This is a genomic window from Thiothrix lacustris DSM 21227, assembly GCF_000621325.1.
Lineage (GTDB): Bacteria > Pseudomonadota > Gammaproteobacteria > Thiotrichales > Thiotrichaceae > Thiothrix > Thiothrix lacustris.
On record NZ_JHYQ01000006.1, the window covers coordinates 1 to 115,343 of the forward strand.

Annotated in this window: 106 protein-coding genes, 3 tRNA genes and 1 pseudogene (1 of these 110 running past the window's edge); 82 read left to right on the top strand and 28 right to left on the bottom strand. The window is 51.7% G+C overall.

Going from position 1 to position 115,343, the window contains the following annotated elements; translation table 11 throughout:
• Positions 1–107: 107 nt before the first annotated feature.
• The 4 genes from Q394_RS0103700 (at position 108) to Q394_RS22685 (ending at position 3,063) form a co-directional block, all read left to right on the top strand.
• Positions 108–1,082, top strand: coding sequence for an IS481 family transposase (locus Q394_RS0103700; protein WP_038140441.1), 975 nt, complete (start codon positions 108–110; stop codon positions 1,080–1,082).
• A gap of 82 nt (positions 1,083–1,164) precedes the next feature.
• The gene (locus Q394_RS22680) at positions 1,165–1,914 is read left to right on the top strand and encodes a YhfG family protein (RefSeq protein WP_084260339.1); all 750 of its coding nucleotides are present in this window, start codon (positions 1,165–1,167) and stop codon (positions 1,912–1,914) included.
• Positions 1,898–2,488 (top strand): putative adenosine monophosphate-protein transferase Fic, encoded by a 591-nt coding sequence (locus Q394_RS0103710; RefSeq protein WP_028488092.1) that lies wholly within the window; start codon positions 1,898–1,900, stop codon positions 2,486–2,488. Before Q394_RS22680 ends, Q394_RS0103710 begins: the two co-directional genes overlap by 17 nt.
• Positions 2,489–2,526: 38 nt before the next feature.
• Entirely contained in the window at positions 2,527–3,063 is a 537-nt protein-coding gene (locus Q394_RS22685; RefSeq protein WP_211248780.1) for a hypothetical protein, read from the top strand.
• A gap of 157 nt (positions 3,064–3,220) precedes the next feature.
• Here Q394_RS22685 and Q394_RS0103730 read toward each other — a convergent pair whose 3' ends face one another.
• Positions 3,221–3,844, bottom strand: coding sequence for a hypothetical protein (locus Q394_RS0103730; protein ID WP_028488093.1), 624 nt, complete (start codon positions 3,842–3,844; stop codon positions 3,221–3,223).
• A gap of 167 nt (positions 3,845–4,011) precedes the next feature.
• Between Q394_RS0103730 and Q394_RS19025 the strand changes: the two genes are divergently transcribed.
• Positions 4,012–4,617, top strand: coding sequence for a PIN domain-containing protein (locus Q394_RS19025; protein WP_051542737.1), 606 nt, complete (start codon positions 4,012–4,014; stop codon positions 4,615–4,617).
• A gap of 33 nt (positions 4,618–4,650) precedes the next feature.
• Here Q394_RS19025 and Q394_RS0103740 read toward each other — a convergent pair whose 3' ends face one another.
• Together Q394_RS0103740 and Q394_RS0103745 are read right to left on the bottom strand one after the other, a co-directional pair.
• Positions 4,651–6,447 carry an AAA family ATPase gene (locus tag Q394_RS0103740; protein WP_038140443.1) on the bottom strand — a complete coding sequence of 599 codons (1,797 nt, stop codon included), beginning with the start codon at positions 6,445–6,447 and terminating at the stop codon, positions 4,651–4,653.
• Positions 6,448–6,496: 49 nt separating this feature from the next.
• Positions 6,497–7,162, bottom strand: a complete 666-nt coding sequence (locus tag Q394_RS0103745; protein ID WP_028488095.1) for an alpha/beta hydrolase — start codon at positions 7,160–7,162, stop codon at positions 6,497–6,499.
• Between the two features lie 107 nt (positions 7,163–7,269).
• Between Q394_RS0103745 and Q394_RS0103750 the strand changes: the two genes are divergently transcribed.
• From Q394_RS0103750 to murB, 8 genes and pseudogenes are all read left to right on the top strand, one after another.
• Positions 7,270–8,169, top strand: coding sequence for a DMT family transporter (locus Q394_RS0103750; RefSeq protein ID WP_028488096.1), 900 nt, complete (start codon positions 7,270–7,272; stop codon positions 8,167–8,169).
• Positions 8,170–8,854: 685 nt separating this feature from the next.
• A pseudogene (locus Q394_RS23050) lies at positions 8,855–8,977 on the top strand (SEC-C metal-binding domain-containing protein); the annotation flags it as partial.
• A 19-nt stretch (positions 8,978–8,996) separates the two neighbouring features.
• Entirely contained in the window at positions 8,997–9,356 is a 360-nt protein-coding gene (locus tag Q394_RS0103760) for a diacylglycerol kinase (protein WP_028488098.1), read from the top strand.
• 156 nt (positions 9,357–9,512) lie between these two features.
• Positions 9,513–10,958: a cytochrome-c oxidase, cbb3-type subunit I gene (ccoN, locus tag Q394_RS0103765; protein WP_028488099.1), complete on the top strand. Its 1,446-nt coding sequence runs from the start codon at positions 9,513–9,515 to the stop codon at positions 10,956–10,958.
• Between the two features lie 17 nt (positions 10,959–10,975).
• Entirely contained in the window at positions 10,976–11,734 is a 759-nt protein-coding gene (gene ccoO, locus Q394_RS0103770) for a cytochrome-c oxidase, cbb3-type subunit II (protein WP_028488100.1), read from the top strand.
• A gap of 48 nt (positions 11,735–11,782) precedes the next feature.
• The gene (locus tag Q394_RS0103775; protein WP_211248781.1) at positions 11,783–12,007 is read left to right on the top strand and encodes a cbb3-type cytochrome oxidase subunit 3; all 225 of its coding nucleotides are present in this window, start codon (positions 11,783–11,785) and stop codon (positions 12,005–12,007) included.
• Positions 12,008–12,009: 2 nt separating this feature from the next.
• Positions 12,010–12,960, top strand: a complete 951-nt coding sequence (gene ccoP, locus Q394_RS0103780) for a cytochrome-c oxidase, cbb3-type subunit III (RefSeq protein ID WP_038140445.1) — start codon at positions 12,010–12,012, stop codon at positions 12,958–12,960.
• An 83-nt stretch (positions 12,961–13,043) separates the two neighbouring features.
• Complete coding sequence (gene murB / locus Q394_RS0103785) at positions 13,044–14,051, top strand: UDP-N-acetylmuramate dehydrogenase (protein ID WP_028488103.1); 1,008 nt, start codon at positions 13,044–13,046, stop codon at positions 14,049–14,051.
• On the opposite strand, the gene Q394_RS0103790 is transcribed toward murB, so the two are convergent.
• Both Q394_RS0103790 and Q394_RS0103795 read right to left on the bottom strand, forming a co-directional pair.
• Positions 14,020–15,858: a response regulator gene (locus tag Q394_RS0103790; protein ID WP_028488104.1), complete on the bottom strand. Its 1,839-nt coding sequence runs from the start codon at positions 15,856–15,858 to the stop codon at positions 14,020–14,022. The genes murB and Q394_RS0103790 overlap by 32 nt on opposite strands.
• Entirely contained in the window at positions 15,845–16,987 is a 1,143-nt protein-coding gene (locus tag Q394_RS0103795) for an FIST signal transduction protein (RefSeq protein WP_028488105.1), read from the bottom strand. The genes Q394_RS0103790 and Q394_RS0103795 overlap by 14 nt, the downstream gene beginning before the upstream one ends.
• A gap of 260 nt (positions 16,988–17,247) precedes the next feature.
• On the opposite strand from Q394_RS0103795, the gene Q394_RS0103800 reads away from it, so the two are divergent.
• The 8 genes from Q394_RS0103800 to Q394_RS0103835 all read left to right on the top strand — a co-directional run bounded on the left by Q394_RS0103800 (position 17,248) and on the right by Q394_RS0103835 (position 24,915).
• Positions 17,248–18,156: a PhoH family protein gene (locus Q394_RS0103800; protein ID WP_051542775.1), complete on the top strand. Its 909-nt coding sequence runs from the start codon at positions 17,248–17,250 to the stop codon at positions 18,154–18,156.
• Complete coding sequence (gene ybeY / locus Q394_RS0103805) at positions 18,153–18,632, top strand: rRNA maturation RNase YbeY (RefSeq protein ID WP_028488107.1); 480 nt, start codon at positions 18,153–18,155, stop codon at positions 18,630–18,632. The genes Q394_RS0103800 and ybeY overlap by 4 nt, the downstream gene beginning before the upstream one ends.
• A gap of 104 nt (positions 18,633–18,736) precedes the next feature.
• A complete protein-coding gene (locus Q394_RS0103810; protein ID WP_245606728.1) occupies positions 18,737–19,513 on the top strand; it encodes a transporter associated domain-containing protein in 777 nt (258 codons plus the stop codon).
• Between the two features lie 36 nt (positions 19,514–19,549).
• Positions 19,550–21,106 (top strand): apolipoprotein N-acyltransferase, encoded by a 1,557-nt coding sequence (lnt, locus tag Q394_RS0103815; RefSeq protein WP_028488109.1) that lies wholly within the window; start codon positions 19,550–19,552, stop codon positions 21,104–21,106.
• A 15-nt stretch (positions 21,107–21,121) separates the two neighbouring features.
• Positions 21,122–22,153, top strand: a complete 1,032-nt coding sequence (locus Q394_RS0103820; protein ID WP_028488110.1) for an amino acid ABC transporter substrate-binding protein — start codon at positions 21,122–21,124, stop codon at positions 22,151–22,153.
• Positions 22,154–22,161: 8 nt separating this feature from the next.
• On the top strand, positions 22,162–23,115 hold the full coding sequence (locus Q394_RS0103825; protein ID WP_038140451.1) for an amino acid ABC transporter permease: 954 nt from the start codon (positions 22,162–22,164) through the stop codon (positions 23,113–23,115).
• Between the two features lies 1 nt (position 23,116).
• Positions 23,117–24,163, top strand: a complete 1,047-nt coding sequence (locus Q394_RS19035) for an amino acid ABC transporter permease (protein ID WP_038140452.1) — start codon at positions 23,117–23,119, stop codon at positions 24,161–24,163.
• Positions 24,163–24,915 (top strand): amino acid ABC transporter ATP-binding protein, encoded by a 753-nt coding sequence (locus tag Q394_RS0103835; protein WP_028488112.1) that lies wholly within the window; start codon positions 24,163–24,165, stop codon positions 24,913–24,915. The genes Q394_RS19035 and Q394_RS0103835 overlap by 1 nt, the downstream gene beginning before the upstream one ends.
• A 15-nt stretch (positions 24,916–24,930) precedes the next feature.
• Here the strand turns inward: Q394_RS0103835 and Q394_RS0103840 are convergent, their stop codons facing one another.
• From Q394_RS0103840 to Q394_RS0103850, 3 genes are all read right to left on the bottom strand, one after another.
• Entirely contained in the window at positions 24,931–26,805 is a 1,875-nt protein-coding gene (locus tag Q394_RS0103840; protein ID WP_028488113.1) for a potassium transporter Kup, read from the bottom strand.
• A gap of 111 nt (positions 26,806–26,916) precedes the next feature.
• The gene (locus Q394_RS0103845; protein WP_211248782.1) at positions 26,917–28,263 is read right to left on the bottom strand and encodes a TrkH family potassium uptake protein; all 1,347 of its coding nucleotides are present in this window, start codon (positions 28,261–28,263) and stop codon (positions 26,917–26,919) included.
• A 16-nt stretch (positions 28,264–28,279) separates the two neighbouring features.
• Positions 28,280–28,942 carry a potassium channel family protein gene (locus Q394_RS0103850; protein WP_028488115.1) on the bottom strand — a complete coding sequence of 221 codons (663 nt, stop codon included), beginning with the start codon at positions 28,940–28,942 and terminating at the stop codon, positions 28,280–28,282.
• A gap of 137 nt (positions 28,943–29,079) precedes the next feature.
• On the opposite strand from Q394_RS0103850, the gene Q394_RS0103855 reads away from it, so the two are divergent.
• The 3 genes from Q394_RS0103855 (at position 29,080) to Q394_RS19040 (ending at position 31,771) form a co-directional block, all read left to right on the top strand.
• Entirely contained in the window at positions 29,080–29,463 is a 384-nt protein-coding gene (locus tag Q394_RS0103855; RefSeq protein ID WP_028488116.1) for a DUF6394 family protein, read from the top strand.
• Positions 29,464–29,478: 15 nt separating this feature from the next.
• Positions 29,479–31,167, top strand: a complete 1,689-nt coding sequence (locus tag Q394_RS0103860) for a potassium channel family protein (RefSeq protein WP_028488117.1) — start codon at positions 29,479–29,481, stop codon at positions 31,165–31,167.
• Between the two features lie 109 nt (positions 31,168–31,276).
• Entirely contained in the window at positions 31,277–31,771 is a 495-nt protein-coding gene (locus Q394_RS19040) for a helix-hairpin-helix domain-containing protein (RefSeq protein WP_038140454.1), read from the top strand.
• Positions 31,772–31,830: 59 nt separating this feature from the next.
• Here the strand turns inward: Q394_RS19040 and Q394_RS21285 are convergent, their stop codons facing one another.
• From Q394_RS21285 to map, 4 genes are all read right to left on the bottom strand, one after another.
• Positions 31,831–32,514: a cell division protein ZipA C-terminal FtsZ-binding domain-containing protein gene (locus Q394_RS21285; RefSeq protein WP_028488118.1), complete on the bottom strand. Its 684-nt coding sequence runs from the start codon at positions 32,512–32,514 to the stop codon at positions 31,831–31,833.
• 33 nt (positions 32,515–32,547) lie between these two features.
• On the bottom strand, positions 32,548–36,036 hold the full coding sequence (gene smc / locus Q394_RS0103875) for a chromosome segregation protein SMC (RefSeq protein ID WP_028488119.1): 3,489 nt from the start codon (positions 36,034–36,036) through the stop codon (positions 32,548–32,550).
• A gap of 73 nt (positions 36,037–36,109) precedes the next feature.
• Positions 36,110–38,755, bottom strand: coding sequence for a [protein-PII] uridylyltransferase (glnD, locus tag Q394_RS0103880; RefSeq protein WP_038140457.1), 2,646 nt, complete (start codon positions 38,753–38,755; stop codon positions 36,110–36,112).
• The gene (gene map / locus Q394_RS0103885) at positions 38,752–39,564 is read right to left on the bottom strand and encodes a type I methionyl aminopeptidase (RefSeq protein WP_028488121.1); all 813 of its coding nucleotides are present in this window, start codon (positions 39,562–39,564) and stop codon (positions 38,752–38,754) included. Before map ends, glnD begins: the two co-directional genes overlap by 4 nt.
• Positions 39,565–39,759: 195 nt before the next feature.
• Here map and rpsB point away from each other — a divergent pair, with 195 nt between their 5' ends.
• Both rpsB and tsf read left to right on the top strand, forming a co-directional pair.
• The gene (gene rpsB / locus Q394_RS0103890; RefSeq protein WP_028488122.1) at positions 39,760–40,533 is read left to right on the top strand and encodes a 30S ribosomal protein S2; all 774 of its coding nucleotides are present in this window, start codon (positions 39,760–39,762) and stop codon (positions 40,531–40,533) included.
• 30 nt (positions 40,534–40,563) lie between these two features.
• Positions 40,564–41,436: a translation elongation factor Ts gene (gene tsf, locus Q394_RS0103895; protein ID WP_028488123.1), complete on the top strand. Its 873-nt coding sequence runs from the start codon at positions 40,564–40,566 to the stop codon at positions 41,434–41,436.
• A 60-nt stretch (positions 41,437–41,496) separates the two neighbouring features.
• Here tsf and Q394_RS0103900 read toward each other — a convergent pair whose 3' ends face one another.
• Entirely contained in the window at positions 41,497–42,066 is a 570-nt protein-coding gene (locus tag Q394_RS0103900) for a Uma2 family endonuclease (protein WP_028488124.1), read from the bottom strand.
• Between the two features lie 194 nt (positions 42,067–42,260).
• Here Q394_RS0103900 and pyrH point away from each other — a divergent pair, with 194 nt between their 5' ends.
• Genes pyrH through Q394_RS0103975 form a run of 15 tightly spaced genes read left to right on the top strand, consistent with a single transcriptional unit; the run spans position 42,261 to position 57,501 of the window.
• Positions 42,261–42,995: a UMP kinase gene (gene pyrH, locus Q394_RS0103905; protein WP_028488125.1), complete on the top strand. Its 735-nt coding sequence runs from the start codon at positions 42,261–42,263 to the stop codon at positions 42,993–42,995.
• Between the two features lie 5 nt (positions 42,996–43,000).
• Positions 43,001–43,558, top strand: a complete 558-nt coding sequence (gene frr / locus Q394_RS0103910) for a ribosome recycling factor (protein ID WP_028488126.1) — start codon at positions 43,001–43,003, stop codon at positions 43,556–43,558.
• Positions 43,559–43,610: 52 nt separating this feature from the next.
• The gene (gene uppS / locus Q394_RS0103915) at positions 43,611–44,360 is read left to right on the top strand and encodes a polyprenyl diphosphate synthase (protein WP_028488127.1); all 750 of its coding nucleotides are present in this window, start codon (positions 43,611–43,613) and stop codon (positions 44,358–44,360) included.
• Complete coding sequence (locus tag Q394_RS0103920; RefSeq protein ID WP_028488128.1) at positions 44,353–45,174, top strand: phosphatidate cytidylyltransferase; 822 nt, start codon at positions 44,353–44,355, stop codon at positions 45,172–45,174. The genes uppS and Q394_RS0103920 overlap by 8 nt, the downstream gene beginning before the upstream one ends.
• Positions 45,164–46,339, top strand: a complete 1,176-nt coding sequence (gene ispC / locus Q394_RS19050) for a 1-deoxy-D-xylulose-5-phosphate reductoisomerase (protein WP_038140460.1) — start codon at positions 45,164–45,166, stop codon at positions 46,337–46,339. Before Q394_RS0103920 ends, ispC begins: the two co-directional genes overlap by 11 nt.
• Before the next feature lie 3 nt (positions 46,340–46,342).
• Positions 46,343–47,719, top strand: coding sequence for an RIP metalloprotease RseP (rseP, locus tag Q394_RS0103930; RefSeq protein WP_028488129.1), 1,377 nt, complete (start codon positions 46,343–46,345; stop codon positions 47,717–47,719).
• 2 nt (positions 47,720–47,721) lie between these two features.
• Positions 47,722–50,013 (top strand): outer membrane protein assembly factor BamA, encoded by a 2,292-nt coding sequence (gene bamA, locus Q394_RS0103935; RefSeq protein ID WP_028488130.1) that lies wholly within the window; start codon positions 47,722–47,724, stop codon positions 50,011–50,013.
• Between the two features lie 3 nt (positions 50,014–50,016).
• Positions 50,017–50,607 (top strand): OmpH/Skp family outer membrane protein, encoded by a 591-nt coding sequence (locus tag Q394_RS0103940; RefSeq protein ID WP_038140462.1) that lies wholly within the window; start codon positions 50,017–50,019, stop codon positions 50,605–50,607.
• Between the two features lie 9 nt (positions 50,608–50,616).
• Positions 50,617–51,606 carry a UDP-3-O-(3-hydroxymyristoyl)glucosamine N-acyltransferase gene (lpxD, locus tag Q394_RS0103945; protein WP_028488132.1) on the top strand — a complete coding sequence of 330 codons (990 nt, stop codon included), beginning with the start codon at positions 50,617–50,619 and terminating at the stop codon, positions 51,604–51,606.
• Positions 51,607–51,612: 6 nt separating this feature from the next.
• A complete protein-coding gene (gene fabZ / locus Q394_RS0103950; RefSeq protein ID WP_028488133.1) occupies positions 51,613–52,065 on the top strand; it encodes a 3-hydroxyacyl-ACP dehydratase FabZ in 453 nt (150 codons plus the stop codon).
• A gap of 5 nt (positions 52,066–52,070) precedes the next feature.
• The gene (lpxA, locus tag Q394_RS0103955) at positions 52,071–52,841 is read left to right on the top strand and encodes an acyl-ACP--UDP-N-acetylglucosamine O-acyltransferase (RefSeq protein ID WP_028488134.1); all 771 of its coding nucleotides are present in this window, start codon (positions 52,071–52,073) and stop codon (positions 52,839–52,841) included.
• A 3-nt stretch (positions 52,842–52,844) separates the two neighbouring features.
• Positions 52,845–53,999 carry a lipid-A-disaccharide synthase gene (lpxB, locus tag Q394_RS0103960; protein ID WP_028488135.1) on the top strand — a complete coding sequence of 385 codons (1,155 nt, stop codon included), beginning with the start codon at positions 52,845–52,847 and terminating at the stop codon, positions 53,997–53,999.
• Between the two features lie 12 nt (positions 54,000–54,011).
• Positions 54,012–54,551 (top strand): hypothetical protein, encoded by a 540-nt coding sequence (locus Q394_RS0103965; protein WP_028488136.1) that lies wholly within the window; start codon positions 54,012–54,014, stop codon positions 54,549–54,551.
• Entirely contained in the window at positions 54,551–55,123 is a 573-nt protein-coding gene (rnhB, locus tag Q394_RS0103970) for a ribonuclease HII (RefSeq protein ID WP_028488137.1), read from the top strand. Before Q394_RS0103965 ends, rnhB begins: the two co-directional genes overlap by 1 nt.
• Before the next feature lie 14 nt (positions 55,124–55,137).
• A complete protein-coding gene (locus Q394_RS0103975; protein ID WP_028488138.1) occupies positions 55,138–57,501 on the top strand; it encodes a sugar-binding protein in 2,364 nt (787 codons plus the stop codon).
• Here Q394_RS0103975 and Q394_RS0103980 read toward each other — a convergent pair.
• Positions 57,484–58,020, bottom strand: a complete 537-nt coding sequence (locus Q394_RS0103980; protein ID WP_028488139.1) for a hypothetical protein — start codon at positions 58,018–58,020, stop codon at positions 57,484–57,486. The genes Q394_RS0103975 and Q394_RS0103980 overlap by 18 nt on opposite strands.
• Before the next feature lie 76 nt (positions 58,021–58,096).
• Here Q394_RS0103980 and Q394_RS0103985 point away from each other — a divergent pair, with 76 nt between their 5' ends.
• The 11 genes from Q394_RS0103985 to Q394_RS0104040 all read left to right on the top strand — a co-directional run bounded on the left by Q394_RS0103985 (position 58,097) and on the right by Q394_RS0104040 (position 76,136).
• Positions 58,097–58,435, top strand: a complete 339-nt coding sequence (locus Q394_RS0103985) for a nucleotide pyrophosphohydrolase (protein WP_028488140.1) — start codon at positions 58,097–58,099, stop codon at positions 58,433–58,435.
• 271 nt (positions 58,436–58,706) lie between these two features.
• Positions 58,707–67,265, top strand: a complete 8,559-nt coding sequence (locus Q394_RS0103990; RefSeq protein ID WP_028488141.1) for a glycoside hydrolase family 94 protein — start codon at positions 58,707–58,709, stop codon at positions 67,263–67,265.
• A gap of 5 nt (positions 67,266–67,270) precedes the next feature.
• Positions 67,271–68,119: a transglutaminase family protein gene (locus Q394_RS0103995; RefSeq protein WP_028488142.1), complete on the top strand. Its 849-nt coding sequence runs from the start codon at positions 67,271–67,273 to the stop codon at positions 68,117–68,119.
• A gap of 252 nt (positions 68,120–68,371) precedes the next feature.
• Positions 68,372–68,662 (top strand): sll1863 family stress response protein, encoded by a 291-nt coding sequence (locus Q394_RS0104005; protein WP_028488143.1) that lies wholly within the window; start codon positions 68,372–68,374, stop codon positions 68,660–68,662.
• A gap of 147 nt (positions 68,663–68,809) precedes the next feature.
• Complete coding sequence (locus Q394_RS19055) at positions 68,810–69,034, top strand: CsbD family protein (protein WP_038140465.1); 225 nt, start codon at positions 68,810–68,812, stop codon at positions 69,032–69,034.
• A gap of 10 nt (positions 69,035–69,044) precedes the next feature.
• Positions 69,045–69,365, top strand: coding sequence for a hypothetical protein (locus Q394_RS19060; RefSeq protein ID WP_038140467.1), 321 nt, complete (start codon positions 69,045–69,047; stop codon positions 69,363–69,365).
• A gap of 294 nt (positions 69,366–69,659) precedes the next feature.
• Complete coding sequence (locus Q394_RS0104020; RefSeq protein ID WP_028488144.1) at positions 69,660–70,451, top strand: transglutaminase-like domain-containing protein; 792 nt, start codon at positions 69,660–69,662, stop codon at positions 70,449–70,451.
• A 43-nt stretch (positions 70,452–70,494) separates the two neighbouring features.
• A complete protein-coding gene (locus Q394_RS0104025) occupies positions 70,495–71,667 on the top strand; it encodes an efflux RND transporter periplasmic adaptor subunit (RefSeq protein ID WP_169735873.1) in 1,173 nt (390 codons plus the stop codon).
• Positions 71,664–72,890: an ABC transporter permease gene (locus Q394_RS0104030; protein WP_028488146.1), complete on the top strand. Its 1,227-nt coding sequence runs from the start codon at positions 71,664–71,666 to the stop codon at positions 72,888–72,890. Before Q394_RS0104025 ends, Q394_RS0104030 begins: the two co-directional genes overlap by 4 nt.
• Positions 72,883–73,602, top strand: a complete 720-nt coding sequence (locus Q394_RS0104035; RefSeq protein WP_028488147.1) for an ABC transporter ATP-binding protein — start codon at positions 72,883–72,885, stop codon at positions 73,600–73,602. Before Q394_RS0104030 ends, Q394_RS0104035 begins: the two co-directional genes overlap by 8 nt.
• A complete protein-coding gene (locus Q394_RS0104040; RefSeq protein WP_038140469.1) occupies positions 73,599–76,136 on the top strand; it encodes a cation-translocating P-type ATPase in 2,538 nt (845 codons plus the stop codon). Before Q394_RS0104035 ends, Q394_RS0104040 begins: the two co-directional genes overlap by 4 nt.
• An 11-nt stretch (positions 76,137–76,147) precedes the next feature.
• On the opposite strand, the gene Q394_RS0104045 is transcribed toward Q394_RS0104040, so the two are convergent.
• Genes Q394_RS0104045 through Q394_RS0104055 form a run of 3 tightly spaced genes read right to left on the bottom strand, consistent with a single transcriptional unit; the run spans position 76,148 to position 77,692 of the window.
• On the bottom strand, positions 76,148–76,435 hold the full coding sequence (locus Q394_RS0104045) for an encapsulin-associated ferritin-like protein (protein WP_028488149.1): 288 nt from the start codon (positions 76,433–76,435) through the stop codon (positions 76,148–76,150).
• 27 nt (positions 76,436–76,462) lie between these two features.
• Positions 76,463–76,780, bottom strand: coding sequence for a chaperone modulator CbpM (locus Q394_RS0104050; RefSeq protein WP_028488150.1), 318 nt, complete (start codon positions 76,778–76,780; stop codon positions 76,463–76,465).
• A 3-nt stretch (positions 76,781–76,783) separates the two neighbouring features.
• Positions 76,784–77,692 carry a DnaJ C-terminal domain-containing protein gene (locus tag Q394_RS0104055; RefSeq protein ID WP_028488151.1) on the bottom strand — a complete coding sequence of 303 codons (909 nt, stop codon included), beginning with the start codon at positions 77,690–77,692 and terminating at the stop codon, positions 76,784–76,786.
• Positions 77,693–77,821: 129 nt separating this feature from the next.
• Here Q394_RS0104055 and dnaE point away from each other — a divergent pair, with 129 nt between their 5' ends.
• Positions 77,822–81,352 carry a DNA polymerase III subunit alpha gene (gene dnaE / locus Q394_RS0104060; RefSeq protein ID WP_028488152.1) on the top strand — a complete coding sequence of 1,177 codons (3,531 nt, stop codon included), beginning with the start codon at positions 77,822–77,824 and terminating at the stop codon, positions 81,350–81,352.
• 3 nt (positions 81,353–81,355) lie between these two features.
• On the opposite strand, the gene Q394_RS0104065 is transcribed toward dnaE, so the two are convergent.
• Positions 81,356–82,372 (bottom strand): polysaccharide biosynthesis tyrosine autokinase, encoded by a 1,017-nt coding sequence (locus Q394_RS0104065; RefSeq protein ID WP_028488153.1) that lies wholly within the window; start codon positions 82,370–82,372, stop codon positions 81,356–81,358.
• A gap of 250 nt (positions 82,373–82,622) precedes the next feature.
• On the opposite strand from Q394_RS0104065, the gene carA reads away from it, so the two are divergent.
• The 10 genes from carA to Q394_RS19070 all read left to right on the top strand — a co-directional run bounded on the left by carA (position 82,623) and on the right by Q394_RS19070 (position 91,903).
• Positions 82,623–83,762 (top strand): glutamine-hydrolyzing carbamoyl-phosphate synthase small subunit, encoded by a 1,140-nt coding sequence (gene carA, locus Q394_RS0104070; protein ID WP_028488154.1) that lies wholly within the window; start codon positions 82,623–82,625, stop codon positions 83,760–83,762.
• Positions 83,763–83,775: 13 nt separating this feature from the next.
• Complete coding sequence (gene carB / locus Q394_RS0104075) at positions 83,776–87,006, top strand: carbamoyl-phosphate synthase large subunit (protein WP_028488155.1); 3,231 nt, start codon at positions 83,776–83,778, stop codon at positions 87,004–87,006.
• Between the two features lie 4 nt (positions 87,007–87,010).
• Positions 87,011–87,493, top strand: a complete 483-nt coding sequence (gene greA, locus Q394_RS0104080) for a transcription elongation factor GreA (RefSeq protein ID WP_028488156.1) — start codon at positions 87,011–87,013, stop codon at positions 87,491–87,493.
• On the top strand, positions 87,493–88,098 hold the full coding sequence (cobC, locus tag Q394_RS0104085) for an alpha-ribazole phosphatase family protein (protein WP_028488157.1): 606 nt from the start codon (positions 87,493–87,495) through the stop codon (positions 88,096–88,098). The genes greA and cobC overlap by 1 nt, the downstream gene beginning before the upstream one ends.
• Positions 88,068–88,808, top strand: coding sequence for an adenosylcobinamide-GDP ribazoletransferase (locus tag Q394_RS0104090; RefSeq protein ID WP_028488158.1), 741 nt, complete (start codon positions 88,068–88,070; stop codon positions 88,806–88,808). Before cobC ends, Q394_RS0104090 begins: the two co-directional genes overlap by 31 nt.
• 99 nt (positions 88,809–88,907) lie before the next feature.
• Positions 88,908–89,186 (top strand): hypothetical protein, encoded by a 279-nt coding sequence (locus Q394_RS0104095; protein ID WP_028488159.1) that lies wholly within the window; start codon positions 88,908–88,910, stop codon positions 89,184–89,186.
• A gap of 2 nt (positions 89,187–89,188) precedes the next feature.
• Positions 89,189–89,629, top strand: coding sequence for a hypothetical protein (locus Q394_RS0104100; RefSeq protein WP_028488160.1), 441 nt, complete (start codon positions 89,189–89,191; stop codon positions 89,627–89,629).
• A 101-nt stretch (positions 89,630–89,730) separates the two neighbouring features.
• Positions 89,731–90,948 carry a tyrosine-type recombinase/integrase gene (locus Q394_RS0104105; protein WP_028488161.1) on the top strand — a complete coding sequence of 406 codons (1,218 nt, stop codon included), beginning with the start codon at positions 89,731–89,733 and terminating at the stop codon, positions 90,946–90,948.
• Positions 90,949–91,295: 347 nt separating this feature from the next.
• The gene (locus Q394_RS19065; RefSeq protein WP_051542740.1) at positions 91,296–91,613 is read left to right on the top strand and encodes a hypothetical protein; all 318 of its coding nucleotides are present in this window, start codon (positions 91,296–91,298) and stop codon (positions 91,611–91,613) included.
• Positions 91,613–91,903 (top strand): hypothetical protein, encoded by a 291-nt coding sequence (locus tag Q394_RS19070; RefSeq protein ID WP_051542743.1) that lies wholly within the window; start codon positions 91,613–91,615, stop codon positions 91,901–91,903. The genes Q394_RS19065 and Q394_RS19070 overlap by 1 nt, the downstream gene beginning before the upstream one ends.
• Before the next feature lie 216 nt (positions 91,904–92,119).
• On the opposite strand, the gene Q394_RS22270 is transcribed toward Q394_RS19070, so the two are convergent.
• Positions 92,120–92,338 carry a hypothetical protein gene (locus Q394_RS22270; RefSeq protein WP_156946733.1) on the bottom strand — a complete coding sequence of 73 codons (219 nt, stop codon included), beginning with the start codon at positions 92,336–92,338 and terminating at the stop codon, positions 92,120–92,122.
• 117 nt (positions 92,339–92,455) lie between these two features.
• On the opposite strand from Q394_RS22270, the gene Q394_RS21855 reads away from it, so the two are divergent.
• From Q394_RS21855 to Q394_RS0104175, 11 genes are all read left to right on the top strand, one after another.
• The gene (locus tag Q394_RS21855) at positions 92,456–92,620 is read left to right on the top strand and encodes a FitA-like ribbon-helix-helix domain-containing protein (protein WP_084260343.1); all 165 of its coding nucleotides are present in this window, start codon (positions 92,456–92,458) and stop codon (positions 92,618–92,620) included.
• Between the two features lie 100 nt (positions 92,621–92,720).
• Entirely contained in the window at positions 92,721–92,981 is a 261-nt protein-coding gene (locus Q394_RS0104130; protein ID WP_028488162.1) for a hypothetical protein, read from the top strand.
• A complete protein-coding gene (locus Q394_RS0104135) occupies positions 92,978–93,361 on the top strand; it encodes a hypothetical protein (protein WP_028488163.1) in 384 nt (127 codons plus the stop codon). Before Q394_RS0104130 ends, Q394_RS0104135 begins: the two co-directional genes overlap by 4 nt.
• Positions 93,362–93,373: 12 nt before the next feature.
• Entirely contained in the window at positions 93,374–94,960 is a 1,587-nt protein-coding gene (locus tag Q394_RS0104140) for a hypothetical protein (RefSeq protein ID WP_028488164.1), read from the top strand.
• A gap of 47 nt (positions 94,961–95,007) precedes the next feature.
• Positions 95,008–95,193 (top strand): hypothetical protein, encoded by a 186-nt coding sequence (locus Q394_RS0104145; protein ID WP_028488165.1) that lies wholly within the window; start codon positions 95,008–95,010, stop codon positions 95,191–95,193.
• A gap of 65 nt (positions 95,194–95,258) precedes the next feature.
• Entirely contained in the window at positions 95,259–95,813 is a 555-nt protein-coding gene (locus tag Q394_RS0104150; RefSeq protein ID WP_028488166.1) for a hypothetical protein, read from the top strand.
• 79 nt (positions 95,814–95,892) lie between these two features.
• Positions 95,893–96,072 (top strand): helix-turn-helix transcriptional regulator, encoded by a 180-nt coding sequence (locus tag Q394_RS0104155; RefSeq protein ID WP_028488167.1) that lies wholly within the window; start codon positions 95,893–95,895, stop codon positions 96,070–96,072.
• Between the two features lie 102 nt (positions 96,073–96,174).
• A complete protein-coding gene (locus Q394_RS22275; RefSeq protein ID WP_028488168.1) occupies positions 96,175–96,438 on the top strand; it encodes a hypothetical protein in 264 nt (87 codons plus the stop codon).
• Complete coding sequence (locus Q394_RS21290) at positions 96,435–97,049, top strand: primase-helicase zinc-binding domain-containing protein (RefSeq protein WP_028488169.1); 615 nt, start codon at positions 96,435–96,437, stop codon at positions 97,047–97,049. The genes Q394_RS22275 and Q394_RS21290 overlap by 4 nt, the downstream gene beginning before the upstream one ends.
• Complete coding sequence (locus Q394_RS19080) at positions 97,046–98,542, top strand: YfjI family protein (protein ID WP_051542747.1); 1,497 nt, start codon at positions 97,046–97,048, stop codon at positions 98,540–98,542. The genes Q394_RS21290 and Q394_RS19080 overlap by 4 nt, the downstream gene beginning before the upstream one ends.
• Positions 98,543–98,545: 3 nt before the next feature.
• Complete coding sequence (locus tag Q394_RS0104175; protein WP_028488170.1) at positions 98,546–99,016, top strand: hypothetical protein; 471 nt, start codon at positions 98,546–98,548, stop codon at positions 99,014–99,016.
• A gap of 382 nt (positions 99,017–99,398) precedes the next feature.
• Here Q394_RS0104175 and grxD read toward each other — a convergent pair whose 3' ends face one another.
• From grxD to Q394_RS19085, 3 genes are all read right to left on the bottom strand, one after another.
• Positions 99,399–99,746: a Grx4 family monothiol glutaredoxin gene (gene grxD / locus Q394_RS0104180; protein ID WP_028488171.1), complete on the bottom strand. Its 348-nt coding sequence runs from the start codon at positions 99,744–99,746 to the stop codon at positions 99,399–99,401.
• 181 nt (positions 99,747–99,927) lie between these two features.
• Positions 99,928–100,494 (bottom strand): RICIN domain-containing protein, encoded by a 567-nt coding sequence (locus tag Q394_RS0104185; protein WP_211248784.1) that lies wholly within the window; start codon positions 100,492–100,494, stop codon positions 99,928–99,930.
• A 79-nt stretch (positions 100,495–100,573) separates the two neighbouring features.
• Complete coding sequence (locus Q394_RS19085) at positions 100,574–101,806, bottom strand: Lcl C-terminal domain-containing protein (protein ID WP_084260345.1); 1,233 nt, start codon at positions 101,804–101,806, stop codon at positions 100,574–100,576.
• A 138-nt stretch (positions 101,807–101,944) separates the two neighbouring features.
• On the opposite strand from Q394_RS19085, the gene Q394_RS0104195 reads away from it, so the two are divergent.
• On the top strand, positions 101,945–103,132 hold the full coding sequence (locus tag Q394_RS0104195; RefSeq protein WP_028488173.1) for a helix-turn-helix domain-containing protein: 1,188 nt from the start codon (positions 101,945–101,947) through the stop codon (positions 103,130–103,132).
• 181 nt (positions 103,133–103,313) lie between these two features.
• On the opposite strand, the gene Q394_RS0104200 is transcribed toward Q394_RS0104195, so the two are convergent.
• The 6 genes from Q394_RS0104200 to Q394_RS0104230 form a co-directional block, all read right to left on the bottom strand.
• Positions 103,314–104,546, bottom strand: a complete 1,233-nt coding sequence (locus tag Q394_RS0104200; RefSeq protein ID WP_028488174.1) for an ABC transporter permease — start codon at positions 104,544–104,546, stop codon at positions 103,314–103,316.
• Complete coding sequence (locus Q394_RS19090) at positions 104,533–105,231, bottom strand: ABC transporter ATP-binding protein (RefSeq protein WP_038140475.1); 699 nt, start codon at positions 105,229–105,231, stop codon at positions 104,533–104,535. The genes Q394_RS0104200 and Q394_RS19090 overlap by 14 nt, the downstream gene beginning before the upstream one ends.
• Positions 105,228–106,751, bottom strand: coding sequence for an efflux RND transporter periplasmic adaptor subunit (locus Q394_RS0104215; RefSeq protein WP_028488176.1), 1,524 nt, complete (start codon positions 106,749–106,751; stop codon positions 105,228–105,230). The genes Q394_RS19090 and Q394_RS0104215 overlap by 4 nt, the downstream gene beginning before the upstream one ends.
• A gap of 110 nt (positions 106,752–106,861) precedes the next feature.
• Entirely contained in the window at positions 106,862–108,253 is a 1,392-nt protein-coding gene (locus Q394_RS19095) for an ATP-binding protein (RefSeq protein ID WP_051542752.1), read from the bottom strand.
• Entirely contained in the window at positions 108,246–109,367 is a 1,122-nt protein-coding gene (locus Q394_RS0104225) for an FIST signal transduction protein (protein WP_028488177.1), read from the bottom strand. Before Q394_RS0104225 ends, Q394_RS19095 begins: the two co-directional genes overlap by 8 nt.
• Before the next feature lie 84 nt (positions 109,368–109,451).
• On the bottom strand, positions 109,452–109,832 hold the full coding sequence (locus tag Q394_RS0104230) for a thioredoxin family protein (protein ID WP_028488178.1): 381 nt from the start codon (positions 109,830–109,832) through the stop codon (positions 109,452–109,454).
• A gap of 91 nt (positions 109,833–109,923) precedes the next feature.
• Between Q394_RS0104230 and Q394_RS0104235 the strand changes: the two genes are divergently transcribed.
• The 7 genes from Q394_RS0104235 to Q394_RS0104270 all read left to right on the top strand — a co-directional run.
• Positions 109,924–110,406 carry a phosphatidylglycerophosphatase A family protein gene (locus tag Q394_RS0104235; RefSeq protein ID WP_028488179.1) on the top strand — a complete coding sequence of 161 codons (483 nt, stop codon included), beginning with the start codon at positions 109,924–109,926 and terminating at the stop codon, positions 110,404–110,406.
• Positions 110,407–110,646: 240 nt separating this feature from the next.
• Positions 110,647–112,059, top strand: coding sequence for a glutamate--tRNA ligase (gene gltX / locus Q394_RS0104240; RefSeq protein WP_028488180.1), 1,413 nt, complete (start codon positions 110,647–110,649; stop codon positions 112,057–112,059).
• A 135-nt stretch (positions 112,060–112,194) separates the two neighbouring features.
• Positions 112,195–112,644: a CBS domain-containing protein gene (locus Q394_RS0104245; protein WP_028488181.1), complete on the top strand. Its 450-nt coding sequence runs from the start codon at positions 112,195–112,197 to the stop codon at positions 112,642–112,644.
• Between the two features lie 43 nt (positions 112,645–112,687).
• A tRNA-Ala gene (locus Q394_RS0104250) sits at positions 112,688–112,763 on the top strand.
• Positions 112,764–113,008: 245 nt separating this feature from the next.
• Positions 113,009–113,084: transfer RNA gene (locus Q394_RS0104260), tRNA-Glu, on the top strand.
• 49 nt (positions 113,085–113,133) lie between these two features.
• Positions 113,134–113,209, top strand: a tRNA-Glu gene (locus Q394_RS0104265).
• A 130-nt stretch (positions 113,210–113,339) separates the two neighbouring features.
• Positions 113,340–115,343, top strand: partial view of an alpha-2-macroglobulin family protein gene (locus Q394_RS0104270; RefSeq protein WP_028488183.1) — the 5' end (the start) only. 2,874 nt of this gene lie beyond the right edge of the window; 2,004 of the gene's 4,878 nt are visible here — the first part of the coding sequence; its start codon is at positions 113,340–113,342; its stop codon lies off the right edge, out of view.

The following is a 115,343-nucleotide window of genomic DNA, read 5'->3' on the forward strand; positions in this document are numbered from 1 at the left end:
TGTCATGTCCCATGGGATCATATTCCCTCAAGGAGCTACCCATTATTCAAAGCACGGGCTATCCTTGAAGGCATCTTATCCACCCATGGCTACAAGGCAAAGCGTACATGAAACTGCATCCCGAAGCACGGACAACCCCGAAATTACGCAGTGAAATCAAGGCATCGCCGCTCACGCAAGCAGAACTGGCGAAACAATACAATGTCAGCCGCCTGACGATCCGCAAATGGCAGAACCGTGAGGAGATGACGGACAAATCGCACCGTCCCGATACGCTGCACACCACGCTGACTGAGGTACAGGAATGGTTGGTGGTGGAGCTACGCAAGACCCTGCTGCTGTCGCTGGATGACCTGACCCACATCACCAAAGAATATATCAATGCCGCCGCCAGCCGTTCGGGTATAGACCGCTGCCTGCGTCGCCATGGGATCGCCAACCTGGCGGTAATGAAGCGGGAACTGTATGGCGAGGAGCCGCCACCGAAAAAGGTGTTCAAGGACTACGAACCCGGCTATATCCATATTGACATCAAATACTTGCCGAAGATGCCCGACGAAAAGGAACACCAATACCTGTATGTCGCCATCGACCGTGCCAGTCGTATGGTGTGCCTTGCCATTTACCCCGACAAAGCGGCTGCCAGTACAGCGGATTTTTTGGGTAAAGTAGAGCAGCGCTTCCCCATCAAGGTGCAATACGTGCTGACCGACAATGGGAAGGAATTCACCGACCGCTTTACCCGTAAAGGGGAACGTGACCCCACAGGCAAGCATAAATTCGACAAAGCCTGTGAGCGCATCAAGGCTGAACACCACCTCACCAAGCCACGCCACCCCCAAACCAACGGCATGGTAGAACGCTTCAACGGACGTATCAGCGACTGGTTGCAAACCACCCGTTTCGCCTCATCCAATGAACTGGCTGACGCGATCAAACATTATGAACGGCTCTACAACCACTGCATTCCCCAGAAAGCACTGGGATACAAAACCCCTATTCAAGCACTCAAGGAATGGCAGAAAAAGAAGCCAGATTTATTCAAAAAGAAAGCATATGATCTATCGGGACTTGACACCTAACTGTTGCCACCGATATTCTGTATCAACAAGCCAAGGTGAAAAATGTTTTTGTGCTGGTAATGACCAAAACCCGGAGTAAACGATGACCACGGTATTCCTGTCAGGCTCAATCACCATTACCCGTTTGAACAACGTCATACTGGCACGCTTGCAAAACATCATTGATAAACAGTTTGCCATTGTGGTGGGTGATGCCAACGGTGCAGACAAGGCATTGCAAAAACACCTGACGACCTTGCAATACCCGCACGTCACGGTATTTTGTGCCGGAAATGTTTGCCGCAATAATCTGGGTAACTGGCCTGTCAAACACATCAGTGTGGATGCCAATATAACCGGACGCGCCTTTTACACCCAAAAAGATAAAGCAATGGCGCAGCTTGCCGATTATGGTTTTGTGCTGTGGGATGGTAAAAGCCCCGGTTCATTCAATAATGTGCTGGAATTTCTGAAACAGCGCAAAAAAGCCTTGGTCTATTTCGCTCCCGATAGCGCGTTTTATCCCGTTTCCAGCGTAGACGATGCCCGCACCTTATTGGACAAATGCGAGCCGACAGCCGTAGCGGAAATAGACAAAAAGATCAAACTGACCGCCACCTTGAAAACATTGGATGGCATGGCACAAAACACCCTCAGCTTTGCCGCACCATCGTCGGATGAGCGCAAACAGCGTTATTATCAGGCAACCCGCAACTATAATTACCGCGCCAGTTTGCGGCTGGAAGGGCTATCCTTACCGGATGACATTGCCGCTTTGCCCTTGCCAGCAACGGCGCAAGGCATGGCAATCCTGATCCAGCAAACCAAAGACCGCTATGCACAGCAAGCATGAGATAGCCGAAGACCCCGCCTGTTACAGCGGCACAAGCACACTGGTCAACAAGTTGGGCTTGCAGGACAGCCGCACCTTGGCAGAGGCAGAAGCGGTGTTGAGCTACCTACGTGCTGAATCCTTCGATACGCGCTTGCAGGTATTTGATTTGCCAGCCTTGCAAGCCATTCACCAGCACCTGTTTCAAGACCTGTACCTGTGGGCAGGCGAGTTGCGTTCCACCGACCTCAGCAAGGGCAATACCCACTTTTGTGCCGCCGCTTACATTACAACCGAAGCCAACAAGCTGCTGGGCAAACTGGCACAGGAAAACTGGCTGGTCGGTTTGCCACTACCCGCCTTTGTGGAACGGCTAGCGTACTACTACTGCGAACTGAACGTGATTCACCCCTTCCGCGAAGGTAACGGACGGGCGCAACGCCTGTTCTTCGATTTGCTGGCAATCAACGCCGGATTCGGGCTGGATTGGGCAAAGGTGGAGCGTAGCGAGTGGGTGGAAGCGAATATCGCGGGGTATGCGGGTGACTTGCAGCCGTTACAAGCCTTGTTTAAACGGATTGCCTTGTCGGTGTAAATTTTTCACGAGGAATGGGGTTTTTTGAGGACACACTCATGCAACTACAACTGAAGCCGGAATTTGAGGAAATACTTGAACCGCTAGGCGAGAATGCAGCCGTTTTTTTCCTCGCTGCTGGTTTGTACTTTGCGCACAAAGTCAGCTTTGCCGCTGCTGCCGCGCTTGCCGATTTGAGTTTCAATGAATTCTTGTGCCGCCTACGAGAGCATTTCGGCGTAGGTTTTCAGGTGTTGGATGACTCGGTGCTTGAAGATTTGCAAACTGTAGCCGGACAACGTGTCGCGGATGATTTGGGAAAAACGCTACACGACAGAGCCACACGCGGTTTGCCGCTATCAGACGAAGAACGAGCGCAATTGCAACGCTGGTACGACGAACAAGATGCCGAAGAAGCCGCCATGTTGGGGCAGAGAGTCGGCGACTTAATCCAAAAGCTCAAAAACACGAGCCTTTCGTCCGAAGAACAAATGGAACTGGATTACTGCATGAAATTGGAACACCAGATGCGCTTGTTTAAAGCTCACGCGCAACAACTCAAGTCGATATTCGATGATTGCCCTATAAAGGGTTAAGTACTTGTCCTGAAAGAATGTCCTAAAGAGGGCGTATGCAATACGCCCCTACGAAAACCCCCCTCCGTAGGGGCGTATTGCATACGCCCTCTTCAATGACGACAAGAATAGTGGGAAATTATTCCAGGACAATTCCTAAGCCACTATATAATAAAAATTATAACCGATAATCCTCCAACGCATCCCGCTCCTGCTGCGAACACCACCAAAACCTACTTGCTTCAGGTTTTTTCAGCACCGATTCCAGCACATCCAACACCTCTTCCCCAGCATCTAACCGCTTGTCTTCCTCACTCTTGAAGAGTGCCGAAAATTTGCCGGACATATCCTCACCCGCCTGCAACCGGCGTGCATGGTCAATAACCGACAAGCTGCGGTTGATGCAGCCGTGCAAGCGGGCTTTTTCATCCTGAGCGTTACGCAAAAATTCAATCCAGCGCAGCGTGACGCGGGCAGTATCGCCCCACAAGTCTTTCAACTCACAGACGCGGCGTTCGATGGCTTCACGTTCCCATGCGCCATCCATGACCTCGTATTCGGTGAAAATGCCATGCACCAGCACGACAAATACCGTGTGGCGGGCAGTAATCTTGTCATCCTGATAGGCATGTTTGCCGTCGGCATCGAGTTCTACCGTGTCGAAATAGATACCAATGCCGCCCGGCGCACCGCAAACAGCATCACCGGGGTGATAACGCCCCAGTATGTTTTCAAAGCGTTTGGTTTGTATCTCAATCTCGCGGTCGTTGATTTTGACCATCAGTGAGTCAAACGTGCCCATGCGTCAATCCTTCTGGCAATGTTGATACCGCAAGCATAGGGCATCTACGCGGACGTTGAATGGGATAATTTTCGTCAGGTGTAGGTGTTGATCATTTATCGGAAATAATTGACCCGTGTGCTTCCCTCCGCAACCATACTCGTAAGTTGCAAGGAATAAGCAAAACAATGGAAAACCCCAAACGTATCCACTACATCTTCGTCGACTTTGAAAACACCCAAGTGATGGATGTAAGGTTGCTTAGCGGCAAACCTGTCATCCTGCTAGTAGTGACCGGCGATAAGCAAAAACACTTACCCATTCCCTTAATCAAGCAGCTATTGGCTCATGCCGATCAAGTGGGTTTGATTGAAGCAAATTGTTCGGGGAAGAATGCGTTGGATCTTGTCCTCGCTTATCACATGGGGCAATGGGCGAAACAAGACCCAACAGGCTATTTTCATATCGTGTCCAAAGACAAAGGCTTCGACCCGCTGATTACGCACTTGAAGCAACTGAAAGTGTCAGCGGCACGGCATGATGAGTTTACCCAGATTCCGCTGTTTGTTGATCATCAGAAGACACCTGTCACAGATAAAATTGCCTTGCTGACGGAGCGGTTTACCAAACATGCCTCTAATCGCCCAACGAAACGCGATAGCCTGATGACTTATATCCACTCCATCTTTGCCAAAAAGTTGCCGGACAGCGAAGTGCAGAAACTGGTGCGTGATATGGAGCAACGCAAGCTGATTGTTATTGGTGCTGACAATAAGGTTGCGTACCACGTGTAAAACGCAGGCGAGAGATCACTAAGGTACTTCCCTCTACGAATCGAAAACTCTAACCTCTTCCCACACCAGCCGTTCAAACCCCAAAGCCACCACCGCGATACAGCGCAATCGCTGCGGCTCTTGGTACTTGTTCACTAAAATGGTACGGTATTCCTGCAACTGTTGCGTGGCGTTCGCTAATGCTGCCTGCACCGCCGGTAATTGTTGCGTCACTTCCCGGCTGTGTGTACGGACTTGTTCAGCAGTGAGCTGTAATTCCTTAAGCGTTAGGTATTTGAATTCCAGAATGAAATCCAGCAGAGCGTATTGGCGCATATTCGGGCGCACAATCATCACGAGGTCGCAATAACGCCGTTTGAGGGCGCTTTCCGAATCCATGATGTAGTAGGTGTCATTGAATAGCAGCGTCAGAAATGCCGTTTTGACGGTGAGTTCATTGCTCCAGCGGTAGTCACGGTTATCCAGTGCGGCGAAATAGCGGGTTTCGATGAATTCCACCAAGGGCTGCAAGTCAGCATATTGGTAAAAAGCTTTGGCAGCGGCTTGCATGGTGTCGCTGTCTTGCGTATTGGGCAATAACTTGCGTTTCAGTTCTTCCAGATATAAGCCTCGAATCACCAAATTGGGGGCATTCAATTCCAGTTCCCCAATCGCGCTGCGCCCGGTGATGGTCAGTACCCCGAAATAGTAGAGCAATGACCCCATAAAGCGTTGGTCACGCGGTATATCCCGTAAAGATTCCACGCCGAAACGGTCTTCCAGCGAGGTGACGCCCAAGGCTTGCTGTTCATCCAGGATGTGGGCAATCAAGGACTGACCACCGGGCAAGTCGGCAATGTAACGGATTTTGTTGGTATCCATCGACAGGTTGCTGTCTAGCAATTGTTCCGGGGCGCTACAAAACTCCTGATAGTGTTGCAGGAAATAGAAAACCAAAGTGGGGTTGTAAACGCAGGGCTGCTTAATGTCGGTGCAAAAACGGTAGCCGTTGTAAAACAGTCGCAGGGTTTCCAAAATAGTCGCATAGCCCTCTGTCTGCTGGCAGTCTTCCAACACTTGGGTAACGCTACTTTCCAGCTCTGCTTGAGTCAGCCCACACAAGGCATTGAAGCGCGGGTTCAGGTAAATGTTTTTCGCCACATTGTAACCGCTGGTCATGTCGCTCATGACCACGGGCGACACCCCGGTGATGAATACCCGTGTCAGTTTGCCTTCAGAGGCACTGGCCTTGATGATCTTGAACAGTGATTTGAGGATACCTTCACCCTCTAATAACGCCTGATAGCGGCGGCTATTGTGTGGGTCACTTACCAGTACTTCGTTGGCAAAGTTGTCGTATTCGTCGATCAAGAGGTAAAGCTGCTGCCCGCTCCCCTGTATGGCGTTGGTGAGAGATTGGAAAGAAGCCAAGGCATCCTCATCCCGAATGTGTACCGGAAAGCGCAATAACTCCTGATACTTTTGGATAAAGCCTTCCACATGGGCATTGAGGTGATTGAACAGGCTGCTTTTGATGTCCTCAAGACTACCTTGTGCCGATACCTTTGAGAAATCCCAACGCAAGATCAGGTATTGGTTGCGTTCCTCGGTGGGGTTTTTGCCAATCGCCAAATCACCAAACAGGCTATCAAATTCCTCTGCTAGCTTGATGTCGTAATAATTTACCAAGGTAGAGAGCAATAAGGATTTGCCAAAACGGCGTGGGCGCAGGAACAGGAGTTGTTGCCCAGCCTGTTCCAAGGCGGGGATCAGGTGGGTACGATCCAGATACAGCATGTTTTTGGTACGGATACTGTGAAAATCGCTATTGCCGTAGGGGAAGCGGATCATGGTGCTGTGCCTAACGCTGGAAATCATGAGGAGAGTTTAGCATAGCTAATCAATCAGGTTTCAGCCACGCCCGCAAACACTGCCCAATTACCACGAGTTCTTCCGCACACACATTATGCTCCATCGCGTATTCCGAATACGCAGGCGCATAGCCATGTTCCTCCAGCCAGCGCTGTGCCTTGTGTGCCAGCACCACCTGCACCACCCCATCCTGCTTGCCGTGGAAAATATGGATCGGCAGTGTTGCATTCACCGTATTCAAGGCAATCGTCTCCGCCGTGGCAAAATACGTCGACAGCGCGAGCAAGCCCGCCAGCGGTTTGGGGTAGCTCAGTGCAGTTTGGTACGCCACCGCGCCGCCTTGCGAAAAGCCCGCGAGCACGATGCGTTCGCTGGGAATGCCGCGTGCGATTTCGCGCTCAATCAGTTTGCCCACTTCCTGTGCCGAGGCTTGCAGTTGTGCCACATCCACCTTGCGGTCGAGGGACATTTCCAGAATGTCATACCACGCGGGCATCACATAACCGCCGTTGATAGTCACGGGCAGCGCAGGCGCATGTGGAAAAATAAAACGGATACCGTGGTCGCGTGGCAAACCCAGTTCCGGGATAATCGGCACAAAGTCGTGCCCATCCGCACCTAAGCCGTGCAACCAGATGACAGCAGCGCTGGCGGGGTGAGTGGGTTCAACGTCGACAGTCGGCAAATAGCCCATGGGTGTATTCCTTGATGGTTTGTGATAGCGCTAACCATAGCATTTATTCTGTATTATCGATAAAGGTGTGTCTGCTGATTAAGCATGTGCAGTGATATACTGCGGCGATGCAAAATTCAGTTCTTGACCGCTTTTCCCCTTACCTGTTGTTGGTGTTGACCGTCTTGTTCTGGGCGGGCAATTTCAATCTGGCGCGTGCTATTCATGTTGAGGTGCCGCCGTTGGGGTTGTCGTTTTGGCGTTGGGCAGTGGCGGCGCTGATTTTGTTGCCGTTTGCGTGGGCTTCGATGCGGGTGGCGTTGCCGTTGGCGCGTGTCCATTGGCGTCTAGTGCTGGCTTTGTCGGTGCTGGGGGTCGCAGGTTTCAATAGCTTGGTGTATCTGGGCTTGCAAACGACGACGGCCACTAATGGGGTATTACTGCAATCGGTGACGCCGATCACGATGATTTTGCTGGCCGGGTTGGTGTTGCATGAGAAAAGCACGGTGATGCAATGGGTAGGCATTGTGGTGTCATTGCTTGGGGTCGTGGTGATCATTACGCGAGCGGATGTAAGAGTATTGCAGCATTTGGCGTTTAACCGAGGGGATGTGTGGATTCTGGCAGCAACACTGGATTGGTCTTTATACACCGTGTTATTACGCAAGTTGCCAGAGGGTTTGAAGGGCTTGCCGATCCTTGGATTTACCGTGGGATTGGGAGCGCTGGTTATCTTGCCGTTTTACCTGCATGAAAGTTTGACGTTTCAGACCATGCCGGTCACGGCGGTGAGTGTGGCGAGTATTGCGTATGTGGCGGTGTTTCCGTCGCTGTTGTCGTATATGTTCTGGAATCATGCCACGCAACGGTTGGGAGTGAACCGTACTGGGCAGTTCAGCCATTTGATGCCGGTGTTCGGGATTTTGCTGGCAACGTTGTTGTTGGGGGAGCGCTTGCAGTTTTATCACGCGATAGGGATGATGTTGGTCGCTGCCGGGTTGGTGTTGACGAATTTGAAAAGGATTTGATGTGGAAAAGCAGAATATTATCAAGGTATTAGCGCCGCTGGGCGAGCCGAAAGACAATAAGCCGTGGCGTGATTATTCCAGCTACGGTTTAACAGCGGCGGATGCTTCTACCTTGGTGGCATTGGTGGCGGATAGCCGTTTTTTGGAAAGCGAGGGGGCGGATTATTGGGTTCCTTTGCATTCATGGCGAGCCTTGCAGCATTTGATGCCCGCAGGGTTGCATGAGCTGATCGGTATTTTCGATGTGCTGGCGGAAGATGATTGGGCGCACGATGAGATTCCGTTTGTGGTGGCAGCCGCTAAAGAGGCGGCGCTCGATCCATTGTTGGATTATGTGCTAGATGAGCGCAATGATGAGTTTGCCGTGCCGATGGCTTTGCAGTCATTGGTGGAAATTGGTAAACGGTACAGCAAATTGCGTAAGCCTGTGATTGAGCGTCTGCTCTATTGTTTGAAGCATACTTCGGCGGCTGATCAGGGGTTGAAAGGGCTGATCGTGGCAGAATTGGTGTCCTTGCGTGCAGTGGAGGCGATGCCTAGCATCCGTGCTGCGTTTGCTGAAGATGTGCTGGATTGGTCGGTGTGTGGTGATCTGGAGGATGTGGAACTGGGCATGGGTTTGCGCACCACTCGGGACACGCCGCGCCCGAATTACCAGCAGCCTGAGGATGGTGATGCTGAATTTGAGGATGAAGAGGATGACGAGCCACTGGTACCACAAGTGATTCGTACCGAGCCTAAAATCGGGCGCAACGAACCGTGCCCTTGCGGTAGCGGTAAGAAGTACAAAAAATGCTGTATGCAGTAAGGGAAGAAGGAAAATAGCGATGGCAGATAGTGGCAATACCGGCCTGACCCGGATCATGAAAGCAGGGCAATATTCATGGCAAGGTTTCCAAGCGGCCTACCAACATGAGGAGGCATTCCGGCAGGAAGTCTGGCTGTTATGGGTCGCCGTGCCGTTGGCTTTGTGGTTTGGCGATAATGGTATCGACAGAGCGCTGATGATTGGTAGTCTTCTGCTCTTGCTGATTGTAGAATTGCTTAACTCGGCGATAGAGGCGGTGGTAGATCGCACTGGGATGGAGAAACATAAACTCGCGGGAAGAGCGAAGGATATGGGGTCAGCTGCCGTAACAGTTGCAATCTTAAACGTTATTCTCATTTGGCTCTTTATACTTTGTTGATTTAAGTCAAAACCAGTGAGTTTATGGGGTGATTACCCACCTTGGGTGTGTGTTTTCACACAGTATTAACGTTTTCTTATCTGGTTTTTTACTGTATCCTTAGGCCGTTTTACAGCTTCTTTAATCTTTTCCATTTTGTTAACCAGAGGGCAAACGATGGCTCACAGTGCTGCACTCTCCTCGGAGCAATACAACTACGATATCGTGAAGAAATTCGCGATAGCCTCGATTATCTGGGGTATTCTCGGCATGACTGCCGGTGTGTATATCGCCTCAGAACTGGCTTGGCCATTTCTGAACTTTGATATTGCCCAGATCACTTTCGGACGTTTGCGTCCGCTACACACCAGTGGTGTTATCTTCGGTTTCGGTGGTAATGCACTGTTTGCGACTTCTTACTATGTTGTTCAGCGTACTTGTCAAACCCGTTTGGCAGGTGGCACTTTCTGGCCTAACTTTACCTTCTGGGGTTGGAATGCTTCTATTCTGATTGCGGGTTTGCTGTATTTGCAAGGCTTCACTCAAGCGCGTGAATATGCTGAGCCAGTTTGGTTCATCGACCTCGCTATTGCGGTAGTTTGGGTTGTGTATTTCTTGATCTTCACCGTCACGTTAGTGAAGCGTAACCAGCCGCATATTTATGTTGCTAACTGGTTTTATATGTCGTTCATTTTGGCAACGGCGTTACTGCATATCTTCAATAACTTGGCAGTGCCCATCAGCCTGACTTCACCTGTTTCTTACAGCCTGTTCTCAGGTGCACAAGATGCGATGACGCAGTGGTGGTATGGTCATAATGCGGTAGGTTTCTTCCTGACAGCAGCGTTCTTGGGGATGATGTACTACTTCGTGCCTAAGCAGGCAGGTCGTCCCGTTTATTCTTATCGCTTGTCTATTATCCACTTCTGGGCACTGAGCTTCATGTACATGTGGGTTGGTACTCACCATTTGCATTGGACAGCGATTCCTGACTGGACTTCCACACTGGCAGCGGCTTTCTCTATCATGCTGTTGATGCCATCTTGGGGTGGTATGATCAACGGGATCATGACGCTTTCCGGTGCATGGGACAAACTGCGTACTGACCCGATCATGATGTTCATGATTACAGCACTGTCTTTCTACGGTATGTCTACTTTTGAAGGCCCGATGATGTCCTTGAAAAGTGTTAATGCGCTGTCTCACTACACTGACTGGACGGTTGGTCACGTTCACTCCGGCGCATTGGGCTGGGTTGCCATGATCACCTTCGCTTCTTTCTACCATATGATCCCACGTCTGTGGAATACTACGTTGTACAGTATGCAACTGGTTTACACGCACTTCTTCTTGGCGACTATTGGTACAATCCTGTATATCACTGCTTTGTGGGTATCGGGTATCGGTCAAGGTTTGATGCTGCGTGCATTTGATGAGTACGGCAATCTGGCGTACACCTTCGTTGAAACCGTTGCTTTCATGCATGGTCCGTTGGTTGCTCGTGCTGTTGGTGGTTTGTTCTTCCTGTCCGGCATGTTACTCATGGCATTCAATATTTACATGACCATCGCGCGTGCAAAGCAGGAATCTACTGTTCCAGCGACTGCGGCGGCTAAGGCATAATCAGGGAGAGTTGAGATATGTTTAAACACGAAAGTATCGAAACCAACTCCGGGATGTTGATTGTCCTGACGTTGGTAGCGATTAGTATCGGTGGCTTGGTAGAAATTGTTCCGTTGCATTACATCAACGAAACGGTGGAAGATGTCAAAGATCCGGTAACGGGTTTGGATGCTGTGCGTCCTTACACGCCATTGGAGCAACGTGGTCGCGATATTTATACCCGTGAAGGTTGCTACCTGTGCCATTCACAGATGATTCGTCCGTTCCGTGATGAAGATCTGCGTTATGGTCACTATTCATTGGCGGCTGAATCCAAATACGATCACCCATTCCAATGGGGTTCCAAGCGTACTGGTCCAGATCTGGCGCGTGTAGGTGGTAAGTATTCGAATGAATGGCAAGTCCAGCATTTGACTGCGCCGCGTTCAGTTGTGCCCGAATCTATCATGCCCAACTATCCGTGGTTGCAAACAACGAATCTGGACATGTCTGATCTACGCGATCGTATGGTTGCCTTGAAGCGGGTAGGTGTACCTTACTCACTGACAACGGTTGAATACGAAGCCAATGTGAAGAAGTTTGGTGAATCAGTCGCTAAAACGCTCGACATTAATCGTGCTGAAGACAACTTGATGGCTCAAGCACGAGCAGGTAACTATGATGGCAATCCAGCCAACGTAAGTGAAATGGATGCTTTGGTTGCCTACCTGCAAGTGTTGGGTACGATGGTTGACTTCAAAAAGTTCGATGAAGATTACTTCATCCAATTCCGTTAATTTTCTGTGCCACTGGATAGTGGCTTTTGCTGACAAGGGGAAGATCGAATGCTGACAGACTTCTGGACATGGATCCTAGATCTAGGTAACAGCAAGACGGTGGCTTTACTCATCTTCTTTACAACCTTTGTAGGGATTGTCATCTACGTTTATTCCAGTCGCAAACGTAGCGAGAGGCTTGAGTCCTATCGCTACATGCCACTGATGGACGAGGACGAGGCCGACAAGCGTGTCAAAGCAGCAGAAGCTTCTCAAGCTAAAGGTGAAAAATAGTTATGGCTAATCCTGTAAAAGACCCACTGACCGGCGCAGAAACTACCGGTCACGTTTGGGATGAAACGCTGCAAGAGTTCAACAACCCGCTACCGCGTTGGTGGTTGTGGACATTTTACGGCACGATCTTGTTTACCATTACCTACTGGACGATGTATCCATCATGGCCTATTGGTAAGACTTATTTGAAAGGGATGTTCAACGACATCACGTACAAAACCGATGCGGGTGAAGAGAAAACAACCCATTGGAATATGCGTGCGTTGTTGGCACATGATATGCAAAATGGTACAGAAGCACTCAAGCAGCAGGAATACCTCGCCAAGGTTGGCGCAGCTTCCTACGATCAGATTGCCCAAGATCCTGATATGTCTTCGTTTGTACGTTCTTACGGCGTGGGCATGTTTGGTGACAACTGTGCCGCTTGCCACCAATCTGGTGGTCAAGGTGTTGTTGGTCAATTCCCTAATCTGGTTGATGACGATTGGTTGTGGGGTGGTGATACGGCAGCAATGGAAACCACTATCCGTGGTGGCCGTTTAGGCTTCATGCCTGCTTATAGTAAAACCTTCGATGATTCCCAGTTGAATCAGGTCGCAAACTACGTGCTTACCTTGTCTGGTGAAACACCTGTTGATGCGGCAGCAGCAGTGGAAGGCCAGAAGATATTCCAAGGTGAGACAGGTGGTTGCTACATGTGTCACACCAAGGAAGGTAAAGGGATGCACGCACAAGGTTCAGCTAACCTGACCGATAAGGTTTGGACAATTGCTAACCTGCCCGCAGCAGAAACCCCAGAAGCCAAGCTGGATGCAGTGAAAGCTGTGATCCACAATGGTGTAAAGCGTCAAATGCCTGTGTTCGGTAAAGAGGGTCGTAACCTGTCTGATACTGAGATCAAGGTATTGGTTGCTTACCTGCAACAGATGTCTGGCGGTGCTACTGCACAGTAAGACAGCCTGTTTTCAGGTATGATGGAGGCCGGACTTGTTCCGGCCTTTTTGCGTCAAGAATTACCCATAAAGATCCTGCTTACATGAAAATCCGCGAAAATTATTCCCTTAAAGCCCTGAATACGTTTGGGCTGGATGCCAAAGCCCGTTATTTTTGCACCTTACATAAACTCAGTGGTATTCGAACGCTGACTGCTTGGCAACAAGAGCATCCCGATTTGCCTCTGCTTTTTTTGGGTGGCGGCAGTAACATGCTGTTTGTGAATGATTATCCGGGTCTCGTGGTGCATATGCGTCTGGAAACTTTGGAGGTGCTAGGGCAGGATGCTGATTACCATTATGTACGTGCCGGGGCAGGCAATAACTGGCATGAATTTGTTCGTTGGACTATCGACCAGGGTTTTGCAGGTCTGGAAAATCTGTCGTTGATTCCCGGAACTGTCGGCGCAGCCCCCATGCAGAATATTGGTGCCTACGGTGTGGAGTTGAAGGATCACGTGTATGAAGTGCAGGCGCTGGATTGGCGCACGGCGGAACTTCGTGATTTCAGCGTGGATGAGTGTTGCTTTGCTTACCGGGATAGTTATTTTAAATCGGTAGAGCCGGATCGTTGGCTAATTATTGCGGTGGTATTGCGTTTGCCACGTCATCCACAATGGAAAACGGATTACGCGGGTGTGCAGGAGCAATTGCAAGATAAAGTGTTAGATGCACGGATGATTAGCGACGCTATTATTAATATTCGCCAAACTAAGTTACCTGACCCGGCTCAAATCGGTAATGCGGGTAGCTTTTTTAAAAATCCGATGATTCCCGTTGTACAGTGGGAAAACCTTAAAGTGCAGTTTCCCACGATGCCCGGTTGGCCTCAACAACACGAGGTTAAGCTCTCGGCTGGTTGGTTAATTGATCAATGCGGGTGGAAAGGCAAACGGGAAGGGGATGCAGGCACTTATGCCAAACATGCCTTGGTCTTGGTAAACCATGGCAATGCGACTGGGGCAGAAGTATGGAACTTTGCCCAAGGCGTGATTGCGTCGGTACAAGATAAGTTCGGGATCACACTGGAGCCTGAGCCACGGGTGCTTTAAGCCATTGCCCGACAATTTTCAGCAATTCATCTTGTTTGACAGGTTTGGCGAGGTAGTCGTCCATGCCCATTTTTAGGCAACGTTCTCTGTCGCCTTTGAGGGCATTGGCCGTCATAGCAATCACTGGGGTGTGGTTTTTGAGGATACCCTCTTTTTCCCACTTACGGATGTAACGGGTGGCGGTGTAGCCATCCATTTCTGGCATATTGATATCCATCAGTACGAGCTTATAAGACTTAGTGCGCATGGCTTTGAGTGCGAGTTTACCGGTGGTGACATGATCAACTTGCATGTCGAGTTTTTCCAGCATGGTGACGGCAATCAGTGCATTAACGGGGTTGTCTTCTGCCAATAGGATAGCCGGTGGTAACGTGGCTATGATGGGCTTTATTTCTAGTTGAGGAAAAGGAATTTGGGGGGCGCTGACGGGGGGGCTTTGAGTATTATGGCGTCTTAATGTATCGGTAAGGACATCTCGTAAGGTGATGGATCTTACAGGTTTAGTAACAGCGGCTTGTACGCCTGCTTGTTGTTGTTTTTCCTGAGAGATGCCATAAGAGGTCAGCATAACGATGGGCGTTCTATCGTGGCGGGAGTCGCTACGAATGGCCTTAGCTAAAGCAATGCCGTCCATGTGTGGCATGAACCAGTCAAGCAACAATAAGTCGATCGGGCGTGCCTTAGTGATGGACTCTTCTAGTTTGATTAATGCATCGTGTCCATTGCTGACAATAACGGCTTCTGCTTTCCAAGCTTGCAGGTAGTTTTCTAAAATGCGCCGGTTGGTTTCGTTATCGTCTACGACCATCACCCGACGGCCTTCTATTTGGTGTTTTGGGCAGGGTGAGGTGGTATCGGTGGAGATGGGAACCCGTATTTCAAACCAGAAAGTACTACCTTGGTTTGGAGCACTGTCTAATCCAATGTTGCCACCCATCATTTCGGCGAATTCTCGCACGATAGTTAGGCCTAGCCCTGTACCTCCGTAGCGTCGGTTTATGGATGCATCGACCTGAACAAAGGATTCAAAAATACTTTTTTGCATGGACGGTGGGATACCAATCCCCGTATCACGCACTTCAAATCGCAAGAGTGCTGTATCTTTACGAACTTCTCTTAGTTCAATACCGGTATACACTTCGCCGTGTTCGGTGAATTTGATGGCATTGCCAATCAGATTCATCAGCATTTGCCGTAGGCGAGCAGGGTCACCTTTGACTCTTTCGGGAATATTCTCAGGGATGTAACTTTGAACTTCGAGATGCTTGTCTTGCGCCATGGTCGCCATGATGCCACTGACATTTTCGACTAATTCACGAGGCGAAAATTCGATGATTTCTAGTTCAATGCCGCCAGCCTTGAGTTTGGAGAAGTCGAGGATATTGTTAATGACATCCAGCATGACTTCACAGGAGGCGTAAGCAGTATCGACGAACAGTTTTTGTCTGGAATCTAGTTCAGTATCTTTGACGATTTCAAGGGAGCCGAGAATGCCATGGATAGGTGTACGTAGCTCATGACTCATATTGGCCATGAAGCGGGTTTTCTGCTCAGACTTGTGCAGCGCATCAATGCGCTGTTCCGTTTCTGTTTTTAAGTCCTCATACAGTTTGCGCAACTCATGTGAGGAAACTTCTAGCGAGCGCTCCAGTAAATATTGGGCGTCACTGGTTCCAGAGTAAGACAGATCAATCAGATGGAGGAAATCTTGCCATTTACTTTGATCATCTGGAAGACTACTTTGCAGTAGACCGCTACGCTTTAGCTGTTTTTGTAAACGGCGATGGAGTGGTTTAACTTCCTTCATACAGTACCGTTAATGTCATGGTTTCGTTGTGTAAGCCGCATTTACCGCCTTCCTTAATGGGCGCTAGTTCGCCGAAAGAGTAAAAGCCCAGTTGCTGGCTATCCTTTGGGAGGTATTCCAAGATGGCATCAAGCTCTTGGTCGGTATCATGCGCCATGACCAGCTTGCGCCCTGAGCAACTGATGGTGAGTGCTAGAACGGGTTGATTGGGCGGGAGCTTTTTGGATATATTCCGGGCGGCGAGTTCTGCACCATCGAGAAGGTTGTCAAAACTACCGTACATGAGCTGTGTATGGTAGCCAACGGGGATGTCGGCAATGAATTTTAGGCTGTTTTCAGTTTCATCTATGCCTATGATGGTACGTACCACGTAATGGTCTTTGGATTCATTCCAAATGGCTAATGGGAAGTGCAGAGCCGTGGCAGGCAGATTGTTGGCATGTTCACCAAGGTATTGCTTGTAGAGTTGGAGGGCAGGCTGGCCGTCAATTTCATACAGAACGTTGTTACTTGACCGGGTGATAAGGCGTTCTGGACCAAAGGGTTTGAAGCCATCTTGGGCATGACTGGCAAATACTAATTTTTCACCGTAAAAGCCAATCCCAATGGCTCGATGCGTGTTGGCTTGTCCGTTAAATAAAACCCATGTGTGTTCAAAATGCATTTTATCGCTGGCTAGCCCGCCGACCAATGTGACTTTTTGTTGGTCGATGGCGGATGCGATGCCGTTGATCAGATCATTGCCTTGGGTATGGAGGCCATCGCTAAAAATCATGATGCCTTTCAAATCAGGAGCATTCAGGTCGTTAGCGATAGCTTTTCCTGCAAAAAAGGAGTCTTCTAGGCGTGGTATTGTAGCGGTCGCCAAAGCTAAATGACTGTTGTGAAAGTGGATGATGCCAACTACTAGGCCGCTTTCAAGCAAATGTTCATTAAAGATGCCTGCAACAGTGGAGCAGCCTGCAATGATGGAATTGGCATATTTTTTATGTAAAGTATCCAATGCTTGTTGGTATTGCTGGCTATCCGGTTCGCTGAATACTAGTACTAGGGTTTGCGGTGAGTCGATATCCGGCAAAGGTTTGTGCCAACCTGTTGCGTGCGTGAAAAAAGTTAAGATGACTTGCATTGTTCTTGTCTCCCGCTGCATGGTTGGCAACGTAATATTATTTTCATTATGATAAATTGCCTAAAATAATATCATAAGTCAGGTTGATATGACCTACCATTTGTCGGAACGGTTGAACCTGACTGATGCTGTAGCTATACTTTTACTATTACTCATTCATGGAATTGCACACTTTCTTGACTACCACATCCACTGCTGTAACGGAAAGTGACAGGCACACCGTCCAGTTTGAACTCGAACCTGCGGATACCGAGCGTCTAATGAATCTCTGCGGTCAATTTGACCAGCATTTGCGCCAAATCGAACATCGGCTCGGCATTGAGCTTAGCAATCGCGGTAACCTGTTCCAGATTACTGGAACGGCGCTGACTGTGCCGTTAACGATCAACCTCTTAAAGGATCTCTACCGCGAGGCTGCCGATACGGTGCTTAGCCCGGAAAGCATCCATTTATTTCTTCAAGAAGCCAATCTCGACAAGGTACAAGCCAATACCAGCGACGATGTGCGCATCCGTACCAAACGCGGTTACATCAAGCCCAAGGGTTTGGTGCAAAGCCAATATATCCAGAATATCCGCACCCACGACATTACCTTCGGTATTGGCCCAGCCGGTACAGGCAAAACCTGGCTGGCGGTTGCGTGTGCGGTGGAGGCTTTGGAGCGTGACGAAGTACGTCGCCTGGTGCTGGTACGGCCTGCGGTAGAAGCGGGGGAGCGCCTCGGCTTCTTGCCCGGCGATCTGTCGCAGAAAATCGACCCGTATTTACGCCCGATGTACGACGCCCTGTATGAAATGATTGGTATCGAAAAGGTCAATAAGTTGATTGAACGCAACGTCATCGAAGTTGCCCCGTTAGCGTATATGCGCGGGCGTACCCTGAATGACGCTTTCATCCTGCTGGACGAAGCCCAAAATACCACCACTGAACAAATGAAAATGTTCCTGACTCGCTTGGGGTTTGGTTCTTCGGCGGTGATCACGGGAGATATTACCCAGATCGACTTGCCGCGCCATCAGACGTCCGGCCTGCGTCAGGCGGCGGATATTCTGGAAGGTGTTAAAGGCATTAGCTTCAACTGGTTCAGTGGGCGTGATGTGGTACGCCACAAACTGGTGCAAAAAATCGTGGAAGCTTACGAAGGGCATGACCGGGAGCACTTGAGATGAGTTTGCAACTGGATATTCAGAACCCGGAAGATTACCCGAACATTCCCGCCGAAGCTGATTTGCTACGCTGGGCGCAAGCCGCATGGCCGGGCGGTGCGGATGCCGAAGCCGGTGTGGTGGTGCGCATTGTCAACGCAGCGGAAAGTCAGGAACTGAACCGCGCTTATCGGGACAAAGATTACCCGACGAATGTGTTGTCCTTCCCCTACGATGAGCCATCTATCCCGGATGAGGAAGATGACGCTGACGATATAGAGTATCTAGGCGATCTCGTCATCTGCTTGCCAGTGATAGAGCGCGAAGCGGCGGAACAAGGCAAAACGCCTACCCAACATTGGGCGCATTTGTTGATACATGGTTTGTTGCATTTACAAGGTTATGACCATATAACGGATGCCGAAGCCGAAGAGATGGAAGGTTTGGAAACCGACATCCTCGGCAAACTTGGCTTTCCTGACCCTTATCACTCACCCTAAGAGGAAAAATGAAAACTGACATAGGTGACTCGCGACCTCGACCGCGATGGAAACAATGGTTAATAAAACAACTCGACCTTACGTCCCAATGCACGGAAGATGTGATGGACGATTTACAACGGGCTAACGAAAAAAATCTGCTACCGGGTGAAATGGTAGGAATGTTGCAAGGGGTGCTGGAGTTTGGTGCGCTGCAAGTACGCGACATCATGGTTCCCCGTTCCCAAATCAACTTCATTTACCATGAAGACAATTTTACCCAAATTCTTGCCCGCATTGCACAAACTGAGCATTCACGTTATCCGGTGGTGGATGAAGACCGTGATGATTTGGTCGGCGTGCTGTTGGCGAAGGATTTGCTCAAATACAGTGGGCGTGAAAGCGAATTCCAGATTGACGACATTATCCGCCCTGCGCTGATTGTGCCCGAAAGCCAACGCCTAAACCGCTTGCTGACCGAATTCCGCAGAACTCGCAACCATATGGCAGTCGTCATCGATGAATACTCCGGTATTTCTGGGTTGGTGACATTCGAGGATGTACTGGAACAAATTGTCGGTGAGATCGACGATGAGCATGATGACGAGGAAGACGTTTCCAGCAATGTCGTGCCACAAGGTGACGGGCGTTTTATCGTCGAGGCGATGACGCCGATTGATGAGTTTAATGCCGTTGTGGGCACTACTTTCGACACCGATGAGTTCGATACCATCGCGGGGATTGTTATCCATGAGTTTGGTAAAATTCCGCGTCAGGGGGAAGAATTGGTTCTGGATGGCTGGCTGTTCCGGGTATTGAGCAGTGACTCCCGCCGTATTTTGTTGCTGGAAGTATTGCCCCATACTGAAAATTCCTATCCAGTGGAGATGCCTGCGTTATAATCCCGACAGTTTTTTGCTGGTTGGAATATTAACAATATGCTGTCTTTCCGCGATTTTAGTCAATCCCTCTCAAAAGTAGATTACCTGCTAGCCTTGCTAGCGGGTGCTTCTATGGTTCTGGCGTTTGCGCCACTCGAATGGCTGCCGTTTGCTTGGCTTGCACCTGCCGTATTCTTTTGGCTGAACTTAAAGCCTATGCCGTTGAAACAGCGTTTGCGTCTAGCATGGGTCTTTGGCGTCGGGTTATTTGCCGGGGGGGCGCACTGGATTTATGTCAGTATCCACTTTTTCGGCGGGGCGAATACCGCGATTGCAGTGGCAATGGTGGCGATCTTCGTCACGGTGTTAGCAGTGTTCTTGATGGTTTTTGGATGGCTCGCCTCATATGCTGCCCCTTTACCGCTGGCGATGCGTTTGCTCGCCGCTTATCCGGCGATTTGGGTATTGACCGAATGGTTTCGTGGCTGGTTTTTGACAGGGTTTCCGTGGCTACAACTGGGAACTACCCAGATTGATACGTGGTTGGCACATTACGCCCCCGTAACAGGCGTGCTGGGGGTTAGCTGGCTGGTGGCTTTGGGGGCTGGTGCGTTAGTCTTGTTGGTGGTGGGCACATCCCGCGACCGAATAATCGCGCTGTCTCTGACTGTTGTCACGGTTGCAGGTGGTGTCGGATTAGGGCAAATCCGTTGGACACAACCCGCCGGAGAGCCGCTGTATGTCAGCATGTTGCAGGGGAATGTCGATCAGCTCACCAAGTGGTCGCCCGAATTCCGCAATGACAATATTCAGGCGTATCTGGATTTGATGGATGGGGATAAATATCCCAATGTGGAATCCTCACACTTGGTGATTTGGCCGGAAACGGCGTTGTCAGACTTTTTCCCGCAATCGCTGGATGTCATGTTACCGTTGCAGCAGTGGGCGCGGGATGCGAAAGCGGATTTGTTGGTAGGGGGCTTCCATGTCAATCGTGATACCGAGGAGGTTTACAATGCTGTCATGGCGGTAGGCGGTGATCGTGACGTAGAAAAGTCCATCGATACCGGCGAAAACGTGTATGCCAAACAACATCTGGTGCCGTTCAGTGAATACATACCATTTTTGAAATACCTGCGTTTTCTGGACAGTATTATCAAGCTGCCGTATGACAATGTGACGCCGTGGCATGGTATCAATACCCTGACCGTTGCAGGCCAGCCGATGCGTATGTCAGTTTGCTACGAAGATGCGTATGCGGAAGAAATGATTGCCGGATTGCCTGCCGCGACCATGCTGGTGAATGTCAGCAATGACGGCTGGTTCACCGGGTCTATCGAGCCTGCCCAACACGCCGAAATTGCGCGGATGCGGGCGCTGGAAACCGGGCGTTACCTGCTGCGTGCCACCAATAACGGGGTAAGCGCGATTATTGATGAAAAAGGCAAAGTGACGGCTACCGCCGAGCCACAGGTTGCCACGGTCATCAGTGGTTATGCTACCCCCATGCAGGGCGCAACGCCGTATGTACGTGTGGGTAACTGGCTGATTATTCCATTAATGTTTATACTGTTGGGGCTTCCAGTGCTGCTGAGACGCGGCCAGTTCAATTAACAAAAAGGAATACCTATGTTAAAAAATACCCTTTCCCGCACCATTGCAAGCGTTGCCCTGTGCGCCACCGCTGTCGTTAGCCTGCCTGCCCATGCGGGTAAAACGCTCGATACCATTAAATCACGCGATCAATTGGTGTGTGGTGTCAATGTCGCGCTGGCAGGTTTTTCCTCCACCGATAGTGAGGGCAAGTGGAGCGGTATGGATGTGGACTATTGCAAAGCCCTTGCCGCTTCCATCCTCGGCGATGCCAATAAAGTGAAATACGTGCCGCTGAATGCGCAACAACGTTTCACCGCACTGCAATCTGGCGAAATCGACATCCTTTCCCGCAATACCACCTGGACACTGACCCGTGATGCTTCGCTGGGTGCAAACTTTGTCGGTGTGATGTATTACGACGGTCAAGGTTTCATGGTGAAAAAAGAACTGAAAATCGCCAGTGCCAAAGAACTCAATGGTGCGACCGTGTGTACCCAGTCCGGCACGACGACCGAAAAGAACCTGAGCGATTTCGCCCGCGCCAACAAGCTGGACATCAAGCCACTGGTGTTTGAAAAGAATGAAGCAGCCACGGGTGCTTACCAAAGTGGGCGTTGCCAAGCCTACACCACCGACGCTTCCGGTCTGGCCGCAGAACGTTCTATCTCTAAGACCCCCGATGAGCACATGATCCTGCCAGAAATTATTTCCAAGGAACCGCTAGGGCCGTTGGTACGCCGTGGCGATGACGAGTTTTTTGCCATTTCCAAATGGGTGTTGAATGCACTGCTGGAGGGCGAAGAATATGGCTTGACCCAAGCGAATCTGGATGAGAAGAAATCCAGTGATGACCCGAATATCCAGCGCATCCTCGGTACGAGTGAAAATATGGGTACATTGCTCGGGCTGGATAAGGAATGGGCTTACCGCGCACTGAAGGCGACTGGCAACTATGGCGAAATTTTCGAGCGCAACGTCGGTAAGGACTCCCCATTGAAGCTGGAGCGGGGTTTGAACCAGCCGTGGAATAAGGGTGGGATTATGTACGCACCACCGATCCGTTAAGGGTGATTATGGCATTCTGGCGTAACCAAAAAACACGCGGCTGGCTGTATCAGCTTGCCGCCTTGCTGCTGGTGGCTGCCTGTATTGTCTGGCTGGCGGATAACACGCTGGAAAACATGCGTAATCGCGGCATCCAGAGCGGTTTCGACTTCCTGTCACAGCCTGCCGGGTTTGCCATTAGCGAAAGCCTGTTTGGCTACGAATCCACCGACACTTATTGGCGAGCTTTCCTGGCGGGCTTGGGTAATACCCTGAAAGTTGCCGTCGTTGGCATTATCCTCACCACCATTCTTGGCGTATTACTGGGGGTAGGGCGGTTTTCCCATAATATCCTGATCCGTGGCTTATGCCTGACGTATGTGGAAGTGTTCCGCAATGTTCCGCTGCTGCTGCAATTGTTGATGTGGTATCTGGTGTGCGTGGAATGGTTGCCCAATGTGCGCGAAGCGGAGCCGTTTCTGGGGATTTATCTGACCAAGGCGGGGCTGGCGTTGCCGTGGTTTGGCGATATGCCAGTTAAGGCAGGTTTCGGGATCAAGGGCGGGGTGAATCTGTCACCGGAGTTTTTCGCCTTATTGCTGGGGCTGACGATTTACACCGCGTCGTATATTGCGGAAATCGTGCGTAGCGGCATTGCCTCTGTGCCGCGTGGGCAGCGTGAGGCGGCGCTGGCGCTGGGTTTGAGCCGTGGGCAAACCATGCGTCTAATCCAGTTGCCGCAAGCCTTGCGGGTGATTATTCCGCCGTTGACCAATCAGTATTTAAATCTGACCAAGAACTCGTCGCTAGCAGTGGCGGTGGGCTACCCTGAATTGGTGTCGATTGCGAATACCTCGCTCAACCAGACCGGGCGGGCGGTGGAGTGCATTGCGGTAATCATGGCGGTTTATTTAACGCTTTCCTTGCTGACATCGGCCTTCATGGGCTGGTACAACCGCCGTTCGGCCATCAAGGAGCGTTGAGATGGTCACTTGGTTACGTGCCAATCTGTTCAATAACGTTTTCAACAGTGCCATCACCGTATTGCTGGGGACGTTGTTACTCTATGTGTTGTCGCAGGTATGGGGTTGGGGAATCAGCCATGCGGTGTGGGTGGCGGATGCCGAGCAATGCAACACGGCGCGTGGCGCTGGTGCTTGCTGGGGCGTGGTGGCGGAAAAATACCGCATCATTATTTTCGGGCGTTACCCGTTTGAAGCGCAGTGGCGTCCGCTGCTAGCAACCCTGTTGTTGATGGCTTTGTTGCTGGCAAGCTGTGTGCGGTTGTTTTGGAAACCGTGGTTAGCGGCGTTGTGGGTTGGCGTACTGGTTGTGTTTTTCATCCTGATGCACGGTGGTGTGTTGGGGTTGGCAACGGTGACAACCGACCAGTGGGGCGGTTTGCCCTTGACCATTTTGTTGGCATCCTTGTCGGTAGTGGGCGCGTTTCCGCTGGCGGTGTTACTGGCGTTGGGGCGTATGTCTGACCTACCGGTGATCCGTTCACTGTGTACGGTTTACGTGGAACTGATCCGGGGTGTACCGCTGATTTCGGTGCTGTTCATGGCCTCGTTCCTGTTCCCGCTGTTCATGCCTGTGGGTACGTCGATTGATGTGTTGCTGCGGGTATTGGTGGCGATGATTCTGTTTGCGGGGGCGTATCTGGCGGAAGTGATCCGGGGTGGTTTGCAGGCGATTCCGCGTGGGCAATACGAGGCGGCGGCATCTTTGGGGCTGACGTATTGGCAGATGCAGGGCAAGATTATCCTGCCGCAAGCCTTGGCAACCGTGGTGCCGGGGATCATGAATAACTTCATTTCCACCTTCAAGGATACCTCGTTGGTGACGATCGTGAGCTTGTATGAACTCACCGGCTCGCTGGATCTGGCGGTTAACAGCGATCCCGACTGGTTGCCGTACAAGCTGGAAGGCTATCTGTTTATCGCCGCCATTTATTTCGTATTCTGTTTCAGCTTGTCGCGCTACAGCCAGTGGGTGGAGCGGCAGGTGAGCCGGGGGAAAGTGCATTAATGTCTAACAATCAAGCTGACTACATGATCGAATTCGCCAAGGTCAACAAATGGTACGGTCACTTCCACGTGCTGCGTGACATCGACTTGCAGGTACGCAGGGGGGAACGGATTGTCATTTGTGGCCCTTCCGGTTCGGGCAAATCGACCCTGATTCGCTGCATTAACCGCCTTGAAAGTCACCAAAAAGGCAAGTTAACGGTAGATAATCTGGAACTCAGCGATGACGTGAAAGTACTACACGAAGTCCGCCGCAAGGTGGGCATGGTGTTCCAACAATTCAACCTGTTCCCGCATTTGACTGTGCTGGAAAATCTCACCCTCGCGCCGATTCAGGTCAATAAACTGTCCAAAGTCGAGGCGGAAGAACGTGCGATGGAACAATTGCAGCGGGTACAAATTGCCGAACAGGCGTACAAATACCCCTTGCAACTCTCCGGTGGGCAGCAACAGCGCGTTGCCATTGCGCGTACCTTGTGCCTGACCCCGCAAGTGCTGCTGTTCGACGAACCGACTTCCGCGCTCGACCCGGAAATGATCAAGGAAGTGCTGGATGTCATGACCGAACTGGCGGAGCAGGGCATTACCATGCTGTGTGTGACCCACGAAATGGGTTTCGCTAAATCGGTGGCTGATCGGGTGATCTTCATGGATCAGGGGCAGATTGTGGAAGAAAACAACCCGCACGATTTCTTCAATCGCCCGCGCAATGAGCGCACGCAGGCATTTTTGGCGAAAATATTGACGCACTGAAGGTATGTTCAGACCCTACAACGACACCTGTGTGCCGATTTCCACTACCTGTTCCGGCGGCAAATTGAAGTAGCTAGCAGCACTTTCTGACTGGCGCATCATCCAGCCAAACAGTGCGCAACGCCAATAAGGCAACACACCCTCACAGCCCACTAGGGCAGTGCGTGCTACAAAAAAGGTGGTGCTATCAGTGGGCAATTCCAATTGGTAGTCGACAGTGCCGCGTAATGCTTTGGTTAAATCTGGGTCTTCGCGGAACCCAAAGCGCACCCCTACACTGTAGATACCCGGTGCAAGTCCCGTTACCCTCAGGCGATCTTCTTCCTCAACATAGGGTACTTCCTCATTGTCTACATGCAGGAATACGATTTGTTGGTGCATTACGCCGTAATGCTTGATGTTATAAAACAAGCGGCTAGGCACGAGGTTGGGGTTAGAGGCTAGATATACGGCAGTACCCGGTACACGGGGAATATCGCTATGCTGGTCAGTGATAAACTTGCGCATGGTGATATTGAGCTTGCGGCGGTGGTCTGCTACCAGTTGGCTTCCTTTTTTCCATGTCATTAGCAAGGTGAAAATGACAATGCCCATGGTAATCGGTAGCCAGCCACCGTGCTCAATCTTGCTCAGGTTGGAAGCGAAGAACATGATTTCAAACAGGCTGCATACCAATACTGTGCCGACAATCATGTGGCGAATGCGTTGATTGGGGCGGGCAAGTGCGACCAATATCACCATCAGGCTATTAATAACCATTGCTCCAGAAACCGCAACCCCATAAGCCGCAGCTAACGCGCTGGATGAACCAAAACTTAGTACCAGTAACAATACGCCCAACAACATCAGCCAGTTGACGCTGGCAATATAGATTTGCCCACTTTCCGAGTCAGAGGTGTGCTCTACCCGGATACGCGGTAGATAGCCCAGCCGGGTTGCCTGCCTAGTCAGGGAATACGCCCCGGAAATGGTGGCCTGGGACGCAATCACCGTTGCCATCGTGGCCAATATCACTAAGGGGATTAGCAGGCCTTCCGGGGCGAGGAAATAGAATGGATTTTCGGTGGCTTCAGGGTGACGTATCACCAAGGCACCTTGCCCGAAATAATTCAGCATCAAGGAAGGCCACACCAAGCCGTACCACGCCAAGCGGATCGGTCTTGCGCCAAAATGCCCCATATCGGTATACATCGCTTCCCCACCGGTCAACGCGAGAAAGACGGCGGACAATAAAACGAACGCTGCTGCAGGGTGTTGCAGGGTAAAGGATAGCGCGAGCAACGGATTCAACGCTTGCAGTACTTGTGGGGTTTTTATAATGCTGATCAGTCCCAGTATCGCCAGCGAGGCAAACCAGACAAGAGTGATTGGTCCGAACAGGCTGCCTACTTTTGCTGTCCCAAACCGCTGAATCATGAACAGGCTAATCAAAATACCTAAAGTAATGGGAATGATCAAATGTTCAAATTGTGGTGTTGCCACGCTGATGCCTTCCACGGCTGACAGCACTGAAATGGCTGGAGTAATGACTGCATCACCGTAGAACAATGCGGCGGCAAATACGCCTAGTATTGCGCCGATCTTCGACCACCTCGGCAGAGTGCGGCGTGTATGGCGGCGTGCTAGCGCAAGCAAGGCAAGCTCCCCGCCTTCGCCTTTGTTGTCAAAACGCAGCACCAGCCACACGTATTTAACGGAAATGACCATTGTCACTGACCAAAAGATGGCAGATAGGATTGCTAATACATTTTCATGGGTTGGTGTAAGACCGTGAAGAAAGGCTTCCTTGAATGCATATAAGGGGCTAGTACCAATGTCGCCAAAGACAACACCTAACGCAGCAATCATTAATACGCCCAGCTTCTGCTTAGGGGCGTGTATTGTGCTCATATCAAAACTCCTTCCTTGAAGCTTTAGCAAGCGATGCCATCTGATATAGCAACCGATGCAGGGGGTATGGTTGCGGATTCTGGCACGTCAGAGATAAATATGATGTAGAAATTAACCTAGATACACTTGGCTAGCTGGATAACGCACGCGTGGCGGCACTTGCATCGCGAGAAAAAATCCCAAGGTTAAGGGGCCGACTCGTCCTATAAACATCAGTAACATGATGATCGTGCGCCCCAGTTGATCGAGTTCCCCGGTAATGCCGCGTGATACGCCAACGGTTGCGAGTGCAGAGACTGCCTCAAACAGTAAATTTAGAAACTCGCCATCGTGTGTCAACGTCAACAGGAATACGCCGAACATCACGGACAGCAGGGTGGTGACGACCAATGCCTGTACTTTTAGCACTTGTTCTAGACCGACGCTGCGTCCGAAAGCATGAATACGTTGCTGCCGCCGGAAAAACGCCAACGTTGCTAATAGTAGGATAATAAATGTCGTCACTTTGATTCCGCCTGCCGTAGAGGTGCTGCCTCCGCCAATTAGCATCAAAGAAATAAACATCAGTGTGGTATTGTCATGCATTTCTGCTAAATTAATACTGTTAAATCCCGCAGTACGGCTGATCACCGCTTGAAACCAGCTTGCCTGCCATTTGTCGAAAGCACTTGCCATTGACCCCAACGTCTTGGCGTTATCCCATTCCAGCACGGCAAACAGCACGGTTGACCCCACCAACAATACTGCTGTTCCCACCAGCATCAGCTTGGTATGCAAGGAAAACCGCCGCCATTGGCGTAACTGGAAAATATCCGCAATCACGCTATAACCCAGCCCGCCAATAATCACCAGCATAGGGATAGTGAAATTCACCAAGGGATTATTCGCCCAACGCACCATGCTGTCCGGGAATAATGCAAACCCGGCGTTATTGAAAGCTGAAATACTGTGAAACAAGGCTTGCCATAAACCCGTTTGCCACCCGAACTCGGGAACGGTCACGCAAGCCAGCAAGGCCGTACCACCCAGTTCGCACACTAACACCACCCACAAGATCACTTTCAGCAAACGTACCAGTTCCCTGACTGAAGTCTGGTTCAAATCTTCACGCAGGAACACATGGTGCGACATGCCAATCGGTAAACCCATGGCGGATAGTATCAATACCGCAAACACCATGATTCCTAACCCGCCCAACTGGATCAGGAGCAGGATGAAAGCCTGTCCGGTGGTGGTAAAAGCACTACCCGTATCCACGACGCCCAAGCCAGTTACCGTGACAGCGGACACGGCAGTAAACAGCGCATCCCCCCAGGCAATTCCGTGATGGGTTGAAACAGGCAATTCCAATGCCAACATCCCGATGACAATGAGTATGGCATAGGACAAGGCCAGCAGAGCAGGAGGGGGCAAGTTGATAGTACGCCGAAAGGCAAGCGAACGGAGCCAGATAAACATGGGTTACTCCGCAGTATTAAATACTGTCGCTGAATTTGCGTAAGGATGCACGGCGTCCCAGTAACAATAGCTTGTCATCTGGGTGTAACGAGGCATGGTCATTAGTGCAGTTTAGGAACTCACTGCCGCGCATGACGCCTAGACAACGTAATTCAAATTTCTCTTCCAATTTGAGGGAGTCAACTGTTTTTCCATCCAACCGCTCTGGTACGATCATATTCACTACATGGAAGCCATTACCCAGACTGACATAATCGCGTACCAATGGGTTGTGTAGTACCTGTGCAATGTGTTGTCCCATTTCTTCTTCGGGGTGAACAATACGGTCAGCGCCTAATTTGCTGAGGATTCGGTGATGGGTACGACTACTGGCTTTTACCCAGATGGTTTTTGCGCCCAGCAGCCGTGCGTTCATGGTGCAAAGGATACTAGCCTCAAGATCTTCACCCATAGCAATCAGCACGACATCATAGTGCCCGACACCCGCTTCACGCAGTGCCAATTCATCTCGCCCATCAATAATCATGGCTTCCGATAGAGTATCCGCCATCCGGCTGACTCGTTTTTCATCCATATCGATGCCAATAACGTGGTTGCCGAAACGTACCAATTCTGCCGCGACCGTGCTGCCGAAGGTACCAAGGCCGATAACGACAAAACTTTTGTGCGGCTGAGCCATCATTTTCTCCGAAATGTTGCTGGAATAGTGTGTGGGTTCTTGATGACCGCTACTGTATGTCAATTCCTGCCAAACAAGAAGTGGCAAGCTGTGTTATGTTTGCCGAAACAGGTTTGCAACTATTATCTGGAGTTTGCATGAATTCAGAGAAGGTCATTTTTGGTTTTTTTATTGTCTTGGCGTTAACCCTCAATTTTGGGTTTTTCATCGGTGACATTGACAGCATGGCGCACCACAATGTTTACGAACTGTTTGCTGCTATCGTGGTCAGCCTGATTGCAACAGTGTTGAAATTCGGTGATCGAACCCACCTCGGTGCTATCTTTCTGGCGACCAGCTTGGTGGCTGATTTGCAGTTGATCGTTGCGGCCTTTATCTGGGGTTATGCGGCGCATGTGAGTGCGGCGGGGGTTGATGAGGAAGCCGCAGTTGCCATCGTGTCGTTTTCCGGCGGTGCGTTGCTGGCGAACATCATCTCGGTGGTATTGCTGGTGGCAGAAACCATGACGGTACGCCGCTAACCGAAGGGGTGGCCTGTGCCTGATATTTTCTATGTGCTGTTGCGGCGAATGCGCACCCCGTTGGTGGTGCTGATCCTGATGTATGCGGTGTCGGTGTTGGGGTTTACCCTGATTCCGGGGATGGATGCAGAGGGTAAGCCGTGGCACATGTCGTTTTTTCACGCGTTGTATCTGGTGAGTTATACCGCCACGACCATCGGTTTTGGGGAAATCCCTTACGCCTTCACTGACGGCCAGCGCCTATGGATGATGTTCGTAGTGCATCTCACCGTGATTGGCTGGCTGTACAGCATTGGCTCGCTGCTGACCGTGTTGCAAGACCCTGCCTTCCGCAAATTGCGTGTTGAATATGTGTTCCAGCGCAGTGTGAAACATTTGCGTACCCCGTTTTATCTGGTATGCGGTTACGGCGATACGGGCGGCATCCTGATCAAAGCATTGGCTGATGAGGGTATCAAGGCGGTGGTGGTTGATAAGGATGAAAACCGTATCAATGAGCTGGAACTCAGCGATTACATCCGCCGCCCGCTGGGTCTGTTGGGGGATGCTGCCAAGCCTGCGGTGCTGGAAATGGCGGGCATCACCAACAGCTATTGCATTGGCGTAATAGCCCTGACCGATTCCGACCAGACCAATCTGATGGTGGCATTGACGGCGCACTTGCTTAACCCTGATTTGCGGGTGTTGGCGCGGGTGGAGTCGCCCGAGCTTGAGGCGAATATCCGTTCCTTTGGCACAAACGAAGTTATTAATCCGTTTGAAACGTTTGCCGGGCGTTTGGCAATGGCCATCCATTCACCCGGCATGTATACGTTGTTTACCTGGATGACGGGTGTCCCGCATGAGCCCTTGCGTGAACCGCTGTTTCCGGGAAAAGGCTTGTGGATCGTTGCGGGTTACGGGCGTTTTGGCAAGGCATTGCACAGCAGGCTGCAAGGTGCTGGCATTCCTGTGCAAGTGATCGAGCCTGACCCACAACGTGCCCAAGCACCGCAGGGAACGCTGACCGGTTTGGGCACGGAAGCACCCACCTTGCTGCAAGCGGGCTTGCGTAAAGCGGTAGGTATCGTGGCAGGCACCAGTAACGATGCCGATAACCTTTCCATTCTGATGACGGCTAAGGAACTGAGGCCGGATATTTTCAGGGTAGCCCGCCAAAACCAGCGCGATAACGGCATTATTTTCGATAAGGCCGATTTCAACCTGATCATGAAGCGCGGTGATGTGATTGCCCATAAGATTTTTGCCCTGCTGCGTACCCCGCTGATCAGCGACTTTCTGGATGCTATCCGGGGGAATGATGATGACTGGGCAAACCTGCTGGTCAGCCGGATTCTGGGTGTTACCACTGATGAAGTACCGTACTTGTGGGAAATCAAGATCAATAAAGCCCGCACACCTGCTTTGTACAAAAGTTGTTTGATGCAAACCGTCACTTTGCACCATATCTTGTGTGATCCGCGCGAACGTGAACACTTGTTACCGGCCATTCCCTTGTTGCTCAAACGCAAGGGCAAGGTGACTGTGTTGCCAGAAACGGATACGCATCTGGAAGTCAGTGACCGCGTATTGATGTGTGCTTCTTACCCCACCAGCCACGACATGCAATGGGCTACCCAAAATGAAAATGTCCTGCACTATTTATTGACCGGGCAGGAAACGTCCGGTGGGGATCTTTGGCGGCGAATATTACAAAACCGTTAAAATGAGCAAAATACAATCAATTTTGTCATCATGTTTGGGAACGGCTAATGTTAAGATTTTGTGACAGAAAAAATCATCCAATGTAACAAGATTATAAGGAAAACCAACAATGGAACTAGAAGTCGTTAACGTTAAGTATGTAGGCCCTGCCACCGTCAAACGTTTAGCAGAGCACGGTATTACTAGTGTGCAACAATTAGCAGACATGTCAGTGGAAGCGCTCATTGCTTTGCCTGGTATTGGCGAAAATACAGCTCCGCTCATTATTGCTAGCGCTCAAGCAATGCTGGCTCAATCCCCACAAGACGATGCGATTGCCAACATTGTGTTAGAGGATGAAGTGATCACGCCGAATACCTTGTCTATGGATGGGGCGGCAATTGACGTGGAATTGGTGGCTGCCTTTGAGCGGAGTCTTTCAACGAGCATCTTAAAAAAGCAAGCCAGGCAGGAGAAAAAAGCTAAGAAGGCTGCGAAGCAAGCTCAAAAGGATTTAAAGAAAGCAACCAAGAAAGCAGCGAAAAAAGCCGAAAAAGTGGCTAAGAAAGATGAAAAAGCCGTGCGTAAGGCTAAAAAGCATGAGAAGAAAGCCAAGAAGAAATAATTGAAGGTTTCCCTCTTCCTTCCTCCCCTGTCAGTGGGGAGGTTTAGGAGGGAGGCCGCCTATGCCGCTATTGCTAGCATATTTGCCCATGCGTCTGGGGTAATGGGTTGTTGATTATGGTCTTTCAGCGTGCCGTGAAGATCATCTGTCAGTCTTTCGGCTGTCAACAGGAAGTCGTTAATCGCTTCAGCATCATTAATCAAACTGGGCAAATTGAGGATCATTGATAAGCCGGGTGTGGTTTGATCGACGAGTTCATCAGGTACTAATGTCCACGGTTTTACACCATTGGCCACACTGAATAAGCTGGTTTCGCCTTGCTCACTGAGCACGAATCGATGAAAAATATCCATTTCACCAAAGCTCAATCCTGCATTGTCGAGTGCTCGTAAGACTTCAGTGCCAGCAAAGCCAGCATCAATATCGGCTGCAATAAATAAAACTAACTGCGGCGGAAGGGTGACAGCCTTTGTTCCTGAAGGGGAAGCAGCGGTTGATCTACCTGCAACATTAGACATCATCACATCGGACATATCACGGGCATTTGCGGATGGACGTTTGCCGTCGCGTGCGGGTACGTCATCGCATACGCTAGAGAGTTCATTGCCATCGGCATCACGTAATATGGGAACGTTTTCGTCACGTTTTTGAGGAGATTGGCGGCGTGAGATGCGACTGATGACGTAAATACCCACCAGAGCCGCTAGCCCTAACACCATGATAATCAGGCTTACCAGTTCCATTTAAGATCCTTTAATCCTTGTTTGTTGTCGTCTTCAGCCATTTGCTAGTTTGACCGCTTCGGCCATATCAACTGCTACCAAGCGCGAGACACCCGCTTCACGCATGGTAACACCGATAAGGTTTTCGGCAAGTTCCATGGTGGTTTTATTGTGGGTGATGAAAATAAATTGTACCTGTTCTGACATATGCCGCACCAGTTCACAGAATCGCCCGACGTTAGCTTCATCGAGTGGCGCATCCACTTCGTCCAGCATACAAAAGGGTGCGGGGTTCAACTCGAAAATAGCGAACACCAAGGCTACTGCTGTTAAGGCTTTTTCGCCACCCGACATTAGGTAAATGGTCGAAAGTCGCTTACCGGGCGGACGCGCCATGATGGCAACACCCGTGGTCAGCAGATCATCGCCGGTCATTTCCAGATAGCATTCGCCGCCACCAAACAGGCGTGGGAACATCTCTTGCAGGCAGCTATTTACCTTGTCGAAGGTTTCCTTGAAGCGGGCGCGGGTTTCGCGGTCAATCTTGCGGATGGCATTATCCAGCGTTTCCAGCGCGGCGACCAGATCGTCGTTTTGCTGATCCAGATATTGCTTGCGTTCGCTTTGTTCGCGGAATTCGTCGATGGCGGCAAGGTTGATCGCGCCTAAACGCTGGATGCTGCGTTGTATGCTGTCCAGTTGTTGCAGGAAATGTTCCGGGCGGGCATCCGCTGGCAGGTTGGCTTGCAGGCTGGCGGCGTCGAATTCGGTTTTGGCAAATTGTTCAGCGATGGTTTGTTCGCGTACTTGCACGGCTTGCCATTCGAGTTTGCGGTTTTCCTGCTCAGTGCGGGTTTGTTCGACAATGCGTTCGGCTTGCACCCGTGCGGTATCTTGCTGGCGGATGTCGGCTTCTAGCGCTTGCAAGGTTTGCCGGGCTTGAGTCAGACGCTGTTCAACTTCGGCGCGTTGCGTCAGCGCGGTATCGCGTTCAGCTTGCAGGTCGGCGGCAGGGTCGTCGTGTAAGTGCATTTGTTCCAGCAGGGTGTCGCGTTGCTGTTCCAGCAATTCGAGGCGGCTGGTGAAGCGTTCAAGCTGGCGTTGGCTGTTGTCGCGTTGAGTGCGGTTGGTTTCCAGATGCAGGCGGATGTCTTGGGCTTCGTCTTGTAGCTCGCGCAAGGTGCGCCGCGCATCATTGACGGCGTGTTGCAAGTGTTCGCGGCTGGCGGCGAGTCGATCACGTTCGGTTTGCACGGTTTCCAGCAAGGCTAGTGCGGCATTGCGTTGTTCGGTGGCTAGCAGGTGATCTTCTTCTTGCTGCATCCGTTGCGCGTCGAGTTCGGCGCAGTCGGCGTCGATTTGCTGGCGGCGGCTGTGGAGCTGTTCGATGCGCTGTTGCAAGGCCAGCAAGCGGCTGCGCTGTTCGGATTCGGTGCGGTGCAGGCGGTTGGTGTCGGCTTGTGCCTGATCACGTTGCTGTTCGTGGCTGCGGATGCTGTCGCGCAAGCTGTCAGCGCGTTGTTGCCAGTCGGCAAGGCTGGTTTCTAGCGTTGCCAGTTGTTCGCGTAAGGATTCGATTTCTTGCTGGCGTTGCAGGATGCCGCTGTGTGCATCGGATTGGCGTGGGCTGCGTAACCAGTTGATGCCGAGCCACAGGCCGTCACGGGTGATGATGGATTCGTTGGGGGCTAGGCTGTGGCGTTGCGATAGGGCTTCTGGCAGGGTTTCGGCACAGCGGATACCCGCAAATAAGGTGCTGGCATGTGTGGGGTGTTGGATTTTGCTGGCCAGCATTGTCGGACTGGTGTCCGGCCTACTGGCGTGGTTTTCTAGCAAACTGATGCCAGAGGCTGGAAAGTCGTTAATAATTGGTAGGGAATCCAGGCAAATAGTATCTAAACCTTCGCCCAATACGGTTTCAACTGCTGTTTCCCAACCACTCGCGACGCGTAATTGTTCGGCGATGCGCGGGGCTTTGTCCAAGCCTTTGGCGGTGAGCCATTGCTGGCGGGCTTTGTCGGTTTTGTCCAGCCCGGCTTGCTGCAAGGTTTCCAGCGAGGCCAGCCGCCCTTGTAGGGCTTGGCGTTGTGAGCGTGCTTGATCCAGTTGCGCTTGCACGTCGCGGTGGGCTTGCTGTTGTTCGTTGAGGGTGGCGCTGAGGTCGGCAAGCTGTTCGGTGGCGAGCAGGTGGGCTTCGGCGGCTTCTTGCTGTTGTGCTTCGAGCAGTTGCAGGTCGTCAAGGAAGCGGGTGGTGGACAGGCTGCCGGTTTCTTGTTGCAGGCGCTCAAAACGCTGGTTGGTTTGGCTCAGTTGGCGTTCGAGCTGTTCCATGCGGGCTTTTTCGACTTGCGCGTGCCGGGTGGGTTCGGCAATGCGTTGCTGGATGCTGTGCCAGTGTTCTTGCCAGTCGTTGAGCTGGTCTTCGGCATCTTGTTGGTGGGCTTCTGCCATTTCAAGCTGTTCGCCGAGGGCTTCTTCGCGGGGTTCGAGGTCGGCAAGGGCTTGTTCGCACGCGCTGAGTTTGTCGCGGTCTTCGCTGGCGTGGCGCTGGGTTTCTTCGATGCTTTGTTCGGCACTGCGCAAGGCATCTTGCTGGCGGCGTTGGATGTCGCGCTGGTGCTGGATGCTTTGTTCGATGCGGGCAATGTCTGCCCCGGCTTGGTAATACTCGCCTTGTACCGTGTTGAGGGTTTCGTTGGCATCGCTGTGCTGGTTGCGAAGTGCTTCGATGCTGGCTTCGAGGTGGCGGACTTGGGCTATCTGTTCCTGATAATCGGTGGAACGTTGGCTAAGGTCGCGCAGGCGCTGTTCGCCGTCGGCTTTGAGTGCCGCCCATTGCAGCACGAGTACGCTGGCTTCGAGGTGGCGTTCTTCTTCGCGTAATTCGCGGAAACGTTGCGCGGCTTTGGCTTGTTTGTCGAGGCGTTCGAGTTGCTTTTCGAGTTCGTCGCGCAAGTCCGTGAGGCGTTCGAGGTTTTCGCGGGTATGCGCCATGCGGGTTTCGGTTTCGCGGCGGCGTTCTTTGTAGCGGGAAATCCCGGCGGCTTCTTCGAGGGTATTGCGCAATTCTTCGGGTTTGGCTTCGATCAGGCGCGAGATCATGCCTTGTTCGATAATGGCGTAGCTGCGGGGGCCTAAGCCTGTGCCGAGGAAGATGTCGGTAATGTCGCGGCGACGGCATTTCGAGCCGTTGAGGAAATAGCGGGAATCGCCGTCGCGGCTGACTTGGCGTTTGACGGAGATTTCGGCGTAGTTGGCGTATTCGCCGCCGAGTGTGCCGTCGCTGTTGTCGAATACCAGTTCGACGGAGGCTAGGCCAACCGGCTTGCGTGAGGAGGAGCCATTGAAAATGACATCCTCCATCGACGCGCCGCGCAAGTGTTTTGCAGAGGATTCGCCCATGACCCAGCGCACGGCATCAATGGTGTTGGACTTGCCACACCCATTGGGGCCGAGAATGCCGGTGAGGTTGCTGCGTAAATCCAGCGTCACGGGGTCGACGAAACTTTTGAATCCGGCAATGCGGATTTTACTTAGACGCACGGGGTGGGGGCTTACCTGTTACTTGGGGCGCTGATTTTACGGGAGCACAGGGTAAAAAGGCTAGTGATGTTGTTCACTCGGCCTCCAGTGCGCCTGCTAGCACCTGCCGGATATGCTGCTGTTGCTGCTCATCCATAATCATGCAGCCTTCCTGCGTGGTCACGTAGAAAATATCTTGTGCCTGTTCGCCTAGCGTGTTGATGCGGGCGTTATGCACACGAATTCCCAGCCCATCCATTGCTTCGCCTAGCCGTGACAGTAGCCCTGGCATATCACCCGCGTTGATTTCTAGCAAGGTCAGATTTTTTTCTGGCTGCTGGCTAAAGGAAATGCGGGTGGGTATGTCGAAATTGCGCAAAATACGCGATTTGCGGTGGGTACGGTGGTAAGGCGTTTCGCGTTCTAGGTTATTGGTGATGGTGTCGATGATATATTCTTGATCAACTTCACTGATAATCGGGTGATTATCTTGGCCGAGAATGTGCAGCGTGTACAGGTCGAAACCGTCTGTGGTGGAGACTATCCGTGCTTGCACGACGTTGAGGTTGAGTTGCTCCAATGAGGATACGATTCGTGAAAATAATTCATCCTGATCTTTGCTGTAAACAAATAAGACATTGCTGCTGCCTGAGACGGTACGACGGATGTGAATGAGGGTAGGTTTGCGTGCTGCCTCGATAAGGATGTGACGGGTATGCCAGTGCACCGATTCTACCGAGTGCTGGAGGTGGTAATCCGCCCCGAATTTATTCCATAGCGCGTGGCATTCGGCTGCGGAAAATCCTTCTTGCAACAGTTGTTCCAGTACGGCATTGCGTTTTTCCTCAATCAGCAATGTCCCTTCATGGGTAATCAGGGTGCGATTACTCAGGACACGTCGGGTAGAGTGGTATAGCTCATGCAGCAAGGCTTGTTTCCAACCATTCCATAGCTTGGGATTAGTACCACGGATGTCCGCAATAGTGAGTAGGAAGAGGCAATCCAGACGGCTTTGTGAGGCGACAATTTCGGCGAATTCCTGAACGATCGCGGGGTCACTAATGTCTTTACGCTGGGCAGTCATGCTCATCAATAAGTGATGGCCTACGAGCCAACTGACGAGTGAGGAATCATGCAGGTCTAGGCTGTGTTCCCGACAGAAACTGTAAGCATCGTGTGAGCCTAATTCGGAATGGTCGCCGTTACGCCCTTTGGCGATGTCATGAAATAGCCCGGCAAGGTATAACAGCTCCGGGTTACGAAAGTTCTTGAAAACTTTTGCACACAGGGGAAGTTCTTGAGCGCCGATGGCGGTACTGTAACGTCGTAGGTTGCGTACCACGAGTAGCGTGTGTTCGTCCACGGTATACATGTGGAACAAATCGTACTGCATCCGCCCGACGATATTGGCGAAGGCGGGGATGTACGCGGCAAGGATGCCGTAACGGTTCATGAGTCGCGTGACAAAGGTAATGCCTTTGGATTGGCGCAAAATTTGGATGAACAGTTGGCGGTGGCGGGCTTGCTGGCGGAAGCTGGCATCAATTCGGTGCAGGTTGTGGCGGATCAGCCGCGTGGTGTCGGGGGTTAGCCCGGTTACGCCCGGTGTGATTTGTAGTAGTAGGAAAATTTCCAGCAAGGCGGTTGGATACAGCACGAAGACATCCGGTGAATTCACCGAAATCAGGTTGCCGCGCTTTTGATACCATTCGCCCAACATTTCTGGCGGTGGTGGGTGCAGGGTGAGAATGCGCTCGCGGAAAATACCCATCAACATGTCGCTTAAACGTTCTAGCGCGGTGATGGTGCGATAGTAGCGTTGCATGAAGGCTTCTACGGCTGCATTGTTGGCATCGTCGGTATAGCCAAACAGGTGCGCAAGATTGCGCTGGTAGTCAAATAACAGGCGATCTTCCTTGCGCCCGGCCAGTTCGTGTAGGGCGAAGCGAATACGCCACAGGAACTGGCGACCTTCGCGTAATGTTTCAAATTCGTCGTATTCTACCAGCCGCTTTTCGTAGAGTTCCTGTAAAGACAGTGTGCCGTATTCGCGGTGTGTGACCCAGCTAATGGTTTGAATGTCACGTAATCCGCCGCGTCCTTCCTTGATATTGGGTTCCACGCGGTGCGAGGTGTCGCCGAGTTTGACGTAGCGTTTTTGTTGTTCTTCGAGCTTGGCTTGGAAGAAGTCGCGACTGTTCCACATGTGCGTCGGGGCGATGGCATCACGTAAGGCGTGGAAGAGTTGTTCATCGCCGCTAAGGTAGCGTGATTCGATGAGGTTGGTGATGACGGTTTGATCCGTGCTTGCCAGTTGTAGGCATTCGTCAAGGGTGCGAACGCTATGCCCAACATCCAGTCCGATGTCCCACAGTGATGTGATAAAGGCGGAGATGCGTTCGCAGCCTTCTGGGCTTGGTGATGCAGGCAATAGCAGCAGTAAGTCAATGTCGGAGGCTGGGTGTAATTCTCGGCGACCATAACCACCCACCGCAATTAGTGTGGCTTGTTGATGTTGAGGAATGCCGTTTTTTTCCCATAAGTGCTGGAGTAGTAGGTCGATAAATTCGGCATGGTTAAACAGCAGGCTACGAATTTCTTTCCCCGCGTGGAAGGCTTCCCCTAGCAACTTACGCGCGTCACGGATGGCTTGGGCATAATCAGCAATTTGCAGGTCATCACGTGCCATTAGCGCATGATAAACCGCCAGCAAAGGGTTGGTTTGCAGAATCGCCATCATAGTGTTTCGCGCCAGTTAGCCTCTTCGGCACGTAGCGTGAGAATCTCAAAGCCATCATCGGTCACTAAAATGGTGTGTTCCCACTGCGCGGAAAGCTTGTGGTCTTTGGTGACGGCTGTCCACTGGTCAGGCAGAATTTTCAGGTGGCGTTTGCCTTGGTTGATCATCGGTTCGATGGTGAAAATCATGCCAGCTTGAATGATGATTTTGTCGCTGTCTTTGCTGTAATAATGCAGGATTTGCGGTGCTTCATGGAATTTACTGCCGATACCATGCCCACAAAACTCTTCCACCACGCTGTAATGATGGGCATGAGCATGGCGTTGGATCGCCTTGCCAATATCACCGAGGGTTGCGCCGGGGCGTACTTGCAGGATGCCGTGGTACATGCATTGCTGGGTAATTAGGCTCAGGCGCTTGCCTGCAATGGTCGGTTCGCCGACGTGGAACATTTTGCTGGTGTCGCCGTGGTAGCCATCCTTGATCACGGTAATGTCGATATTCAGGGCATCGCCATTTTTGAGCACCTTGTCGCTGGGTATGCCGTGGCAAATCTGATGGTTGACCGAGGTGCAGATGGATTTGGGGAAGGGTGGTTGGCCATACCCCAGCGGGGCGGGGATTGCTTGCTGCACATTGATAATGTAATCGTGGCAAATCTGGTTCAAGGTATCGGTGGTGACGCCCGGTTTGACGTATTCACCGATCATGTCCAGTACATCGGCTGCCAGCTTGCCTGCTACCCGCATTTTGGCGATTTCATCCGCCGTTTTGATCGTTATTCCCTGATCACGTTGTGTCTTTGCCATTTCTAATTGTTCCCTGTAGCACTCAAAAGCGTTTCATGGTATAAAGCGCCCGCGAATTCCGCAAATAGTTTTACATGTTGTTTGACTGTTTATTTAAATCCACACATACATCGACACGACACGCAGGGTGCCTGAACAAAAAACAGGTTGCGTTTGCCGGGATGTATGGAGGCATAACCCATACAGGAGCTTATCATGCCTAAAGTTACTATGCGCCAAATGCTCGAAGCAGGCGTTCATTTCGGTCACCAGACCCGTTACTGGAACCCTAAAATGGGTCAGTTCATCTTTGGTGAGCGTAACAAAATCCACATCATCAACCTTGAGCAGTCTCTGCCAATGTTCAATGATGCGACCAACTTCATTGGTAAGCTGGCTGCGAAAGGCGGCAAAATCATGTTCGTCGGCACCAAGCGTTCTGCACGTGAAGCCGTTAGCGAAGCTGCGACTGCTTGCAAAATGCCTTACGTCAACCATCGCTGGTTGGGTGGGATGCTGACTAACTTCAAAACAGTCAAGCAATCCATCAAGCGCCTGAAAGATCTGGAAAAAATGGCTGAAGACGGCACTTTCCAGAAATTGGGCAAAAAAGAAATCCTGACCTTGAGCCGTGAATCCGAAAAGCTGGAACGCAGCCTCGGTGGTATCAAGGATATGCGTGGCCTGCCAGACGCGATTTTCGTTATCGACGTAGGCTACGAAAAAATCGCTGTGCAGGAAGCCAACAAGCTGGGTATCCCGGTTATTGGTGTAGTTGATACCAACAACTCCCTGCAAGGTATTGATTATGTGATTCCAGGTAACGATGACGCTATCCGCGCCATTCAACTGTACGTTTCAGCCGCTGCCGATGCGATCAACGAAGGTCACACTTCCGCTGCTGTTGCACCAGAACCTGAAGCTGCTGCCCCAGTTGTTACTGAAGCAGTCGCTGATGAAGCACCGACTACAGACGCTGCTGGCGCTTAAGCCAGCCCGTTCAAACAAGGAGTTACCCTAATGGCAATTACTGCTGGAATGGTGAAAGAACTGCGCGAACGTACCGGCGCAGGCATGATGGAATGCAAAAAAGCCCTGACTGAAACCAATGGTGACATGGAAGCGGCTATCGACCTGATGCGCAAATCCGGTGCAGCGAAAGCTGACAAGAAAGCCGGGCGTGTTGCCGCAGAAGGTCGTGTTGTGATTGCACTGACGGCTGATGCCAAACGTGCAGTCGTCGTTGAAGTGAACAGCGAAACAGACTTTGCTGCGAAAGACAGCTTCTTCGTCGCATTTGCTGAAGAAGTTGGTGCAACTGCATTGGCAAACAATGTAGCAGACGTTGAAGCGCTGTCAGCGATGACAGAAGCTAGCCGTACTGCACTGATCGCGAAAATCGGTGAAAACGTGCAAGTACGCCGTTTGGTCTGGGTTGATGCAGGTGCAGGCCAACTGTCTACCTATCAACACGGTGCTAAAATCGGCGTTGTGGTCAGCATGACTGGTGGCGACGATGAAATGGGTAAGCACATTGCGATGCACATCGCAGCGAGCCGCCCAGCTTGTGTCGATGAGTCCGGTGTACCGGCTGATTTGGTTGAGCGTGAGCGCGAAATCCAGATCGACATCGCCATGCAAAGTGGCAAGCCCCGTGACATCGCTGAAAAGATGGTTGTCGGCCGCATGAAGAAATTCTTGGGCGAAATCACCTTGGTAGGCCAGCCGTTCGTTATGAACCCTGACCAAACCGTTGGCGATTTGCTGACATCCAAAGGCGCAAGCATTGCTGAATTTGTGCGTCTGGAAGTCGGTGAAGGCATCGAGAAGAAGCAAGATAACTTTGCTGAGGAAGTAGCGGCGCAAGCGGCTGCGGCAGCAGCGGGGAACTAAAAACCTTCGGGTTTTTGTGAAAAAGGGGCACTGGTTGCCCCTTTTTTTATGCTTGTTTTTTTAGTCCAAGCCTACTTCTTTGCGGACGCGTCGATAGATGGTGTCTACGGTCATTTCCAGTCCGACTGACTCTAAGGTGAAGGTATCACCTGAGTAATAGTATTCCACTTTCCAGTTGCAGCGTCGCCGGAAAATTTGCAGGTGGGGGGTGTCTTGCGAGACGATGACGTATTCGCGCAAGGTCGGTATTCGTGTGTAATTCTCAAATTTTTCGCCTAAATCGGTGCGTTTGGTGCTGGGGGATAGCACCTCTACGATAAGGATAGGGTTAGAACGCGTGTAGGCATCGTCGGTATTTTCTCCACACGCCACCATAATATCAGGGTAGTAGGCAAAGTTTTTACTGCTATGGCGAATCACTACTTTCATATCCGATTGCCAAGCGCGGCATTCCAAGGGGGTTTTGCCCAAGATTGCACCAAACAATTCTGCACTGACGGTGTTGTGTAATTCACTCGCGCCGCTCATTGCGTAGATTTGCCCATCCACATATTCGCTGCGCACATCGACATCTCGCTCACCGGTGAGATAGTCATCAAAGTTGATGTATTCGTGTTTGACTGCGTGCATGGCTACTTCCTGCTTGGCTATTTTGCCAAAGTATAGTGGCTTGCGGTTGGCTTGTCCGCAAGGTGATTGTATCCGCGCGTGTGCGTGGCTGTAAAAAATCATGGATTGTTGGCTTTCTGCGTTAGCCCGTAGCTTGCCCCCTATCCTTGTCACCTGTATAAATGCACCCACGATACCAATAGCAGGAATACTTCATGTCATCGACTCCAGCCAGCCCCGAACTTCGTTTCCGTCGCATCCTTTTAAAACTCAGTGGCGAAGCCCTTTTGGGCAATCAGGATTCCGGCATTGACCCTGAAATCCTTTATCGCGTCGCAAGCGAAGCCATCGCCGTACAACGTTCTGGTGTGCAAGTCGCTATCGTGATCGGTGGCGGCAACCTGTTCCGGGGCGCGGGCTTAGCGGAAAAAGGCATGGATCGAGTGCGTGGCGACCAGATGGGGATGCTGGCAACGGTAATGAATTCCTTGGCGATGCAAGATGCGCTTGAAAAGCTCGGCGCTAACTGCCGCGTATTGACCGCGCTGGGTATTGATCAAGTGGGTGAGCGCTATTCCGCGCACCAAGCCCGCCGTTACCTGGAGCAGGGTGATATTGTTATTTGTGCTGCGGGAAGTGGCAACCCCTTTTTCACCACCGATACGGCTGCCAGCTTACGTGGCGTTGAATTACAATGCGACTTGTTGTTGAAGGCGACCAAGGTGGATGGCATTTATGATGCTGACCCGAAAAAAAATCCTACGGCGAAACGCTTTGATCGGTTATCCTTCGAGGACGCTATCCAACGCCAGTTAGGGGTGATGGATTTAACGGCGATGGTAATGTGCCGTGATAATAAACTTCCGCTCGGTGTATTTGATATGTTTGCGCCCGGAGCGCTCGCTGCGATGGTGCGTGGTGAGATTGTTGGAACTTTGGTTGAGGTTTAAGGTAAATGATTGCAGAGATTAAACAAGATGCAGAGCAACGGATGCAGAAAAGCATTGAAGCCTTGCGCAATGATTTGACAAAAATTCGTACAGGCCGTGCACACCCCAGTTTGCTGGATCAAATTACGGTGGATTATTACGGTTCAGAGGTTCCGCTTAGCCAAGTTGCCAATGTCAGTACCGAAGATGCACGCACCTTGAAAGTGGTGCCGTGGGAAAAGCCGATGGCGGCCAAAATTGAAAAAGCTATCCTAACCTCTAATTTGGGTTTGAACCCGTCTAGTGATGGCAATGTTATCCGTGTGCCTTTGCCAGCATTGACGGAAGAACGCCGCCGTGACTTGGTGAAAGTGGTAAAAAGCGATGCAGAAGGGGCGCGGGTCGCGATTCGCAATATCCGCCGTGATGCCAATTCTGATTTCAAGGCATTGTTGAAAGAGAAAGAAATCTCGGAAGACGAAGAGCGCCGTGCTGCTGACGACATCCAGAAGCTGACCGACCATTTCATCAAGGAAGTGGAAACGGTGCTGGAAACCAAAGAAAAAGAATTAATGGTAGTTTGATGATTGCTTCCGCCCCATCTCTTGGGGCGGGGTTGCATACGATGGGGCCTGAATGACAAATACAACGCCAAAAGATGCTGTTCCCCGACATGTTGCCATAGTGATGGATGGGAACGGACGTTGGGCAAAAGCCCGCTATCTTCCACGCCTGATGGGGCATCATCGTGGAGTAGAAGCCGCCCGTAAGGTTATCCGAGTCTGTAGTGGTGCTGGTGTAGAGTGCCTAACCCTATTTGCTTTCAGTAGTGAAAACTGGCGACGCCCGGAGGAGGAAGTCAGTGGCCTGATGTCTTTATTCATGTCCGCTTTGGAGCGTGAGTCGGCGGCCTTGTTTCGCCACAATGTCAGGTTATGTTTTATTGGTGATCGCAGCGGATTCTCAGCGAGTTTGCAAGAAAAAATCCTTCAAGTTGAGGCGTTGACCGCTAGTTGTAGTGGTATGCGCTTGCTGATTGCTGCTAATTACGGCGGACGTTGGGATATTCTTCAGGCAGTACGTACCCTTGCCAATCAGATTAATTCGGGTGATTTGGATGCTAATAAGCTGGATGAAACAATGTTTGGGCAGTTTCTGTCAACAGACGGCGTGCCAGAACCTGATTTGTTTATTCGCACAGGTGGAGAAAAACGCATCAGTAATTTTCTGATGTGGCAACTGGCATACGCGGAATTGTATTTCACGGATGTATTATGGCCAGAATTCGATGAACAATGTCTGCGCGATGCCTTCAGGGACTTTGCGAGTCGGCAGCGGCGTTTCGGAATGACGGGTGAGCAAGTATCGGGAGGAAAACATGCTTAAACAACGGGTTATTACGGGATTAGTGCTGATTTTATTGGCGTTTGGGGGCATTGGTCTTTTACCAGTTGAGCTGTTTGGCTTGTTCTCACTGATGTTTATTGTTGGCTTGGGTGCTTGGGAATGGGCTGGTCTGACCGGTTGTTACCTGCCTGAAAAGCGCTTACTGGGAACCATGATTATCCTACTGGCTTCTGTTCCGCTGGTGTTTATTCGCCCTGATCCTGTGTGGGTGTTAGTGGTTAGTATCCCGGTGTGGTTTTCCATATTGGTTGCTTTGAAAATTTATCCGCGTAACGCAGGTTTTTACAAGAAACATGCGCTGGCGATGCGCCTATCTGGCATATTGGTGCTTTTGCCAGCATGGTATGCCTTGGTGGCATTACACGCTATGCATTATAGCTATGTTTTTTACCTCATTTCTTTGGTTGCTTTGGCTGATACGGCTGCTTATTTTACCGGACGCAAGTTCGGTAGAACTAAGTTGGCGCCGGATCTAAGTCCGGGCAAGACAAAAGAGGGAGTGTCTGGTGCGGTGCTGGCGACAGCTGTGTGGGCATGGTTGGTATCCTCTTTCTGGCTGGATATTCCAAAAGAACAGCAGGTTGTGTTTATGGCACTTTCTATATTTGTGGTATTGATGTCGGTGGCTGGCGATTTGTTTGAAAGCCTACTGAAGCGTGAAGCAGGTGTTAAGGATAGTGGCAGCATCCTGCCGGGACATGGTGGCATTCTTGATCGAGTTGATAGTCTATTAGCCGCTGCACCGTTGTTTACGTTAGGCTTATTGTGGCTGGGGATCTACCGTGGCATCTAAAGGCATTACGATTTTAGGGGCGAGTGGCAGCATTGGTGTCAGTACGTTGGATGTGTTAGCGCGTCACCCAGACCGTTTCCATGTATTTGCATTAACAGCAAACAGTAATGTCGATAAGATATTCGAGCAATGCCAACGTTTTCAGCCGCGCTATGCGGTGATGGTAGAAACGGTAGCAGCTACGTTGCTGGAAAAGCGTTTGCAAGCCGTTGGTAGCGAAGTTGTTGTGCTGGCGGGTGCAGAAGCACTAGATGCTGTAGCTAGTAGCCCGGAAACGGATTACGTCATGGCTGCTATTGTAGGCGCCGCCGGTTTATTGCCAACATTGGCGGCAGCGCGTGCGGGCAAGCGTGTCATGCTGGCTAATAAAGAAGCGCTGGTTATGTCCGGGCAATTATTCATTGATGCTGTGCGTGAACACGGCGCTGAATTGTTGCCTATCGATAGTGAACATAATGCTGTATTCCAGTGTCTACCGACTGATGGTAGAAAAGGTGTTGAAAAGATTTTACTAACCGCTTCTGGTGGACCCTTCCGCACGTGGTCGTCGAGTGATTTGCAAGGTGTAACGCCTGAACAAGCAGTGGCGCACCCGAATTGGTCGATGGGGCAAAAGATTTCCGTGGATTCTGCCACTCTGATGAATAAGGGGTTGGAAGTGATTGAGGCGTGCTGGTTGTTTGGCCTGCCTGCCGAACGGGTGGAGGTCGTCGTTCACCCACAAAGCACTATTCATTCGATGGTGTCCTATAATGATGGTTCGGTGTTGGCTCAACTGGGCAACCCGGATATGCGTACTCCGATTGCTTATGCGTTGGGGTGGCCTGAACGTTTGGTTTCGGGGGTAGCTCCCTTGGATTTATTTGCTACCGCGAGATTGGATTTTGAACAGCCGGACAGGGAACGTTTTCCGTGCTTGCTATTGGCCTATGATGCGCACGCTCGTGGTGGTTATGCCACGATTGCCTTGAATGCCGCGAATGAAGTGGCGGTAAAAGCCTTTCTGGGGCGTGAGATCGGTTTTGCCGATATTCCGCTGCTGGTGAAGGATGTAATGCATCAAGCGTCAGCGGGTACTCCGATGAACCTTGACGATATACTTATTCAGGATGAGGAAAGCCGTGTGCGTTCACTATCATGGATAAAAAACAAGAAACTACACTAAATCATGAACTTGCTGACTATAATTCCTGCATTTCTTCTCGCCATTGGCGTGCTGGTAACCGTTCACGAATTCGGACACTTCTGGGTCGCACGGCGCTTGGGCGTTAAGGTATTGCGTTTCTCTATCGGTTTCGGTAAACCGCTGTGGCGGCGTGTCTCTAAGGATGCGGATAAAATTGAATATGTGGTGGCGGCACTGCCTTTCGGTGGTTACGTCAAGATGCTGGATGAGCGTGAGTGTGAGGATGGTTGTGAAATCGCCGAACATGAAGTGCATCGCGCCTTTAACCGGCAGAAACTGTGGAAGCGTGCGGCGATAGTCGTTGCGGGGCCGATGGCCAATTTTATACTGGCGATTGTTATTTATGCACTGGTCTTCATGATCGGTCAAGAGGCGATGCGTCCTTATGTCGATGTGATGCAAGATTCACCGGCAGCGCAGGCTGGTTTCCAATCGGGCGATCAGGTAACGGCGATTAATGGGGTTGAAACGACTTCATGGGAAGATGTGCGCATGTTGTTGGTTGAGGAGTACTTGAAGTCTCCGCAATTGGTTTTCAATGTGATAACCCAAGATCAGGTGCCGATGCAGCGTACCTTAGACCTGCAAGGGTTTGCCATGTTCGATGATGAAGGCGGCGCACTCGATAAAATCGGTCTGAGAACATGGGTGCCACCTTATGATGTCGTGGTTGAGCAGATTGTTCCGAATTCTCCCGCTGCGGCTGTGGGTTTGCAGGCTCAAGACAAAATTTTGTCGATTGATGCCGTGAAGCCGACGGGAGGACGTGGCTTTGTTGAATACATCCGTGCTCACCCTGATCAGCCTGTTGTTTTGAAAGTTGATCGGGCTGGTCAGATACAATCTTTCTCTGTGACCCCGCGCATTAATACTGAGCGTGGTGATGCCGTCGCGACGATTGGTGCTGCATTGGCAGCACCGCCACCGGCCTTACGTGATGAAATTTATTTCATGGAATCTTATGGTTTGGTTGATTCTCTGTGGAATGGGGCAGCGAAGACATGGCAAATGTCCATGCTGACCTTAAAACTCATGGGACGTATGTTTACGGGGGAAGTATCGCTGAAAAATGTCAGCGGCCCCGTGACTATCGCACAATTTGCAGGCGTCTCGGCATCGATTGGCTTGACGTATTACCTAGGATTTCTGGCAATTGTCAGTGTAAGTCTTGGGGTGTTGAACTTGCTGCCTGTTCCTATGCTGGATGGCGGGCATTTGTTTTATTACCTAATAGAATGGGTAAAAGGTAGCCCGGTTTCAGCAGAAACGGAAGCCGTTGGTTTTCGGTTAGGAATGGCAATCATTGGCGGACTCATGGTGCTTGCCTTGTATAATGACTTTACGCGGTTATTAAATTAATTATGAAAAAACATACACTCGTCATTTCGGCTGTGAGCTGCTTACTGGCAGTTTCTCAGGCTGCGTGGGCTGCTGCATTTGTAGTTCGCGACATTGAAGTTAATGGTCTGGAACGCGTTGCCGCCGGTACTGTGCTGAATTACCTGCCTGCTCGTGTTGGTGAACAGTTTAATGATGCCAAGTCAGCTGATGCGATTCGGGCGTTATTCCAAACAGGTTTGTTTGATGATGTGCAACTGGGTCGCCGGGGCGATGTGCTGGTGGTAACGGTGGTGGAACGCCCTGCCATTGGTGAGTTAAACATCAAGGGCAACAATAAGATTCCATCTGAAAAACTGATGCAAGTTTTGAAACTGCGCAATATCAGCAAAGGCGATACCCTCGACAAAGCCGCACTGGCCACGATTCAGCGGGAGTTGGAGGAGCAGTATCAAGGCATGGGGCACTACGGTGTCGACATCAAAACCACGGTCACACCACTTGAACGTAACCGGGTTGCGGTCAATATCAATATTAATGAAGGCAATGCTGCTCGTATACAGAAGGTTAATATCACCGGTAATCAGGCATTTTCGGATGCAATATTATTGAAGCAATTGGAATCAGGCCCTCGTGGGGCATTTTCCATCCCGTTCCTCAGTGACAGCGATAAATATTCCAAAGAAAAGCTGATGGGGGATCTGGACGCGTTAAATAGTTTTTACCGTGACCGTGGTTATATCAATTTTGAAATTACCTCGGCCGACGTGTCGATGTCCCCTGACAAGAAAAATATTTTCCTGAATGTTGCCGTCAATGAAGGCTCACAGTACAAGATCGGGAATGTTAGTGTGTCGGGCAACCCTGGGCTTTCCAAGGAGCAATTGGGGCAATCTATCAAGTTGCGCAAGGGCGAAGTATTTTCTCAGAAAGCACTGGAAGAGACGCGCAAAAATCTCTCCAATAAACTCGGTGCACAGGGTTATGCCTTTACCAAAGTAGCGGCAACCCCAGATTTTGATGAAGCCAATAAGCAAGTTGGCATTTTATTGTCGGTTGACCAAGGTAAGCGAACGTATGTGCGTCGCATTGATATTCGTGGTAACAACCGCACTAAGGATGAAGTGTATCGCCGTGAATTGCGTCAAGTAGAAAGCTCATGGTTCTCCAAAGAGCAGGTCGAGCGTTCAAAAACCCGGCTTGAGCGTTTGCCTTATGTCGAAGAGGCTACGATTGAGTCTGAACCAGTGGCAGGTACTGAGGATCAAATTGACTTGATTGTAACGGTCAAAGAGCGTTCTTCGAATCAATTTCGTGTGGGTGCAGGCTATTCACAGTCTCAGGGCGTGTTGTTCAATGTTAACCTAAACCAAGATAACTTCATGGGTACAGGTAAACAGCTGGACATGAATGTTGATAACAGTGACGTTAACAAGAATTATAGCGTCGGTTATACCAACCCTTATTATACGCCTGATGGCATTAGCCGTGGCTTTAGTGGCTATTACAAAGAATACGATGCGGAAGCTGAAGATATTGCTAGCTATGCATCCAACCGTTACGGTGGCAGCGTTAACTACACTGTACCGTTCAGTGAGCACGATTCTGTGTATGCGAGTCTTGGTGCTGAAAAACGTAAAATTGTATTAGGCACGGATCCTGCGGAACGTATTACCAGCTTTGTTGATAAAAATGGTGCGGAGTATACTCAGCTTCCAGTGACAGTCAGCTACGTACATGATACCCGTAACCGTACCATTTTTCCGACAGAGGGGCAGCGCCACCGGGTGTCCCTGCAAGCTAATGTGCCGGGCAGCGATCTGCAATATCAGAAGTTGAGTTATGACGGTTCTGCTTATAAACCGATTACAGATAATGTGACTTTTGCCGTCAAGGGCAAGGTGGGAACTACTAATACCTCTGGTGGTTTGGATGGCGCACCCTTCTTTGATAAGTATTATGCAGGTGGTATCGGCAGCGTCAGAGGCTTTGAGCAAAATAGCTTGGGTTCACAAGATGAAAATGATGATCCGATCGGCGGTGATTTGACCGTCACAGGGACGGCTGAAGTGCAATTCCCCATGCCGTTGGCGGAAGATGTGAAAGGCTTGAAAATGAGTACCTTCGTCGATGGCGGTAATGTTTTCAATAAGAACGGCGATTTCAAAAGTGATGAGTTACGTTATTCGGCAGGTGTAGGCGCGGTATGGTTATCCCCGCTTGGCCCGTTTGAGGTGAGTTATGCGAAGCCATTGAATGCTAAAGATGGTGATAAAGAACAACAAGTTCAATTTAGCATCGGAGCATCTTTCTAACTTATGAAAAAACGGTGTGCATTATGCTTGGGGGTGATACTGGTTCTACTAGGTCAGCCTGCTGTTTGGGCAGAGACAACGTCAGCTCAGTCTGTGCGTATTGCTATCGTCAATGTGGCAACTTTGCTGGATAATGCCCCGCAGTCGAAAGCTGCTGATGCCAAGTTGAAAGTGGATTTTGTGCCGCGTGAGAAGAAGCTTGATGCGGAGCAGAATGCTATTCAGCAATTGGAAGATGAATTGGCTTCACGTAATGAGGCGGGTTCTTTGCCTGAGGAAGAGAAGGTGCAGCGTCAACGCGAGCTGCGCGACCTCCAGCGTAAGTATACGCGAGAAATGGAGGACTTCAGGGAAGAGGTACGCACTGCAAGGGATGCGGCGATTGATGCCTTACAAGCTGGTATCATTCAGGCCATTGGTGAAGTTCGTGAGCAGGAAAAAATCGACTTGGTGTTGCGTGAAAGTAATTACATTGTCGCGAGTGACCGGATCGATATTACCAACAAAGTGATGCAACACTTGGAACAAAAATTCCAGGCGCAAACTGCACTAGTAGTACCTGTGCCTGCTGCTGCTCCCACTCCCGCTAAATAGGTGTAAATCATGACGTTGGGTTGTACATTACAAGAACTGGCGGATTACACAGGTTCAGTTTTGCAAGGTAATGCTGGGTTGCGTGTGTTGGCTGTGGCCTCCATCGACAATGCTGGGGTTGGCGATATTAGCTATATTCGTGATGCTAAGTACCGTCATTACTTGCAATCTTCTGCTGCGAGTGCTCTTATTCTGCCGCCTGACATGGCAGAAATGTATACCGGCGATTGTTTGATTCACCCTAAGCCTTATTTGGCTTATGCCAAAGCGGTGGGCTTATTGTACCCTGTGTCGCGCCCTGCGGTAGTGATTCACCCGTCAGCTGTGATTGAAGAAGGGGTCATTCTGGCGGATGGTGTCATTATTGAGGCCGGTTGTGTGATTGGCCGAGGGTGTAATATTGGCGAAAATAGTTGGTTGCACGCCAATGTTACGTTATATGCGGATACCAAAATAGGCAAACGTTGCATTATTCATTCTGGTGCTGTCTTGGGGGCTGATGGCTTCGGGTTTGCTCCTGATCAACAAGCTTGGTTTAAGATTCCTCAAGTTGGTAATGTCGTCGTGGGTGATGACGTTGAAATTGGCGCGAATACCACCATTGACCGTGCTGCCTTGGGGTCAACGCTGATTGGTAACGGTGTGAAGCTGGATAACCTGATCCAGATTGGGCACAACACCCAGATTGGTGATCATACGGCGATAGCAGCCTGTACGGCGGTGGCAGGCAGTGTGCAGATCGGCAAGCATTGCCAGATTGCAGGTATGTGTGCGATTGCCGGACACCTGAGCATTGCAGATCATGTCGTGGTGACGGGTACGAGCATGGTTTCGCACTCCATTACCAAACCAGGGGTATATTCTTCTGGTACGACAATAGAGGAAAATGCGGTCTGGCGTAAGAACGCCGTGCGTTTTAACCAGTTGGACAAGTTAGCACGCCGCTTGCAGGAGCTGGAAAAACAGCTTGCGGCTTTACACAATAAAGGGAGTGATTGAACTGCTATGGGCACGATGAACGTTGAAACAATCAGAAATTACCTGCCACACCGCTACCCGTTTTTGTTGGTAGACCGAGTGTTGGAATACGAAGTGGGCAAGTCACTGACAGCGATTAAAAATGTCACGGTGAATGAGCCGTGGGTCAATGGACATTTTCCACATCAGCCCATCATGCCGGGCGTGTTGATTATTGAAGCCTTGGCACAGGCGACGGGTTTGCTGGGCTTTCGCACCATGGGTGAAGAGCCGCAAACCGATACGCTGTACCTCTTGGTGGCAGTCGATAAGGCGCGTTTCAAGCAAGCCGTTGTACCGGGTGACCAGTTGGTCATGAAGGTGGAATTGGTGAAGCGCAAAGGCATTATGTGGGTCTTCAACGCCGAAGCACGGGTTGACGGCAAGCTGGCTGTATCGGCTGAGCTCATGTGTGCTGCGAAAAAAGAGACGCCAGCTTGAGTAGTCTGATCCACCCCACGGCGATCGTGCATCCATCCGCGCAACTGGCGGATGGGGTGGAAGTGGGCGCATACAGCATCATCGGTGCGGATGTCAGCATCGGGCGTGATACCCGTATCGGCCCGCACGTGGTGGTGGATGGGCCAACCCGCATTGGCGCAGAAAACCAGATTTACCCGTTTGCTTCCGTCGGTGCCGCCCCGCAGGATAAAAAATTCAACGGTGAACCCACCGAGCTGATCATCGGCGACCGTAATGTCATCCGCGAATGCTGCACCCTGAATCGGGGCACAGCGCAGGACAAGGGCAAAACCGTGGTTGGTAATGATAACTGGATCATGGCCTACGTCCACATCGCACACGACTGCATCATCGGTAACAACACTATTTTTGCCAACAATGCCACGTTGGCAGGGCATGTTGAAATCCGCGACTGGGTGATTCTGGGTGGTTTCACCTTGGTGCACCAGTTTTGCACCCTTGGCGACCACGCCTTTACCGGCATGGGTTCAGCGATTTCCAAGGATGTGCCGCCGTATACGATGGCAACGGGTGCGCCCGCCGAACCGCGCAGCATTAATCTGGAAGGTTTGAAACGACGTGGTTTTAGTACCGAAGCAATTCACCGTATTAAAGAAGCGCACCGCATCCTCTACCGCCACAACCTGACCACACAGGAAGCCTTGGCCAAAATCGACGTGGATTATGGCGAGTTTGCCGAAATCCGCCTGCTACTGGATTTTTGCCATAATAGTCAGCGGGGGCTGATTCGTTAACGCATGAAGCGTATTGCTATCATCGCCGGGGAAGCATCGGGAGATCTGCTGGCGGCACGCTTGATTCTGGCGTTACGTCAGCGCTGCCCGGCACTCCAATTTGAAGGCATCGCCGGGGTTGAAATGCAAGCCGCCGGTTGCCATAGCCTGTTCCCGCTGGAAAAACTCTCGGTCATGGGGCTGGTCGAAGTGCTGGTGCATTTGCCTGAGCTACTCTCTATCCGCAAGCAGTTGTTTGAGCGTTGGCGGGATAACCCACCCGACCTGTTCATTGGCGTGGATGCGCCCGATTTTAATCTCCCCCTTGCTGCCAAATTACACGCCATCGGCATTCCTACTGTGCATTACGTCAGCCCTTCGGTATGGGCATGGCGAGCGAAACGGGTGCGCAAAATGCGCGGTAATATCGACCTGATGCTGACGCTGTTTCCGTTTGAAGTGGATTTTTACCATGAACATGGTATTACCGCCGAGTTTGTCGGGCATCCACTGGCGGATGAGGTGGACTTCGATGCCAGTCGTGGAACTGCGCGGCAACAGCTTGGCCTGCCGTTGGATAAACGCATCCTTGCCATTTTGCCCGGTAGTCGTAGCGGTGAAGTGCGGCGGCTTGCGGCTGATTTCTGGCAGGCTGCCTTGCAATTGCAACAAAAATACCCTGATTTACAGTGCGTAACCCCCGCTGCCAGCCCGCGTTTGCGGCAGGAATTGGAAGCTATCCGCCAACAGACAGCGCCCGGTTTACGCCTGACGGTGCTGGATGGCCAATCACGCACCTTGATGCAAGCTGCCGATTACATCCTGCTGGCTTCTGGCACTGCGGTGTTGGAAGGAATGCTGGCAGGCCGTTTGATGGTGGCCGCCTATCGGGTTGCGCCGTTGACTGCTTGGCTGATCCGCACCTTCAAATTGTTGAAAGTGCGCTTTGTGACTTTACCCAATAATCTGGCGGGCGAGGAACTCGTGCCGGAACTGCTTCAAGAACAGGTGGCCCCCGCCCATTTGGTGGTAGCATTGGAAAACCTGTTTACCCTTTCAGCCGAACGTCAGCAGTATACCCTGCAACGTTTTCAGGCTTTGCACCAACAATTGCGAAAAACGGCTAGTGACAGCGCCGCTAATGCTATTCTTACTCATTTTTCGACCACGAAATTCTAGAGACAGCAACACATGGTCTACCTAACCAAACTCAAACACACCGGCTCCGTTATCAGCTCCAGCGATAAGTTCGGGGCGAAAATGTTTGACGTCGCGGCGCGTTATTTTTCCCAGTATGCACGTGGCATTTTTATTGGCACAGGCAGCGGGGTGGTGGCGCAATATTTCATGCAAGCCCCTGTACCGTTTGCCTTTGTGGAAAAACACCCGGCGTTTGTGCGCCAGTTCCACGAACGTTTCGGGGCAGATACCCCCTTGTTGGCGAAGGACTTTTTTACCTTGCCGATTGACGAAAGCGGGGAAGGTTTAGCCAATTGCGTGATGGTGTCCTGTATGCCAGTGACGGGTATGTTCTATTCCGAAAAGCTGGTGGAGCAATTTCGTGATGCCCTCAATAGTGGCTCAACCATTGTGCAAATGAGCTATACGCCGTTTATTAAGCAAATTCGTTTGTTTGACCGCTTGCAGCGCGAAGGCTTTAAAGTGCAGCGGGTGAGCACGGTGTTTTTCAATATCCCGCCTGCCTCGGTGTTTGTGCTGAGGAAAGCGTAATGCTGATTGCAGGTGTTGATGAAGTCGGGCGCGGGCCATTGGCGGGCGCGGTGGTGGCGGCGGCGGTGATTCTTGATCCGGCTCGCCCGATTGCGGGTTTGAACGATTCCAAAAAGCTGACCGAAAAACGCCGCGAGAAACTGGCGGTGGAAATCCGTGAGAAAGCACTGGCATGGAGTTTGGGGCGGGCGGAAGTGGAAGAAATCGACAGCATCAACATCCTGCAAGCCACCTTTCTGGCAATGCAACGCGCATTGGAAGGGCTGCATATCCAACCCGATCTGGTGAAGATTGACGGCAACCATTGTCCGAAGCTGGCTTATAACATGGAAGCGATTATTGGCGGCGATGCGACGGTTGCGGAAATCAGTGCTGCGTCGATCATCGCCAAAGTAGCGCGGGATGCGGAACTGGTGGCGCTGGATGCGGTGTACCCGGAATATGGGTTTGCTAAGCATAAAGGGTATGGGACGGCGGTGCATTTGGCGGCGTTGCGGGCGTTTGGCGCAACACCCATCCATCGGCGAAGTTTTGCACCGGTTCGGAAAGCCCTAGCCAATACCGAAAAATAACCTAAACTCCCCGGATGCTAAGAAAACCCCTTAAGATCCTACTCATCCTCGCCCTGTTGCTGTTCCTGCTGCAACTCGGTCTGTATCTCTACCACGAATGGCGCAAACCTGAGCCTGTTGCGCCGATTCCCCCGCCGCCTATCGGGAAGGTGGAGTCTCCTGTGGTCAAGCAGGAGCCCCTCCTCGGCATCAATACCAATGAAATCAGCTATAACGACGCCAGTATTCCCTTTATTGACCTGTTCCGTTCTGCCAACCCGTTTCAGGAAAACATCCTGCGCTTGAAAGCTGAAAACGTCACCTATGACGCCAACGGTTGGCCGAACAACCTCAATGGCGGTGAAGTGGGAACCCGTTTCCTCGGCGAATTGCCCCCGGATACCATCCCCGCTGGTGAATACACCGTGCTGTACGACGGTGATGGTGAGATTCGCTACGGCAACGATGCGGTGCTGGTTAACCACCAACCGGGGCGCGACACCATCACGCTGGATGCTGGAACCAATGAACGGTTGGATGCCAGCCTGATTATTGCCCGCAGCAACTCGGATGATTACCTGCGCAATATCCGCATCCTGCCGCCCGGTGGCATTTGCCAGAATAACCCGTTCCAGCGCGTCGCCGATGCCAGCGCGTGTTCCGGTGAAGCAGGCATGTATTTATCGTTCGTAGATCACTACAGCAGCATCGTTTTCAACCCGGACTATCTGGATTTCATGAAAGACTTCGGCGCTATTCGTTTCATGCCGATGTCGGGGATTACCCGTAACCCGGAAGCACACTGGCAAGATCGCCCGAGTCTGGACGAAGCCACTTGGGGCGGCACGTATGGTGCACGCGGCACTCCACTGGAAGTCATGGTTGATCTCGCCAACCGCTTGCATAAGGATGCGTGGTTCAACATTCCCCACGCTGCTGATGACGATTACGTGCGCGAATACGCAGCTTACGTGCGTGACCACCTCGACCCAGAACTGAAAATCTACCTCGAATATTCCAACGAAATTTGGAACACCAATTTCAACCACGGTGAATACACCCAGAAAAAAGGCATCGAAATGGCGCTGGGCTTGAATGCTGCCGATGTTGGTTACGAGTATTACACCATCCGCGCCCGTGAAATTTTCGCCGCATGGGAACAGGTGTTCGGCGGGAGGGAACGCTTCGTGCGGGTGCTGGGCGGCTGGGATACACGCCCGGATTTTGCCGAAAAAGTGCTGAGTTACGACGATACCTATAAGCAGGTGGATGCGCTGGCGATTGCACCGTATTTTGGCGGCAATATCAAAGGCTACCGCGAAGCCACCACGGTGGACGATATTTTTGATCTAACTACCGCTAAAGATTCCTACCGCTCCTTGCCGGAAGTGTTGGAAAAAGTGCAGAAACACGCCGAACTGGCCGCCAAGTTTGGGGTGGATTTGCTCGGCTACGAAGGCGGGCAGGGGCTAGTGGACTGGGCAACCCGCAAGCCTGACCAGCACCCCAACCCGTTGTTTTTCGCTGCCAACCGTGACCCACGCATGGGCGAGCTGTACACCGAATTCCTGAATGGTTGGGGCAAAGCGGGCGGCAAGCTGATGATGTTGTTTTCTGCCCCGCGAATTTGCCAGTGGTACGGTTGCTGGGGCTTGAAGGAATACATTCGTCAACCGCGTGAGCAAGCGCCCAAATACGCTGCTGTGCTGGATTTTATTGCTCAACATCCCGCGTCTGTGCCAACACCAACTCCGCCAAAACCAGCACAGAATCCGCTGGCAACAGCGCCGCGCAACCCGGATGATCCGGTGATTGTATGGCGTCCGGCCTTTGATCCAGAGCGGGTATTCTTCATTGAAAACCCCAGTACGCTGGACTTGTTGCTGGAAGGCAAGGTGTGGGACAAGCGCAACCTGTTTGGTAAATGGCAAGGGCGCTGGGATGATGATTCCCTGTTCCTGACGGTGCGGGTCTACGACAGTAAGCGGGTGTGGGATTCGGAAGATCCTGAGGAGGATGATTCCGTGGGATTTCTGATTGATACCGACAACAGTCGCGATGCCAAACTGGATGGACGCAAGGATTTCCACCTGATTTTTGCCTGTGACCGTGATCAGGTGGTGTTGGCGAAAGACTCCGCACCCTTGTCCGCTGCTGCCTTGCGCAGCATCCGCTTTGATACGCGTGAGCTGTACGATGGCTATGTGCTGGAAGCGTGGATTCCTTGGCAGGCGTTGGGCATGAAACCCGCTATCAAAGACCGGGTAAGCGTCAATGTCGAAGTCAACGACGACGACGATGGCGGCGCACGCGACGGCAAGATCGCGTGGATGGCGCAAGATAAACAGGCACTGACCGACCCTAAACAGTGGGGCGTGGTGCTATTTAGCGGGCGGTGAAGCGTTAATCAAGCGTGGTTTGTTGGGTGAGGTTGAGGTGAGCACATTGGCTTTGGCTTTCTCCTGCCGGATACGGACAACATAACCACCCAATGCACCGCCTGCCGTGGTCAGCATCAGCAAGCCCAGTGTCATGAACTGTGTCAGCAACAGCAAGCCACCAATGCCCGCCGCACCCGCGAAAGCCATGCCGACTTTGATATTGGCTTGGGTAGACGTGCGGCGTACTTCCTGCATGGTTTCCTGATGCGCTTCTTTCATCACCTTAGCTTTGGCGCGTTCGGCATTGATGCGGAGGGCTTCACGCTCTCGCGCATGGGATTCTTTCAGATTACTGATGGCATCTTTGCTATGGTGTGCGGCACTGGCGTTAAACCAGAATGCAGTCAACAAACCCACAATCAGTACTGGGATGAACAGCCGTAACCAACCCCACGCAGTCAAATCAGCAGGCGCAAGCAAGACTAAGGCCACGGTGATGGCTTGTAGCAGCAAAATGCCAGGAAGAAATTTCAACACAAGAACAGTCCTTTTTATTCTGTTAGGTTCGTATTCGCGGATTATAATACTTATTGCGCCTCAATAGGACATCATCATGTTACCGAAAGACCTTATGGACGAACTCATGCAGTTCCGCGCCGAACGCGACTGGCAGCAATTTCACACCCCACGCAACCTTGCCATTTCGCTTTCCTTGGAGGCGGGCGAAGTGCTGGAACTGTTCCAGTGGGAAGACCGGCAAGGCGAAGCGCTGGAAAGCGTCATGCCGCGTCTGCGCGATGAAGTGGCTGATGTGGCGGTATACCTCACCTATCTGTGTACTGACCTTGGTATTGATCTGGAGGCTGCCATTCGCGAAAAAATGCTAAAAAATCGGGCGAAATATCCAGTAGCTTTATCCAAAGGATCAGCGAAGAAATACACTGAATTATAAATTTTCATTACCCCTGCTTATGTTATTTTTTCTGAATTATTATTGCCATGTGATATGTCTTGCTATAACAGGCGATATAGCGCCTAATAAAAGTAGCTATTTTTAATGCATTATTTTATGACACGTAGCGCTGCTTAATACAAACCTTATTACATTTTCTGCAAAGATAAAGCATTGCAGCCCGCCTGCCATAACTGCTGATATTCAACCATTTCGGTCAGACATTACTGCCCCTGTTCGTGGGCAAAACCCATCAAGCCAGAGAGACCGCATGAAAGCCAAGCCTAAAACCCTGTTAAGCAGTATCCGTGTCTGGGGGGCGCAATCTTTCCGTGTCAATGCAGTGCGGGATCACACCAAAGAAACCCAACCGTTACGTGCCGAACTCTTCAGCGCCGACCAGATGGAACGCCACGGCAGAACCTTGGCAGACACGCACCACCTCACCCAACAATCAGTGCAGGATCAACTTCTTGACCGCCTCTCTGACAACGAAGCCGTGCTGGTGGAATGTTCCCGCGTGTTAACCGCCACGGTCAGTGCCAACCGCAGGCTCACCCCGGCGGGCGAATGGCTGCTGGACAATTTCTATTTGATAGATGAGCAAATTCGCACCGCCAAACGCCATTTACCGCAAGGTTACAGCCGCGAATTGCCGCGTTTGTCGGACGGCGCATCCAGCGGCTTGCCACGTGTGTATGACATTGCGCTGGAAAACATTGCACACGGCGATGGGCGCGTTGACCCTGACAGCCTCAGCCGTTTCGTTACGGCTTACCAGAGCGTCACACCCCTCAAGCTGGGCGAATTGTGGGCAATCCCCATCATGTTACGCTTGGCACTGATCGAAAACCTGCGGCGCATTGCCGCACGGATTACGGCTGACAAAATTGACCAGGATCTTGCCGATACGTGGGCAAATCGCATGGTTGAGGCAGCGGAACAAGACCCCAAAAGCCTGATTATTGTCATTGCGGACATGGCGCGTTCCAACCCGCCGATGACCACCCCGTTTGTGGCGGAATTGGTGCGCCGCCTGCAATGGCAGAGTGCCGCGTTGGGCTTGCCATTGAGTTGGATCGAGCAATTGCTGGCAGAATCACACCTGACCATTGAGCAACTGGTGCAGATCGAAAGCCAGCAACAAGCCGCCGATCAAGTGTCGATCGGCAACAGCATCGGCAGCCTGCGCTTTCTGGGCTCGATGGATTGGCAGGCATTCGTCGAAACCATGAGCGTGGTGGAGCAAACCCTGTGTAACGACCCCGGCAGTGCTTACCGCGCCATGGATTTTGCCACCCGCGACCGCTACCGCCACGTAGTGGAAAAAGTTGCCAAATACACGGACTATTCCGAAGGCGAAGTCGCGCACTTAGCCGTGCAATTGGCGCACGCCGCCGCAGCAAGTCATGGCGAAACTGATCGTACCGCACACGTTGGCTTTTACCTGATCGACGCAGGCTTACCCCAGCTCGAACAAGTCGCGCAAACGCGGCTACCCTTACTCACGAAACTGCAACGGGTGGTTTGCTGCTTACCTCTACTCTCCTTTGTAGGCGGTATTGCGCTGCTGACGCTGCTGTTTACCGGCGGTTTATTGCTGCAAGCCCATGCCGAGGGTGTACAGGGTTGGCATCTCGTGCTGCTGGGTATCTTGTCGGCGCTAGCTACAAGCTACCTGTCGGTGGCGCTGGTGAACTGGCTGGCAACCTTGCTGACCACCCCGTATGCCTTACCGCGCATGGACTTTTCCGAGGGTATTCCGCTGCCGTCGCGCACCTTGGTGGTTGTGCCCACTATGCTGAGTAACGCTGCCAGCATTGAAAGCATGATGGAGACGTTGGAAGTCCGCTTCCTCGCCAATCGGGATACCCACCTGCATTTTGGGCTGTTGACCGATTTTCTGGATGCGTCGGAAGAAGTGCTGGCAGGCGATGCGGCGCTGTTGCAGCTAGCCCAAACGGGCATCGACCATCTGAATGCCAAATATCCGGGCGAATCGGGTGACACTTTCTTCCTGTTTCACCGCCCGCGCCGCTGGAATCCACACGCTCAAGTGTGGATGGGCTACGAACGTAAACGCGGCAAACTGGCGGATTTGAATGCGCTACTACGCGGCGGTGCAAAAGACGCTTTCGCGCTGATCGTGGGGGACATCACGCCGCTCGCCGGGGTCAAATACGTGATTACCCTCGACACCGATACCCAGCTTCCGCGTGACGCTGCTCGCCAATTCGTCGGCACGCTGGCGCATCCGCTCAACCACGCGGTTTACGACCCTGCCAAGCAACGGGTGACGCAAGGTTACGGCATCTTGCAACCCTGCGTCAGCGTGAGCCTTTCTGCTCCGAACCTGTCGCATTATGCCCGTTTGTATGGCGGCGATTCCGGCATCGACCCTTACACCCGCGCCGTTTCTGATGTGTATCAGGATGTGTTCAACGAAGGCTCGTTCATCGGTAAAGGCATCTACGACGTGGATGCGTTCGAGCAAGCACTGAGTGGACGCTTGTCGGAAAACCGCATTCTCAGCCACGACCTACTGGAAGGCTGTTATGCGCGATCAGGGCTACTCAGTGATGTGTTGTTGTATGAAGAATACCCCAACCGTTACAGTGCCGATGTGAACCGTCGGCATCGCTGGATTCGCGGCGACTGGCAGTTACTGGGCTGGTTATTACCCACCGTGCCGGGCTTGGGGCAAAAGCGCCACAAAAACCCGTTGTCGTGGCTGTCACGCTGGAAAGTATTCGACAACCTGCGGCGCAGTCTTACGGCGGCGGCCTTGACGCTATTGTTGCTGCTGGGCTGGACAGTGTTGCCAGACGCGGGTTTCTGGACGCTGGCAGTGCTGGCAATTTTGCTGATCCCCTCAGTGAGTGCGTCCTTGTTGAGTCTGGTGCGCAAACCGACGGATCTGCTACTGAGCCAACACCTTGCGGCTGAAATGCGGGCGGCGGAAGGGCATTTTTCCCAAGCAGCACTGACGCTGATTTGCTTGCCATACGAAGCCTATTTCAGTCTGGATGCGATTCTACGCACGCTGTGGCGGATGGGAGTTTCCAAGCAACGGCTGCTGGAATGGAACCCGTCGAGCGAAGCCAATCGCGACAGCACCAAGCTGGTGGATACTTACCGCACCATGTGGATTGCGCCATTCATTGCCGTGACCACTGGCTTGTATTTGGTACTGACCCGCCCGGAAGCCTTGCTGGTGGCAGCGCCTATCCTGCTGGCGTGGTGGTTAGCGCCTGCCATCCTTTGGTGGGTGAGTGAACCGCTGGCTCGGCGTACCAGCAAGCTGACACCAGACCAGACCGTGTTTTTGCGGAAGACTGCCCGCAAGACGTGGGCTTACTTTGAGCATTTGGTCGGGGTGCAAGATAACTGGCTGCCGCCCGATAATTATCAGGTCTACCGTGAGGTGGGCGTGGCGCACCGTACTTCGCCGACCAATATGGGCATGGCGTTGTTGGCGAATTTGGCGGCTTACGATTTTGGTTACTTGCCGCTGGGTGGGCTGATTGAGCGCACTGCGAATACGCTACGCACAATGGGGCGTCTGGAGCGTTACCACGGGCATTTTTATAATTGGTATGACACGCAATCGCTGCAACCCTTGTTGCCGATGTACGTGTCTACCGTGGATAGCGGCAATCTGGGTGGTCATTTGCTGACCTTGCAACCGGGGTTGCTGGCCTTGCCGGATCAACCGATTCTGGCGGTGCGTTGGCTGGAAGGCTTGCAAGATACGGTCGGGGTTTTGCTGGATAACACGTCTGATCTGACGCCACCACCCTTGATTCCGCTGCGCACGGCGTTGGAAGCGGCGGCTAGCACGCGCCCAACCACACTCACAGCGGTCAAGCGCTGCCTGGAACACCTCAGCGACCTTGCGGTAGGCGATACCAGCGAATGGGCGCTTGCTTTGGCTTGGCAGTGTCGGGCGCATCTGGATGATTTGCGCCTGCTGGTGCCGGATGGGGTGGGTGATGACTTTGCGGGCATTCCGACCTTGCGGGAATTGTTGCTGATTCCGGCCAGCCGTCAGCAGGCGCAGGAGCGCATCGCGGCGCTGGAACAATTGGCGTTACAGGCCAGTGCTCTGGCGTGTATGCGATACGATTTCCTTTACGACAAGCCGCGCCGCTTGTTTGCTATTGGCTACAACGTGACGGAACGCCACCGCGACGCGAGTTATTACGACTTGCTGGCCTCGGAAGCGCGGCTGTGCAGTTTCGTGACGATTGCACAGCAACAAGTGCCGCAAGAAAGCTGGTTTGCCTTAGGGCGACTGCTGATTACCACCGATGGCGAGCCAACGCTGCTGTCGTGGAGCGGCTCGATGTTTGAATACCTGATGCCCTTGCTGGTGATGCCAACCTATGCCAATACCCTGATTGATCAGACCTACCATGCCGTGGTGCAACGCCAGATTGCGTATGGCAAGCAGCGCGGCGTGCCGTGGGGTACGTCGGAATCCGGCTATAACACCGTCGATGTGCATCTCAATTACCAATACCGCGCCTTCGGTGTGCCCGGTTTGGGGCTGAAACGCGGGCTGGCGGAAGATTTGGTGATTGCCCCGTATGCTTCGGCGATGGCGCTGATGGTTGACCCCGAAGCGGCCTGCCAAAACCTGCAACGCCTCGCCGCTGATGGTATGGTGGGCAAGTTTGGCTTTTACGAAGCGGTCGATTACACCCCCTCCCGGCAACGGCGCGGGGAAGAGCGGGTCGTGATCCAGTCGTTCATGGCGCACCATCAAGGCATGAGTTTGCTGGCACTGGCCTATTTGCTGCTGGATCGGCCGATGCAACGCCGTTTTGCGGCGAATCCGCCGTTTCAGGCGACGCTGTTGTTGCTGCAAGAACGCATTCCCAAAGCTACCGCCTTCTATACGCAAGCGGCGGAAGTTTCCGAGATTTTGCTGGCTTCCAGCGAACCGCAAATCCCTATCCGCGTCCTCAATAACCCGAATACGTTGCTCCCGGAAGTGCAGTTGCTTTCCAACGGGCATTATCACGTCATGGTGACCAATGCCGGTGGCGGTTACAGCCGTTGCAAAGATTTGGCTGTCACGCGCTGGCACGAAGACACTACCCGCGACCATTGGGGCACGTTCTGTTACATCCGTGACGTGGCGAGTGGCGTATTCTGGTCAACCGCACATCAACCGACGCTTGCCCCGGCAGAGCATTACGAAGCGATTTTCTCGGAAGGTCGTGCGGAATTCCGTCGCCGTGACCACGATTTCGATACGCACCTCGACATTGTGGTATCGCCGGAAGACGACATTGAATTGCGCCGGGTGCGCATCACCAACGACTCACCGCTACGCCGCACCATTGAAGTCACCAGTTACGCCGAAGTCGTGTTGGCTTCAGCGGCTTCTGACACCTTGCACCCGGCGTTCAGCAAGCTGTTTGTGCAAACCGAAATCGTTGACCCGTTGCAAGCCATTCTGTGTACCCGTCGCCCGCGTGCCCTCGATGAACACAGCCCGTGGCTATTCCATTTAATGGCGGTACATGAAGGCGATTCCAACGGTATTTCCTATGAAACCGACCGGGCGCAATTCATTGGGCGGGGCAAAACCCTCGTTGCCCCGCACGCCATGACCGCAGCCGATCACCTGTCCAACAGCGTGGGCGCAGTGCTTGACCCCATCGTTGCCATCCGCCACCGCATTACCCTCGAACCCGAAGCCTCGGTCACACTCGATATGGTCATCGGCATTGCCGCGACCCGTGAAGCTAGCTTGCAACTGGTGGAAAAATACCGTGACCGCCGCCTCGCTAACCGCGTATTCGATCTGGCGTGGACGCACAGCCAAGTGGTATTACGCCAGCTCAATGCCAGCGAAGCGGAGGCGCAACTCTACGCCCGCTTGGCCAATTTAGTGATTTATTCCCACGCCTTGCTGCGGGCGGATGCCAGCACCTTGATCAGCAATCACCGGGGGCAATCCGGCCTGTGGGCGCACGCCATTTCCGGCGACTTGCCGATTGTACTGTTGCAAATCAAGGATCTGGACAATATCGAGCTGGTGCGCCAGTTGGTCAAAGCCCATGCGTACTGGCGCTTGAAAGGCTTAACGGTCGATCTGGTGATCTGGAACGAAGACCGCGAAGGCTACCGTCAGGTGCTGCAAGAACAAATCATGGGGCTGATTGCGTGGGGTGTGGAAGCGCACGTGATCGACCGCCCCGGTGGTATTTTTGTACGCCATGCTGACCAGATTTCCAGCGAAGACCGCATCCTGATCCAATCCGTTGCCCGCGCCATTCTCAGTGACAGCAAAGGTTCGCTGACGGATCAAGTGAATCGCTGGAGCTTGACGGAGGTGCGCGTGCCGCCTTTCAAACCCAGCCGTTATCCTTTCCATGACCCGCAAGCTGTGGGCAGTTTGTTGCCGCGTGACGACCTAATCCTGTTCAACGGCTTGGGCGGCTTCACCGCTGATGGGCGCGAATACGTGATGACCCCCGCCGCCGACCAGACGACACCCGCGCCGTGGGTGAATGTGCTGGCTAATCCTCACTTTGGCACGGTGATTTCCGAGAGTGGACAGGCATATACATGGCGCGAAAATGCCCACGAATACCGCCTGACCCCGTGGCATAACGACCCGGTGAGCGATTTAAGCGGCGAAGCCCTGTATTTGCGCGACGAAGACAGCGGCGAGTTCTGGTCGCCCACCGCGTTACCGTGTCCGGGAGCGGGGGCGTATATCAGCCGCCACGGTTTTGGCTACAGCGTGTTTGAACACAACGAAAACGGCATTTATTCAGAACTCACGGTATGTGTCGCGCTGGATGCCTCGGTCAAATTCTCTGTATTGAAAGTACGCAATGCCTCAGGCCGCACCCGCCAGCTTTCGGCGACGGGTTACGTCGAATGGGTGCTGGGCGATTTAACCCCGAAATCAGCCCCGCATATCATTACCGAATGTACCGCCCCTATCGGCGCATTATTCGCCCGCAACCCTTACAGCATGGAATTTGCGGAACGGGTAGCGTTTTTCGCCGTGGATGATAGGAATCACACCTTCACGGGCGACCGTGCCGAATTCATCGGGCGCAATGGCACGCTGCGTCACCCGGCGGCACTGCAACGGGCTTACCTGTCCGGAAAAGTCGGCGCAGCCCTTGACCCTTGCGCAGCTATTCAGGTGTCGTTTGAACTGGCAGCGGGACACGAGCGGGAAATTGTCTTCAAGCTCGGTGCGGGGCGTGATATGCACGATGCTCAAGCCTTGGTGCACCGTTTCCGTGGGGTAGAGGCCACCCGCAATGCCCTCAAACAGGTGCAGGATTATTGGGTAAAAACCTTGAGCACGGTGCAGGTGGAAACGCCCGATGCGGCGGTAAACATGCTGGCCAACGGCTGGCTGTTGTACCAGACGCTGGGTTGCCGTTTGTGGGGGCGCAGCGGTTATTACCAATCCGGTGGCGCATTCGGTTTCCGCGACCAGTTGCAGGATGTGATGGCGCTGGTTCATGCCGAACCGGATAAAGTTCGTGAGCATTTGCTGCTGTGTGCGGGGCATCAGTTTGCGGAAGGCGATGTGCAGCATTGGTGGCATCCGCCGTCCGACCGGGGCGTGCGCACCCAGTGTTCCGATGATTATTTGTGGTTGCCGCTGGTGACGTGCCGTTACATCCTGACCACGGGCGACTATTCGGTGCTGGATGAGCAGCGCGGTTTCCTCAGCGGGCGGGCGGTGAATGCCGGGGAAGATTCGTACTACGACTTGCCGGGGCATTCTGCTGAAGTTGCCAGCCTGTACCAGCACTGTGTCCGCGCCATTTTGCACGGCTTGCGCTTGGGTGAACACGGTTTGCCACTGATGGGGTCGGGTGACTGGAACGATGGCATGAATCTGGTCGGCATTGAAGGCAAGGGCGAAAGCATCTGGCTGGGCTTTTTCCTGTGCGAAGTGCTGGGGCAATTTGCCGAACTGGCACGGCTGCACAATGACATTCCTTTCGCTGAACGTTGTCAGCAGGAACGTTACCAATTGCACCAGAACCTCGAACGTCACGGCTGGGATGGCGCGTGGTATCGCCGCGCTTACTTCGATGACGGCACGCCGCTGGGTTCCAGCACTAACCCGGAATGCCAGATTGATTCGATTGCACAAAGTTGGTCGGTACTCTCCGGGATCGGTTCGCCGGAACGCAGCTTACAGGCCATGCAATCGCTGAATACCCATCTGGTGCGCCGCGACCATGCACTGGTGCAATTGTTAGACCCGCCGTTCAATACGTCTGATTTGAACCCCGGTTATATTCGGGGCTATGTGCCGGGGGTGCGCGAAAACGGTGGGCAATACACCCATGCCGCGATTTGGGCTGCGATGGCGTTTGCCCGTTTAGGCGACAGCGAACGTGCATGGGAATTGCTGGGCATGATCAATCCTGTGAACCATGGGACATCCGCAGATGGCATCGCCACCTACAAGGTCGAGCCATACGTGGTAGCGGCGGATGTGTATGGCATTGCACCGCATACCGGGCGTGGTGGTTGGACGTGGTACACTGGTTCGGCAAGCTGGATGTACCGGCTGATAACAGAATCGCTGTTGGGGCTGCGCCGTGAAGGCGATAGTCTGCGTTTCGAGCCATCTTTACCCCAGGATTGGAGCACATTTAAGATGCGTTACCGTTATCGGGAGACGGTCTACCATATTATTATCCAACAGGTGGTTGGTGCTGCGAGTGTGAGTCTAGATGGGCTTGAGCAGCAGAATGGCAGTATTCCGTTGGTGGATGATCGAGTTGAGCATCAAGTGACTGTGCTCCATACACTACATACAGGAAAATAATCGTTATGAAACGTTATAAAATTTTACATCGAACTTACTATAATTTCACAGCACCCGTAGTGCTTGGCACGCATATTCTGCGCCTGCGTCCAAGGGAAGATTATGAGCTACGTATCGAATCGTCGTCACTGGATATTACACCCGCTGCAACCCTGCGCTGGCATCGTGATGTGGAGGATAATTCCGTGGCCATTGCCACGTTTGATTCCCCTACGATGCAATTGCGGATTGAAAGCGAAATCATTATCCAGCAATACAATGAAGCTCCCTTGGATTTTCTGGTAGCTGATTACGCAACGCATTACCCATTTGCCTACCAACCAGAAGACAAGGTGGTGCTGGCGCCTTATATGGAAGTGAGACAGCCAGTTAGCGACTTGTTTGTAAAGTGGGTGGCGACGATATGGCAGCCGGGTGAACGTATTCAAACCTACACGTTGTTACAACGTCTTGGTGAGCGGATTCAGCAAAAGCTGGTTTATCAACTGCGCGAAGAACCGGGCGTGCAATCTGCTTCTGAAACGCTGAAGCGGTGTACAGGTTCCTGTCGTGACTCGGCGTACTTGTTCATGGAAGCTGCCCGCAGTTTGGGCTTTGCTGCCCGTTTTGTGAGTGGCTATCTTGATGCTGAGCCATCCTCAGTGAATTTTGGTTCTACTCATGCTTGGGCTGAAGTGTTTTTGCCGGGGGCGGGCTGGAAAGGCTTTGACCCGACCATTGGAAAGCTGGTAGGAACAGATCACATTGCGGTGGCCGTTGCCCGTTTGCCTGAATCTGTGCCGCCGGTTGCTGGGGCATTTGTGGGGCCACCCGGCGCAACGCTTGATGTAGGCGTTTGGGTAACAGCATTGTAATAATAACTCAGCATTTCTCAGAAATGCTGAGTTATCAGCCTAATAATAGACATTCAATAATTCTAATTAATTTTTCTTTTTTGATTCTGCGGTTATTGGCATTTTTCTCTGATTAACCTTGCTATGTTTGTAGAATTGGCGCTTAATGAAATTATAAATTTTATCTTCTTATTTTTCATTGAGTGTCAAGAAATAAAGATAAAGATAAAGATAAAGATAAAATTCGATTAATCACAGAGAAATGGATTTAATATGAACACTAAAGAAAATTACCAAAAAAAAGTTGAAGCCGAGCTAGTCTTGGTTCAAGCTAAATTAGCCGAATTCAAAGCCCGCGCCAAAGTGGCTTCAGCCGATGCCCGTATTAGTTATGACGAGCAGATGAGTGAGCTTGAACAACGATTCGATGACACCAAGACTAAATTGAAAGAATTAGGTGAAGCCAGCGATGGCGCATGGGAGAATCTTAAAGATGGTGTTGAAAGTGCATGGAGTACGTTGAGTAATTCTGTTCAACATGCGGCTGATAAGTTCAAAGCCTGATTCTGTTCCCCTTCCAGCAAGTTTTGCTAACACACTAGCATATTTAAGGTGGCTCACTTATTCACTCCCTCTTTCCAAGAAAACGTGGGTTGCCTTATTTTTTAATAACATTAGAAAAACCAATAAACACTTTAAAGGATTAGCGCCATGAATACGAATTATGTGTCAGCAAACTGGCATCAAGTGAAAGGCAAAGTGCGCGAGAAATTCGGTAAATTGACTGACGATGATTTACTGGAAATCGGCGGCAAGGTTGAAGTGCTTGTCGGTAAATTACAAGAACGTTATGACTTTAGCCTTGAAGAAGCTGAAGCTGCCATCACTGGCTTAAAAATTGATGCCGAAGGCATGAAGCTCGAAACGAATCTTTAATGGAGTTTTTATGAAAATTAATCTTGTTTTATTTCCCCTGTTAATCGCAGCAACTTTGCTTGGCTGTGACAATGATACTGAAAAGAAGGCAATGGATGCTGCTCACAACGCGAATGAAACCATGAAAGATGCCGCGCATGAGGCCAAAGAAAACATGCAAGATGCGGCCGATGAGGTTAAGCAGAAAGCAGGTGAAGCCGCCGATGCGATGCAAGAGGAAGCCAATAAAGCCAAAGCCGCCACTTCGGATGCTGTCGGGAATACCGCTGAAAGTATTGCTGAAAAAGCGGCACGAGAAAAACAGGAAGCAGAAGCTGCCTTGAAAAAATAAAAACCTACAAATTTTGTCATTATTCATGGGCGTTGCCTATCGTCTGAAGTGGTAGCAACGTTGCATGAATAATTTGTTTAACCATTTTCCCTATTAATGGGCATGGGGTATTTGAAATGAAAACGTTACGTAAATTAACTGCTAGTGCAGTGACTCTTACAGTCTTAAGGAGACATGCGCTATGCGTAGCAAAGAAAAAGGCAAAATAGGCTGGATATTGCTTTGGCTCGTAGGAATTCCGGTTCCGATCTTGCTAGCGCTGTATTTCCTACGTGGATGCACCTGAGTAACACTATGCGTTTATATACAAGTTGTGATTTGGCGTTCGAGATTCCTACACCGACGCCGTTTGTGCTGATGTTGCGACCCCGCAGTGGTATGCAGCAATGGATTACCCGTGAAGAATACCGACTCGTGCCTAGTGTGCCGGTGTTTGAATTTACTGATAACTACGGCAACCTTTGCCAGCGGTTGGTTGCACCGCCGGGCATTTTCACTGTATACACCTCGGCCGAAGTAATGACCGCTGATGACGTGGACCAAGCACCGGGAGCGCCGTTTGTTGCCGTTCAGGATTTACCCGATGCGGAACTCAGTTACTTGTTGCCCAGCCGTTACTGTGAATCAGACCGCTTTGGGCAAATGGCAACCGAAATTACCGCAGACCAATTGGTGGGTTACGATCAGGTCGCCGCGATTGTGGCGTGGTTGCGTGCCAATATCCTCTTTGCACCGGGCAGCAGCAATGTTCCGGTGTCAGCGGTGGAAGTTAACCTCAAGCAATCGGGTGTTTGCCGTGACTTTGCGCACCTTGGTATTGCGCTGTGTCGCAGCCTCACCATCCCGGCACGTATGGTAGTGGGGTATCTCTACGAACTCGAACCAATGGATTTACACGCTTGGTTTGAAGCCTATGTGGGCGGGCGCTGGTATACGTTTGATGCCACACAAGCTGAGATGAAAGGCGGTTATGTGGTACTCGGGTATGGTCGAGATGCGGCAGATGTGGCAGTCTATAATCAGTTTGGTCCGGCGGTGAATGCTACCGCACAGACTGTTTGCGTGCAGCGCCTTACAGAAGAGTAAATTATTAGGAATGAGTGTTTCCGCAAAAATCGTAACTGCCTTTATGATTGGACTGCTTTTTAGCGGCTATGTCGCCCGCAATCTGATCTTCGGCACACCTGTTGAAGCCCATGCCGTCATGAAGGGCGAATTGCGCCAAACCGTCGTCGCCAGCGGGCGTGTCACTTGGCCACAGCGCGTCTCCGTAGCGGCGGAAGTCACCGGGCGGGTTAGTAAAATTCCGGTGAAAGAAGGTCAGCAAGTCAAACGCGGGCAATTACTCATCCAGCTAGAAGACAGCACCGACCGCGCCAGCCTCGCGCAAGCAACCACTGCCGTAGCACTCGCCGAAGCCAAACTGCGCCAGCAACGTGAAGTCAGCCTGCCCACCGCGCAAGAAACACTGCGCCAAGCACAAGCCGATGTCGAACAAACCCGCTTGCAACTTACCCGCATCCGCACGCTCAACAACCAAAAATACATCAGCAAAACTGAATTGGATACCGCCCAGCGCAACCTCGATGTCGCCAACAGCAAGCTGGCGGCAGCCCAGTTACAAGTACAAAGTAACCAACCTAACGGCAGCGATGCCCTGCTTGCCACAACCGCCTTGGCACAAGCCCGCGCTTCCTTGCAACTCGCACAGGTCAAGTTGGCACAAGATACTATCCTTGCGCCCGCTGACGGCACGCTGATCAGCCGCAGCATCGAACCGGGCGATATTGCCAGCGCAGGCAAAGCCTTGATGGTGTTGGCAGCGCAAGGCGAAACCCAGATCGAAGTGCAAATCGACGAAAAGAACCTTGCCAAACTCGCCCTCGGCCAAGCCGCGTTGAGTTCCGCCGATGCCTTCCCCCAACAACGTTTTAATGCCGAAGTCGCCTACATCAACCCCGGCGTAGATGCCACACGCGGCTCAATAGAAGTAAAACTGCGCGTCAAAGACCCGCCGGATTATTTGCGCCAAGACATGACCGTTTCAGTCGACATAGAAACCGCCCAAAAGCCTGACGCACTGGTGATTCCCACCGGGGCATTACGGGAGGCCAGCAGTGATGCGCCGTGGGTACTGGTGGTGCGCAATAACCGCACTGTCCATCAAACCGTGACGCTGGGCTTGCGTGGCGATGAAAACGTGGAAGTGTTAAGCGGTCTAGCCGCAGGCGAACCCGTGATTCTGGCAAGCACCCCTCTGATCAAAGCTGACCAGCACGTGCGGGTGACATTGCCGCCATGAATACTGTCTTCCCGTTTGAATGGATTCTGGCGATTCGCTTCATGCGCGAAGCCCGGATGCAAACCTTGCTGATCATGTCGGGTGTGGCTCTCGGCGTATCGGTGATTGTGTTTATCTCTGCCCTGATTAGCGGCCTGCAAACCAATCTGTTTCGCCGCACGCTGGATTTTCAGGCGCAAATCGTGATTCTGCCGCCTAAAGAAGTGTCCCGCCCCTTGCATAAAGCGGGGGAAGGGATGCTCGCCACGCTGGTACAGCCACGGGCGCAACGCTTGCAGTCGGTCGACCAATGGCAAACCGTACTCGCCCAAGTAGCCAAAATGGACGGGGTTAGCGTGGTTGCTCCGGTGGTAGCGGGGGCGGGTTTTATCGTTCGCGGTGAAGCCAACAAAGCCGTCGGCTTAACCGGCATTGAACCCGAAACCTACCTGCAACTCATCGCCCTCAATAGCAAAATCATCGCAGGCACAGCCAATATCACTGGCACGGACATCTTGGTCGGTATGGATTTGGCGAAAGATTTGGGCGTGTGGACAGGCGATAAACTCAATTTGCAAACCGCTTCCGGCGGCACGGCAACCTTGAGCATTCGCGGCATTTTTGATTTCGGCAATAGCGGAATGAATTCACGTTCGGTGTACATTGCGCTGCGTACTGCGCAAAGCCTGCTCGATTTGGCAGGCGGTGTCACCAGTGTCGAAGTTAATCTGGAAGCGCCGTTTACAGCGGAAACCGTGGCGCAAACCATTCAGGCGCAAACCGGCTTGAAGGTCGACAGTTGGATTGCCACCAACGCGCAATTCTTTAGCGCACTGGAGGCACAGTCCATGTCTAACACCGTGATTCGCTTTTTCGTGGGGCTGACTGCCGCCTTGGGTATCGCCAGCGTACTGGTGGTATCGGTGGTGCAGAAATCTAAAGCGATTGGCATCTTGCGGGCGACGGGCACGTCGCGGCAGCAAATTTTGCGGCTGTTTTTGCTGCAAGGCGCGTTGACGGGCTTAATAGGTTCGCTGCTAGGCGCGGTAGTCGGTTGGCTGTTTTTAAATGCGTGGCGCAAGATTGCGGTTAACGCCGATGGTACACAATTGTTCCCGATTACGTTTGACCCGATGCTGTTTGTGTACGCAGCCGTGGGCGCAACATTGGTGGGAACACTGGCTGCGCTGTTCCCGGCATTGCAGGCTGCGCGGCTTGACCCGGCGGTGGCGATTCGTGGCTGACCTTAACGCCATTACCCTGCAACTCAAGGGCATCCGTAAAGCCTACAATATCGGTTTGCCTGCTGAAACCGAAGTGCTGCACGGGCTGGATTTGACCATCGAACGTGGCGAATTTGTTGCGCTGATTGGCCCTTCGGGGTCGGGTAAAAGTACCCTGCTGAACTTGATTGGTTTGCTCGACAAGCCTACAGCGGGGGAGCTGTTCATCACCGGGCAGGCGACTAGCCACTTGCAGGATCGTGAACTCACGTTGTTGCGTGCCAAAGCCATCGGTTTTGTGTTCCAGTTCCACAATTTACTGCCTGAGTTCACCGCGCTGGAAAACGTGATGTTGCCCATGCTCGCCGCTCGTGGTCGCCCTGATGAGGCGATGCGCTTACGCGCTGCGGAGCTGATTGAGCAAGTCGGGCTGAGCAAAGTGGGTAAGCACATGAGCAATGATTTATCGGGTGGGCAACAACAGCGCGTTGCCATTGCCCGCGCGTTGGTGATGCAACCCGCGCTGGTGCTCGCCGACGAACCTACCGGCAACCTCGACACCCAATCTGCCGATAACGTGTTTGATTTGCTGCGCCGCGTGAATGAAGCCAGCGATACCAGCTTTTTAATCGTTACCCACGACCCGCGTTTGGCGCAGCGTTGCGACCGCATTATTGAATTGGTGGACGGGCGCATTGATTCGGATAAAGCCAACCGAGCATCGTTACCATGATGAAAACAACACACACAGGCCTTAGCCAAGCTGAAGCCGCCCGCCGTTTGGCATCTGAAGGCGGCAACCTGCTTCCCGGCAGTACCCCCAAATCCTTGTTCAGCATCGCCTTGAACGTATTCACCGAACCTATGTTCCTGATGCTCTTGGTAGCGGGCGGTATTTACCTCGTGCTGGGTGATCGTGCTGAAGCCTTGTTCCTGCTCGGCTTCGTGTTCATCATCATCGGCATTACTTTGGCACAAGAGCGCAAGACGCAACGGGCGCTGGAATCCTTGCGTGACCTGTCTGCGCCGCGTGCCTTGGTGATACGTGATGGGCAGGAAATTCGCATTCCGGGGCGCGAAGTGGTACGCGGCGATGTGCTGGTGCTGCACGAAGGCGACCGCATTCCCGCTGATGCCTTGCTGCTGGACGGGCAGTTGAGCGTGGACGAATCCCTGCTCACGGGTGAAGCCGTGCCCGTCAACAAGTCGTCCGCAGCGGCAGGAACCCGCTTTGCCCAACCCGATGGCGAAAGCACCGCCTCCCTGTATGCCAGCACCGTCGTGACCAAAGGCGTGGGGATGGCGGAAGTATACATGACCGGCATCAATACCGCCGTCGGGCGTATCGGGCAAGCGTTGTCCTCCACACAGGAAGCGCCGTCCGGCTTGCAACAAGCTTCACGTAAACTGATTCTCACCCTGACCATCGTGGGTTTGGCGCTTGCCACATTGCTGGTGTTGCTCGGCTGGTTGTGGGACGGGCGGGCGTTTCTGGATAGTTTGTTGTCCGGCATTACGCTGGCCATGGCGATTTTGCCGGAAGAAATTCCAGTAATCCTCACCGTGTTTCTGGCTTTGGGTGCATGGCGTATTTCTCGGCAAAAAGTATTAACGCGACGGGTGACAGCCGTTGAAGCTTTGGGCGCAATCACCGTATTGGCGGTGGATAAAACCGGCACGCTCACCCAAAACCGCATGAAGATGGCGGAATTGCTAACAGCAGGTGAAAGCTTCCGCGACGACGGCGCAAACGCTTTGCCCGAAGCCTTCCACGAACTCGCCGAATTTACCCTGTTAGCCACGCCGCTGGACCCTTTCGACCCGATGGAAAAAGCCATTCAAGTGTTCGCGCAGCAATGGTTGAGGGACACGGAACATTGGCATTCGCAAGCGCCGGAATTTCAGTACGATTTGTCGGCGGATATACTGGCGATGACGCAGGTGTTCTCTAGCACTGAAGCCAGCGAACACTTACTGGCGTGCAAAGGTGCACCCGAAGCGGTGGCGGATTTGTGCCATCTGCCTGCCGCTGAGCGCGATACGATCCAGCAGCAAGTAACCCAAATGGCGGAGCGCGGCTTGCGCGTATTGGGCGTCGCCAAAGGCCAATGGCAAGGCACTGAGTTGCCGCAAAGTCAGCACGATTTCACCTTTGCATTTCTGGGACTGGTGGGCTTTGTTGATCCGCCGCGCCCGGAAGTGCCTGCCGCGATTGCCGAATGCCGCGCCGCTGGGGTGCGCATTATCATGATGACCGGTGACCACCCCGCAACAGCTCGGGCGATTGCACAACAAGTCAGCCTGAGCAACCGTTCTGCGGTCATGACCGGCGCGGAAGTCGCCGCCCTCAGCGATGCCGAATTGCATGAGCAGTTGCAGCAGGTGGATATATTCACCCGCTTGCAGCCAGAACAAAAACTGCGGCTGGTGCAGGTGCTGCAACAAGGTGGTGAAGTGGTCGCCATGACCGGCGATGGTGTCAACGATGCGCCTGCACTCAAAGCCGCCAATATCGGCATTGCAATGGGCGAACGCGGTACGGATGTTGCCCGCGAAGCCGCCGCGCTGGTGTTGCTGGATGACAGTTTTGCCAGCATTGTCGCGGCAATCCGCCAAGGGCGGCGCATTTACGACAATATCACCAAGGCAACCGCGTTCACTTTCGCGGTACACATGCCGATTATTGTGCTGGCACTGATTCCGGCCTTGTTGCATTGGCCGTTGTTGTTGTTGCCCATGCACATTGTGTTGCTGGAATTGCTGATTGACCCTGCCTGTTCGATTGTATTTGAGGCCGAACCGGAAGCCAGCGGCATCATGACCCGCCCACCGCGCCAACTAACGGATTCGCCGTTTGCTTTTAGCACGCTGCTTTATCCGCTGCTGCAAGGCATCGGTGTGGCGGAAGTGTTGCTGTTTGGGCATTGGCTGCTGGATGGTCAAGGTTTCAATGCGGCGGAAATGCGTGGTGTTATCTTCATCGGCCTGGTGCTGGGTTTATGCTTGCTCATCCTTGCCAACCGCAATGTATCGAAATCGGTACTGCATGGCATCACGGGTGGGAATCCGTGGATTGCGGGGATATTTGGGGCAGTCGTGGTGTTGCTAAGCGTGGTATTTACCGTGCCTTTCCTGCGCGACATTATGGGGTTTACCGCGATGGGTGCACCCCAGTTACTGGCTGGTTTTGCCTTGCTGTTGGGGATTGGCGTATGGCTGGAAATCTTGCGCTGGGTCAGTGGCCATGTCAGGGGCTACAACCCCTGACATTCAGGCGTTTACGGGTGCGCGATGGGTTTTTCGGTGAACAGGTAATCCTTGAGTTCCTTGGAAAACCTCGGGTCTTTGCGCCGAATCCATTCCAGCACCATCGAGGCGTGTTCCTTTTCCTCGTCACGATTGTGTTCCAGAATGGCTTTGAGTTCTGGATCTTTGCAGGCATCCGCCCGCTGGTTATACCAGTCGACCGCTTCCAGCTCTTCCATTAGCGAAACAATGGCGCGGTGCATATCGCGGGTTGCATCCGACAGTTCTTCGATGGGTTCGTGATAACCGACACTCGACATTTTCTACTCCTTAACATCCATTAAAATTTACTGAATAGGCTTGAGATTGTGACGCAATGCCTTGATTTCATCCAGCAACTCCACCGCTAGGGCTGCGCCCGCCAGATTCACGCCCAAATCTTGCTGAAGGTGGATCACGGTACGCACCCGTACCACACTTTCCCCGGCAAATTGCCATTGGGTGGTGGTTTGCTGGTAGTCGAGGGGTTCAATAATGCCCTCGTCCACCATTTGCAGCAGTTCTTCCGCAGGCAATGCGCAGGTACGGCACAGATCTTCCAGCGAAAACAGCGCGTCTTCTTCGAGAATAATGCCTGCCAGTGCTTCCAGTTTGCTTGTTTTCATCACTTACACTCCCATTCCGGCGCGTGGATTGAAGGTTCGTTCCTGTGCCAATTCACTGTACAAAGCCTTGGCCTTATCGCTGAGGGTATCCGGTAGCACCACTTTCAGCGTGACGTAGAAATTGCCCGGTGACTGAGCTGGAATACCGCGCCCTTTCAGGCGTAGTTTGCGCCCGCTGGATGAACTCGCCGGAATCTTCATGTCTACCGACCCATCCGGGGTGGGGATTTTGACACTGCCGCCCAGCGCGGCTTCCCACGGGGTTATGGGCAATTCCAGATACACATCGAGTTCCTCAACGCGGTACAGTGAATGCGGGTTAAAGGCAATTTCCAGATACAAATCACCCGCACTGCCACCCCCGACGCCGGGATTGCCTTGCCCTTGCAGACGGATATGCTGGCCTTGCTTAACCCCTTTGGGAATTTTGATATTCAGGGTACGCTCTTGCAGGAAGGGGCGACCATCCGCTCCACGCTCGGTGGTGCGCATAGTCAAGCAGCGGGTAGCGCCGTGATAAGCATCTTCCAGATCAATCGACACCTTGGCGTAACTGTCTTCACCGTTTGCCTGATACGCCCGACTACCTGCACGCGCTCGTTGCGCAAACAGGTCGGCAAGGAAATCATCAAAGTCGGCGGAGCGCCCCGCACCCGCATTGCCACCCGGCGGCGGGCGGGAATGGCGCTGGGCTTTCAGGTCTTCGCCCAATTGGTCATAGGCAGCACGTTTTTCCGGGTCTTTCAGCACTTCGTAGGCTTCGCCCACTTCCTTGAACTGTTCCTCGGCGTTGCTTTCCTTGCTGATGTCAGGGTGATATTTGCGCGCTAGTTTGCGGTAAACACGCTTGATGTCATCCTGTGTGGCTTCTTTGCTCAGTCCTAGGACTTTGTAGTAATCCTTGTATTCCATCAGGCTCCCCTTAGCATTTCAATACGATCCTGCTATCTAAGATAGCGCATTTTTGTCGCTGGGTGTTCAGTTAAGCTGCCCGGCAAGGTATGCTTGCCGTCGCGATTACGCTTGCTCTTGAGTGAAACCATGACCCCATTCGTCCACCTCCGTCTCCATACCGAATATTCCTTGGTCGACAGCACCATCCGTATCAAGCCGCTGATGAAAGCGGTCGAAAAGATTGGAATGCCTGCGATTGCCATCACTGACCTCAATAATTTCTTCGGGCTGGTCAAGTTTTACAAAGCTGCGATGGGCACGGGTATCAAGCCCATCTTCGGCGTTGACGTATTGCTGACGGATGAGCAGGGCACTGACATCTTGTTCCATATTATCCTGCTATGCCAGAACAATACTGGATACAGCAATATTACCAAACTGATCTCCCGCGCTTATCAGCAAGGGCAAGTGCTGGGTTTACCCCGCGTCTCCCGTGAGTGGATCAAGGAATTCAGCGAAGGCGTGATCATGCTTTCCGGCGGGCGCGAAGGCGACGTAGGCCAAGCGCTGCTATCTGGCAACCAGGATTTGGCTGAAAAACGCCTGCAAGAATGGCTGACAACGTTCCCCGACCGTTATTACTTGGAGCTGCAACGTACCGGGCGCGATGGCGAGGAAGATTACATCCACGCGGCGATTGATCTGGCGCTGCTGCACGACATTCCGGTGGTCGCCACCAACGATGTGCGCTTTACCGCCGAATCCGACTTTCCGTCCCACGAAGCCCGCGTCTGTATCCGCGACGGCTATGTGTTGGCTGACCCCAAACGCCCCAAACGTTACAGCCCGCAGCAATACTTGCGTACCCCGGATGAAATGGTGGAACTGTTCGCCGATATTCCCAGCGCCATCAGCAATACCGTTGAAATCGCCAAACGCTGCAATGTTTCGCTGACACTGGGCAAAAACTACCTGCCACAGTTTCCGATCCCGCAGGGTCTTACCGAAGCCGAATATTTCTGCCAAGTCAGCGAAAAGGGTTTGGAAGAGCGCCTCGATTTTCTCTACGGTGAAAAATTTCCGCGCGGCACGCCGGGATTTGCAGAAAAGCGCAAGCCTTACGATGAACGCCTGAAAATCGAACTTGATGTTATCAACGAAATGGGGTTTCCCGGTTACTTCCTGATCGTTGCCGACTTCATCCAGTGGGCGAAAGACAACGGTATTCCGGTAGGCCCAGGGCGGGGTTCCGGTGCGGGTTCACTGGTGGCGTATGCGTTGAAAATCACCGACCTTGACCCGTTGGCTTACGATTTACTGTTTGAACGTTTCCTCAACCCTGAACGGGTGTCCATGCCTGACTTCGACATCGACTTCTGCATGGATGGGCGTGACAAAGTGATTGATTACGTGGCCAGAACTTACGGGCGTAATCAGGTCTCGCAGATTATCACCTACGGTTCGATGGCGGCGAAAGCGGTGGTGCGTGACGTGGGGCGGGTGCTGGGGCATCCGTATGGTTTTGTTGACCGCATTGCCAAGCTGATTCCGTTCACCATCGGTATTACCTTGTCAGACGCGTTGGGGCGTACCCCCAAGTCCGAAAAGGATTCCGAACTGGTATCCCCCGACCTGATCGAGTTGTACAACAGCGATGAAGAGGTGAAATCCCTGCTGGATTTGGCAATCTCACTGGAAGGTTTGTCGCGCAACACCGGCAAACACGCGGGCGGGGTGTTGATTTCACCCACCGATCTGACCGATTTCACCGCGATTTGCTGCGAAGAAAACGGCGAAGGCGTGGTGTCGCAGTTCGATAAGAACGATGTGGAAGACATCGGGCTGGTCAAATTCGACTTTTTGGGCTTGCGTAACCTCACCATCATTGATTGGGCGCTGCAAACCATCAACCGCAAGCAGGCCGCCAAGGGTTTGCCGCCGGTCGACATCAACCGCATTCCGTTGGATGACAAGGCTTCGTTTGACCTGCTCAAGGCGCAAAAAACCACGGCGGTTTTCCAGCTTGAATCACGCGGCATGAAAGACCTGATTCGTCGCCTGCAACCGGACGTGTTCGAGGATGTGGTGGCACTGGTCGCGCTGTTCCGCCCAGGCCCATTGCAGTCGGGGATGGTGGATGATTTCATCAACCGTAAAAAAGGCATTGCCAAGGTCGAATACCCGCATCCCAGTCTGGAGCAAATCCTCAAGCCGACCTACGGGGTAATTGTTTACCAAGAACAGGTCATGCAGATTGCGCAAGTCCTCGCCCAGTACACCTTGGGCGGTGCGGACATGTTGCGCCGGGCAATGGGTAAAAAGAAACCGGAGGAAATGGCCAAGCAGCGTTCCATTTTCATGGAAGGCTCGCGCAACAATAATGTCGATGAAAGTCAGGCTGGTTATATTTTCGATCTGATGGAAAAGTTCGCGGAATACGGTTTCAACAAATCGCATTCAGCCGCTTATGCCCTTGTTGCCTTCCAGACCGCATGGCTAAAAGCGCACCATCCGGCGGCGTTCATGGCTGCCGTTATGTCGGCGGATATGGATAACACCGAAAAAGTCGTGACCCTGCTGGATGATTGCCGCCAATTGAATTTACAGGTATTGCCGCCCGATATTAACCGTTCTGAATACCAGTTCACGGTGGATGACAAGAACCGCATTATCTACGGCCTCGGTGCTGTCAAAGGCGCAGGGGAGGCAGCACTTAGCGTGCTGGTGGAACAGCGTAACAAGGAGGGTGCCTTCCAATCGCTTGCTGATCTGTGCAAGCGTTCCGGCACGCAAAAGGTGAATCGGCGTGTGCTGGAAACGTTGATAAAGTCCGGTGCTTTCGACAGTTTGGGCGGAACTCGCCGCGCCATGCTCGAATTCCTGCCCGAAGCGATGCGCATGGCGGAACAGTACAACCGTAATCAGGGTACGGGGCAAACCGATCTGTTTGGTGGGCTGTTCGGTGGCGGCGTGGCAGAATCCACCCCGGAAACCGCGATGCCCGTCCGCGAGGAGTTTCCCGAAAAGGAACGTTTACGTTTAGAAAAGGAAACGTTGGGTTTGTATCTGACCGGGCATCCATTGGATGAGTATAAGGAAGAAATTGCTGGCTTAGGTAGTCGCAAAAAGTTGGCGGATATTGCGGAAGATGAGGGCACGAAATACCGCCGCGAAGCCGTCACGCTTGCCGGATTGGTGAGCAGCGTGCGTACTCAGCACACGGATAAGGGCAAACGCGCCTTCGTGCAGCTTGATGACAACACGGCTTATTACGAAGTCATGATTTTTACCGACACCTTTGCTCAGTTCGGTCATTTGTTGGAAAAAGAAGCCTGCGTGGTGTTGGAAGGTACGCTCGATACCGATCAGCGTACTGGTAAGACCCGTTTGAAGGTAGAAAAAGTCCACAATATGCAGTCGGTACGGGAAAACTTTCTGCGCAAGCTGTTATTGAAAGTGGATGTCTCGCAAGTCCAGCAAGGTGTGCTGGAGAATTTGCGGCAATGTTTGCAACCTGCTGCCGCAGCGGGCGCGTTCCCGATTGCCGTGGAATACCGCAATGCCGAGGCACAATCGGAATTGCGTCTCGCGGGAAGTTGGACGTTACCGCTGGATGATGCGGGTTTGCAGGGGCTGCGGCAGATGCTGGGTAAGGAAAATGTCAGCCTTGTCTTTTAAGTGTTAGCAAACTTTGGTCATAATAACGCCGATGATGTTAGTGCGTGATTGCTTTAGGCGTTCAAATGCAGCATGGAGCGGGCGACGGCGCGTTTCATTGCAGGCAACAACGAGCAATGTTGCATGGGAACGGTTACTGATTAACAAGGCATCTGCCATGCCCATCACGGGCGGCGAATCAATAATAATCAGGTCAAAGCCGCTGTTACCTTGCTCCAGCGTGCTGATTAATTGGTTTAAAGGGTCGCCGGAGAGCAGTTCTACTGCGTGAGGGGTGATTGGCCCTGAAGATATGATGTGTAAGTTCGGGATAAATGTCGGGCGGATGATGCTTTGAAGTGAATTCATGCCTGCCAGATAATTACCTAGACCTTTGGTGTTATCCACCTCGAAATGTTTATGGAGGGTAGGGCGGCGTAAATCAGCGTCAATCAGCAATACGTTCATGCCAGACTGTGCATACTGCGTGGCTAGGTTAATACTACTGCTGCTTTTGCCTTCGCTAGCATTGGTGCTGGTAATATTAATAACTTTAGGCTGACTTTGCTGGGTCACGATTAATAAATTGTTATGTAAGGCGCGAAAGGCTGTGGCTACGGCTGAGTCTGGATTTTTGGCACTCTGGAAGGCATAACTATTGCTGTTTTTATTGATGCTGGGTGCTATGCCTAATAACGGCAGAGGAAGGACTCGTGCTAGCATTTCGCGACTTTTAATAGTGGCATCAGTCCCTTCGCGGATGAAGGCTGCAATGATGCCCGTGCATAAGCCGAGGATAAAACTTAGGAAAAAACTGCGTATTAGGTTGGGCTGCAATGCTTCCATAGTAAATAGGACAAATAGAAAAACGATTAAATAAACACTGAGTAGCGTTTTTTCTTGTCGTTTGGTAATAAGGCGGAATTTGTGTAGTTCTTCGCGCAGGGATGTGCCATCTGTTCCAAAGGCAGGCACATTGATAAAGCCTTTCTCGGATGACACGGTTGGTTGTCGTTCTGGCAGTGTTTTGTGCATGCTCATAATGAATGGGTTCCCCTATTTATCTCTATTTTGCCGAATTATACATAAATTTTTTTGATTTGACGAATGAAACTATGTTTGTTGGTGCGCAACTCACACCTTCCTATACAATAGATCAGTTCGTTAGCATTAAGTTTCAATGAAACCGTGCATGGACACTCTGTCAGGCAGGGAGTAAAATGCCCCCCTACTGATTTCACGGGATGAGCCATGCCTCATCCCGTTTCGTATGTAGACTTCGGAGGTTCTTTTGAACAAGCAAGCACTGCTGGTGCTGGAAGACGGGAGTGTTTTCCACGGGCGTTCTATCGGCTGTGATGGCCAAACCACGGGTGAAGTGGTGTTTAATACCGCGCTGACAGGCTATCAGGAAATCCTGACCGACCCGTCTTATTCACGTCAAATGGTAACGTTAACCTATCCCCATATTGGTAACGTGGGTGTCAATCAGGAAGATTGCGAATCCACACAAGTCCACGCGGCGGGTCTTATCGTGCGCGATGTACCTGCTGTGTACAGTAGTTGGCGGGCGGAAGAGTCGCTGCCAGCCTACCTTGAACGCAACAAGGTGGTGGCGATTGCCGACATTGATACACGTCGTTTAACCCGTATTCTGCGCGAAAAGGGTGCGCAACGCGGTTGCATAGTGGCGGGTACAAACCTCAATGTTGAGCAAGCGCTGGATGCAGCACGTTCTTTCCCCGGCCTCAAAGGCATGGATTTGGCGAAAGAAGTGACGGCTAAAGCCAGCTACTTGTGGACAGAGGGCAGTTGGCAGTTGAACCCAGCAACACCACGCCCTTCCACCGCAGAAACGGCGGAATTCAACATTGTGGCTTACGATTACGGTATCAAAACCAATATTCTGCGGATGCTGGTGGATCGTGGTTGCCGCGTGACGGTTGTGCCAGCCCAAACCCCAGCCTCTGATGTGTTGGCGCTGAACCCGGATGGTGTCTTCCTCTCCAACGGCCCCGGCGACCCAGAGCCGTGCGATTACGCGATTAGCGCTATCCGCACCGTACTGGAGAACAAAGTCCCCACTTTCGGCATCTGCCTTGGGCATCAACTGCTCGGTCTTGCCAGCGGTGCGAAAACCATCAAGATGAAATTCGGGCATCATGGCGCGAACCATCCGGTGCAAGATGTAGACAGCAAACGCGTGATGATCAGCAGCCAGAACCACGGTTTTGCGGTGGATGAAGCCAGTTTGCCTGTGAATGTGCGTGCGACTCACCGCTCGCTGTTTGATGGATCCCTACAAGGCATTGAACGTACTGACTGCCCGGCACTGAGTTTTCAGGGACACCCCGAAGCCAGCCCTGGCCCACACGACGTAGCCCCTGTATTCGACCGCTTCATTGACCTGATGCGTGCCGCAAAAAATTGATTGGTGAGAACTCATGCCTAAACGGACAGACATTAAAAGCATCCTAATTATTGGTGCAGGCCCGATCATTATCGGTCAGGCGTGCGAATTCGACTATTCCGGTGCGCAAGCGTGTAAGGCGCTACGTGAGGAAGGCTACCGCGTCATTTTGGTCAATTCTAACCCCGCGACCATTATGACCGACCCTGAAATGGCGGATGCGATTTACATCGAACCGATCCGCTGGGAAACGGTTGCCAGAATCATTGAAAAAGAACGCCCTGACGCGCTATTGCCAACCATGGGTGGACAAACCGCGCTTAACTGCGCCCTCGACCTTTCCCGCCACGGCGTGCTGGAAAAGTTCGGTGTAGACATGATCGGTGCCAACGAAGTGTCCATCGACATGGCCGAAGATCGCCAGAAATTCAAAGTGGCTATGGATGAAATCGGCCTTGAATCCGCACGTTCCGGCGTAGCGCATTCGATGGACGAAGCCCGCGCAGTACAAGCCGAACTGGGTTTCCCGGTGGTTATCCGTCCGTCCTTCACGATGGGTGGCAGTGGTGGCGGTATTGCTTACAACAAGCAGGAATTTGAAACCATCGTTGCTCGCGGGCTGGATTTATCCCCGACCACCGAAGTGTTGCTGGAAGAATCCCTGCTCGGTTGGAAAGAATATGAAATGGAAGTCGTGCGTGACCGCAATGACAACTGCATCATTATCTGTTCCATCGAAAACCTTGACCCGATGGGTATCCATACCGGCGACTCGATTACCGTCGCGCCTGCGCAAACCTTGACCGACAAGGAATACCAATTGCTGCGGAATGCGTCACTGGCGGTGCTGCGCAAAATCGGCGTGGACACGGGCGGTTCCAACGTACAGTTCTCGGTCAACCCGGACAACGGGCGCATTATCGTTATCGAAATGAACCCGCGTGTATCGCGCTCTTCCGCGCTGGCTTCCAAAGCGACTGGCTTCCCGATTGCCAAAGTTGCAGCGAAACTGGCGGTCGGCTACACGCTGGATGAATTGCGTAACGAAATTACCGGCGGCGCAACCCCAGCATCGTTCGAGCCATCCATCGATTACGTCGTCACCAAAATTCCACGCTTTACTTTCGAGAAATTCCCGCAGGCGGATGCGCGTTTGACCACGCAAATGAAGTCGGTCGGCGAAGTCATGGCGATGGGGCGCACCTTCCAAGAATCGTTCCAGAAAGCTTTGCGCGGTCTGGAAACCGGCATTGACGGCCTGAGTGAGCGTGTTGACCCGCAAGACCCGGATGCGAAAGACATCCTGCGTCGCCAAATGACCGAAGCCAGCGCCGAACGTATTTTGTACGTGGCGGATGCTTTCCGTTTTGGCATGACACTCGAAGAGGTGTTCAATCTGACCAGCATCGACATGTGGTTCCTGGTGCAACTCAAGGAACTGGTCGATCTCGAAAACGATTTGAAAGAACGTATTCTCAACGATCTCAGCGCCGATGAAATGCGGGCATTGAAGCGCAAAGGCTTCTCTGACCGTCGTCTGGCGACCCTGACCCACGAAACCGAAAAGTCGGTGCGTGCGGCGCGTCATAAGTTGAATGTACGCCCGGTCTACAAACGCGTGGACACTTGTGCGGCGGAATTTTCCACCAATACCGCGTACATGTATTCCACTTACGAGGAAGAGTGCGAATCCAACCCGACCAACAATAAAAAGATCATGGTCTTGGGCGGCGGTCCGAACCGGATCGGTCAGGGTATTGAGTTCGACTACTGCTGCGTCCATGCGGCGTTGGCCTTGCGTGACGATGGCTTTGAAACCATCATGGTTAACTGTAACCCGGAAACGGTTTCCACCGACTATGACACTTCCGACCGTCTGTATTTCGAGCCGCTGACGCTCGAAGATGTGATGGAAATCGTTGATCTGGAAAAACCTTACGGTGTGATCGTGCAATACGGTGGGCAAACCCCGCTGAAACTGGCGCGTGACCTTGAAGCCTTGGGTGCGCCCATTATTGGTACATCGCCCGATTCGATCGACTTGGCGGAAGACCGTGAACGCTTCCAGCAATTGATCAATAAACTCGGCCTCAAGCAGCCGCCTAACCGTACCGCGAGAAGCATTGACGAAGCAGTACGTTTGGCAGACGAAATTGGCTACCCGTTAGTGGTGCGCCCGTCTTACGTATTGGGTGGGCGTGCGATGGAAATCGTTTACCACGAAAACGAATTGCGCCGCTACATGACCACGGCGGTGTCGGTTTCCAACGATTCCCCGGTATTGCTCGACCGTTATCTGGATGACGCGATTGAAGTCGACGTGGACGCGATTTGCGACGGCGAAAACGTGCTGATCGGCGGCATTATGCAGCATATCGAACAAGCGGGTATCCACTCCGGTGACTCAGCGTGTTCCTTGCCGCCGTATTCCTTGCGTGCCGACATTCAGGATCAATTGCGTGAGCAAATGGTGCTGATGGGCAAAGCCCTCAACGTTATCGGCCTGATGAACGCGCAATTTGCGATCAAAGGCGACGATGTGTATGTGTTGGAAGTGAACCCGCGTGCTTCACGTACCGTGCCGTTCGTGTCCAAAGCCATTGGTCGTCCGCTGGCGAAAGTCGCGGCACGTTGCATGGCGGGCCAGAGTTTGGCTAGCCAGAATGCCTTGAACGAAATCATTCCGTCCTACTACGCGGTGAAAGAAGCGGTATTCCCGTTCATCAAGTTCCCCGGTGTTGACCCGATTCTTAGCCCGGAAATGAAATCCACCGGCGAAGTCATGGGCGTGGGCAGAACCTTTGCCGAAGCTTTCGGTAAGGCACAATACGCGGCTGGCGAACATTACCCAACTTCTGGCGTGGCCTTCATCAGTGTGCGCGAAGCTGACCGTCGCCATTTGCAGGAAGTGGGCAGTATGTTGGCCGGGCAGGGCTTCAAGATTGTGGCTACCCGTGGCACGGCACGCGAATTGCAAAACGTCGGTGTGGCGTGTGAAATCGTCAACAAGATGCGTGAAGGCCGCCCCAATATCGTGGATATGATCAAAAACGAAGAAATCGACCTGATTGTGAACACCACCGAAGGTGAACAATCGACGCGTGACTCGTTCGAGATCCGCCGCGAAGCCTTGCAGCACAAGATTACCTACACCACCACGATTGAAGGTGCGCGGGCATTGTGCAAGGCGATGGCCTACACTGACAGTGAGCAAGTCTACTGCTTACAGGATTTACATCAGGAAATAACACAACAAGGGGTTTGAAGCGATGACTAGACCACCGCTGACATTGAAAGGTTCGGAACGTTTGAAAGCTGAATTACAGCGCCTGAAAACTGAAGACCGTCCGCAAATTATTCAGGCAATTGCTACGGCTCGTGAGCACGGCGACCTGAAAGAAAATGCTGAATACCATGCGGCTCGTGAGCAGCAAAGTTTCTGCGAAGGCCGTATCAAGGAACTGGAAAGCACCCTGTCGATGGCGCAAGTTATTGACGTGGTGGCGGTTGGTGCTGCTAACCCCGGCAAGGTAGTGTTCGGTGCAACGGTTGAGCTGGAAGCCATCGAGTCTGGTGAAACCATCACCTACCAGATCGTCGGTGACATCGAGGCTGACATCAAGCACAACCGCGTGGCGGTATCGTCACCGATTGCGCGGGCAATGATTGGCAAGGAAGAAGGCGATGTTGCCGTGGTGCAAGCCCCTAGCGGTGTGCGTGAATACGAAATCGTCGCGGTCAGTTATCAGTAGTGGCGAATAACTTTACCCACATCGGCCTGTTGCAGCACGGTGCGGTGGAAGCGGGTGACGTATTCTGTGGCGAGTTGGAAACCCCGCTGAGTAAGGCGGGGTGGAAACATCTCAAGCAGGTTTTCGGGCGTGCTGGTGCTGACTGGGATGCAGTCATTACCTCGCCCCGGATGCAATGCGCCGCTTTCGCCGAATGGTTTGCCCAGAAACACGATTTGCCACTGGTGCGTGATGAGCGCTTGCGGGAAATCCATTTCGGTGACTGGGAAGGGCATACCCCGCAAGAAGTCATGGCGTCTGACCCTGAGCAATTGGCGGCGTGGTGGGTCAACCCCGCGCAGGTTATTCCGACGGGGGGCGAAGGCTTTGGCGACTTCCGGGCGCGAGTGCTGGATGCTTGGGCTGAACTGGCGCGAGCTTACCGGGGTGAACGGGTACTGGTGGTGACACACGCAGGTGTCATCCGGGTGATTCTGGCGCATGTATTGCAAATGTCTGATGAGCGTTTACTGGCCTTGAATGTCGAGTATGGCGGCTTGACCCGCTTGCGGGTGCTGCGCGACCGAGGCGGTGAATGGACGAGCCTGCTGGCTCACGGTTGTTGACGATGTTGAAGGCGTTGCACCGTTCGTTACAGGTAGCGTTAACGGTGTTGACGCTGTTGCCGATGAAGCCGGTGACAAGCTTTTCCGCAGAAGAAAAAGGCCGTGGCCTGATTTGGTTTCCGGTGGTCGGGGCGCTGATGGGTTTTCTATTGGCGCTAGCGGCTTGGAAACTGGAAAGCATCGAGCCTATGTTGGCATCGGTGATTTTGCTGACAGTCTGGATGTTTATCAGTGAGTTGCATCATTTGGATGCACTCGCTCGTAGCATTAATGCTTGGCTGTTTGGTGAGACAGATTTGCCTAGTCCGCATTTCGGCGTAATGGGGGTGATGGCATTGATCATGATGATCAAGTTTGCGGCGCTTTCTGTGCTGATTGAATACAAACTTTGGTCGTATATTCTGATAGTACCGGTGGCTGCTCGCTTGCTGGTGGTGGCTTTGATCGGGTTTACTCCGATTGCACCGCGTGAAACCCTCGCGCACGAATTCCGCATTGAATTTCCCTATGTTGCCCTGTTCTTGTGGTTACTGATCGCCTTGCCGGTTGCACTGGTGGCGGGGATTCCCTTATTTGCCTTGTTTGTCATGCTGTTACTGATCCGTTTGCGCTTGCAACAAAGCTGTGGCGGGATGACGTGGGATGCGATTGGCGCAACCATCGTGCTGCTGGAAGCGGTGGGTTTGTTCGTGGCGGCATTAACGGCCTGAGGGCTTGGCTTGACGCTGAATCCCCACCTTAGTGGTATGGTATTGGCTTAAATGTTAGGATAATCTCGTTATTTTTCAGGTTTAAAGGCGCTACTTACCATGTCAGAAGAACAGTTCTCCACAGAAAGACGCATCCTCATGGCGATGCGTAAAACCCTTGGTGGCATCATTCGCGACCTAACGCCTTCCGATTCGGCGGTCACTTATCCCCTGTCCGATGCGACAGTGGAAGACGTTAAAAAATGTTTCGACCTGATCGCTGCGCGTGAGCGTGAATTGGCAAGTGCCGCTGGTGTACGCGAAGAACGTCCGCATTTTATTGATGAAGTCAGCGCCCCCAAAGTCGTGTCGATTCAGGGTCTGAAAAAGAGGGATTAAGTATGCAAACCTTTTCAGCAGAAGAAATGACCGCGTTAACCAAAGCCGTGATCCAGCATATGGATGAGTGGAAAATCAGCGGGGAAGACATGCTGGTTATTCTGGGCTTGGGTGAGGAAGTACGTCCACGCCATTTGCAGCAATATCGCCAAGGCGACAAGTCATTTCCGCAAACGCCTGAGATGATGGATCGTATTGATCACATTGTGGGTATTGCTGACGCCTTGCGCACGACCTTCCCATTCAGTAGCCAAATGCGGGTAATGTGGTTAAGCAAGCCGCACCGCCGTTTCCAACGCCGTGACCCGTTGGCGGTGATGTTGGCGGAAGGTGTTGATGGCTTGATGCGGGTCAGAATAGAGGTCGACTGTGCGTATGGCTATCACATCAGTGAAGCAATGCGCATCAACCAATCTCAAAAGGCCAATCAGGACGAGGCTTAGGGCTGGTTTCTTGTATCAGGCTGTAACACCAAGAATCATGGTATCTCACAAAAAACATGGTACATTGGATGGTATCCAGACATACCATGAAGGCAGATACCATGAAAAGCTTACTCACTGATACCGCAGTCAAGAACGCCAAGCCGAAGGACAAGCCCTATAACCTCACCGACGGGGGCGGGCTATACCTGAAAGTAACAACCGCCGGTAAATACTGGCGGTATAACTACAGCTTCAACGGCAAGCAGAAAACCTATGCCATGGGTGTTTACTCTGATACAAGCCTTAAGCAAGCGCGTGATAAGCATCAGGCGGCGCGTGAGTCGCTGGCGCAAGGTGTTGACCCTTCGGCTAAGAAGCAGGAAGACAAGGCCGCACAAGTTGCACTCACTGAAAACAGCTTTGAACTGGTAGCGCGTGAGTGGTACGGGAAGTTTTCAGGCAAGTGGAGCAAAGTCCATGCCGCCAACGTACTCACCCGGCTAGAAAAGGACTTGTTCCCGTTCATTGGTAGCAAGCCAGTGGCAGAGATCGAACCACCCGCTATCCTGAAATGTTTACGTCGTATCGAAGAACGCGGCGCATTGGATAGCGCACACCGTGCAAAGACCACAGCGGGGCAAGTGTTTAGATATGCCGTATCCATCGGCAAAGCTACCCGTGACCCGACGCCGGACCTACAAGGCGCATTGCCACCACCTGACAGAAAGCACTTTGCAGCGATCACAGACCCGGCACAAGTCGGGCAACTGTTGCGGGATATTGCCGAATATCACGGCATACCCGAAACCATCACGGCCTTGCAGCTATCCGCCTACCTGTTCCAGCGACCGGGAGAGATACGGGCTATGCAGTGGGCAGAGATCAACTTTGAAACCGCACAATGGACTATCCCAGCAGAGCGGATGAAGCGACGTAAAGCGCACACCGTGCCATTGTCACGACAGGTATTAGCCTTACTGCTTGACCTACAACCCCTTACAGGCAGACGGCTTTATGTCTTCCCGTCACGCACCAATATAAACAAGCCAATGGGGGACAATACATTAGGCGGTGCATTGCGCAAGATGGGTTATGACAGTGACACCATGACAGCACACGGCTTTAGGGCAATGGCATCAACCCGGCTTTATGAAATGGGATACCCGGCTGATGTGATTGAAAAGCAACTGGCGCACTCAGTCGGGAACACCATCAGGCGGGCTTACGATCGAAGCCAACACCTCGACCAACGTACGGCCATGATGCAGCAATGGGCGGATTATCTGGACAGCTTGCGGGATGGTGCGCAAGTCATACCGATACGGCGGGCAGGTTAGCCAAACTAGGCCGGGCATTGTTCCCGGCTTTTTTGCGCCTAACCATTGGGGATTGGATAGCCTGCCAATCGTGAATATGCCCCGTTGTCCAACTGCCAAAACTGACAGAACCTAATTTTTAGCCAAAATCGAAGGCTACAGCGGGCAATATGCCCCGTTGTCCAACTGCCAAAACTGACAAAAGGGTATTAGATACCATAACACCCCAACGGTGATCCCGATCAACTACTAGCCAACTACTAACCGGGCTAGTGATTAGTATTTACCAGTAAAAACCCCATATCTTGTGTCAACACGCGCATAGAAACACTATATGATGTGTGCATCTACTTTGGAGGCGTTTAGAAATGGCAAAAGGCATAAAAACAGGCGGGCGGCAAGCTGGAACGCCTAATAAATCCACTGCTGACTTGCGAGAAGCGGCGCAACAGTTCACGGCTGATGCACTGCAAACGCTTGTGGATGTGATGAAAGACGACGCACAACCGGCGGCGGCGCGAATCAGTGCAGCAACGGCTATCCTTGACCGTGGGCATGGCAAGCCGCAAATGCACACGGAAACCACCATATCGAACGTGAATGCACCGACTAAAATTGAACTTGTGGCTTTTGAAGGCAACTACTTGAAACGATTGCAGGCATCAGTGCTAAGTGAGGCGGAATAATGGCTAAGGGCATAAAAACAGGCGGGCGCGTTGCTGGAACACGCAACAAGGCGACAGCAGACGTTAAAGCGGTAGCAGGCATATTCACAAGGGAGGCACTGGAAACGTTGGTGGAAATCATGAGGGACGGCACAGCACCACACGCAACACGCCTAAGCGCGGCTAACTCCCTGTTGGATCGGGCAGTTGGCAAACCACGGCAAGAACTCGAACACGCGGGCAGTGAGAAAGAGCCTTTGGAAATCCTGATCAGGCACTTTAGCGACAACGGTGCGCTTGACCCGGACTAACTACCACCTCAGAGGTGGCTTTTATAATCTGTGGAATCTACAGATTATGTTTTGGGCGAATCGTCAAGCACGAAATCAGCAGATCACCGACTAAATCAAGGGAACGGGTAATCCGTTATCATAACGGTTTTCAGTTTTGTGCGCGTGTACGTGAATCTTTGGTGGCAATCACCCGCAAACCTTTCAAAGATTCACCCAGAATCAAAGCCACTCACTTTACCGACGCTTGTTCAGTTCCAGCCGTATCAATTCCAGCACTCTCGATTCAGTCACTGGCGATTCATTCCCGCTTGTTCCTGCAAGCCATTCATCCAGCATCATAACTATTTGGGCATTCAGTGACCTACCGTTAGCCTTGGCTATGGTTTCAATCCTTGCCCGTGTATCAGGTTCAAGGCGCAATGGGTAAGGCGTTGGGCGGGTTTCTGTATTCATCACTGAATCATATCAATGGGACTCTAAATAAGTCACTAAATCAATGGGACTCTATTGGACTCACTAAGAAACGGTGTTATCCTAAGGACTCCAAACAAGTCCAAAAGGTAAACCGACATGAGCAACCAAGCCAAACGACAAGCACCATACCCGCTACGCATGGAAGACGATGTTAAGCAATTACTGACAGATCGGGCTAAGGCCAACGATCGAAGCATGAACGCAGAGATTAACCGCATCTTGAGGGAGGTACTGACAAGCGCGGCAAAGCAAGCCGCATAAACGAAAACGCCCCCACCGAAGTGGAGGCGCTACGGGCTGAATGAGAGGTCGAGTTCTCAAACAGCCATTTACTGAAACCCGTACAAAAAGGAATCCAGCAATGGACAATCATATCATTACGCCCCCAATGGGCAAGTTCATAATCGAAACCCCTAACCAACTGTGGGGCGGATACTCTTGGGATAACACCTACCCTGTTACCCTCCAAGACGGTTCAAGCCGTCATGCAAAACTTCATGTATTCACCGATCTAGCCATTGCTAAGCAGGTTCTAGCGTTTCTACGCAATGAACGCGGCGGCGCAAAGCTGAAAATCTACCAACTGGCAGACGATGGGCAGCGTGTGGAGGTAGTAGTATGAACCCACTACTAACACCCGAAGAGCAAGCGCATGTTGCCTCAGTGAGAGCGTTACAGCACTCACCTGATGACCTTGACCGCAACCCGACAAAAGCAGGTTTAGGCGATTTTGCCCGCTGGTTAGCACGTATCGACTACCACAAGGCATTCACCCGGGCGGTGCAATTTCTGGTACTGCTAAGCATTGGCTATGCCACCTACAAACTGGTGCTTATCTGGCAGCAATACCCCGGCATGGCGTTTCTGCCATTCCTCGATATGCACTACCCGCTAATGCTCTTCAGCGGCTTATTCACGGCAAATTACATTCAGCACCGGGATTCTGAAGGCGTGGCTATTATCGCCCTGCTTTCCACCATGCTGAATTCATTACTGGTTTAAGGGGGAATCATCATGGATAACAACAAACTCGAATCCAAAAAGCTGGAAATCCTGAACGAACAATTACAGGTTCACAAGGAACAAGACAAACGGGCGGGATTATTGCTGAAGTTCGCAATGGTGTTGACCGGCTTACTCTATTTCATGTTCATGAAGCACCTGTATTTAGGTGATGCGGTTACATGGGCGGCGTATTTCACAGAGTGGCATTCAGCACTCGATTTTATCCTCATGTTCGTTATCGTGATTATGAGCGCGGTTTTTCTGGCATGGGTAAAACATCACGCCTATTTGCACTTTGGGCTATATGGCTCGATTGCACTGGTACTGTTCACCGTCATAGGGTTTGCTCTATTCGCTGAGTTCTTCAGTAGCAGCGCATCCCAAGACACCAAAAGCCGCGTATTGCTGGAAAATGATAAGGCGTATCAGGCAACCATTGCACCAGTGGCAAGCGTCGCCCCTTCCCTATCCAGCGGCAATGCGTCTGCAATTGCCAATGCTGAACAGACTTATGCGCGGTGCATGGCGAATCTAGGCAAGCCGGGCTATAAGCACTGCGACGGCGATAAAGCCACCTTAAACAGCCTGAAAGCTTCAGACGCGGCAACCCTGCAAGCGGTCAAAGAAATTGCCGTACAGACGAATACAGCGACCACAAAGATGAATTACGACCGCCAAGACAAACTAAAGGCGGATTCGTATAACGCGGTTATTGTTTCCATTGCCAAGTTTATTGGTTCGATCAGTGGCAGTGATTACAAGGACAACATTAAAGCCGCAACGGTGTTGACCATGTTATTAGTGGCGACGGCTTTTGAAATCCTGCACCACTTCTTAAGCCACGCTAAGGAACGCGCACAAAATGCCGTGTACGGGCTTGAATTAGAACTTGCTAAGTATGACGGCGGCGCAATGCCTGAAAAGCCTGAAAGCGTAATACCGAAGAATGACGGCGGGTTTAAACGGTCAAGTATTGGATTTACTGCCCCAGTGGGTAAATACGAAACCATTACCCCGGATTACGAAAAGCCTGTTTTCAAATACCAGCAACCGGCGGAAACAAAACAAGGCGGGTTTGTTGGGTTTGTGAATACCGATGGTAAAAAGCCTGCTACTGATGACCGCACTTTTTACGGTTTCAAGGATGAAAAAAAGCGGGCGGCGCTCGACTCACTGAACCTGGCTCACAGTTCTGAAGACCGGAAAACGCGGGAAAATCGCACGGGTAACGCCCCCACTTCAGCCACCACAAAACCACTTCAGGAAACCACTCTAAAACCCTTAGCTAAGGGTTCTGAAGCGGTTCAGGCGGAAACCCTAAGCAAACCCTTAGCTAAGGGTTCTGAAGGGCATGAAAGCCTTTATGCTGAATGGGTGGCAGCGGTGCGGGTAGGTGAGTGTAAGCCGTCTGTTGAACCCACTTGGCATTGGGTACAAAAGCGAATCGCACCAACTGAAACGGGTAGCAAAACTAATGACCGCACCCGCATCAGCAACATGCAACGCGCCTTTTTTAGCCGTGCAATGAAGGAGGGATTAATGCAGGTTAACCCCAACTACACCAACGGCGGAAAGAAATACATCTGGATTGGCTAATTAATCGGGGGCGTGAAATATCGCCCCCACTTAAAGAGGATACGACTATGCAAGACCAAAACATGAAACCCGTTTACTACTGGTTAGACGGCTATTGGATTTACGACAAAGCGGAAGCTGATTTGATGGATGAAATAAACGCTTTCGGCTCGACACATGGAACGGTTTATTTTCCGGCTGATTTGCCACCTGAACAGATTGATAAGGAAATCGCGGCGCTACTGGCGCAATAAACCCAGCAGGGCAGGGCGATAATATCAAACTGCCCATAACAGTTTTTTAAAGAAGAGGTGTTTATATGGATTATCCAGCAGTGATAGTTAAAGCAGTTAGACAAAAGTTTGAACCGGTTGAATATTCAAATGCTGAATTATTGAATATCGTTTTTAGGCTTGCTGAAGAAGTCAGGGAAGAAGGCGAAACGCTCGAAGAATCACTATTTCAAAGCTCACATCACATAATTAAAGAGTGCTTTCCTTTGGGGGCAAATACTCACTATGTAGGTCAGGCCGTTTTCAAGCACTACAAAGACACCCCGCATAAGTTAGCGGCGGCGGTTTTCCGTGATTACTGCACATATTCAAATGCTCAAATAGTGAACGAAGCGTGGTTCAGCCTTTTTAAAGGCATCAACACTAGCCACAAATCACGGGTGATGAATGCAAAGAGTAATAAGCCACACATTGAGCGCAGCAAAGAACTTAGAGTTGATTGGGATGAATGGCAGGCCGATAAATCACTTTATGAAAACCAAGAGCGTTTTATTGAAGCCATGACCCAAAAACACAATTTATCTGACAGGGCGGTAAAAAACTGGGTGCGGAAATTCAAAGCTAGGGTTGACCCTAAGTGAAGCCACACAAGCGGGTTCATTTTTTAATGTGAACGGATAAGCCAACATAACAGCACATCAACCAACCCAAGGAAAAGACATGGAAACCCTAGAACAAATGCTGACAGATAAAGAAGTTGCTGGCGTGCTGAAACTACACCGTTCAAGCGTTTGGCGGCTGGCGCGTATCGGCAAAATCCCCAAACCCGTGAAAGTTGGATTTAACGCGGCAAGATGGAAGCAATCAGAGTTGAAAGCATTCTTGGAGGCGGCGGCATGAATCAGAAAAACGGGGGAGGGTATCCCCCAAAACGAGAAAACCCGCACCGGGGACAAGTCGGGCGGGCTTTGGAGAATCCACTTTTGATAGCAGGCGGACACCATGAATAGTACACAATCCCATGATTTTTATCCAGCCACCACAGGCCATACGCCCCTAGACACATTCGACGATCAAGACACGCTCACCTTGCAATGTGTCTTTGCTGGCAGGTCGGAAAAGGCTATGTGGCTGACTTGTCCAGACGGCAAGACGCGGCTTTTTGCCGTAACACAGACCCACATTATGACCGGCGAACAGCAGCGCACCGAACATGCGGTGATTGCCAAGGGATTTTTAAGCGACGTAATGGGGGGCTTGTCATGACCGCACGGGCAAACAACCAATATCTAGGCTTTCCAGAGGTGCGCACGGCGGCGGCTGGACGCTGGGAAGGCATTCACCGGGCGCTAGGCATCCAGCTTGCAACCACTTCACACACAAAGCATACGGCCTGCCCCGGATGTGGTGGCAAAGACCGTTTCAGACTGGATGCAACCTATCAGAATACCGGGCGCTGGATATGCGGCGGGGGTGGCGACACACAGGCAGGGGACGGCTTTTCATTGCTCGGTCATGTATTCGGCTGGACGCCGTTGGAACAGCTTAAAGCCGTGGCTGATTATCTTGGGTTATCCAGTGCCAACGACAAAGAGCGCGAAACCCTACGGCGCAAGGCTGAGGCACAAACGGCGGCAATGCTGGCAGATGCACAGCGCAAGCACGAACAAGCGCGGCGTGATGCAAACATGGTTGCGGCAATCCAAGACCTTGAAGACCTGATTAAGCACCGGCAACACCTACAGCGGCAAGCGCACCTCACAAGCAGTTTGCACCGCGTCACGATCAACCCACTAGAGGATGAACTTTCAGCGGCTTACACCCTGAATATGCTGATTCTCGAAAGCTACGCATCACAAGGGAGTAACGACCAATGAGAAATTTTATTGCTATGGATGATTACCGCGCAAACCGCGAACAGCAAACCGAAGAACCGACAATCAAAACCCTTGATTTACCCGATGATGACCGCGCACCAGTGCAAAAGTTTGACCCTGATTTATTGCCTGAATCGGTGCGTGGTTTCGTGATTGATGCAGCGGATAGAATGCAATGCCCTATAGACTTTCTGGCAGTAACGGCAATGGTTGCGGCGGGTTCGCTTGTTGGGCGCAAGGTGCTAATGAAGCCTAAACAGTTGGATGACTGGAAACTTGCCCCGAACCTTTGGGGGGCAGTAATTGGCAGACCTTCAGCCATGAAATCACCGGCTATCAGCGCGGCATTGCAACCACTACGCAACATTGAACAAGAAATGAAAATTTCCCACAACAAGGAAATTGAGCAAATCGAAATCCAGAAAGCCATGATCGAAGCAGGGGCGGAAGAGCGCAAAAAACAAATGAAGGTGGCTTCAAAAAACAAGGATGTAACGTTAGCGGCGGCAATTATGGCAGAGGGCAAAGCACCCGAAGCACCGGCATTACCTAGATTGTCAGTCAATAATTCAACCATTGAAAAGTTAGGCGAACTGTTAGCCAAAACAAACAACGGCTTACTGATGGAGCGTGACGAACTAGCGGGATGGCTTGCCAAGTTGGGCGGCAAGGACGGCGGTGAAGATCGGGCATTCTACCTTGAACTTTATGACCGGCTAAGCCCATACGCTTTTGACCGGATAATGAGAGGTACGGTGATGATTGAACACCCGATTTTATCCATTATTGGTGGTATCCAGCCTTCAAAAATTGCGGGCGTGGTGCGTGGTGCGGTTTCTGGTGAGTCTGATGACGGTCTTATTCAGCGGTTTCAGTTGATGGCATACCCTGACAATGAAGAAAGTTTTTCCTATCGTGACCGCGTACCAGACCAAAGGGCATACGCGGCTTATATGGGTGTTATGCGCGGCTTGTCAGAACTGCCAATGCCTGACAGAGAGTCGAAAATATGGGGCTTTACCGAAACCGCACAACCTTTGTTTGTTGAATGGTACAGCGACACAATGACGCGGGCGCGATCTTCAGATATGCCCAACGCTTTAGAAAGCCACATGACCAAAATGGGCAAGCCTATTTCTGCACTCGCTTTATTGCTCGAACTGCTAGACGGCGGGGCAAGTGGGGCAGTGGGTGAGGTGGCAACCATGCGGGCGCTAGGGTGGGCTGAATACCTCGAAAGCCATGCAAAACGTGTGTATTCATCTGGCACGGCAAGCGCAACGGCGGCGGCAAAAACGATACTGGCGAATAAATCAAAACTTCCCGATGTATTCACGATGCGGGATGTTTACCGCAAAGGCTGGAAGGGTGTTACTGAGGAAATTACAGAGGATGCGCTCGACCTGCTAATTGATTGTAACTACCTGATGGCAAGCACCACGGAAACGCGGGCAAATGGCAGGCCTACCACTAGATTTAGTTGGGCGGGGTGATTCATGGGCAAATGGCTAGACAGGTTAAAAAGCCACTCATCCCCCGAAGAGGGGGGTTTTGTCAGTTTTGGCAGTTCCACAACGGGGCATATTGCCGAATTCGCCACCCGTGAATTCAAACGGGAGGGTGTCAAGCGACTGGAAACAGTGGCGCAAGGTCTACCCGTCACACTGGCAGAACTCGAGGCATTCTTTGCACATGACCTGCAAGAATTTGGGAATGGTGGCGTAACAATGGCGACTATCAAGCAAGTTGTGGAATGGTACGCATACCAGCACAAGGGTAGGGCGAAACCCGAACCCGAAGAAATACCGGTGGGAATGGTACGCTGTACTGACTGCCTGCAAGATCGGTGCAAGTATCGGCAAGTTACCCCGTGGGGTGATGTGGTAATGCAATCTTCCCCACAATGGCGATGGTGCAGGGAATACACGGCAAGGGTTCACAACCTTTCCGAATACCGCAAGCGATGAGCAACAACACCCCAACGAATGAGCCGCACCTGATGCGGCTTTTTTGTGTCCAAGACAATACCCGCAACCATGCCCCACAAACTTATTCACCAGAATTAGGGCTAACCCTAGGATGTGCGTTTACGGGGTGTTTTGCGTGGTGGCTGGAAGGGCTGAAAACGGGGACAGATTAGCGAATCATGGTATTAATCATGGTATGCACACATTTAATATTATTTGGTTGCCTTATTTTTCAGTGATTTATCGGCTCAGGTGCATAGTGCGTATGGTTACGCTATCAACGATGCTTTACATGCAGCGGCAGAGAAAAAGAAGGCAGCCGCTGCCTGAATGATGCGCAAGGGGCTTGAGGAATCAAGCCCTTTGCTTATTTGGGCATTGCTTACGCGGCATTGCCTGCTTCAGGTGCAGCGTTGCCTTTCATGGCTTCTTTCACCATCTTTTGCAATTCACCGTTCTGGTACATTTCCAGCGTAATGTCGCAACCGCCGATCAATTCACCGTTGATGTAAACCTGTGGGAAGGTCGGCCAGTTGGCGTATTGTGGCAAGTCTTGGAAAATTTCCGGGTCGCCCAATACGTTGACGTAGGCAAACTCTTCACCGCACGCCATCAGTGCTTGAGAAGCACGGCTGGAAAATCCACATTGCGGCATCTGCGGTGTACCTTTCATGAAAATGACGACTGGGTTGCTTTTTACAGCCTGATCGATACGGTCTAATGCACTCATTCGGATAATCCTCGTTGTTGACTAATGACCATTACATTCTACCTGTTGCATGAAATAAATAAACGTCAGATTCCATGAGGAATAGGCCAGCTTTATTTTTTGCGGCGTTGTTTCATGGCGGCGAACTCAGTCGTGTCGATAATAGTTTATTCAAACAATACTGTGACAACTGCTGGCAAACTTAAAAACTAAACAACGACCAAGTCTGATACTTCGCATTATCTTCGCTACAAGCTTGCAGTGACAAAGGTCGCATCACATGAACGGGTGTCGCGCCACGCCCTTCGCGTTTTTCAGTCGCATTCACCGTGACACATAGCTCCGGCTTAGCTTTCATCACCAGATGGCCATTTTCTTCCAATGAAAACTGCTGAGTATCGGCACTACTATCGCAAGATGCCAATGCAATTGAAGCATCGTTCTCAACGGCGGATGCCGTCATACAGATATCAAAGTAAACGATCTTAAACTGACCTTCTTTAAGCAGTGCCTCATCAAAGCTTTGATCTTCCAACAAGCCGCCAGTGTAGTCATAACAAGTATGTGCCTGCATGCCTTTATCCAAAGGTGCATCAGCGCCTTTACCGCCAGCAATATCCAGACAATAGCCGCGATCTTCATCAATGGTGTCAACCAATCGTACTTCGACCAGCTTCTGTTCAGTTGTTGACTCCGCCGCTTGTAATGCTGGTGTCATTCCGGCAATCAAACCCAGTGCGATGAGGCTCGAATTAATTAATTTATTCACAATATACTCCTTTTTTATGTTCACTTTATCTAAGCAGATTTGCTGCAATCTGCTTCTACACGCCAACAGGCATGAATTGTTAAGGCTTCGCATCACGAACGAGACGAACCCAGTTATTAATTGAGATGTAATCCGACGCCATATCAGATGCTAATTCGTAATCACTGGGTTTGCCGGATTTTGGATCACTACGCTGCGCACCGGCTCCATGCCAATCAAAATACTCGGTGGCACTGGAGTTTTTCTTACTCCACGCTTGACCAAATGCCACATAATCGGCTGTCCATTTAAAGTCCCCTTGTGTGGTGCTGGTCCAGAAATAATAAGCATCGTTTACTGATTCAAACGTTTTTACTGTAGTATTAAAAAAGTCAGTATTAATCGCAGGGAATGTTTTCTTTTCATAATCCACCAGACTCTGCAATTCCTTAGCATTTGGTAATCGCCAATCGCTATGTCCGGCAATTTCGGCCTTATCCGCATAGTCTAATGCATCGACCCAATTCATGGTTTGACCGCTATCGTTTTTAGTCCACATCAAGCCGGTGGATTTATCAGTCACCGTATCATCTTTGTTATCGACATAACTCATGTCGTAAAGTGTGGTGGTTCCTCTGACTGCACGTACAAAACAACCTGGCACAAACATACCATCGCTGTCTTTTATTTCGCTGCCATCAAAATACAATCCAGTTTCATACGATTTAATGTGTCCATCCGAGAAATTAAATCCAAAACCGCCTTGAATACCACCGTTACGTGTAAAATTTTGCACAGCACCTTTAACGTAAGGCGTGCTAGACCAGAATTGTCCGGCAAAGGCTAATCGCTTGTCATATTGATAACCAAAAACAGAAGTATCAATATAAGGTTTACTTTCGCCTTCATCTTCCGGTTTAATCAACTGGCCATCGAAATTTGCGATGGAATACAATTCTTTGATACTTGGTAAGCGCCAATCGGAATGTCCGGCCAGTGTCATACTGCCTACATGCGCAACGGTTTCTTTCATATTACGCCGCGTGAAGTCATGCGCTTTTTGCCACATCAAACCGGTGTTTAGGTCTGTCACTGTACCGTCATCATTGTCCTGATAACGCGGTACATTACCTTGTACCGACGCATCCTGCCCTGTGTAGAAGCTGGAATCAGACTCGGCTAACACCTTGCCCTCGGTGTCATATTGGACGGACTGTCCGGTGTCTGGCAGCACAGGTGCATTGCTATCTGCCACAGCACAAAAGGAAGACATGCCAGCTAGCAGACAAACGGATAGGAGCGTTCTGCGAGCGATAGTTTCTTGGGTACTCATTGGCTGACCTCATAGGTTGTTAGAACATCGTTTACTCGTATAATCTAAGGTCTGGCGCGGCTTGAGTCGTCCAAATGGCGGCATTTGGACTAATTATTTTTGGTGTGCGTGGTCTGGACTGTCAACGGAGTGATTAATTTGTATTTCGCAGAAGGTTTAACGTGGGAAATTTGCATCGTCGGTTTGTCGCTCACCGTCTTCACCCTGATCAATCTACTGACCAAGCCGTATAAACATAAATCTGATTTGCTCCTGTGCTTGTGGCTGTTACTGCTGAATATCCCACTTCTCCAGACAGCGCTGTCACACCAAGGCCTCGACTCTCCGGTCTTTAATTTATATACCAATCCCATGCTCACTTTATTGCATGGGCCGATTCTTTATTGGTACGTGCGCATACTGGTCAGCAGTGAAGATGCGAAAATACTAAAATCAGATTTATTGCATCTCATTCCGTTTGTGTTGTTCTATCTGTTGTATATTTCCATGGATCATCCCCATTCGATGAGACCGTCAATAGGAAGCCCGGATATCGCTATTGGCTCTGCCGGTGAGGGCGAAGTCATGTCATTATTCAGACCGTTGATGGTGCATTTTGGACTCATTAACGGCCTGGTCTTTGTCGTTTATTCCATTGTGACTATTTACGCTTTAGTCCAACACCAAAAGACTATCACCGAAATATTTTCACAAAATGACAACGAGATTAGTTTGAAATGGCTTTATGCATTACCTGCGACATTCGCTGCATTAGTCCTGCTGAATTTTATGAATGAGAATGTGCTGGAATCAGCATCGGTAATTGATCCACTGACATTTCATATGATGTCTTTTTTAAGTTTCATTATTTTACTATGTTTCTTTGGTGTAAAGCAGAAGCCTGTGTTCTTTCTCCGAAAACCATCATTTGAAAATAAAATCGAGTCTGAAACACCTATTGAAAATAGCGATGCCAATGATAATGATTTGAGTGACGAAGCCATTGCACGAGTCATTGAAGATATGCAAGCTTATATGCGGCGTGGAAAACCATTTATAAATCCGGATTTTTCTGTGTATAGTTTGGCGGAAGCACTAAATATTCCAAGACGAAACCTATCGCAGGTACTGAATAGCCGTCTGTCTAAAAACTTCTATCAGTATGTGAATGAATTCAGAATAGACGAAGTGAAAGCCTTGTTGCAAGATCCAAATCAGGCGAAGTCTACGATTCTAGATATTGCCTTTCGTTGTGGTTTTAAATCAAAATCGAGCTTTAATAGTTTATTCAAACAATACTGTGACGTGACGCCTTCGCAGTATCGTAAAAAGGTCAGACAAGGTTAAAGGCATCTCCACAAGTCGGCAACTTTTCCTGTGAGATGCCCCGGTGCACCTTTCAGCCCACGGCATCGCCCCTTGCGGCCTACACGCATAACGGCTGCGGAGCCTAATTTTTTTCCAGACAACACCAGCATAGTCCCGCTATGCCAACAGGGGATGAACATTCAAGGACTTATTCGTGGATTTATTCGTAACGCAAGGCATCAATCGGTTGCAGCTTCGAGGCTTTAAGCGCGGGGTAATAGCCAAAGAATACGCCGATGAGTGCCGAAAACCCGATGCTGATGAGCGCAATGGTGGGTTGCATCACTGCTGGCGTGCCGACGAATTGATCCAGCACCACCACGACCACCAAGGCCAGCAACATGCCGATCGCGCCACCCAAGCCGCAAAGCACCACGGCTTCCACCAGAAATTGCAGCAAGATATGGCTGGGGGTTGCGCCCACTGCCATGCGCAGGCCGATTTCGCGAGTACGTTCGGTGACGGAAACCAGCATAATATTCATGATGCCGATACCACCTACCACCAGACTGACCGAGGCAACCGCCGCTAACAGGCTGTTGAAAATGCGGGTGGTTTCCGCACGGGTTGCGACCATTTCGGAGAGGTTACGTAGCATGAAGGGGTCTTCGGCTGTTGGGGCAACTTTCATGCGGGTACGCATCAGGTCGGCGATGTCGGTTTCTAGCGCTTGCATGTCGGCACCGTCATAGATTTTCAGGTAAATCGACTGTACCCGCGTGGGGTTGGAATTGCTGACACCCGCCAGCCGCGTCCGCACGGTTTTGATGGGCATGAGGATTACGTCGTCCTGATCGCGCCCGCGTGAGTCTTGCCCCTTGGATTTGAGCGTGCCGATGACGTTGACGTTGAAATTGTTAACGCGGATGGTTTGTCCCAGTGGGTCGCTTTCACCGAATAATTCTTTGCTGATGGTCGCGCCGATGATGGCGACTTTGCCGCCTGCGTTGCTTTCTTGCGGGCTGAGTTCGCGCCCGTTAGCGATGACCCAGTTGCGGGCGGTTAAGTAGTGGTTATCCATGCCTTCCACGGTGGTTGACCAATTGAGGTTGCCGTAGATGACTTGTGCACTGTTGGAGAGCATGGGGGCGGCGGCTTCAATGTCGGGAAGCTGGGTTTGCAGGTAATCAGCGTGTTCCTGTTGCAGGCTTTGTACGCTGCCTGCGCCCGTAGTGACGCCACCCATGCGCCGGGAGGAGCCGCTGAGGATGAAGATATTCCCACCTAACCCTTCGATTTGTGCGTCGACCTGTTGTTGTGCACCTGCGCCAATCGCGACCATGATGATGACGGCGGCAACCCCGATGATGATGCCGAGCATGGTCAGGGCGCTGCGCATCAGGTTGACGCGCAGGGCAATCATGGCGGCACGGAACAGTTTAGTGATGCCCATTGAGGTAATCCTCCACCAGTTCGCCGTCGCGGAACATCAGTTTACGTTTGGCTACAGCGGCAATTTCTGGCTCATGTGTGACCAGTACGATGGTTTTGCCTGCGTCGTTGAGTTGCTGGAAGAGCGCCATGATTTCAAAGCTGGTGCGGGTATCCAGTGCGCCCGTGGGTTCGTCCGCGAGGATCAGCAGGGGGTTATTCACCAAGGCGCGGGCGATGGCGACCCGTTGCTGTTGTCCGCCGGAAAGCTGTGAAGGCTGGTTATGGAGACGTTCGCCCAAGCCGACTTGTTCGAGGCTGGCTTTGGCACGCGGTTGCCATTCGCGTTCCGGGACTTCGGAATACAGCAAGGGCAGGGCGACGTTATCCAGCGCGGAAGTACGCGGCAGCAGGTTGAATTGCTGGAACACGAAGCCGATGTAACGGTTGCGGATATGGGCGAGCGCGGCAGCATCCAGATGCGACACGTCTTCGCCATTCAGCAGGATTTTACCGTCACTGGGGGTATCCAGACAGCCGATCATGTTCATGAAAGTGGATTTGCCGGAGCCGGATGTACCCATTACAGCGACAAATTCACCCGCTTTAATGCTCACGTCGACACCTTTGAGTGCCCAGATGACATTATCTCCCATGCTATAGGCTTTGCGAATTTGCCGGGTTTCGATGACGTTTGGCTGGCTCATGGGGCTTTCCGGTTGGCGCGGACGATGACGGCGCTGGTTTCGTCGAGGTTTTGTGCCTGAATTTCACTGAATTCGTCATTGCTAAGGCCAACCCGTACCCGCACGCTGGTGGGTTGGCCGTCTTGCAGCGTCCAGACTTCGCCACGGGTGAAGTTGGCATCGGCTGCGGCGGCATTTCCTCCGGCATTTCCTCCGGCATTTGCGCCATTGCGATTGCCGCCTGCCGAACCACTGGCGGCTTGGTATTGGGTGTATTGGCTTTCTGTGAGGATGCCTTTTAGTGAATTGTTCATTTTTTGGCGTAAGGGAGCCATTTGCTCGCGCATATTGGGCGGTGGGCCACCGGCGGTTGGGCTGCTGCTGGCACTGCGCAGTTTATCCATGCTGGCTTGGAAATCTACCATGACCGCTTCGGCCTGTTTTTGCTGGTCAGCGTTGAGGTTGAGCTTGCTCAGGGTTTCTTGCATCCGTTGCGCCATAGTGTTGCCGCCATTGGTGGTTGCGGTGGTGCCTTCGGCGGGTTTGAAACGCAGGGCGGTGTTGGGGACGCGCAGCACGTTTTCTTTCAGCCCTGTCACCATGTCAACATTGGCGGTCATGCCGGGAAGCAGGGCTTTGTCGGCGTTGTCGGCGCGGATCACGACTTTGTAGGTCACGACGTTGTTGTTGACGGTGGAGGCTTTGCGGACTTGCGCCACTTCACCGTTGAATTTGCGGCTGGGGAAGGCGTCGACGGTAAAGCGTACCGGCTGCTTTTCGGCGATTTTGCCAATATCGGCTTCATCCACATCGGCCTCGATTCGCATTTGCGACAAATCCTGCGCGATTTTGAACAGGATCGGGGCGGAAAGGCTGGCAGCGACGGTTTGCCCGATGCTGACCTGACGGTCAATCACTATGCCATCTAGCGGTGAGCGGATGGTGGTGCGGTCAAGGTCGAGTTGGGTTTGGGCGAGAACGGCCTGTTTTTGCGCAATCTGGGCATTGGCGGACACGAGTTGCGACTCGGCTTGTTGCAGTTGTGCTTGGGAAACTTCGTAGGCGGCTTGGGCTTTGTCGAGTTCGGAACGGCTGATCAGCCCGCGTGTTACGAGGGGTTGTAGGCGTTCGTATTCGGTTTTATTGAGCTTGAGGTTGGCTTTGGCGCTGTTGATATTGGCTTTTTGTTGCGCAAGACTAGCGCGGGCAGTGTCAACATCGGCCTGATTCTGGATGAGTTTGGATTGCACGGTGCGGTCATCCAGCCGGGCAATCACGTCACCTTTTTTGACCAATGAGTTGTAGTCGGCGTGGAGTTCTTCAATTGTGCCGGAAAGCTCGGAACCGACTTCGACGGTGACGACTGGGTTGATCGTGCCTGCGGCGTTGACCACGCTTTCGATATTGCCACGCGAGAGGGTGGCGGTTTGATAATCCAGTTTACCTGCGGCTGCTTGGGCGGGTGCGAGGTAGTAATAATAAGCGCCTGCCGCTAGTGCGATGAGGGTTACAACAAGTGTGCCGACAATTTTTTTGTTCATGGTTGCTGCCTTTGTCCTGATTGCAGAATATTCCTGCGGTTTCAGGCAGAAGACTAACGCGATTTAGCACAACAAGTATGCTTCAATTGTGTAAAAAATGAGGAAGTGTTTTAAGCGCTTGCTGTTTGCATAAGCCATTGTTGTAACTTTTGACGCAGGCTTGCCATTGAAATGGGTTTGGTCATGTAATCGTCCATTCCCGCTTGCAGGCAGGTTTCACGGTCGCCCTGCATGGCGTTGGCGGTCAGGGCAATCACGGGGGTACGTGCTGTGTGGCGTTCCAACTCTTGCTGGCGGAAACGGCGGGTGGCTTCGTAGCCATCCATGCCGGGGAGTTGGCAATCCATCAGCACCAGATCGTAGTGGTTGTGGTCGAGTTTTTCGACTGCTTCCAGCCCATCCATCGCGATGTCGAAGCTGAAACCAAGTTTGGTTAGCATGACGTGGGCAACCTTGATGTTGACCAGATTGTCTTCGACCAGCAGTAAATGCCCGCTGAGTTCGGCGTTGTTGGGTAAGGTAGCGGTGGTGCTGGATTTTTCTGGCGCGGTACTGGCTGGCAGATGGTGCTTTTCAAGGGTTAGGTCGAAATAGAAGGTGCTGCCTTGGCCGAGGGTGGATTTTACCTTGATGCGCCCGCCCATGAGTTGCACCAGTTCCTGGGCAATGGTTAATCCTAAACCTGTGCCGCCGTACAGCCGGGTGGTGGACTCGTCGGCTTGGCTGAAGGCGTTGAACAGCACTTCCATCTGGGAACTGGGGATGCCAGCGCCGGTGTCAGCTATCAGCAGGCGTAGACTGGTTTTGTCGCTCTGCTCTTTCTGGATGTCAATGTGTAGGGCTACTGTGCCGTTTTTGGTGAATTTGATGGCATTGCCTAGCAGGTTGCCGAGTATTTGTTTCAGGCGGATGGGGTCGCCGTAAAACCAGTCGTGATTAGTCTCAGGAATATTACTGGTCAGCACCAGATGCTTTTTGGTGGCCGAGCCGCTGAAGAGCAATACCATGTCGTCAGCGAGTTTGCGCAGGTTGAAGGGAATGCGTTCCAGTGCGAGTTTGCCCGATTCGATTTTGGACAAATCCAGCACCGAATTGATAACTTCCAGTAGGATTTCGGAGGAGCTGTAAGCGGTGTGTAGGTATTCGTGTTGCTGGGGGTCGAGCGGGGTTTTGGCGAGAATATCGAGCATCCCTAACACGCCATTCATGGGGGTGCGGATTTCATGGCTCATATTGGCGAGGAAACGGGATTTTTCCTTGGATTGTTGCAGGGCGCGGATTTTTTCCTGCGATTCTTGCTTGAGCGATTCGTTGAGCGCCAGCATTTCCTGTGAGGAAACCTCCAGCGAGCGTTCCAGCAAATAATAGTCGTGCTTGTGGTTGCTGTAAGTTTGATTCACTTTGCTGAGAAATGCACGCCAACTGGCAGCATCGGGGGGGGCGTCCGGGTTTAGCCCCAGACTGCGTAGCTGCCGATTGAGGGTGCGGTCGAACTCACTCATAGAGGGTTGTCAGGGTCATGGTCTGGTTGTGCAGGTCACAGGCGCCTTTGGAAAACGGTGAGATTTCCCCGTAGGAATAAAAGCCAATCTGAGTGGTGTTTTCTGGCAGGTTATCCAGCACGGCTTCGACTTCTTCTTCGGCGTCTGAGCCCATGACCATGCGTCGACCTACGCAACTGATGGCAATGCACAGCACGGGTTTGTCGGTGTCAGTGGCACTCATCAGGGCAGCATCTTCCGCACCTTCGACCAGTTGTTCTAGGTTGGCACGCATCAGTTGTGCATAAGCACCGACTGGGATGTCGCCTGCAAAGGTGAGTGACTGGGTGGCTTCATCAATGGCGAGGATGGTACGAACCAGTTCTTTGTCTTCACCGGGCTGGCTGAGTGCTAGTGGGAAACGTAGCCCCGTAGCAGGTAGGCCTTCCGCTAATTCACCAAGATAGGTTTTGTAAAGGGCAAGGGCAGGTTTGCCTGCCAGTTCGTAGAGGATGTTATTTTCAGCGCGGGTCACTTCACGTGCTGGGCCAAAAGATTTCCAACCACCTTTGGAGCCATGTCCGATATGGACGTTGCCATACAAACCGAGGGCTGTCACGATGCCACTGGTCGGTTTGCCGTTTTTCAGTACCCAAGTGTTGGCAAAGCGGTCACCATCGCCTGCCATTCCGCCGGTGACGATTGTGCCTTGTTTGATAACATCGTTAAAGCCTTTGGTCAGTTCGCTACCATTGACTTTTAGGCCATCCGATAGCACGAAAATGCCTTTCAGCTCTTCAGAGCTCAGGCGATCCGCGAGCAGGCGGCCAATATTGCGTGATTCTTGTGGGGCGTGGATGTTGATATGTGTCATTCGTAAGGTGGTGGATTCAAACTGCACCAGTGAAATGACTAGACTGTTATCCTGAATGTGACTGCCAATAATTTCACCAGCACTGGAACATCCCATCAATATGGCTTGTGGGTATTGCGCTAGTAGGGTATCAAAGGGGAGTGGGTTTTCCATAAAATTAGTGTGACCAAACACCAAAATTAGCAGTTGTTTCGCTGAAATAATGGGTAATTTCGCGGAGAAACCCTGATCAACGGTATAGGTAAGCGTATCAATTTTCATGGCAGTGACATTTCCTAAACGGTGGTTATTTTTAACTATATTATTAATATAAATAATGACACAGCTTATTAGAGTATGCCAGCACTATGGATGAGCGGAATTTACCTTGGGCAAAAGTTGGCTATTGGTATCAATAAACTCGCGCACAAAGGGTTTGGTGCGGGCGCTGCTGAAGCGAGCAACTTCCTGACCATTTTCGATCAGCAGCACAGTGGGAAACCCGCGTACTTGGTGGCGGCCTGCCAATTTCATGTTTTCGTCTTCTTCGGTATCCAACTTGGCGAGCAGTACTTTGCCGTGGTATTCGGTGATGACGCCTTTGAGTACCGGGTCGAGGAATAAGCAGGGGCCACACCAGTCCGCCCAGAAATCTACCAGTACGGGGTTGAGGAAGGAGGCTTTGAGGACACGTTCCTCAAAATCCGCGATACCGTTAATGTCGAAAATGAATGTGTAAGTGGTCATGCGAGCCTCCGCTGAAGTAATGGGGCGCAATTATAGCGGCATGATCACAGATGTGTATAATCCTGAAGCTCATTCACTGGAATTGGCACGAATGCGAACCATAGTTACGGCAAAAACAGTTTTTTCTAGCCCCGTTCATTTTCTGGCATTTGGGTTTGGCAGCGGTCTGTCGCCGTTTGCGCCGGGAACAGCGGGAACGCTGGCAGCCATTCCGTTGTACTTGTTACTGGTGCAGTTGCCTTTATGGGCTTATCTGGCGGTTGTGCTGGTTATATCGTTGGTCGGTATCTGGATTTGCGGGGAATCGTCGCGGCGTTTGGGTGTACATGATCACAGCGGTATCGTTTGGGATGAATTTGCCGGTTATCTGTTGACCATGATTGCAGCACCTGCGGGTTGGTTGTGGGTCGTGATCGGTTTTTGCTTGTTCCGTCTGTTTGATATCTGGAAACCGTGGCCGGTGAAGGTGGTTGATCGTGATGTGCCGGGTGGTTTGGGTATCATGTTAGATGACATACTGGCAGGTATTTACGCTTGGCTTTGCTTGCAATTGTTGGCGTATTGGCTGGCTTAATCCAGAACAGGCAGACAGCAAAAAGCCTTCCCGAAAGAAGGCTTTTAAAGAAATAAAAGGTGAGGTTGAAGCCCCGTTATTATTGTCTTCACCCCATGCAGCCCTTAGCCCCTGTTTGGTTCCATTAGCCCTGGAACACGTGCAGTATGCTGAGGATGCGCTGAACTATAGCTGAATAATTTGATTATCTTTCATTCAGTTACGCTTAAGGTTTATTTGAACATTGACAACTGGAATCTCATGAACGTCAGAACCCGCTTTGCTCCCAGCCCGACTGGTTATTTGCACATAGGTGGTGCACGCACCGCACTATTTTCTTGGTTGTATGCCCGGAAAATGGGCGGTACATTTATTTTGCGTATTGAAGATACTGATCGTGAACGCTCGACGCAAGCGTCTGTGGATGCGATTCTGGAAGGCATGGCGTGGCTGGATCTGGGGCATGATGAGGGCCCGTTCTACCAGACCCACCGCTTCGATCGTTATGCCGAGGTTATTCAGCAACTAGTGGATAGCGGTCATGCTTACCGTTGTTATTGCAGCAAGGAAGAGCTGGAGCAATTGCGTGAAGGCCAGATGGCACGTAAGGAAAAGCCACGTTACGATGGGCGCTGGCGTGACCGTCAGGATGAAACGCCACCAGAGGGCGTTGATCCCGTGATTCGTTTTCGCAACCCACAAGCGGGTGTGGTGGATATTGACGATCTGGTGCGCGGCAAAATTACCATCAGCAATGAAGAGCTGGATGACCTGATCATTGCACGTTCTGATGGCACACCTACTTACAACCTGACGGTGGTGGTAGATGATATTGATATGCAAGTGACCCACGTTATACGAGGCGATGACCATATCAATAATACCCCACGCCAGATCAATATCATGCGGGCACTGGGCTATGAGCCACCAAAGTTTGCGCATTTGCCGATGATTTTGGGTTCTGATGGGCAGCGTCTTTCTAAACGGCATGGGGCGGTTAGCGTGATGCAATACCGCGATGATGGTTTTACCCCGCAAGCGTTGCTGAACTATCTGGTGCGACTGGGCTGGTCAAACGGCGATCAGGAGATTTTCTCTCGTGAGGAAATGATCGAGTTGTTCTCGCTGGAAGCTGTCAACCGTGCGCCATCTGCGTTTAATACCGACAAGCTGTTATGGCTTAACCAGCATTACATCAAGACTTTGCCAGTGGAGGAGTTGGCGGCGCAACTGCAATGGCATTTGCAGGAGCAGCAATTGGATGTATCCACTGGCCCCGCTTTAACTGATGTGATCAATGCGCAACGCGAACGTGCTAAAACGTTGGTGGAAATGGTCGCGATTAGCCGCTATTTCTACGAAGATTTTGCCGACTTCGAGGAAACTGCGGTGCAAAAGCAGTTTAAGGCAGATACAGCGGATAACCTGCAAATCGTACATGATGAATTCGCTGCGTTGTCGGCGTGGAAGGCGGAGCCTATCCATGGTGCCATTCAAGCTGCTTGTGAGAAGCTTGGCTTGAAATTGGGTAAGGTTGGCCCACCTCTGCGAGTGGCAGTAACAGGAGGGGCTTCTTCACCTTCTATTGATATCACATTGGAGTTGATTGGGCGTGAGCGTTCTTTAGCTCGCATCCAGCGTGCAATCAGCTTTATTCATGCGATTGTATTTTGATACAGGCTGGTATATCCCCCTAAGCTAATACGATTTGTGGGGGTTTTTATGTTATGTTTGGACGAGGCAAATGGGGTGGTTGTGCCACCACATTTGCTGTATCAATACAATTCAGGCATTGAGTGAGGAGGATGAATGAAAGTTAAAGATATCATGAATACAAGCGTAAAAACCGCGAAGCCAAATACCCCCGTGCGTGATCTTGTCGAAGTCATGTGTTTCAATAAAATCAGTGGTATGCCTGTCGTGGATGACAGCAACAATGTCGTCGGCGTCGTTTCTGAGAAGGATGTACTGCGGAAAATGTTTCCCGATATTTCAGAGGTTGCCAAGGAAGAAGGTGTACCCGATTTCGAGAAGATGGAGAAAGGCTATAGTGATGCGCTAGGTTTGAAAGCTAGTGATTTGATGAGCAAACTGGTTGCTTCTGCCAGCCCTGAAATGCCGTTGATGAAAGCAGTTTCTATCATGTGCGTGCAAAAAATCCGCCGAATTCCAGTAGTGGAAGGTGGGAAATTGGTTGGTATCATTAGTCTCGGCGATGTTCATAAAGCAATTTTCGCAAATTCTTTAAAAGGTGCTTGACAAGAACGGCGAATTCCCTCAGAATTCGCCTCTCTTTAGCCGTGGGGCTATAGCTCAGCTGGGAGAGCGCTACAATGGCATTGTAGAGGTCATCGGTTCGATCCCGTTTAGCTCCACCAAGATTAAGCCGCTGCGAGAGGTTTTTAATGAATCGCTTCGGTAATTACATGTTGATTGTTGGCCTGGTTATAACTATTGTCGGTTTAATCTTCGGATTCGGCTTTATGTTTGCAGACAGGGACGAATTAGCAAAGTTTTTTTTAATGGCAGTGCCACTCGGTTTTTTGGTAACATTCGCCGGGTTGTCTACCACGGTTCTGTTCTCATCAAGAGACAGTGACCAATAAGTTTGGAAGTTTTCAGCGACCCTATCGTCTAGAGGCCTAGGACACGACCCTTTCACGGTTGTAACTGGGGTTCGAATCCCCATAGGGTCGCCACTTTTCCAAGCTCATGTCAAGAAATTGACATATACAGGTTCACATCAGCGACCCTATCGTCTAGAGGCCTAGGACACGACCCTTTCACGGTTGTAACTGGGGTTCGAATCCCCATAGGGTCGCCACTTTTTTACCCCTCTCTCACTTTATACCTGATCCAATACTTTCCTTTGTTTTGACAGCTCCCTGCAACGTCAAAAAAGTCTATACTGACACCTGGCTATACACCTTATCTTGCAGGGATGGAGAATAATAATGGGTTATCAAATTCGTCGTATTGTACCGTGGCTGTCAATTTGTCTATTGCTGTTATTGTCGGGGCAGCTTTGGGCGATAGATGAAGTGGCAACAACCCCTCCTCCTGTCGTCAGTCCTCAATACACCAATGAAGAGTTGCTTACACAAATGTTGGTAGTGGATGTGTCCGAGCGCACGCTAGATAATAGTCCGGCATTAGCGGTGACGTTTTCGCAGGATATCGACCCAACTCAGAACTATAATAGCTTCATTACCCTAACGGCTGCTGGCAAAATGGTAGAAGGTAGTTGGGTGATGGCGAATGAGCCGCGTCGCCTGTTTTTCAGCACTATCAAGCCCCAGACTGACTATCGAGTACAGATTAGACCAGGTATCGCTAGTAAAAACGAACTGAAGCTGCAAAAGCCCTCTGATACTAGCCTGAAGACCCGTGATATAATCCCAGCGTTTGATTTTGCTACGACCGGTAGCATTTTACCTGCCAAGTTAACGGGAGGACTGCCTATCCGGGTAGTGAATGTCCCCGAACTTGATATTGAATTTTTACGAGTGCCACCAGCGAAACTGCCTGAAATGTTGAAAAATATTTCACTGGGTTCACGGCTTTCCCAATGGCAACTTGAAGATATTCATTCTGTCACAGAAAGCATCTACTCCCGTCGTTATGTGACGGATGCTAAGCTTAATGCACGTACTTCCTTGCTCATTCCAGTAGAGGATATTCAGGAGCTGAAAACACCAGGGCTGTATTTTGCCGTCATGCGCGAACCTGGGCGTTTTAATGATGAGGCTTATCGCATTACGCAATTTATTGTGACAAATATTGGTTTGCATGTACGTTTGTATCCACGTGGTTTGGAAGTGTTTGCCAATACGCTTGATGGCGGCAAACCCATGCCGGATGTGGTACTGAAATTACAAGGCGAGAAAGAAACCCTTACGCTGGAAACAGATGAAGAGGGGCATGTCAGCTTTGAACATCGTCCAAAAGGTGATTTATTATTGACAGCGCAACAGGATGGGCAATTTGCTTTTCTGGATTTGCGTGAAGCTGCATTAGATTTGTCCGAATACCCGGTGACTGGCTTACCTGACAAGCCACTGGCTCCGTTCATTTACAGTACTCGTGATCTGTTCCGACCCGGTGAGTCGATGGATTTATCCATCTTGTTGCGTGATCGTGATGGTAAAGCAGTCTCTGCCAAAAATCTACACCTGAGGATCGTGCGCCCAGATACCAAGCCATTGCTTGAGGAAAATCTGTTGGCTACCAATGAAGACTTAGGTTTTTTTACTTACCGCTTGCCGATCCCGTCTGATGTCCCAACGGGCAGCTGGAAGGTCGAAGTTCGTATCGATCCTAAGGACAATACACCCATTAGCAGTTACACTTTTCACGTTGAGGAGTTCATGCCAGAACGCATGAAGCTTGCTTTGAGTGTTGAAGATAAGTTACTAACAACGGGTGAGAAGCTGATTGTCGCGGCGCAAGGTGATTATCTATACGGTGTACCAGCTAGTGGCAATAAACTGACGACCGTGCGGAATGTGGCATTGAACCGGCATCCACTTGCTGCGTTCAAAGATTATTATTTCGGCAATCCGTCTGATCAAAAATTGGTCGGACGTGAAGATTTGCCAGAAATGACACTGAACGAAACCGGTGGGGGTTTTGTGGAAATTCCTCCTTTAGAGGGTAAAATTAGCTCACCACTGACGTTAAGTGTGACTGGTAGTTTGCATGAAACGGGTGGCCGCAGCGTGACTCGCAAGTTGGATGTACCATTCTGGCCGAGCCATAATTTAGTGGGTATTCGCCCGCTTTTTAAAAAGGATACAGCTGAGAGTAATGGCGATGCTGCATTTGATTTGGTGCGAGTCAGTGCAGATGGCAAGCCTGCGCCAGCCACTCAAGCATTAGCGGTGACATTAGTACGAGAAGAAAAAGAATATTTCTGGGAATACAACAATGCAGAAGGCTGGCAGCGTAAAGAAATTTCG

Excerpts from the sequence above, each read along its gene's own strand:
- Q394_RS0103700 (WP_038140441.1), top strand. The coding sequence starts at position 108 with ATGAAACTGCATCCCGAAGCACGGACAACCCCGAAATTACGCAGTGAA.
- Q394_RS22680 (WP_084260339.1), top strand. The coding sequence starts at position 1,165 with ATGACCACGGTATTCCTGTCAGGCTCAATCACCATTACCCGTTTGAAC.
- Q394_RS0103710 (WP_028488092.1), top strand. The coding sequence starts at position 1,898 with ATGCACAGCAAGCATGAGATAGCCGAAGACCCCGCCTGTTACAGCGGC.
- Q394_RS22685 (WP_211248780.1), top strand. The coding sequence starts at position 2,527 with ATGCAACTACAACTGAAGCCGGAATTTGAGGAAATACTTGAACCGCTA.
- Q394_RS0103730 (WP_028488093.1), bottom strand. The coding sequence starts at position 3,844 with ATGGGCACGTTTGACTCACTGATGGTCAAAATCAACGACCGCGAGATT.
- Q394_RS19025 (WP_051542737.1), top strand. The coding sequence starts at position 4,012 with ATGGAAAACCCCAAACGTATCCACTACATCTTCGTCGACTTTGAAAAC.
- Q394_RS0103740 (WP_038140443.1), bottom strand. The coding sequence starts at position 6,447 with ATGATCCGCTTCCCCTACGGCAATAGCGATTTTCACAGTATCCGTACC.
- Q394_RS0103745 (WP_028488095.1), bottom strand. The coding sequence starts at position 7,162 with ATGGGCTATTTGCCGACTGTCGACGTTGAACCCACTCACCCCGCCAGC.
- Q394_RS0103750 (WP_028488096.1), top strand. The coding sequence starts at position 7,270 with ATGCAAAATTCAGTTCTTGACCGCTTTTCCCCTTACCTGTTGTTGGTG.
- Q394_RS0103760 (WP_028488098.1), top strand. The coding sequence starts at position 8,997 with ATGGCAGATAGTGGCAATACCGGCCTGACCCGGATCATGAAAGCAGGG.
- ccoN (WP_028488099.1), top strand. The coding sequence starts at position 9,513 with ATGGCTCACAGTGCTGCACTCTCCTCGGAGCAATACAACTACGATATC.
- ccoO (WP_028488100.1), top strand. The coding sequence starts at position 10,976 with ATGTTTAAACACGAAAGTATCGAAACCAACTCCGGGATGTTGATTGTC.
- Q394_RS0103775 (WP_211248781.1), top strand. The coding sequence starts at position 11,783 with ATGCTGACAGACTTCTGGACATGGATCCTAGATCTAGGTAACAGCAAG.
- ccoP (WP_038140445.1), top strand. The coding sequence starts at position 12,010 with ATGGCTAATCCTGTAAAAGACCCACTGACCGGCGCAGAAACTACCGGT.
- murB (WP_028488103.1), top strand. The coding sequence starts at position 13,044 with ATGAAAATCCGCGAAAATTATTCCCTTAAAGCCCTGAATACGTTTGGG.
- Q394_RS0103790 (WP_028488104.1), bottom strand. The coding sequence starts at position 15,858 with ATGAAGGAAGTTAAACCACTCCATCGCCGTTTACAAAAACAGCTAAAG.
- Q394_RS0103795 (WP_028488105.1), bottom strand. The coding sequence starts at position 16,987 with ATGCAAGTCATCTTAACTTTTTTCACGCACGCAACAGGTTGGCACAAA.
- Q394_RS0103800 (WP_051542775.1), top strand. The coding sequence starts at position 17,248 with ATGAATCTCTGCGGTCAATTTGACCAGCATTTGCGCCAAATCGAACAT.
- ybeY (WP_028488107.1), top strand. The coding sequence starts at position 18,153 with ATGAGTTTGCAACTGGATATTCAGAACCCGGAAGATTACCCGAACATT.
- Q394_RS0103810 (WP_245606728.1), top strand. The coding sequence starts at position 18,737 with ATGGACGATTTACAACGGGCTAACGAAAAAAATCTGCTACCGGGTGAA.
- lnt (WP_028488109.1), top strand. The coding sequence starts at position 19,550 with ATGCTGTCTTTCCGCGATTTTAGTCAATCCCTCTCAAAAGTAGATTAC.
- Q394_RS0103820 (WP_028488110.1), top strand. The coding sequence starts at position 21,122 with ATGTTAAAAAATACCCTTTCCCGCACCATTGCAAGCGTTGCCCTGTGC.
- Q394_RS0103825 (WP_038140451.1), top strand. The coding sequence starts at position 22,162 with ATGGCATTCTGGCGTAACCAAAAAACACGCGGCTGGCTGTATCAGCTT.
- Q394_RS19035 (WP_038140452.1), top strand. The coding sequence starts at position 23,117 with ATGGTCACTTGGTTACGTGCCAATCTGTTCAATAACGTTTTCAACAGT.
- Q394_RS0103835 (WP_028488112.1), top strand. The coding sequence starts at position 24,163 with ATGTCTAACAATCAAGCTGACTACATGATCGAATTCGCCAAGGTCAAC.
- Q394_RS0103840 (WP_028488113.1), bottom strand. The coding sequence starts at position 26,805 with ATGAGCACAATACACGCCCCTAAGCAGAAGCTGGGCGTATTAATGATT.
- Q394_RS0103845 (WP_211248782.1), bottom strand. The coding sequence starts at position 28,263 with ATGTTTATCTGGCTCCGTTCGCTTGCCTTTCGGCGTACTATCAACTTG.
- Q394_RS0103850 (WP_028488115.1), bottom strand. The coding sequence starts at position 28,942 with ATGGCTCAGCCGCACAAAAGTTTTGTCGTTATCGGCCTTGGTACCTTC.
- Q394_RS0103855 (WP_028488116.1), top strand. The coding sequence starts at position 29,080 with ATGAATTCAGAGAAGGTCATTTTTGGTTTTTTTATTGTCTTGGCGTTA.
- Q394_RS19040 (WP_038140454.1), top strand. The coding sequence starts at position 31,277 with ATGGAACTAGAAGTCGTTAACGTTAAGTATGTAGGCCCTGCCACCGTC.
- Q394_RS21285 (WP_028488118.1), bottom strand. The coding sequence starts at position 32,514 with ATGGAACTGGTAAGCCTGATTATCATGGTGTTAGGGCTAGCGGCTCTG.
- glnD (WP_038140457.1), bottom strand. The coding sequence starts at position 38,755 with ATGATGGCGATTCTGCAAACCAACCCTTTGCTGGCGGTTTATCATGCG.
- map (WP_028488121.1), bottom strand. The coding sequence starts at position 39,564 with ATGGCAAAGACACAACGTGATCAGGGAATAACGATCAAAACGGCGGAT.
- rpsB (WP_028488122.1), top strand. The coding sequence starts at position 39,760 with ATGCCTAAAGTTACTATGCGCCAAATGCTCGAAGCAGGCGTTCATTTC.
- tsf (WP_028488123.1), top strand. The coding sequence starts at position 40,564 with ATGGCAATTACTGCTGGAATGGTGAAAGAACTGCGCGAACGTACCGGC.
- Q394_RS0103900 (WP_028488124.1), bottom strand. The coding sequence starts at position 42,066 with ATGCACGCAGTCAAACACGAATACATCAACTTTGATGACTATCTCACC.
- pyrH (WP_028488125.1), top strand. The coding sequence starts at position 42,261 with ATGTCATCGACTCCAGCCAGCCCCGAACTTCGTTTCCGTCGCATCCTT.
- frr (WP_028488126.1), top strand. The coding sequence starts at position 43,001 with ATGATTGCAGAGATTAAACAAGATGCAGAGCAACGGATGCAGAAAAGC.
- uppS (WP_028488127.1), top strand. The coding sequence starts at position 43,611 with ATGACAAATACAACGCCAAAAGATGCTGTTCCCCGACATGTTGCCATA.
- Q394_RS0103920 (WP_028488128.1), top strand. The coding sequence starts at position 44,353 with ATGCTTAAACAACGGGTTATTACGGGATTAGTGCTGATTTTATTGGCG.
- rseP (WP_028488129.1), top strand. The coding sequence starts at position 46,343 with ATGAACTTGCTGACTATAATTCCTGCATTTCTTCTCGCCATTGGCGTG.
- bamA (WP_028488130.1), top strand. The coding sequence starts at position 47,722 with ATGAAAAAACATACACTCGTCATTTCGGCTGTGAGCTGCTTACTGGCA.
- Q394_RS0103940 (WP_038140462.1), top strand. The coding sequence starts at position 50,017 with ATGAAAAAACGGTGTGCATTATGCTTGGGGGTGATACTGGTTCTACTA.
- lpxD (WP_028488132.1), top strand. The coding sequence starts at position 50,617 with ATGACGTTGGGTTGTACATTACAAGAACTGGCGGATTACACAGGTTCA.
- fabZ (WP_028488133.1), top strand. The coding sequence starts at position 51,613 with ATGGGCACGATGAACGTTGAAACAATCAGAAATTACCTGCCACACCGC.
- lpxB (WP_028488135.1), top strand. The coding sequence starts at position 52,845 with ATGAAGCGTATTGCTATCATCGCCGGGGAAGCATCGGGAGATCTGCTG.
- Q394_RS0103965 (WP_028488136.1), top strand. The coding sequence starts at position 54,012 with ATGGTCTACCTAACCAAACTCAAACACACCGGCTCCGTTATCAGCTCC.
- rnhB (WP_028488137.1), top strand. The coding sequence starts at position 54,551 with ATGCTGATTGCAGGTGTTGATGAAGTCGGGCGCGGGCCATTGGCGGGC.
- Q394_RS0103975 (WP_028488138.1), top strand. The coding sequence starts at position 55,138 with ATGCTAAGAAAACCCCTTAAGATCCTACTCATCCTCGCCCTGTTGCTG.
- Q394_RS0103985 (WP_028488140.1), top strand. The coding sequence starts at position 58,097 with ATGTTACCGAAAGACCTTATGGACGAACTCATGCAGTTCCGCGCCGAA.
- Q394_RS0103990 (WP_028488141.1), top strand. The coding sequence starts at position 58,707 with ATGAAAGCCAAGCCTAAAACCCTGTTAAGCAGTATCCGTGTCTGGGGG.
- Q394_RS0103995 (WP_028488142.1), top strand. The coding sequence starts at position 67,271 with ATGAAACGTTATAAAATTTTACATCGAACTTACTATAATTTCACAGCA.
- Q394_RS0104005 (WP_028488143.1), top strand. The coding sequence starts at position 68,372 with ATGAACACTAAAGAAAATTACCAAAAAAAAGTTGAAGCCGAGCTAGTC.
- Q394_RS19055 (WP_038140465.1), top strand. The coding sequence starts at position 68,810 with ATGAATACGAATTATGTGTCAGCAAACTGGCATCAAGTGAAAGGCAAA.
- Q394_RS19060 (WP_038140467.1), top strand. The coding sequence starts at position 69,045 with ATGAAAATTAATCTTGTTTTATTTCCCCTGTTAATCGCAGCAACTTTG.
- Q394_RS0104020 (WP_028488144.1), top strand. The coding sequence starts at position 69,660 with ATGCGTTTATATACAAGTTGTGATTTGGCGTTCGAGATTCCTACACCG.
- Q394_RS0104025 (WP_169735873.1), top strand. The coding sequence starts at position 70,495 with ATGATTGGACTGCTTTTTAGCGGCTATGTCGCCCGCAATCTGATCTTC.
- Q394_RS0104030 (WP_028488146.1), top strand. The coding sequence starts at position 71,664 with ATGAATACTGTCTTCCCGTTTGAATGGATTCTGGCGATTCGCTTCATG.
- Q394_RS0104040 (WP_038140469.1), top strand. The coding sequence starts at position 73,599 with ATGATGAAAACAACACACACAGGCCTTAGCCAAGCTGAAGCCGCCCGC.
- Q394_RS0104045 (WP_028488149.1), bottom strand. The coding sequence starts at position 76,435 with ATGTCGAGTGTCGGTTATCACGAACCCATCGAAGAACTGTCGGATGCA.
- Q394_RS0104050 (WP_028488150.1), bottom strand. The coding sequence starts at position 76,780 with ATGAAAACAAGCAAACTGGAAGCACTGGCAGGCATTATTCTCGAAGAA.
- Q394_RS0104055 (WP_028488151.1), bottom strand. The coding sequence starts at position 77,692 with ATGGAATACAAGGATTACTACAAAGTCCTAGGACTGAGCAAAGAAGCC.
- dnaE (WP_028488152.1), top strand. The coding sequence starts at position 77,822 with ATGACCCCATTCGTCCACCTCCGTCTCCATACCGAATATTCCTTGGTC.
- Q394_RS0104065 (WP_028488153.1), bottom strand. The coding sequence starts at position 82,372 with ATGAGCATGCACAAAACACTGCCAGAACGACAACCAACCGTGTCATCC.
- carB (WP_028488155.1), top strand. The coding sequence starts at position 83,776 with ATGCCTAAACGGACAGACATTAAAAGCATCCTAATTATTGGTGCAGGC.
- greA (WP_028488156.1), top strand. The coding sequence starts at position 87,011 with ATGACTAGACCACCGCTGACATTGAAAGGTTCGGAACGTTTGAAAGCT.
- Q394_RS0104090 (WP_028488158.1), top strand. The coding sequence starts at position 88,068 with ATGGACGAGCCTGCTGGCTCACGGTTGTTGACGATGTTGAAGGCGTTG.
- Q394_RS0104095 (WP_028488159.1), top strand. The coding sequence starts at position 88,908 with ATGTCAGAAGAACAGTTCTCCACAGAAAGACGCATCCTCATGGCGATG.
- Q394_RS0104100 (WP_028488160.1), top strand. The coding sequence starts at position 89,189 with ATGCAAACCTTTTCAGCAGAAGAAATGACCGCGTTAACCAAAGCCGTG.
- Q394_RS0104105 (WP_028488161.1), top strand. The coding sequence starts at position 89,731 with ATGAAAAGCTTACTCACTGATACCGCAGTCAAGAACGCCAAGCCGAAG.
- Q394_RS19065 (WP_051542740.1), top strand. The coding sequence starts at position 91,296 with ATGGCAAAAGGCATAAAAACAGGCGGGCGGCAAGCTGGAACGCCTAAT.
- Q394_RS19070 (WP_051542743.1), top strand. The coding sequence starts at position 91,613 with ATGGCTAAGGGCATAAAAACAGGCGGGCGCGTTGCTGGAACACGCAAC.
- Q394_RS22270 (WP_156946733.1), bottom strand. The coding sequence starts at position 92,338 with ATGAATACAGAAACCCGCCCAACGCCTTACCCATTGCGCCTTGAACCT.
- Q394_RS21855 (WP_084260343.1), top strand. The coding sequence starts at position 92,456 with ATGAGCAACCAAGCCAAACGACAAGCACCATACCCGCTACGCATGGAA.
- Q394_RS0104130 (WP_028488162.1), top strand. The coding sequence starts at position 92,721 with ATGGACAATCATATCATTACGCCCCCAATGGGCAAGTTCATAATCGAA.
- Q394_RS0104135 (WP_028488163.1), top strand. The coding sequence starts at position 92,978 with ATGAACCCACTACTAACACCCGAAGAGCAAGCGCATGTTGCCTCAGTG.
- Q394_RS0104140 (WP_028488164.1), top strand. The coding sequence starts at position 93,374 with ATGGATAACAACAAACTCGAATCCAAAAAGCTGGAAATCCTGAACGAA.
- Q394_RS0104145 (WP_028488165.1), top strand. The coding sequence starts at position 95,008 with ATGCAAGACCAAAACATGAAACCCGTTTACTACTGGTTAGACGGCTAT.
- Q394_RS0104150 (WP_028488166.1), top strand. The coding sequence starts at position 95,259 with ATGGATTATCCAGCAGTGATAGTTAAAGCAGTTAGACAAAAGTTTGAA.
- Q394_RS0104155 (WP_028488167.1), top strand. The coding sequence starts at position 95,893 with ATGGAAACCCTAGAACAAATGCTGACAGATAAAGAAGTTGCTGGCGTG.
- Q394_RS22275 (WP_028488168.1), top strand. The coding sequence starts at position 96,175 with ATGAATAGTACACAATCCCATGATTTTTATCCAGCCACCACAGGCCAT.
- Q394_RS21290 (WP_028488169.1), top strand. The coding sequence starts at position 96,435 with ATGACCGCACGGGCAAACAACCAATATCTAGGCTTTCCAGAGGTGCGC.
- Q394_RS19080 (WP_051542747.1), top strand. The coding sequence starts at position 97,046 with ATGAGAAATTTTATTGCTATGGATGATTACCGCGCAAACCGCGAACAG.
- Q394_RS0104175 (WP_028488170.1), top strand. The coding sequence starts at position 98,546 with ATGGGCAAATGGCTAGACAGGTTAAAAAGCCACTCATCCCCCGAAGAG.
- grxD (WP_028488171.1), bottom strand. The coding sequence starts at position 99,746 with ATGAGTGCATTAGACCGTATCGATCAGGCTGTAAAAAGCAACCCAGTC.
- Q394_RS19085 (WP_084260345.1), bottom strand. The coding sequence starts at position 101,806 with ATGAGTACCCAAGAAACTATCGCTCGCAGAACGCTCCTATCCGTTTGT.
- Q394_RS0104200 (WP_028488174.1), bottom strand. The coding sequence starts at position 104,546 with ATGGGCATCACTAAACTGTTCCGTGCCGCCATGATTGCCCTGCGCGTC.
- Q394_RS19090 (WP_038140475.1), bottom strand. The coding sequence starts at position 105,231 with ATGAGCCAGCCAAACGTCATCGAAACCCGGCAAATTCGCAAAGCCTAT.
- Q394_RS0104215 (WP_028488176.1), bottom strand. The coding sequence starts at position 106,751 with ATGAACAAAAAAATTGTCGGCACACTTGTTGTAACCCTCATCGCACTA.
- Q394_RS19095 (WP_051542752.1), bottom strand. The coding sequence starts at position 108,253 with ATGAGTGAGTTCGACCGCACCCTCAATCGGCAGCTACGCAGTCTGGGG.
- Q394_RS0104225 (WP_028488177.1), bottom strand. The coding sequence starts at position 109,367 with ATGAAAATTGATACGCTTACCTATACCGTTGATCAGGGTTTCTCCGCG.
- Q394_RS0104230 (WP_028488178.1), bottom strand. The coding sequence starts at position 109,832 with ATGACCACTTACACATTCATTTTCGACATTAACGGTATCGCGGATTTT.
- Q394_RS0104235 (WP_028488179.1), top strand. The coding sequence starts at position 109,924 with ATGCGAACCATAGTTACGGCAAAAACAGTTTTTTCTAGCCCCGTTCAT.
- gltX (WP_028488180.1), top strand. The coding sequence starts at position 110,647 with ATGAACGTCAGAACCCGCTTTGCTCCCAGCCCGACTGGTTATTTGCAC.
- Q394_RS0104245 (WP_028488181.1), top strand. The coding sequence starts at position 112,195 with ATGAAAGTTAAAGATATCATGAATACAAGCGTAAAAACCGCGAAGCCA.